The organism is Sulfitobacter pacificus (assembly GCF_030159975.1).
Taxonomy (GTDB): domain Bacteria; phylum Pseudomonadota; class Alphaproteobacteria; order Rhodobacterales; family Rhodobacteraceae; genus Sulfitobacter; species Sulfitobacter pacificus.
In genome coordinates this window covers 848,525-960,074 of record NZ_BSNL01000001.1, presented here as the reverse complement: position 1 = coordinate 960,074, position 111,550 = coordinate 848,525, and the positions used below count along the sequence as shown (strand labels likewise).

The 111,550-nt window shown below is 56.8% G+C and carries 123 protein-coding genes and 3 tRNA genes (2 of these 126 cut by a window edge); 58 read left to right on the top strand and 68 right to left on the bottom strand.

The window, feature by feature from the left end:
* Positions 1–996 carry the 5' portion of a LysM peptidoglycan-binding domain-containing protein gene (locus QQL78_RS04880; RefSeq protein ID WP_284371099.1) on the bottom strand. 540 nt of this gene lie to the left of the window's left edge, so the window shows 996 of its 1,536 coding nt (coding positions 1–996); it begins with the start codon at positions 994–996; its stop codon lies beyond the left edge, outside the window.
* Positions 997–1,098: 102 nt separating this feature from the next.
* On the opposite strand from QQL78_RS04880, the gene QQL78_RS04875 reads away from it, so the two are divergent.
* Complete coding sequence (locus QQL78_RS04875) at positions 1,099–1,659, top strand: LOG family protein (RefSeq protein WP_284371097.1); 561 nt, start codon at positions 1,099–1,101, stop codon at positions 1,657–1,659.
* A gap of 272 nt (positions 1,660–1,931) precedes the next feature.
* Here the strand turns inward: QQL78_RS04875 and QQL78_RS04870 are convergent, their stop codons facing one another.
* The 9 genes from QQL78_RS04870 to QQL78_RS04830 form a co-directional block, all read right to left on the bottom strand.
* Positions 1,932–2,387, bottom strand: coding sequence for a host attachment family protein (locus tag QQL78_RS04870; RefSeq protein WP_284371095.1), 456 nt, complete (start codon positions 2,385–2,387; stop codon positions 1,932–1,934).
* A gap of 293 nt (positions 2,388–2,680) precedes the next feature.
* Positions 2,681–3,280: a superoxide dismutase gene (locus tag QQL78_RS04865; RefSeq protein ID WP_284371094.1), complete on the bottom strand. Its 600-nt coding sequence runs from the start codon at positions 3,278–3,280 to the stop codon at positions 2,681–2,683.
* A 105-nt stretch (positions 3,281–3,385) separates the two neighbouring features.
* Entirely contained in the window at positions 3,386–3,799 is a 414-nt protein-coding gene (locus QQL78_RS04860) for a hypothetical protein (protein WP_284371092.1), read from the bottom strand.
* A 19-nt stretch (positions 3,800–3,818) separates the two neighbouring features.
* Positions 3,819–4,217, bottom strand: a complete 399-nt coding sequence (locus tag QQL78_RS04855) for a hypothetical protein (protein WP_284371090.1) — start codon at positions 4,215–4,217, stop codon at positions 3,819–3,821.
* 111 nt (positions 4,218–4,328) lie between these two features.
* On the bottom strand, positions 4,329–4,898 hold the full coding sequence (locus tag QQL78_RS04850) for a sarcosine oxidase subunit gamma (RefSeq protein ID WP_284371088.1): 570 nt from the start codon (positions 4,896–4,898) through the stop codon (positions 4,329–4,331).
* Positions 4,891–7,908: a sarcosine oxidase subunit alpha family protein gene (locus QQL78_RS04845; protein ID WP_284371086.1), complete on the bottom strand. Its 3,018-nt coding sequence runs from the start codon at positions 7,906–7,908 to the stop codon at positions 4,891–4,893. Before QQL78_RS04845 ends, QQL78_RS04850 begins: the two co-directional genes overlap by 8 nt.
* A gap of 64 nt (positions 7,909–7,972) precedes the next feature.
* On the bottom strand, positions 7,973–8,305 hold the full coding sequence (locus tag QQL78_RS04840; protein WP_284371084.1) for a sarcosine oxidase subunit delta: 333 nt from the start codon (positions 8,303–8,305) through the stop codon (positions 7,973–7,975).
* A gap of 117 nt (positions 8,306–8,422) precedes the next feature.
* Positions 8,423–8,671, bottom strand: coding sequence for a hypothetical protein (locus QQL78_RS04835; protein ID WP_284371082.1), 249 nt, complete (start codon positions 8,669–8,671; stop codon positions 8,423–8,425).
* A gap of 94 nt (positions 8,672–8,765) precedes the next feature.
* The gene (locus QQL78_RS04830) at positions 8,766–10,010 is read right to left on the bottom strand and encodes a sarcosine oxidase subunit beta family protein (RefSeq protein ID WP_284371080.1); all 1,245 of its coding nucleotides are present in this window, start codon (positions 10,008–10,010) and stop codon (positions 8,766–8,768) included.
* 258 nt (positions 10,011–10,268) lie between these two features.
* On the opposite strand from QQL78_RS04830, the gene ccmI reads away from it, so the two are divergent.
* Genes ccmI through QQL78_RS04815 form a run of 3 tightly spaced genes read left to right on the top strand, consistent with a single transcriptional unit; the run spans position 10,269 to position 12,207 of the window.
* Positions 10,269–11,495 (top strand): c-type cytochrome biogenesis protein CcmI, encoded by a 1,227-nt coding sequence (gene ccmI / locus QQL78_RS04825; RefSeq protein ID WP_284371078.1) that lies wholly within the window; start codon positions 10,269–10,271, stop codon positions 11,493–11,495.
* Positions 11,492–11,977: a Holliday junction resolvase RuvX gene (ruvX, locus tag QQL78_RS04820; protein WP_284371076.1), complete on the top strand. Its 486-nt coding sequence runs from the start codon at positions 11,492–11,494 to the stop codon at positions 11,975–11,977. Before ccmI ends, ruvX begins: the two co-directional genes overlap by 4 nt.
* Positions 11,974–12,207: a DUF1289 domain-containing protein gene (locus QQL78_RS04815; RefSeq protein ID WP_284371074.1), complete on the top strand. Its 234-nt coding sequence runs from the start codon at positions 11,974–11,976 to the stop codon at positions 12,205–12,207. Before ruvX ends, QQL78_RS04815 begins: the two co-directional genes overlap by 4 nt.
* Before the next feature lie 3 nt (positions 12,208–12,210).
* On the opposite strand, the gene QQL78_RS04810 is transcribed toward QQL78_RS04815, so the two are convergent.
* From QQL78_RS04810 to dusA, 4 genes are all read right to left on the bottom strand, one after another.
* A complete protein-coding gene (locus tag QQL78_RS04810) occupies positions 12,211–12,447 on the bottom strand; it encodes a hypothetical protein (RefSeq protein WP_284371072.1) in 237 nt (78 codons plus the stop codon).
* Between the two features lie 92 nt (positions 12,448–12,539).
* Positions 12,540–13,289 carry a hypothetical protein gene (locus QQL78_RS04805; protein ID WP_284371070.1) on the bottom strand — a complete coding sequence of 250 codons (750 nt, stop codon included), beginning with the start codon at positions 13,287–13,289 and terminating at the stop codon, positions 12,540–12,542.
* On the bottom strand, positions 13,289–14,107 hold the full coding sequence (locus tag QQL78_RS04800; protein ID WP_284371068.1) for a sulfite exporter TauE/SafE family protein: 819 nt from the start codon (positions 14,105–14,107) through the stop codon (positions 13,289–13,291). The genes QQL78_RS04805 and QQL78_RS04800 overlap by 1 nt, the downstream gene beginning before the upstream one ends.
* A gap of 29 nt (positions 14,108–14,136) precedes the next feature.
* The gene (gene dusA / locus QQL78_RS04795; RefSeq protein ID WP_386258902.1) at positions 14,137–15,132 is read right to left on the bottom strand and encodes a tRNA dihydrouridine(20/20a) synthase DusA; all 996 of its coding nucleotides are present in this window, start codon (positions 15,130–15,132) and stop codon (positions 14,137–14,139) included.
* Between the two features lie 140 nt (positions 15,133–15,272).
* Between dusA and QQL78_RS04790 the strand changes: the two genes are divergently transcribed.
* Complete coding sequence (locus QQL78_RS04790; RefSeq protein ID WP_284371064.1) at positions 15,273–16,352, top strand: site-specific integrase; 1,080 nt, start codon at positions 15,273–15,275, stop codon at positions 16,350–16,352.
* Positions 16,353–16,997: 645 nt separating this feature from the next.
* On the opposite strand, the gene QQL78_RS04785 is transcribed toward QQL78_RS04790, so the two are convergent.
* The 5 genes from QQL78_RS04785 to QQL78_RS04765 all read right to left on the bottom strand — a co-directional run bounded on the left by QQL78_RS04785 (position 16,998) and on the right by QQL78_RS04765 (position 18,808).
* Positions 16,998–17,207: a hypothetical protein gene (locus tag QQL78_RS04785; protein WP_284371062.1), complete on the bottom strand. Its 210-nt coding sequence runs from the start codon at positions 17,205–17,207 to the stop codon at positions 16,998–17,000.
* Positions 17,208–17,220: 13 nt separating this feature from the next.
* Entirely contained in the window at positions 17,221–17,442 is a 222-nt protein-coding gene (locus tag QQL78_RS04780) for a hypothetical protein (RefSeq protein ID WP_284371060.1), read from the bottom strand.
* A gap of 317 nt (positions 17,443–17,759) precedes the next feature.
* Complete coding sequence (locus QQL78_RS04775) at positions 17,760–17,966, bottom strand: hypothetical protein (RefSeq protein WP_284371059.1); 207 nt, start codon at positions 17,964–17,966, stop codon at positions 17,760–17,762.
* Positions 17,963–18,094, bottom strand: a complete 132-nt coding sequence (locus tag QQL78_RS04770; RefSeq protein ID WP_284371057.1) for a hypothetical protein — start codon at positions 18,092–18,094, stop codon at positions 17,963–17,965. The genes QQL78_RS04775 and QQL78_RS04770 overlap by 4 nt, the downstream gene beginning before the upstream one ends.
* Before the next feature lie 345 nt (positions 18,095–18,439).
* Positions 18,440–18,808, bottom strand: coding sequence for a hypothetical protein (locus QQL78_RS04765; RefSeq protein ID WP_284371055.1), 369 nt, complete (start codon positions 18,806–18,808; stop codon positions 18,440–18,442).
* A 174-nt stretch (positions 18,809–18,982) separates the two neighbouring features.
* Between QQL78_RS04765 and QQL78_RS04760 the strand changes: the two genes are divergently transcribed.
* Both QQL78_RS04760 and QQL78_RS04755 read left to right on the top strand, forming a co-directional pair.
* Entirely contained in the window at positions 18,983–19,165 is a 183-nt protein-coding gene (locus QQL78_RS04760; RefSeq protein WP_284371053.1) for a hypothetical protein, read from the top strand.
* A gap of 9 nt (positions 19,166–19,174) precedes the next feature.
* Complete coding sequence (locus tag QQL78_RS04755) at positions 19,175–19,414, top strand: hypothetical protein (protein WP_284371052.1); 240 nt, start codon at positions 19,175–19,177, stop codon at positions 19,412–19,414.
* A 422-nt stretch (positions 19,415–19,836) separates the two neighbouring features.
* Here the strand turns inward: QQL78_RS04755 and QQL78_RS04750 are convergent, their stop codons facing one another.
* The 31 genes from QQL78_RS04750 to QQL78_RS04600 all read right to left on the bottom strand — a co-directional run bounded on the left by QQL78_RS04750 (position 19,837) and on the right by QQL78_RS04600 (position 43,734).
* Positions 19,837–20,067, bottom strand: coding sequence for a hypothetical protein (locus tag QQL78_RS04750; protein WP_284371050.1), 231 nt, complete (start codon positions 20,065–20,067; stop codon positions 19,837–19,839).
* Between the two features lie 6 nt (positions 20,068–20,073).
* Complete coding sequence (locus QQL78_RS04745; protein WP_284371048.1) at positions 20,074–20,814, bottom strand: NlpC/P60 family protein; 741 nt, start codon at positions 20,812–20,814, stop codon at positions 20,074–20,076.
* Between the two features lie 49 nt (positions 20,815–20,863).
* Positions 20,864–21,097 (bottom strand): hypothetical protein, encoded by a 234-nt coding sequence (locus tag QQL78_RS04740; protein ID WP_284371046.1) that lies wholly within the window; start codon positions 21,095–21,097, stop codon positions 20,864–20,866.
* A 106-nt stretch (positions 21,098–21,203) separates the two neighbouring features.
* On the bottom strand, positions 21,204–21,590 hold the full coding sequence (locus QQL78_RS04735; RefSeq protein WP_284371044.1) for a hypothetical protein: 387 nt from the start codon (positions 21,588–21,590) through the stop codon (positions 21,204–21,206).
* 161 nt (positions 21,591–21,751) lie between these two features.
* Positions 21,752–21,964, bottom strand: a complete 213-nt coding sequence (locus tag QQL78_RS04730) for a hypothetical protein (protein ID WP_284371042.1) — start codon at positions 21,962–21,964, stop codon at positions 21,752–21,754.
* A 25-nt stretch (positions 21,965–21,989) separates the two neighbouring features.
* Positions 21,990–22,355: a DUF1353 domain-containing protein gene (locus QQL78_RS04725; protein WP_284371040.1), complete on the bottom strand. Its 366-nt coding sequence runs from the start codon at positions 22,353–22,355 to the stop codon at positions 21,990–21,992.
* Entirely contained in the window at positions 22,355–22,876 is a 522-nt protein-coding gene (locus QQL78_RS04720) for a DUF4214 domain-containing protein (RefSeq protein ID WP_284371038.1), read from the bottom strand. The genes QQL78_RS04725 and QQL78_RS04720 overlap by 1 nt, the downstream gene beginning before the upstream one ends.
* Positions 22,876–23,544: a hypothetical protein gene (locus QQL78_RS04715; protein ID WP_284371036.1), complete on the bottom strand. Its 669-nt coding sequence runs from the start codon at positions 23,542–23,544 to the stop codon at positions 22,876–22,878. The genes QQL78_RS04720 and QQL78_RS04715 overlap by 1 nt, the downstream gene beginning before the upstream one ends.
* Before the next feature lie 3 nt (positions 23,545–23,547).
* The gene (locus tag QQL78_RS04710; protein ID WP_284371034.1) at positions 23,548–24,267 is read right to left on the bottom strand and encodes a YncE family protein; all 720 of its coding nucleotides are present in this window, start codon (positions 24,265–24,267) and stop codon (positions 23,548–23,550) included.
* Entirely contained in the window at positions 24,264–24,989 is a 726-nt protein-coding gene (locus tag QQL78_RS04705; protein ID WP_284371032.1) for a hypothetical protein, read from the bottom strand. The genes QQL78_RS04710 and QQL78_RS04705 overlap by 4 nt, the downstream gene beginning before the upstream one ends.
* On the bottom strand, positions 24,986–25,915 hold the full coding sequence (locus tag QQL78_RS04700; protein WP_284371030.1) for a hypothetical protein: 930 nt from the start codon (positions 25,913–25,915) through the stop codon (positions 24,986–24,988). Before QQL78_RS04700 ends, QQL78_RS04705 begins: the two co-directional genes overlap by 4 nt.
* A 1-nt stretch (position 25,916) precedes the next feature.
* Positions 25,917–29,882, bottom strand: coding sequence for a hypothetical protein (locus QQL78_RS04695; protein ID WP_284371028.1), 3,966 nt, complete (start codon positions 29,880–29,882; stop codon positions 25,917–25,919).
* Positions 29,872–30,120 carry a hypothetical protein gene (locus QQL78_RS04690; RefSeq protein WP_284371026.1) on the bottom strand — a complete coding sequence of 83 codons (249 nt, stop codon included), beginning with the start codon at positions 30,118–30,120 and terminating at the stop codon, positions 29,872–29,874. The genes QQL78_RS04695 and QQL78_RS04690 overlap by 11 nt, the downstream gene beginning before the upstream one ends.
* Before the next feature lie 68 nt (positions 30,121–30,188).
* Positions 30,189–30,533, bottom strand: coding sequence for a hypothetical protein (locus tag QQL78_RS04685; protein ID WP_284371025.1), 345 nt, complete (start codon positions 30,531–30,533; stop codon positions 30,189–30,191).
* Positions 30,534–30,536: 3 nt separating this feature from the next.
* The gene (locus QQL78_RS04680; RefSeq protein WP_284371023.1) at positions 30,537–30,983 is read right to left on the bottom strand and encodes a phage tail protein; all 447 of its coding nucleotides are present in this window, start codon (positions 30,981–30,983) and stop codon (positions 30,537–30,539) included.
* Positions 30,984–31,022: 39 nt separating this feature from the next.
* Positions 31,023–31,376 carry a hypothetical protein gene (locus tag QQL78_RS04675; RefSeq protein WP_284371021.1) on the bottom strand — a complete coding sequence of 118 codons (354 nt, stop codon included), beginning with the start codon at positions 31,374–31,376 and terminating at the stop codon, positions 31,023–31,025.
* A 2-nt stretch (positions 31,377–31,378) separates the two neighbouring features.
* Positions 31,379–31,882, bottom strand: coding sequence for a hypothetical protein (locus tag QQL78_RS04670; protein WP_284371019.1), 504 nt, complete (start codon positions 31,880–31,882; stop codon positions 31,379–31,381).
* A 330-nt stretch (positions 31,883–32,212) separates the two neighbouring features.
* On the bottom strand, positions 32,213–32,773 hold the full coding sequence (locus QQL78_RS04665; protein WP_284375448.1) for a head-tail connector protein: 561 nt from the start codon (positions 32,771–32,773) through the stop codon (positions 32,213–32,215).
* A gap of 15 nt (positions 32,774–32,788) precedes the next feature.
* Complete coding sequence (locus QQL78_RS04660) at positions 32,789–33,682, bottom strand: histone H1-like repetitive region-containing protein (RefSeq protein WP_284371017.1); 894 nt, start codon at positions 33,680–33,682, stop codon at positions 32,789–32,791.
* Positions 33,683–33,747: 65 nt separating this feature from the next.
* Positions 33,748–35,100, bottom strand: coding sequence for a phage major capsid protein (locus QQL78_RS04655; protein ID WP_284371015.1), 1,353 nt, complete (start codon positions 35,098–35,100; stop codon positions 33,748–33,750).
* Entirely contained in the window at positions 35,088–35,681 is a 594-nt protein-coding gene (locus tag QQL78_RS04650; RefSeq protein ID WP_284371013.1) for an HK97 family phage prohead protease, read from the bottom strand. Before QQL78_RS04650 ends, QQL78_RS04655 begins: the two co-directional genes overlap by 13 nt.
* A gap of 11 nt (positions 35,682–35,692) precedes the next feature.
* Entirely contained in the window at positions 35,693–36,967 is a 1,275-nt protein-coding gene (locus tag QQL78_RS04645; protein ID WP_284371011.1) for a phage portal protein, read from the bottom strand.
* Positions 36,958–38,787, bottom strand: a complete 1,830-nt coding sequence (locus QQL78_RS04640) for a terminase large subunit (protein ID WP_284371010.1) — start codon at positions 38,785–38,787, stop codon at positions 36,958–36,960. The genes QQL78_RS04645 and QQL78_RS04640 overlap by 10 nt, the downstream gene beginning before the upstream one ends.
* Positions 38,784–39,350 (bottom strand): P27 family phage terminase small subunit, encoded by a 567-nt coding sequence (locus tag QQL78_RS04635; RefSeq protein ID WP_284375446.1) that lies wholly within the window; start codon positions 39,348–39,350, stop codon positions 38,784–38,786. Before QQL78_RS04635 ends, QQL78_RS04640 begins: the two co-directional genes overlap by 4 nt.
* Positions 39,351–39,391: 41 nt before the next feature.
* On the bottom strand, positions 39,392–39,640 hold the full coding sequence (locus tag QQL78_RS21635) for an HNH endonuclease signature motif containing protein (protein ID WP_348540746.1): 249 nt from the start codon (positions 39,638–39,640) through the stop codon (positions 39,392–39,394).
* Positions 39,641–39,904: 264 nt separating this feature from the next.
* On the bottom strand, positions 39,905–40,570 hold the full coding sequence (locus tag QQL78_RS04625; protein ID WP_284371007.1) for a hypothetical protein: 666 nt from the start codon (positions 40,568–40,570) through the stop codon (positions 39,905–39,907).
* Between the two features lie 74 nt (positions 40,571–40,644).
* Positions 40,645–41,256 carry a hypothetical protein gene (locus tag QQL78_RS04620; protein WP_284371005.1) on the bottom strand — a complete coding sequence of 204 codons (612 nt, stop codon included), beginning with the start codon at positions 41,254–41,256 and terminating at the stop codon, positions 40,645–40,647.
* Positions 41,257–41,273: 17 nt separating this feature from the next.
* Positions 41,274–41,957 (bottom strand): helix-turn-helix domain-containing protein, encoded by a 684-nt coding sequence (locus tag QQL78_RS04615; protein WP_284371003.1) that lies wholly within the window; start codon positions 41,955–41,957, stop codon positions 41,274–41,276.
* A gap of 151 nt (positions 41,958–42,108) precedes the next feature.
* Positions 42,109–42,660: a hypothetical protein gene (locus QQL78_RS04610; protein WP_284371002.1), complete on the bottom strand. Its 552-nt coding sequence runs from the start codon at positions 42,658–42,660 to the stop codon at positions 42,109–42,111.
* Entirely contained in the window at positions 42,647–42,991 is a 345-nt protein-coding gene (locus tag QQL78_RS04605; protein WP_284371000.1) for a hypothetical protein, read from the bottom strand. Before QQL78_RS04605 ends, QQL78_RS04610 begins: the two co-directional genes overlap by 14 nt.
* Positions 42,988–43,734: a DNA methyltransferase family protein gene (locus QQL78_RS04600; protein WP_284370999.1), complete on the bottom strand. Its 747-nt coding sequence runs from the start codon at positions 43,732–43,734 to the stop codon at positions 42,988–42,990. Before QQL78_RS04600 ends, QQL78_RS04605 begins: the two co-directional genes overlap by 4 nt.
* An 83-nt stretch (positions 43,735–43,817) precedes the next feature.
* Between QQL78_RS04600 and QQL78_RS04595 the strand changes: the two genes are divergently transcribed.
* Positions 43,818–44,180: a hypothetical protein gene (locus tag QQL78_RS04595; RefSeq protein ID WP_284370997.1), complete on the top strand. Its 363-nt coding sequence runs from the start codon at positions 43,818–43,820 to the stop codon at positions 44,178–44,180.
* An 83-nt stretch (positions 44,181–44,263) separates the two neighbouring features.
* Here QQL78_RS04595 and QQL78_RS04590 read toward each other — a convergent pair whose 3' ends face one another.
* The gene (locus tag QQL78_RS04590; protein WP_284370996.1) at positions 44,264–44,416 is read right to left on the bottom strand and encodes a hypothetical protein; all 153 of its coding nucleotides are present in this window, start codon (positions 44,414–44,416) and stop codon (positions 44,264–44,266) included.
* Positions 44,413–44,652 (bottom strand): hypothetical protein, encoded by a 240-nt coding sequence (locus tag QQL78_RS04585; protein WP_284370994.1) that lies wholly within the window; start codon positions 44,650–44,652, stop codon positions 44,413–44,415. The genes QQL78_RS04590 and QQL78_RS04585 overlap by 4 nt, the downstream gene beginning before the upstream one ends.
* Positions 44,653–45,101: 449 nt before the next feature.
* Here QQL78_RS04585 and QQL78_RS04580 point away from each other — a divergent pair, with 449 nt between their 5' ends.
* From QQL78_RS04580 to QQL78_RS04495, 18 genes are all read left to right on the top strand, one after another.
* Positions 45,102–45,446 carry a helix-turn-helix transcriptional regulator gene (locus tag QQL78_RS04580; RefSeq protein WP_284370992.1) on the top strand — a complete coding sequence of 115 codons (345 nt, stop codon included), beginning with the start codon at positions 45,102–45,104 and terminating at the stop codon, positions 45,444–45,446.
* A 310-nt stretch (positions 45,447–45,756) separates the two neighbouring features.
* Positions 45,757–46,062 carry a hypothetical protein gene (locus QQL78_RS04575; RefSeq protein WP_284370990.1) on the top strand — a complete coding sequence of 102 codons (306 nt, stop codon included), beginning with the start codon at positions 45,757–45,759 and terminating at the stop codon, positions 46,060–46,062.
* 122 nt (positions 46,063–46,184) lie between these two features.
* Positions 46,185–46,499, top strand: a complete 315-nt coding sequence (locus tag QQL78_RS04570; protein WP_284370988.1) for a hypothetical protein — start codon at positions 46,185–46,187, stop codon at positions 46,497–46,499.
* On the top strand, positions 46,496–46,675 hold the full coding sequence (locus QQL78_RS04565; protein ID WP_284370986.1) for a hypothetical protein: 180 nt from the start codon (positions 46,496–46,498) through the stop codon (positions 46,673–46,675). Before QQL78_RS04570 ends, QQL78_RS04565 begins: the two co-directional genes overlap by 4 nt.
* 151 nt (positions 46,676–46,826) lie before the next feature.
* Positions 46,827–47,105: a hypothetical protein gene (locus tag QQL78_RS04560; RefSeq protein ID WP_284370984.1), complete on the top strand. Its 279-nt coding sequence runs from the start codon at positions 46,827–46,829 to the stop codon at positions 47,103–47,105.
* Between the two features lie 14 nt (positions 47,106–47,119).
* The gene (locus tag QQL78_RS04555; protein WP_284370982.1) at positions 47,120–47,539 is read left to right on the top strand and encodes a hypothetical protein; all 420 of its coding nucleotides are present in this window, start codon (positions 47,120–47,122) and stop codon (positions 47,537–47,539) included.
* A gap of 33 nt (positions 47,540–47,572) precedes the next feature.
* Positions 47,573–48,574: a DUF2303 family protein gene (locus QQL78_RS04550; RefSeq protein WP_284370980.1), complete on the top strand. Its 1,002-nt coding sequence runs from the start codon at positions 47,573–47,575 to the stop codon at positions 48,572–48,574.
* A 59-nt stretch (positions 48,575–48,633) separates the two neighbouring features.
* The gene (locus QQL78_RS04545) at positions 48,634–48,894 is read left to right on the top strand and encodes a pyocin activator PrtN family protein (RefSeq protein ID WP_276149668.1); all 261 of its coding nucleotides are present in this window, start codon (positions 48,634–48,636) and stop codon (positions 48,892–48,894) included.
* 283 nt (positions 48,895–49,177) lie between these two features.
* On the top strand, positions 49,178–49,612 hold the full coding sequence (locus QQL78_RS04540; protein ID WP_284370979.1) for a hypothetical protein: 435 nt from the start codon (positions 49,178–49,180) through the stop codon (positions 49,610–49,612).
* 217 nt (positions 49,613–49,829) lie between these two features.
* On the top strand, positions 49,830–50,063 hold the full coding sequence (locus tag QQL78_RS04535) for a hypothetical protein (RefSeq protein ID WP_284370978.1): 234 nt from the start codon (positions 49,830–49,832) through the stop codon (positions 50,061–50,063).
* A gap of 17 nt (positions 50,064–50,080) precedes the next feature.
* Entirely contained in the window at positions 50,081–50,566 is a 486-nt protein-coding gene (locus QQL78_RS04530) for a DUF1643 domain-containing protein (RefSeq protein ID WP_284370977.1), read from the top strand.
* Between the two features lie 13 nt (positions 50,567–50,579).
* Positions 50,580–50,786, top strand: a complete 207-nt coding sequence (locus tag QQL78_RS04525) for a hypothetical protein (protein WP_284370976.1) — start codon at positions 50,580–50,582, stop codon at positions 50,784–50,786.
* Positions 50,787–50,877: 91 nt separating this feature from the next.
* On the top strand, positions 50,878–51,105 hold the full coding sequence (locus QQL78_RS04520) for a hypothetical protein (protein ID WP_284370975.1): 228 nt from the start codon (positions 50,878–50,880) through the stop codon (positions 51,103–51,105).
* A 37-nt stretch (positions 51,106–51,142) separates the two neighbouring features.
* Complete coding sequence (locus QQL78_RS04515) at positions 51,143–51,445, top strand: Gp49 family protein (protein WP_284370974.1); 303 nt, start codon at positions 51,143–51,145, stop codon at positions 51,443–51,445.
* A 51-nt stretch (positions 51,446–51,496) separates the two neighbouring features.
* Complete coding sequence (locus QQL78_RS04510; RefSeq protein WP_284370973.1) at positions 51,497–51,658, top strand: hypothetical protein; 162 nt, start codon at positions 51,497–51,499, stop codon at positions 51,656–51,658.
* A 12-nt stretch (positions 51,659–51,670) separates the two neighbouring features.
* A complete protein-coding gene (locus QQL78_RS04505; RefSeq protein ID WP_284370971.1) occupies positions 51,671–51,868 on the top strand; it encodes a hypothetical protein in 198 nt (65 codons plus the stop codon).
* Positions 51,869–51,879: 11 nt separating this feature from the next.
* Positions 51,880–52,446 (top strand): hypothetical protein, encoded by a 567-nt coding sequence (locus QQL78_RS04500; protein ID WP_284370969.1) that lies wholly within the window; start codon positions 51,880–51,882, stop codon positions 52,444–52,446.
* A 12-nt stretch (positions 52,447–52,458) separates the two neighbouring features.
* Entirely contained in the window at positions 52,459–52,701 is a 243-nt protein-coding gene (locus QQL78_RS04495) for a hypothetical protein (RefSeq protein ID WP_284370967.1), read from the top strand.
* A 186-nt stretch (positions 52,702–52,887) separates the two neighbouring features.
* On the opposite strand, the gene QQL78_RS04490 is transcribed toward QQL78_RS04495, so the two are convergent.
* The 4 genes from QQL78_RS04490 to QQL78_RS04475 all read right to left on the bottom strand — a co-directional run bounded on the left by QQL78_RS04490 (position 52,888) and on the right by QQL78_RS04475 (position 57,320).
* Positions 52,888–54,051: a M20 aminoacylase family protein gene (locus QQL78_RS04490; protein ID WP_284370966.1), complete on the bottom strand. Its 1,164-nt coding sequence runs from the start codon at positions 54,049–54,051 to the stop codon at positions 52,888–52,890.
* Positions 54,052–54,075: 24 nt separating this feature from the next.
* Entirely contained in the window at positions 54,076–55,476 is a 1,401-nt protein-coding gene (locus QQL78_RS04485; protein WP_284370964.1) for a TRAP transporter large permease, read from the bottom strand.
* A gap of 99 nt (positions 55,477–55,575) precedes the next feature.
* Positions 55,576–56,205, bottom strand: a complete 630-nt coding sequence (locus tag QQL78_RS04480) for a TRAP transporter small permease subunit (RefSeq protein WP_284370962.1) — start codon at positions 56,203–56,205, stop codon at positions 55,576–55,578.
* A gap of 98 nt (positions 56,206–56,303) precedes the next feature.
* Positions 56,304–57,320, bottom strand: a complete 1,017-nt coding sequence (locus tag QQL78_RS04475) for a C4-dicarboxylate TRAP transporter substrate-binding protein (RefSeq protein ID WP_284370960.1) — start codon at positions 57,318–57,320, stop codon at positions 56,304–56,306.
* 474 nt (positions 57,321–57,794) lie between these two features.
* Here QQL78_RS04475 and acs point away from each other — a divergent pair, with 474 nt between their 5' ends.
* The gene (gene acs / locus QQL78_RS04470) at positions 57,795–59,753 is read left to right on the top strand and encodes an acetate--CoA ligase (RefSeq protein WP_284370958.1); all 1,959 of its coding nucleotides are present in this window, start codon (positions 57,795–57,797) and stop codon (positions 59,751–59,753) included.
* A 105-nt stretch (positions 59,754–59,858) separates the two neighbouring features.
* Entirely contained in the window at positions 59,859–60,413 is a 555-nt protein-coding gene (locus QQL78_RS04465; RefSeq protein WP_348540745.1) for a flavin reductase family protein, read from the top strand.
* A gap of 6 nt (positions 60,414–60,419) precedes the next feature.
* Here the strand turns inward: QQL78_RS04465 and QQL78_RS04460 are convergent, their stop codons facing one another.
* The 4 genes from QQL78_RS04460 to QQL78_RS04445 form a co-directional block, all read right to left on the bottom strand.
* Entirely contained in the window at positions 60,420–64,574 is a 4,155-nt protein-coding gene (locus QQL78_RS04460) for a translocation/assembly module TamB domain-containing protein (RefSeq protein WP_284370956.1), read from the bottom strand.
* The gene (locus QQL78_RS04455; protein ID WP_284370954.1) at positions 64,574–66,373 is read right to left on the bottom strand and encodes an autotransporter assembly complex protein TamA; all 1,800 of its coding nucleotides are present in this window, start codon (positions 66,371–66,373) and stop codon (positions 64,574–64,576) included. The genes QQL78_RS04460 and QQL78_RS04455 overlap by 1 nt, the downstream gene beginning before the upstream one ends.
* Before the next feature lie 219 nt (positions 66,374–66,592).
* Positions 66,593–66,946 carry a VOC family protein gene (locus QQL78_RS04450; RefSeq protein WP_284370952.1) on the bottom strand — a complete coding sequence of 118 codons (354 nt, stop codon included), beginning with the start codon at positions 66,944–66,946 and terminating at the stop codon, positions 66,593–66,595.
* Positions 66,947–66,969: 23 nt separating this feature from the next.
* Entirely contained in the window at positions 66,970–67,812 is an 843-nt protein-coding gene (locus tag QQL78_RS04445) for a DMT family transporter (protein WP_284370950.1), read from the bottom strand.
* A gap of 180 nt (positions 67,813–67,992) precedes the next feature.
* Between QQL78_RS04445 and QQL78_RS04440 the strand changes: the two genes are divergently transcribed.
* The 20 genes from QQL78_RS04440 (at position 67,993) to QQL78_RS04345 (ending at position 97,088) form a co-directional block, all read left to right on the top strand.
* Positions 67,993–69,546, top strand: coding sequence for an alkaline phosphatase family protein (locus QQL78_RS04440; RefSeq protein WP_284370948.1), 1,554 nt, complete (start codon positions 67,993–67,995; stop codon positions 69,544–69,546).
* A 294-nt stretch (positions 69,547–69,840) separates the two neighbouring features.
* The gene (locus tag QQL78_RS04435) at positions 69,841–71,880 is read left to right on the top strand and encodes an ABC transporter substrate-binding protein (RefSeq protein WP_284370946.1); all 2,040 of its coding nucleotides are present in this window, start codon (positions 69,841–69,843) and stop codon (positions 71,878–71,880) included.
* 112 nt (positions 71,881–71,992) lie between these two features.
* A complete protein-coding gene (locus tag QQL78_RS04430) occupies positions 71,993–72,997 on the top strand; it encodes an ABC transporter permease (protein ID WP_284370944.1) in 1,005 nt (334 codons plus the stop codon).
* A 4-nt stretch (positions 72,998–73,001) separates the two neighbouring features.
* Positions 73,002–74,144 (top strand): ABC transporter permease, encoded by a 1,143-nt coding sequence (locus QQL78_RS04425; RefSeq protein ID WP_284370941.1) that lies wholly within the window; start codon positions 73,002–73,004, stop codon positions 74,142–74,144.
* On the top strand, positions 74,141–75,142 hold the full coding sequence (locus QQL78_RS04420; protein ID WP_284370939.1) for an ABC transporter ATP-binding protein: 1,002 nt from the start codon (positions 74,141–74,143) through the stop codon (positions 75,140–75,142). The genes QQL78_RS04425 and QQL78_RS04420 overlap by 4 nt, the downstream gene beginning before the upstream one ends.
* On the top strand, positions 75,139–76,134 hold the full coding sequence (locus QQL78_RS04415) for an ABC transporter ATP-binding protein (RefSeq protein WP_284370937.1): 996 nt from the start codon (positions 75,139–75,141) through the stop codon (positions 76,132–76,134). Before QQL78_RS04420 ends, QQL78_RS04415 begins: the two co-directional genes overlap by 4 nt.
* Positions 76,135–76,194: 60 nt before the next feature.
* Positions 76,195–77,586 carry an L-seryl-tRNA(Sec) selenium transferase gene (gene selA / locus QQL78_RS04410; RefSeq protein ID WP_284370935.1) on the top strand — a complete coding sequence of 464 codons (1,392 nt, stop codon included), beginning with the start codon at positions 76,195–76,197 and terminating at the stop codon, positions 77,584–77,586.
* Positions 77,583–79,478, top strand: a complete 1,896-nt coding sequence (gene selB / locus QQL78_RS04405) for a selenocysteine-specific translation elongation factor (protein WP_284370933.1) — start codon at positions 77,583–77,585, stop codon at positions 79,476–79,478. The genes selA and selB overlap by 4 nt, the downstream gene beginning before the upstream one ends.
* A 13-nt stretch (positions 79,479–79,491) precedes the next feature.
* Positions 79,492–79,585: transfer RNA gene (locus tag QQL78_RS04400), tRNA-Sec, on the top strand.
* A 65-nt stretch (positions 79,586–79,650) separates the two neighbouring features.
* On the top strand, positions 79,651–81,213 hold the full coding sequence (locus tag QQL78_RS04395; protein ID WP_284370932.1) for a TlpA family protein disulfide reductase: 1,563 nt from the start codon (positions 79,651–79,653) through the stop codon (positions 81,211–81,213).
* Positions 81,214–81,237: 24 nt separating this feature from the next.
* Positions 81,238–81,759 carry a UGSC family (seleno)protein gene (locus tag QQL78_RS04390; RefSeq protein WP_284370931.1) on the top strand — a complete coding sequence of 174 codons (522 nt, stop codon included), beginning with the start codon at positions 81,238–81,240 and terminating at the stop codon, positions 81,757–81,759.
* Between the two features lie 259 nt (positions 81,760–82,018).
* Positions 82,019–85,588, top strand: coding sequence for a DUF4214 domain-containing protein (locus QQL78_RS04385; RefSeq protein ID WP_284370930.1), 3,570 nt, complete (start codon positions 82,019–82,021; stop codon positions 85,586–85,588).
* A gap of 792 nt (positions 85,589–86,380) precedes the next feature.
* A complete protein-coding gene (locus tag QQL78_RS04380; protein WP_284370929.1) occupies positions 86,381–87,895 on the top strand; it encodes an ABC transporter substrate-binding protein in 1,515 nt (504 codons plus the stop codon).
* A gap of 86 nt (positions 87,896–87,981) precedes the next feature.
* Entirely contained in the window at positions 87,982–88,899 is a 918-nt protein-coding gene (locus QQL78_RS04375; protein WP_284370927.1) for an ABC transporter permease, read from the top strand.
* 7 nt (positions 88,900–88,906) lie between these two features.
* The gene (locus tag QQL78_RS04370; protein ID WP_284370925.1) at positions 88,907–89,812 is read left to right on the top strand and encodes an ABC transporter permease; all 906 of its coding nucleotides are present in this window, start codon (positions 88,907–88,909) and stop codon (positions 89,810–89,812) included.
* The gene (locus tag QQL78_RS04365) at positions 89,812–90,828 is read left to right on the top strand and encodes an ABC transporter ATP-binding protein (protein ID WP_284370923.1); all 1,017 of its coding nucleotides are present in this window, start codon (positions 89,812–89,814) and stop codon (positions 90,826–90,828) included. The genes QQL78_RS04370 and QQL78_RS04365 overlap by 1 nt, the downstream gene beginning before the upstream one ends.
* The gene (locus tag QQL78_RS04360) at positions 90,825–91,829 is read left to right on the top strand and encodes an ABC transporter ATP-binding protein (RefSeq protein ID WP_284370921.1); all 1,005 of its coding nucleotides are present in this window, start codon (positions 90,825–90,827) and stop codon (positions 91,827–91,829) included. Before QQL78_RS04365 ends, QQL78_RS04360 begins: the two co-directional genes overlap by 4 nt.
* Before the next feature lie 20 nt (positions 91,830–91,849).
* Entirely contained in the window at positions 91,850–93,409 is a 1,560-nt protein-coding gene (locus QQL78_RS04355) for a gamma-glutamyltransferase (protein WP_284375442.1), read from the top strand.
* Positions 93,406–94,791, top strand: coding sequence for a M20 family metallopeptidase (locus tag QQL78_RS04350; RefSeq protein WP_284370919.1), 1,386 nt, complete (start codon positions 93,406–93,408; stop codon positions 94,789–94,791). The genes QQL78_RS04355 and QQL78_RS04350 overlap by 4 nt, the downstream gene beginning before the upstream one ends.
* A 107-nt stretch (positions 94,792–94,898) precedes the next feature.
* The gene (locus QQL78_RS04345; protein ID WP_284370917.1) at positions 94,899–97,088 is read left to right on the top strand and encodes an NADP-dependent isocitrate dehydrogenase; all 2,190 of its coding nucleotides are present in this window, start codon (positions 94,899–94,901) and stop codon (positions 97,086–97,088) included.
* A 70-nt stretch (positions 97,089–97,158) separates the two neighbouring features.
* On the opposite strand, the gene QQL78_RS04340 is transcribed toward QQL78_RS04345, so the two are convergent.
* Positions 97,159–98,052: a DMT family transporter gene (locus tag QQL78_RS04340; RefSeq protein ID WP_284370915.1), complete on the bottom strand. Its 894-nt coding sequence runs from the start codon at positions 98,050–98,052 to the stop codon at positions 97,159–97,161.
* A gap of 192 nt (positions 98,053–98,244) precedes the next feature.
* Between QQL78_RS04340 and QQL78_RS04335 the strand changes: the two genes are divergently transcribed.
* A complete protein-coding gene (locus tag QQL78_RS04335) occupies positions 98,245–99,207 on the top strand; it encodes a Gfo/Idh/MocA family protein (protein ID WP_284370914.1) in 963 nt (320 codons plus the stop codon).
* On the opposite strand, the gene QQL78_RS04330 is transcribed toward QQL78_RS04335, so the two are convergent.
* Positions 99,197–100,111 carry an SMP-30/gluconolactonase/LRE family protein gene (locus QQL78_RS04330; RefSeq protein ID WP_284370913.1) on the bottom strand — a complete coding sequence of 305 codons (915 nt, stop codon included), beginning with the start codon at positions 100,109–100,111 and terminating at the stop codon, positions 99,197–99,199. The two genes, QQL78_RS04335 and QQL78_RS04330, sit on opposite strands and share 11 nt — an antisense overlap.
* Positions 100,112–100,308: 197 nt before the next feature.
* Between QQL78_RS04330 and QQL78_RS04325 the strand changes: the two genes are divergently transcribed.
* Positions 100,309–101,382, top strand: coding sequence for a malate/lactate/ureidoglycolate dehydrogenase (locus QQL78_RS04325; protein WP_284370912.1), 1,074 nt, complete (start codon positions 100,309–100,311; stop codon positions 101,380–101,382).
* Between the two features lie 499 nt (positions 101,383–101,881).
* On the opposite strand, the gene QQL78_RS04320 is transcribed toward QQL78_RS04325, so the two are convergent.
* Both QQL78_RS04320 and QQL78_RS04315 read right to left on the bottom strand, forming a co-directional pair.
* A tRNA-Leu gene (locus QQL78_RS04320) sits at positions 101,882–101,967 on the bottom strand.
* 121 nt (positions 101,968–102,088) lie between these two features.
* Complete coding sequence (locus QQL78_RS04315; protein WP_284370910.1) at positions 102,089–103,408, bottom strand: peptidoglycan-binding domain-containing protein; 1,320 nt, start codon at positions 103,406–103,408, stop codon at positions 102,089–102,091.
* 172 nt (positions 103,409–103,580) lie between these two features.
* Here QQL78_RS04315 and QQL78_RS04310 point away from each other — a divergent pair, with 172 nt between their 5' ends.
* From QQL78_RS04310 to QQL78_RS04285, 6 genes are all read left to right on the top strand, one after another.
* The gene (locus QQL78_RS04310; RefSeq protein ID WP_284370907.1) at positions 103,581–104,255 is read left to right on the top strand and encodes a DsbA family oxidoreductase; all 675 of its coding nucleotides are present in this window, start codon (positions 103,581–103,583) and stop codon (positions 104,253–104,255) included.
* A gap of 74 nt (positions 104,256–104,329) precedes the next feature.
* Entirely contained in the window at positions 104,330–104,716 is a 387-nt protein-coding gene (locus QQL78_RS04305) for a hypothetical protein (protein WP_284370905.1), read from the top strand.
* Positions 104,717–104,755: 39 nt separating this feature from the next.
* Positions 104,756–105,427 (top strand): lipoyl(octanoyl) transferase LipB, encoded by a 672-nt coding sequence (gene lipB / locus QQL78_RS04300; RefSeq protein WP_284370903.1) that lies wholly within the window; start codon positions 104,756–104,758, stop codon positions 105,425–105,427.
* Between the two features lie 323 nt (positions 105,428–105,750).
* Positions 105,751–107,424, top strand: a complete 1,674-nt coding sequence (gene ctaD, locus QQL78_RS04295; protein ID WP_284370901.1) for a cytochrome c oxidase subunit I — start codon at positions 105,751–105,753, stop codon at positions 107,422–107,424.
* Positions 107,425–107,757: 333 nt separating this feature from the next.
* Positions 107,758–108,147, top strand: a complete 390-nt coding sequence (locus tag QQL78_RS04290; RefSeq protein WP_284370899.1) for an MAPEG family protein — start codon at positions 107,758–107,760, stop codon at positions 108,145–108,147.
* A 224-nt stretch (positions 108,148–108,371) separates the two neighbouring features.
* Positions 108,372–108,446: transfer RNA gene (locus QQL78_RS04285), tRNA-Gly, on the top strand.
* A gap of 126 nt (positions 108,447–108,572) precedes the next feature.
* On the opposite strand, the gene QQL78_RS04280 is transcribed toward QQL78_RS04285, so the two are convergent.
* The gene (locus tag QQL78_RS04280) at positions 108,573–108,917 is read right to left on the bottom strand and encodes a hypothetical protein (protein ID WP_284370898.1); all 345 of its coding nucleotides are present in this window, start codon (positions 108,915–108,917) and stop codon (positions 108,573–108,575) included.
* Entirely contained in the window at positions 108,917–109,156 is a 240-nt protein-coding gene (locus QQL78_RS04275) for an Lrp/AsnC ligand binding domain-containing protein (RefSeq protein ID WP_025044303.1), read from the bottom strand. The genes QQL78_RS04280 and QQL78_RS04275 overlap by 1 nt, the downstream gene beginning before the upstream one ends.
* A 146-nt stretch (positions 109,157–109,302) precedes the next feature.
* Between QQL78_RS04275 and hisB the strand changes: the two genes are divergently transcribed.
* Both hisB and hisH read left to right on the top strand, forming a co-directional pair.
* Positions 109,303–109,890 carry an imidazoleglycerol-phosphate dehydratase HisB gene (hisB, locus tag QQL78_RS04270; protein WP_284370895.1) on the top strand — a complete coding sequence of 196 codons (588 nt, stop codon included), beginning with the start codon at positions 109,303–109,305 and terminating at the stop codon, positions 109,888–109,890.
* A 27-nt stretch (positions 109,891–109,917) separates the two neighbouring features.
* On the top strand, positions 109,918–110,556 hold the full coding sequence (gene hisH / locus QQL78_RS04265) for an imidazole glycerol phosphate synthase subunit HisH (RefSeq protein WP_284370893.1): 639 nt from the start codon (positions 109,918–109,920) through the stop codon (positions 110,554–110,556).
* 68 nt (positions 110,557–110,624) lie between these two features.
* Here hisH and QQL78_RS04260 read toward each other — a convergent pair whose 3' ends face one another.
* Together QQL78_RS04260 and QQL78_RS04255 are read right to left on the bottom strand one after the other, a co-directional pair.
* On the bottom strand, positions 110,625–111,017 hold the full coding sequence (locus QQL78_RS04260; protein ID WP_284370891.1) for a DUF2147 domain-containing protein: 393 nt from the start codon (positions 111,015–111,017) through the stop codon (positions 110,625–110,627).
* Positions 111,018–111,149: 132 nt separating this feature from the next.
* Positions 111,150–111,550, bottom strand: the 3' portion of a protein-coding gene (locus QQL78_RS04255; protein ID WP_284370889.1) for a DUF2147 domain-containing protein. The gene runs 7 nt beyond the window's last position; the window shows 401 of its 408 coding nt (coding positions 8–408); its start codon lies off the right edge, out of view; its stop codon occupies positions 111,150–111,152.

Below are 111,550 nucleotides of genomic sequence, written 5' to 3'. Positions count from 1 at the left end.
TGGGGTGCCCTCTGTCACGCTGATATCGGGACTGGATGTCACCGGCGCGGGCGCTTGCGGTGTATCTGCCTGCTGCAAGTCAAGCGCGGCTGTCACCTTCGCCGGCGTTTCGGTTTCCGTAGAGGCAGCAATGGATGCCGGGTTTGTGGTGTCCGCTTCCGAAGCATTGGCGGAGGCTGGGGGTGTGGCCGCCTCACCCGATTGCACCTGCGGCTGTGGATCACTTGCACTTGCCGTCAGGGCCGTTCCTTCCTCATTGGCCGGTGACGTGTCACCCAACTGCGAGGGGCGCGCAGGATCAGGCGTTTGCGATAGCTGCGCCAGTGCAGGCGCGGCGCTATCTTGTTGAGCGGTATCGGCCACCTCTGTCTCGGGACCTGCGGTATCAACAGCGGCAGCGACAACAGGAGCTGCCGGTGCAAGGATGATCTCCCCTTGCGAAGGCTGTGCTACCCCTGCTCCCTGCGCCAGCAGGCTAAGCACATGGCCCTGCCCATCTGGCGCGATCATTGCGATGGTTGCGAATTTGCCCGTGCGATCGGCCTTGGCGCTGGCGATCACCTTGCCGTCCTGCAACACACTGACCTCTGCACCGGGGGCCGCGCGGCCTGCGATGACGGTTACACCATCCGCATCCCGGCGCACCTCATCAAAGGCGGGTGCCGCCTCGGCTGTCGCTTCCTGATCTGCGGCTCGCGCCGCCTGTGTTTCCGTCTGGGTCGTTTCAGGCTGTACCGCTGGAACCTCTGCTGGCTCTTCAGTCTTTTCGACTGCTGGATCGGCAGCAGGTTGTTCAGAAACAGCTTTCGACACCACCGAAGTGTCGCCAGCCGGATCTACCGCCTTGGGACTTTGCGGCGCTGCTGTCTCCACCGGGGTGACAAGCTGATTGCGCCCCGATTGGAGGTAAAAGCCAGCCGCAAGCAGAAGCACGCATAGGCCCGCAACAACCGGCCCTCCCGAACCACCACCAAATTTTGCAAAGAAATTGCGCATTCCACACCATCCCGAAAGGTTGAGCCTTATTAGCAAGCAGGCTAACAGGGGTCAAAACACGTCCCGCGCTGCAGTACAATTATTATCCAAAAGGCCCGCGTTATGTCTCAAAAATCTGTCTGTGTCTTTTGCGGCTCACGCCCCGGCAAAGATCCCGCTTTTACCCATGACGCCGAAACGCTTGGCCGCGGTATCGCGCAGGCCGGGATGCGGCTGGTCTATGGTGCGGGTGATGTCGGATTGATGGGCACGGTGGCACGCAGTGTGCAGGCGGCAGGCGGCACAACCTTTGGCGTAATCCCCCAGCACCTGGTGGCCCGGGAGATCGGCAAGACCGATCTGAACACCTATGTGGTGACCGAGACCATGCATGAACGTAAGAAAGTCATGTTCATGAACTGTGACGCAGTGGTGGTTTTACCCGGTGGTGCCGGGTCGCTGGACGAGTTGTTTGAGGTGCTGACCTGGCGTCAGTTGGGCCTGCATGAGAAGCCGATTTATATCGTGAATACAAATAGATATTGGTCTAAATTGATGTCTTTGATGAACCATATCGTCGACAGTGGATTTGCCGATGCCTCGGTTCTGGGATTTGTGACAATGGTGGATGATGCCGCCGGTGCCTTACATGCCTTGGAAGGTGTTTTCGGGACAGATAGCTAAACGGTATTTCCTGCGCGCTCTGCACCTGTATGCCTCACAGCCCGCCCCGGATTGCCAGCAGGACAACCGTCCCCTGAATAAGCGCACATCCCCTTCAAGCGGCCCAGATTCCACCTGATCATTACGCATGGAAACCCATGCAACAGGGCGACTCCCCTGCGTCAAAGGCCCCTGTTTCAAATCCATACTTCACCTAATTGGGACATGGGGCGCTGTGGCAAATACACCACAGCGCCCCACCCAAGCTTGCGCATGGAAGCGAACCCGCGTGCCTAGGCGGCCTGCAGTTCCTTCACCACGATCTTTTCAATGTCATCAAGCGCATGATTGGTCAGTGTTTTGTCAATCTCACCGATCACCTTATCCGTCACTTCCTGATGCAGTTGCTGGCGCAATTCTCCTAAAGTGCCGGGTGGTGCGACCAGAACGATCTGCTCAAATGCACCGGCATGTGCTTTCTTGTAGAGGATATCGGCCAGTTCCCCAGCAAATCGATCCTTTGCCAGCTGGTGCCAATCCGTGTCATCTACCGCAGAGCGGTGAACAGAGGGGCCATCGTTGAACCGACCACGCCGGTTTGCCGCCTGTTCACGGTTGGGTGGGTTTTCCTGCTCTTCCTCGCGGAACACTTCCAGGAACGGATCTTCACTGTCGGTCTGATTTTGCAAAAACAGGGCTTTTTCGCCATCGGCGATCAGTACCCATGTGCCGTTCTTCAACTTTGTCATGCGGGTTCTCCGTTATTTGGTTTCGTTTCACCTGCGACCAACTGTATGGGTTCCTTTGTTCCATCCGGGGCCACCCCACGGCGATGGGATGAACGCCCTGCCCCGTTTGAATACCCCCTTCAGCCGGCAACTCGGGTTTGTTGCCCTTGACGGCTGTCACGTCCGCCGCCCGGTCTCTGGTGTCGTCAGTAAGAAAACCCCGACAAGGCATGGTGGTTCCAAAGAAAAACCCCGCAGCGGCAAAGCTGCGGGGCATTTCATTTTCGAAGGGTCGTTTGTCCGCGGCGCAGCCTTTACAGGCGCGAGGCGACGTTTTCCCAGTTCACCAGATTGTCGAGGAAGTTCGACAGGTAGTCAGGACGCGCATTGCGGAAATCGATGTAATAGGAATGCTCCCAGACATCACACCCCAAAAGCGCCGTCTGGCCAAAGCACAGCGGGTTCACGCCGTTTTCGGTCTTGGTCACCTTCAGACCGCCATCGCTGTCCTTGACCAGCCATGCCCAACCGGAACCAAACTGACCAGCACCCGCTGCTTTGAACTCGTCTTTCATCTTGTCGACGGAACCAAAGCTTTCCACGATGGCCTTTTCCAGCTCGCCCGGCATGGCATTGTCGCCCGGGCCCATCATTTCCCAGAACTGGTTGTGATTCCACAACTGGCTGATGTTGTTGAAGATACCATTCTGCGCCACGGCTGAGGCATCATAGGTGCCTTTGATGATCTCTTCGAGGGATTTACCAGCCCATTCAGTGCCTTCAATCGCCTTGTTACCGTTGGTGACATAGGCATTGTGGTGCTTGTCGTGGTGAAACTCCAGCGTTTCGGCGCTCATGCCTTTGGCAGCAAGGGCGTCGTGGGCATAGGGAAGATCGGGAAGTTCAAAAGCCATTTCTGGGCCTCCTTGAAGTTTAAATCCTTGCCTTCAAATGAAGGGCGCAAGGGGGGTTCGTCAAGGTCAGCCCGCAGGAAACCTGCCAATAATAGTGGTTTCACCCTATTGTGTGCGCCTGACACAGGTGCCAGCCCCACGCAGGCCGGCATCGAAGGTACGCGGTCCGGCAGTCAACTCCACCTGACCAGTGCGTTTGGTGATCGAGGCGCGATAGTCGAAATTTGCAAAACTACGACCTGAATCCGCCCGCACATTTTGCAAGGACCATTTCACAATCAGCCGTTTGTCATTGTCGCGCAGCACGTTTGCCCGCACCGGCGCGGTTGCAAATGTCAGCGTCAGCGCATCCACCACAGTTACCACACCATCCGGGGTCACGATGATCGCAATCTTAGGCGAGACCCAGCCGCGGCCACGTTCGATATCCTGCATGTCGCAGTCATAGAGATAGCCGGACGCAGACCAGGCAAGGGCCGGCCATGCAAGCAAAAACCCCAGGCCGGTCAGAAATTTCATCAACAAAACAAATGCCTCGTTACTTTATCTGCTGACAGGTGCCACTGCCGCGGATCACATTGTCATATCCATGCAACCGCCCCTTGATTGCAAAGCTCTGCGCGGCGGTGTCCAGCAGTAAACTATGGCTCAGAACGCTGCGGCCTTCGTTTTGGGTTTCTACATTTCGCAGCTTCCAGCTTAGGGTGAAAACCGTCTCGCTGTTCTGTTCCATCGTCACCGGGATAGGTCCATTGTGCGACTGTTTGATGAAGGTATCGTAAGCGGAGGCCTTCCCTGTTGCCTTATCGATCTGAACAAAAACCTTATCCGCGACCCAACCACCCGAGCCTTGTTTTACCGCAGTGCATTCATAGGTTTGCGCCAGCACTTGCAGGGGAAGGACGGCAAACGCCATCCCGATCCAAAAACGTTTCATAAAAATTGCTCCACATAATAATGCGGGCAAGCCTAGCAGGCTTCGGCCTTCCGGCAAATCACAATGGGGTGCGGCGCAGGCCCGCGTAAGATGGGCCTGCCACCCCTGCGATCAGAATACACCCACAGCGGAGCCATCCTGTGCCGCCATGTTCAATACGTCATAGACATATTGCGCGACGGAGCGGAAGCAAATGATCTGTACTGTTTCACCGTCTGGCATCCAAAAGGCAGCGGGCACTTGCGCGATCCGTGTGCGGCGAAACATGGTGCCGTTGAACTGTTCGGGGTGCATATCGACCGGCGACAGTTTCGCCATCACCTCGCGCACATGCGGTCCGGTAACCTGAAATACCGCGCGGGCGTCAGAGACATTGACCGCCAAAGCGTGATGTTTGACCAGTTTGCCCCGCAGATCCGCCAGAATGTCATGCGCCCTGTCATACTCACAGAGGATCAACAGCTCGTCCGGTGACATCCATGCCATCCCGCCACTCCCTTCGGTGGCGCAATGTCCCTGTTCGGGCAGGGTCACACCGCCTGCGGCAACGGCCGCCTTGACGATGGGCTTCGCCGAAAGGTCGCCGCGCAGGGTGATCATACCGCGTGGTCCCAGTTCCGTGATTGTGGCGATGCCGGATGTGTCACTGGCCCCGTTCAGGGCGGTCATTGGCTCAGACATTCTGCTTCTCCCCATCCACATCATAGAACACCGGGTTCACGATCCTGGCCTTATAGTCCTTGCCATCGGTGCCGGGGAAGGTCAGCACCTCGCCCATGCGGTCCGGCCCATTAAGCACCAGCCCCATCGCAATGCCCTTGCCCAGCGTTGGCGAATGATAGGTCGAAGTGACCCGCCCCTCAGTGTTGCGCTGGCCATTGGTGTTGGTGCCTTCTGCCACGGCATAGGCCCCGTCCGGCAGGGTTGAGCCATCGACGGTTTCCAGCCCTACCAGCTTCCAGCGGTTCGGGTCGGTCATATGGCTGCGCTCTTGCGCACGTTTGCCCAGATAATCCTCTTTCTTCTTCGAGATCGCCCAGCCCAACCCCAGATCCTGCGGGATCACGGTGCCGTCGGTTTCGTCCCCGATCATGATAAAGCCCTTTTCGGCCCGCAAGATATGTAGACATTCAGTGCCGTAGGGCATCGCGCCAAGATCTGCGCCGACAGCCATCAGCGCATCCCAGAACGCCCGCCCGTGACTGGCATCAACCGCAATCTCGTAGCTGAGTTCACCCGAAAAGGAGATCCGGTAGACCCGCACGTTAAAGCCGCCAAGGGTGCCATCGACCCATTCCATAAAGCCAAGCGCCTCTTTGGAGACATCCATGCCGCCCAGTTTTTCCAGCGCCTTGCGTGCATTCGGACCAACAACGGCAACCTGTGCGTATTGCTCGGTGACATTGGCGACATAGACCTGCCAGTCCCACCATTCGGTCTGCAACCATTCTTCCATATGGGCGTGAATGGTTTCGGCACCGCCGGTGGTGGTGTGACACAGCCATGTGTCCTCATCAATCCGCGCCACAACGCCGTCGTCGATCAGGAAACCGTTTTCGTTGCACATCAAACCATAGCGGCATTTGCCAGGTTTCAGCGTCGACATCATGTTGGTGTACATCATATCGAGGAATTTGCCCGCATCCGGCCCTTTGACAATCAGCTTGCCCAGGGTCGAAGCATCCAGCAGCCCCAGCTTCTCGCGGGTGTTCTTTACCTCGCGCATCACCGCATCATGGGTGGTTTCCGCACCGCGTTTGAACGCATAGGGCCTGCGCCATTGGCCAACCGGTTCGTATTCCGCACCATTGGCATCATGCCAGTCTTGCAAAGGGGTGCGGCGGATCGGCTGAAACACGTGGTCCTTGGCTTCACCTGCAATCGAAGCCAGCGAAATCGGGTGATATGGCGGACGGAAGGTGGTGGTGCCGACCGATGGAATATCTTTGTCCATTGCGCCCGCAAGAACTGCCAGCCCGTTGATATTGCTGAGCTTACCCTGATCTGTGGCCATGCCAAGTGTGGTATAGCGCTTGGCGTGTTCAACGCTGACAAAACCTTCCTGTGCGGCCAGCCGAACATCGGAAACCTTGACGTCATTCTGATAATCCAGCCAGGCTTTTTCGCGCAGCTTGGCGCTTGCCCCCTGCGGCATCATCCATACCGGTGCCATTGGTGATTCCTCGCGCCGTTCGGCCACGGGAGACGCCACGTCTTTCGGAAGTTTCATGTCCAGACAGGTCACCACACCTTCAGCCGCCGCAAAAGCGTCATGCAACACATCATCCAGCGCAAACATGCCCGAGGCCGCCCCGGCGGGAGTCACAAACCCCATGCCATCCACACCTTTTGGCGGGTTGTCCACATCTGGCGAGAAACAGGCATGTGTCGTGTCCCAGCGTAGTTTGCCACCGCAATGGGACCACAGATGCACCACCGGTGACCAGCCGCCAGACATGGCAACCGCGTCACAGGCGATCTCTTCCAGAACAGCGCCCTCACCAGCTTGCGAACAAATGCTCACCCCGGTCACGCGCTTGCCGCCTTTGACCGAAGAAATCGCATGGCCCATCATGACACGAATGCCCAGGGCCTTGGCCTGTTCCACCAGACCGCGATCTTCCGGCAGGACCCGGGCATCCAGAATAACCGGCACGTCAAGGCCTGCATGTTTCAGCGCAATTGCGGTCAGATAGGCGTTGTCGTTGTTGGTGACCACCACGGTGCGATCCCCGACAGAAACCCCGTAGTTCACCACATAATCGCGCACCGCAGAGGCCAGCATGACCCCTGGAATGTCATTGCCCGCAAAGCTCAGCGGACGTTCGATCGCCCCCGTTGCGGTGATGATCTGCGCGGCACGTACCCGCCACAGCCGGTGACGCGGCCCTGCCGCTCCCGGTGTGTGATCGCTCAGCCGTTCATAGCCAAGGGCATAGCCATGATCATAGACCCCTGCCCCCATGGTGCGCAGACGCAGGGTCACATTGTCCATGGCGCGCAAGGCGGCAAGGGTTTCCTCGATGAATTGGTCCACCGAGCCGCCGTTGATGATCCCCCCATCCACGGGTGCGCGCCCGCCCCAATGGTCACTTTGTTCAAACAGGATCACACGCGCACCGGCACGCCCGGCGGTCAGGGCCGCCTGCAATCCGGCCACACCACCACCGACAATCAACACATCGCAGAAGGCATAGAAATGTTCGTAGGTGTCTTCGTCGCGGGCCTTGGGCGCTTTGCCAAGACCGGCGGAATGACGGATCACCGGTTCATAGACATGTTTCCAGAAGGCACGCGGGTACATGAACATCTTGTAATAGAAACCTGCCGGTAGAAAGCGGCTAAGGTGTTTGTTGATCGCGCCCACGTCGAACTCAAGGCTGGGCCAGTGATTCTGGCTGGCCGCAGAAAGCCCTTCGAAAAGCTCTGTGGTGGTGACCCGCTGGTTGGGTTCGAACCGGCCCTCATCGCCGAGGTTTACCAGCGCGTTGGGCTCTTCGGGGCCGGAAGCCACGATGCCACGCGGGCGGTGGTATTTGAACGAACGCCCCACCAGCATCTGATCATTGGCCAAAAGTGCAGAGGCCAGCGTGTCACCGGCATAGCCGCGCATGTTGTTGCCGTTGAAGGTGAAATTCAGCGGTTTGCTTTGATCGGTAAGACGACCGGGTGTGGCAAGACGGGTGCTCATGTAGGTTGCCCTTTGCGCGAGAGGAAAGTGCGGACAGTATATAAGGCCAAAAAGAGGGGATAGCTCATGATGCGTCTGCCTCTGCTGACCAGTCTGGACGGCGGTGTTGGATTTTCTCGATGATCTCTTGGGGCGGCGTATAGGTTTGGGCCGAGTAGCTGCCGAAAACTTCAAGGGTCATGGTGCAGCGGGCGATGTGGAACCACTTGCCGCAGCCATTCTGATGGCGCCAGCGTTCAAAATGCACCCCCTTGGGGTTTTTGCGCATGAACAGATAGGATTCAAACTGATCATCGGTTGACCCGGGGCCAAAGCGTTTCAGATGCGCCTCACCATGGGCGTGAAATTCGGTTTCCTCGGCGGTGATTCCGCAGTTGGGGCAATGGATGGTCAACATGGGACAGCTCCGGTGACAGAAAGGGAGAGGCGGCGGGTGACAAAGGACACCGCGGACGCAAAAGGGCTGGCCCCTGCAAAGAGGCCAGCCCATCGGTCATAAATTTTTATGGTGGTGTTATTCGCTTGGCGTAGCGGCGTCTTCGACGGCTTCCGCAGCCCCTTCGACGGCATCGCCGGCACCTTCGATGGTGATGTTGACGTCATTTGCACCTTCTGATGGCGCATCGCCACCAAGCACAAAATACGCCAGCACAGCGACGACCACGACAAGCGCCCCGACGATGACGCCCATGCCGGCACCGCCGCTTGTGGTGGTCGTGGTGGTTGTGTTGTGTTCAGAAACGGTATGATCTGGATCTGCCATTGTGTTGAGCCTTTCAATCTAACTATTGGGCTATCAACACAGGTCAGGCAGGGTTGGTTCCCTGTCCGGCTGAAAATATTTTTGGCAAAGCGGATCAATGTGCCACCCCTGCGGCAACACTTTCATCGATAAAGCGGCCCTCAACAAACCGCTCCAGCCCAAAGGCATCGGTCAGGGGCGACTGGCCTTTAGCCATCAGTTCGGCCATGGCCCAGCCGGAACCGGGGATGGCTTTGAAACCGCCGGTGCCCCAGCCGCAGTTGATGAAGATATTCTCGACCGGCGTTTTGGACAGAATCGGCGAACGGTCGCCGGTGACATCCACAATCCCCCCCCATTGGCGCAGCATCTTGAGCCGCGAGAGCATCGGGAAGGTTTCGATCAAGGCGCGCACGGTTTCCTCGATATGGTGGAAAGAGCCGCGTTGGGTATAATTGTTGTAGCCGTCGGTGCCGCCGCCAATCACCATCTCGCCCTTGTCGGACTGTGACAGGTAGCCATGCACGGTATTGGCCATCACCACAATATCCATCGCCGGTTTGATCGGTTCCGACACCAATGCTTGCAACGCCACGGATTCAATTGGCAGACGGAAACCCGCCATATCCGCGAGGTGACCCGAATGCCCCGCGACAACCATGCCAAGCTTGTCACAGGCGATATCGCCCTTGTTTGTGGTGACGCCGGTGACCTTGCCGCCTTGCTGTTGAATGCCGGTGACCTCGCATTGCTGGATCACATCCATGCCCATGTCGGAACAGGCGCGGGCATAGCCCCAGGCCACCGCGTCATGGCGTGCGGTCCCGCCGCGCGCCTGCCAGAGCCCGCCCAGAACCGGATAGCGCGGCCCATCGATGTTCATGATCGGACAGAGTTCTTTCACCCGTTCCGGCGTGATCCATTCGGTCGGCACCCCTTGCAGGGCATTGGCATGGGCGGTGCGTTTGTAGCCGCGCACCTCATGTTCGGTCTGCGCCAGCATGATCACGCCACGCGGGCTGAACATCACGTTGTAGTTCAAATCCTGCGACATGGTTTCATAAAGCGAACGCGATTTTTCATAAATCGCGGCAGAGGGGTCCTGCAAATAGTTCGAGCGGATGATGGTGGTGTTGCGCCCGGTGTTGCCGCCGCCCAGCCAGCCCTTTTCAAGGATCGCCACATTGGTGATGCCGAAATTCTTACCCAGATAATAGGCCGTTGCCAGACCATGCCCGCCTGCCCCGATGATGATGACATCATATTTCGCCTTGGGCTGTGCATCGCGCCAGGCTCGGTCCCATCCGATGTGATGGCGCATGGCCTCGCGGGCGACGGCAAAGACGGAGTATTTTTTCATATCACAAATCCCTGAAAGCAGCGCAGTGGCCCGTTTGGAGTGCGGCACCGCCCCCTCAGCCCCTCTTCTGGCCGGATCAGCGGAAAAAAGGATACTGGCCACGGCATTTACTATCAATTTTACGACATCCGCTGCAATAGCCGAGAGCGGGTGCTGCCTTTGTCGCAGTCTGCAGGGCAATTGCCCCCTTTTGTCGCCGGGGCGCAGGGCATAGACACATGGGAGCGGGTAACAGCCCGTGGGTGAATTGGACGTGACATGATTTTTTGGATGATCTGTGCAACCATGTCGGTGCTTGTTGTGGCCATTCTGGGCCGTGCATTGCTGCGCCAGCAAAACGAGCAGAGCCGCGATGCAGTGGAATATGATCTTGGGGTATATCGGGATCAACTGGCAGATGTAGAGCGTGACGTGGCGCGCGGGGTGCTGGGGGCAGAGGATGCCGAACGCACCCGCACAGAAATTTCCCGCCGGATTCTGGCGGCAGACGCCGGATCACGCGCCAAAGCATCAACTGGCACGGCCCCCGGACGGCCCCTTGTCATCGTTATCGCCCTTGCCGTGATTGGCGGGTCCCTTGCGGTTTACGCCCAATTGGGACAGCCGGGCTATGGTGACCTGGCGTTGGCGGATCGGATCGCCTTTGCCGAGCGTATGCGCGAAAACCGCCCGGATCAGCAGACCGCTGTGGACAGCCTGCCACCGTTCACCCCGCTTGATACTGTCACGGATGAGTTTCGCAATCTGATGGCACAGCTGCGCGAAACCGTTGCCAATCGACCGACAGATTTACAGGGCAATAAGCTGCTGGCTGAAAACGAAGCGCGGATCGGGAATTTTGCGGCAGCAGCAGATGCGCAGGAACAAGTGCTGCGCATCAAGGGGGATGCAGCGACAGCGCAGGATATCACCGATTTCGGTGAACTTCTGGTACTGGCTGCAGGTGGTTATGTATCGCCAGAGGCGGAAGTGGCCTTTCGCGCCGCTCTGACACGGGACGAAACCGAGGAGCGCGCGCGCTATTATCTAGGATTGATGATGGTGCAGACCGGGCGGCCTGACATCGGGTTCCGGCTGTGGGACGCCCTGTTGCGCCGTGGTCCCGAAGATGCCGCATGGATTGCGCCCATCCTGTCGCAGATCGAGGAAGTCGCCTATCTGGCAGGTGTCAACTATACCGTTCCCGCGATCGGCGCAGGCGCAGCCCCCGGTCCCTCGGTTGAGGACATCGAAGCCGCATCAGAAATGACGAATGAAGAACGGATGGAGATGATTGGCGGTATGGTTGAGGGGCTCTCGAACCGGCTGGCAACAGAAGGCGGGCCACCACAGGACTGGGCGCGGCTGATCACTTCACTGGCGGTGATGGGCAATCCGGATCAGGCGCTCGCCATCTTTAACAACGCCATCGAGGTGTTTGAGGGTAATCCCGGTGCCTTGGATGTCATCCGCGCGGCGGGTTCTCAGGCGGGGGTTGCGGAATGATCTTTGAAGAGATGGCCGATTTTGTCGCTGCCCTGCCGCCGATGCAGGCATTGATTGGGCTTGATCTGGGCGAGAAAACCATTGGTGTGGCCGTGTCTGACAGTTTTCTAAGTGTTGCAACCCCGCTGGAAACCGTGCGGCGCAAGAAATTCGGCGTCGATGCGGTGCGCCTTGCCGAGATCATTGCGGATCGTAACATAGGTGGGCTGGTGCTGGGCCTGCCGCGCAATATGGATGGGTCGGAAGGGCCGCGCTGCCAGTCGACCCGCGCATTTGCCCGAAACTTTGACAAGATAACACCGCTGCCCATCACCTTTTGGGATGAACGTCTTTCCACTGTGGCCGCTGAACGTGCCCTGTTGGAGGCGGATACATCCCGCAAACGTCGCGCAGAGGTGATTGATCACGTAGCAGCCGGGTATATCCTGCAAGGGGTGCTGGACCGGTTGGCGGTGCTGCGCAGAGAAGGAAGCGCAAGATGAGTGATGAGGTCTGGAAGCGCGAGGAGGTCGAAAGCCCCTGCGTCAAGATCTGCGTGATACACCCCGAGGCGCGATTGTGCACCGGTTGTCTGCGATCCATTGAGGAGATTGGCAGCTGGTCCCGCATGACACCCGAAGCGCGTCGCGAGATCATGGCAGAATTGCCGGCACGTGCCGGTCAGATCACCAAACGTCGCGGTGGACGTGCGGCACGGCTGGCCCGAAAGTAACGCTTAACGCGCGCCCGCGATCCTAAAAAGGAAATCAACGCCTGCGTCCCATGAGTCCGCCCAATCAAGATGCGATGGCGCATGGTTGCTATTGGCGGCAAAGGCGCTCAGGCTTGCAAAGCGCGTCTGGCTGGTCTGTTGAAAAGAACCATCAGTGCCAAATGCCCGCTGTGCCATCGGACGGGAAGCACTTTCCCAATATGCGATACTGCCCGCTGCACCTGTGATAATTGCTGTCATTTTACTTGGTCCTGTCATGTCGCGTTTGTTGGGATCAGTATCGTTGCGCATATGGCAACAATGGGGCAACGCAGCGACCTTTGTAGGGAAAGTCAAATTATCTCATCAGGTGCAAGCCATTCTGCGGCGCTGAACTGTGGGCGGAAATAGGCGATCATCCGGCCCTCTGGTGGAGCAGTCGCATCAGATGCCCAAGGGGCGACACCATGTAACAAATGCCGGTGCAACAGGATGGCCGCCCCCGGTTGTGCGATCACCGGCTGTGGTGTGATGGTTTCAAAGACATGACGACGGGCCGCCTGATATCCTTCGGTCAGATCAATGGTAGAGGGGTCATTGTCACCGACCAAAGCGCGAAACGCCGCCCCCATGATATGGTGGCTGTCCGGCCAAACCATCAGCGGTGCCGCATCTGAGTGGTTCAATGGCAGGCCAAGGACAAACGCGTGGGGCTCCAACAGAAAACGCCGGCGCGCAGGGCCAATCGGCAGCAGCCCGTCCACATGGGCCGCATGGCGCGTGATCCGGTAGCGGTGGTTGGCATCACTTTCACCCGGGTCCTGCTTTGGATAGCCGGGATAGACGATGGACAGCTGCGCCGGGTGCCATTCGGCGGGTTCAGGTATCCGGTTCTGCCATGGGCCGGCTAATGCTATGCCGTCGATGCTGCCGTCAGCTGCATTTGGCAGGGCATCCACCCCGACAAACCATGTATCGCCATGGCGCAGGTTTGCTGCCCTGAGTGCGGGATTTTCAGCCGTTCGGCAGGCCAGCTTATGAGCGGCTTCGGCCCATACCACCACACGGCGATCAACGTCAAAGACGGCAAAGCCGCCCCGCATCACATCAACGCTTTGCGCAGCATGTTCAGCGCCACCGCAATCAGAAACACTGCGAACACACGTTTAAGCGGCTTGGGGTCCATCATATGCGCGATTTTCACCCCCAAAGGGGCAGTGATCAGTGTCATCGCAATGATGATGCCAAAGGCTGGCAGGTTCACCAGCCCAAGGGTAAAGGGTGGCACCGCCCCCTGCATCGGGACAAACAGAAACCCGATCACCGCAGGCACCGCAATCAGCATGCCAAACCCGGCAGCGGTTGCCACCGCACGGTGCATCGGCGTGTTGTAAAGCGTCATCACCGGCACCCCGAAACTGCCCCCGCCAATACCCAGAAGCACCGACAGGAAACCCAGCACCGGCGACATGACCGCGCGTGCCAGTCCCACCGGCATCTTCTGTCCCAACCGCCATTCAGAGCGCCCAAACCCAAGATAGAGCCCAATCGTCAGCCCCAGCACACCAAACACCATTTGCAATGTGCTCGAACGCAGCTGTGCGACCATCAGCACACCCAGGCTGGCCCCGATGACAATCCCCGGGGCCCAGCCGCGCAGGATGTCCCAATCAACGGCCCCCTTCTTGTTATGGCTCAGAACCGAGCGCAGGGAGGTCACCACAATTGTCGCCAGTGACGTCGCCAGACACATCTGCATCAACTGTGGCCCATCAAAGCCAAGCGCATGGAAAGAATAGAAAAAAGCGGGTACGAGAACGATGCCGCCACCAACGCCCAGCAATCCGGCTAGCACGCCGGCAAAGGCACCGATCACCAGCAGGAACAGGGTCATCTGGATCAATAACATGGTTTCCGGCATGGGGAGGCTCCGCTGTTGTTTCCCGACTGTTACAGGGCTTCCTGCGCAGCTGCCAGTGTTTCGATGCTGGCCAGTGCTTCCAATACCAGCTCCGGCCCTGCCCCGGGCTTTGACGCCCCTTCCGACAGGATGCGCCGCCAGATCCGCGCACCGGGCCGCCCCGTGAACAGCCCCATCATATGGCGGGTGATCTGGTTCAACCTGCCACCGGCACTCAAATGCGCCTCTATGTAGGGCAGCATGGCACGCACCGCATCCTCCGCGGTGGTATCTTCGCCCTGCCCGTAAATCCTGCGGTCCGCAGTGCTTAGAATGTCCCCCGCTTGGTGATAGGCGGCCCGCCCGATCATCACCCCGTCCAAACCGCTGTCGAGCAGCGCAACCGCCTGATCCAGCGAGGTAATGCCCCCGTTAATCGAAATATGCAGGTTCGGGAAATACTGTTTCATCTGCTGCACCAAAGGGTAATCAAGCGGCGGAATATCGCGGTTTTCTTTAGGGGACAGCCCTTTCAGCCACGCCTTGCGGGCGTGGATTTGCACACGGGTACAACCCGTTGCAATGACCTGTGCCAAAAACTCGGGCAGCACCTCTTCGGGGTTCTGTTCATCCACACCGATGCGGCATTTCACGGTGACATCGACGTCCACCGCCGCGCGCATCTCGGCCACGCATTCCGCCACCAACGCGGGGCGTTCCATTAACACCGCGCCAAAACACCCCGATTGCACCCGATCCGAGGGGCAACCCACGTTCAGATTGATCTCGTCATAGCCTGCATCCGCGCCCAGCTTGGCCGCCTTGGCCAGTTCAACCGGATCGGAACCACCCAATTGCAGCGCCACGGGATGTTCAGACACATCGTGATCCAGCAGATGCAATGCCCCACCCCGCACCAATGCGGGAGAGGTAACCATCTCGGTATAAAGCAGCGCGTTGCGGCTGAGCAGCCGATGCAGATACCGGCAGTGGCGGTCGGTCCAATCCATCATGGGTGCAATTGACATGCGAGAATGCCAGCAAATATCTGATTTATTTAAGTTTTTTCTCAAACCTCAACCTCGCTAGCACTATTTATTTTATGCTCATTTAGCCTTATTTCTGCCTATTCTTTCCTATCTGAACAATGCATGCTGTTCAAAAGCACCAAAAATGTTGTTCAGGTATGGTCCAGATAGTAGAACGCAAACGCAAAGATGGCTCAACGGCCTATGTCGCACAGATCAATGTCAGACGAAATGGTAAATGGGCGCACCGCGAATCCAGAACTTTTGACAAACACGCATCCGCCGCCGCTTGGTACAAAAAACGGATGAAAGAAATCAGTGCCGCCGGTGATGACCTTTCAACGATCAAGAGCAAAGGTCGCACCCTCAGCACGGCTATAGACCGCTATATCACCGAAAGCGTGAAAGACATGGGCCGCACCAAAGCACAGGTTCTACGGTCAATCCGTGAATACGACATCGCCGAAATGGCCTGCAACGACATCAGAAGCCACGACATCGTTCAGTTCGCCAAGGACCTTGGATCGAGCCGAACGCCCGCCACGGTAGCAAACTACCTGTCCCACCTTGGTGCAGTATTTGCCATCGCTAGACCTGCTTGGGGCATCCCACTGGACCAGCAAGCAATGAAGGATGCGTTCGTAGTCTGCAATCGGTTGGGCATCACTGGCAAAGCCAAAAGGCGCGACCGCCGTCCAACACTAGACGAACTGAATGCCATCCTAACCATGTTAGAAGACAAGCACATACGACGCCCCAATTCTGCACCAATGCACCGGATTGTCGGATTCGCTCTTTTTTCCACGCGACGGCAAGAGGAAATCACGCGAGTTTCATGGGAGGGCTTGGACAAGACACACGGCAGGGTATTCATCAAAGACATGAAACATCCGGGTGATAAGGTGGGAAACGATGTTTGGTGCGAACTACCAAAGCCAGCCATGGACATCGCGCTTACAATGCCGAAAAAGGGGCCGCTGGTTTTTCCTTACCACAGCGACACGATCAGCGCCTCATTCACGCGCGCCTGCAAGGTCTTGGAGATTGAGGATCTAAGGTTTCACGATCTTCGACATGAAGGGGTGACGCGATTGTTCGAAATCGGTGAAACAATTCCGCAAGTTGCCGCCGTTTCCGGGCATCGGTCCTGGTCTTCTCTGCAGAGGTACACCCACATCAAGCAAACCGGCGATAAATATGAAGGCTGGGAGTGGCTTGAACGTCTTTCGCGGAATTGACGCGAAATCACGCCTATCACCGCTCCTCTCGCCTCGACCACGCAACGCGAACCCCCGACATTTTTTGACCACAACCACCGCAAACCATACGCCGCTCTAAATCGGCGAATGTCGCCTCTTGGCCTACGAACATAGCAAGATCCTCGGCCCAATATCCGGTTGCCCGTTGGCAGGGAAAATTATCGCATACTATATACAGTCGATATTCGGTGTCGAAATAGATTGACAGAGCAACATCAGCTAGGCCAAGGCGCGGCGTCCTTCTTTGGCCGTGATTTTCCGGCGCGAATTGCCGCATCTTGTTGTAGATGTATCGCCAAGGTTTATCGCTGTATGTGTGTGTCATTCACACAGGATGTTCCCGAACTGTTCTCAGGTCAATGAGCCTCCTTATTGCAGCGGCCCAAGCCGCCACGGTATTTCACCCAATGACCCAGACTTGACCAATTTTACCCTTAAGCCAAACACTCGCGGTTCATCATCAACCGAAGGTCGATCCACATGCAGCTGGGCGGATTTCCCTGTCATCGACTTAAGGAAACTCGCCCAGATATGGTTCTCAATTTCGATGTACTCGACGGGAATATTATTTTGCTTTCGGTCTTCAATCGCAGCTAGCACGCCATCAAAACACAGTCCCAAACCTCAACCCTCCTCTGTGAGGCCATTCAGCTTTACCAGCTCCGCCATTTCACTTTCAGACAAACCAGCCATCAATGCCTCTTGCAGCGCGTCAGCCAAAGCCGCTCGATCCCTATGCAATTTCTGATAGTGGGGGTCATGATGCTTGTCAGCCGCCACAAGTGATTTGCCGTGCATCTTGCCAAGCTGAAATACAACCTTTGACCAATTCATTCTATCGCCTCCCTCAATGAACAAGCTCAACCGCGTGAACCAACACACGCACGGTTGTAGCTTCTGGATATTTTGCGAACTCGACGCTTGGCGTCAACTTGCCCGGCAACATCAGAAATTCATCTGGATCATAGTCGCCCGATGAATATGACAGCCAGTGCAACTTGGACAGTTCTTCATGCTCATAGACGGTATCGACAAGCACCTTATCGGCCACTTTCACTGCATATGCCATCAGCCCTGCCCCTCCTTTGAATCGTATGCAGACAAGACATCCAAGGCCAACTTACGTGGATCATTGTGACCCCCTGCAATCTGGCGAAGCGCCTCAACTATCGGGTCCGACTTTGGAGGGTTCTTAGACGCCTGCTCAGCAGCCCATGCTGCCTGCCTTTCCCGATACGTTGGCTGTGCATTTATCGCTTCCATGAATAGGTTCTGGGAACGGAAAAACAGTTCCAGACCGGCAAGACCCTCCTCGACGGCCTGCGCCTCACACCTTGCGCGGACATTGGCCACGCCGCGCCATGTATCTAATTCAGACCTCAAACGTCAGCCCTCCCCTATGTCGAAGTACTTTTCGGCTGGCTCAATCTCCGCTCGGCTAACGTCAATGCATGCTCCCTTGAACTCTTTTCGCGGCCAAGTCCTCTCAAAGCGATGAACGGCTTCACGCTTAGCTACCTCGAAACACTTGGCATGAACCACCATCACCGGCGGCACATCTCGGCCTCGACAATCAAAAACAAATGCTTTCATGACCCCTCCTTTTTGTCGACGCCCTTGCGGACAAAATCCTGCACCAACTTGTAGGGCGCAAGGCTTCCAAATTTCGCGGCAATCTGCTCTGCGATCTGATCACGCAAAGCCTTTTCTGCATCACTCACTGGACGGCTCCATTTTGTTGATAGTAGAATCTCTTTTGTTTCTTTGCCCAACCACTCCGCGCCCAATCTTCAGGGCCTTCCGGCCGGCATCGGAAAGCCTCGCGTCAAACCGCTCTTTCTGATCATGCTGTCCAAAGACATTGAACTGTGGCCGCAAAAGCCGAATGGCACGACGCTCTATAGCCTCGGCCAACAATCGGTCATTGTAGGCCTTCGCTGAATGCCGGACCATCCGGTCATACCAAATGCCAGCCCGCCTATGATCGTGTAGCCGCCTTGGCAGGTCAGCGGTAACGCCGATATATAGCAAGCCACCCTCGCAATCGTAAGCGCGATACAGGTGTATCATTTCGCGTCTGTCCTCTTGCCATAGCGGTAAATCAACTGGTGCCGCTTCACTTCGACACCGTTCTGCTCTGACGCTTTCCGCAAAACGTAAGCCTGCGAATAGGTCTGATCCTTCCACATCACGCGCAACAGCTTGTCCTCTTCTGGCGTTGGCGCAAACTTGGCTGGCCTGCCCCGCCCGTCAACAGGCTTAGGCGGATATTCAATCGTAACATCGCTATCCGAAAGGATTTTACGAAGCTGCTGTAACTCTTTGCCGTACCCCAGATCACCGGGCTTAAGCATGAACAGGGTGTCACCATTGCGCAGGCACAGAAAGAGCGAGCGGCGCTCTTCGCGATCCGTCTTAGGCGTATCAACAAACACGCGGTCGCACTTATACGGGGCGAACAATTTGTCAGGGCGATTGAAGGCATAACCGATTCTCATATGGGCCAGTCTCGGCCCTTTTTCTACAGGTCAACAATACCAGTATTATTTTTCTACTTGCAAGCCTATTTATATTCTGCAATTTTATGTTGAAAATGAATTGGAGAAACCATGACGCCGCTGGCACAAATGCTTGTTGCTTATGAGCAGAAACATGACCTTGCAGCGAACGCTGTGGCGGCTGGCATTGGGATCAATGAAAGCAGCTATTGCCGCATCAAGCAGGGCAAAACGCCAGACGCGCAGAACCTTGCAAAGATCATCTCTTGGATGGTCGAAACCCCAAAGATTTAAGGACCGATCATGCACGACGCACAGAAAGACACCGATCGAGCAAAAGCCGCCGCTATGGTCCTACTGGATGGTCGCGACCATATAGCGGATCGCGGGGCAATTCTTGTGACGCTTGAACATGCCGTCAGCATGATACTGATGTTGACAATGGATCAAGACACAAAGAAGGCGTCACAAATGCTTAACGAAGGGCTTGCCCCAGGTGTTGACATGCGCCTAGCCCACGCCGCTCAAATGCAGCAACGATAAGAGATGCCCTGCAGACAGGGCGCGAGAAGACTGGATGACTTTTGCGGTTTCAAGACGGTCTCTAAATGTCCACGAAACTGCCGCTGAAACAACAGCGATACCAACGCGCGACCTGAGCATGTCTCGTATCAAAAACTGCTCACGTAATTTACGGGCACCCGCCCCTCAACAGATTGGACCGCCTAAAACGCGAAAAGCCCGCCGCTCCAATCAAGGAACGGCGGGCTATGTTGTGAAAACCGGATTATTGCGACATACGAACGCGCTTATGTTAGCGGGATGGCTATTCCACCCATTGTTTCAGAATAGCCAGCAGCCGAACACCTGAGCGTCTCGCAGCAGCCATATCATCACCAGCAAGGGCTATGGCGTGCGCGCGGGCCTCTGGCATAGCGGCGTCAAGGATTGCTGCGCCTCTGCCCTTAGTCTGAGGCTGGCCAAGGCCGAAGCAACCACTCAATATTACCAGCATCATCAGCAGGCAGATCTGTCTGGGAATCCTGTGCATCTTGTCTCCCTTCAATATAGTCTTTGGCGTTGTTTAGGTCGCTGCGAACCCGTTCACCCTTGCCGCCCGCGATGTAAGCCCAACCGATGGTGGCAAAGACCGCACCGATCAGTGAGGCAATCAGGTATAGCTTGAATGTGTTCATGTCGCCTCACGCCTCGTTGGTCAGTTTGGACCCGGCAGAGGTGATCAGCGGCAATGTCTTCAATCCAGTTACATGCGGCGGCGCGGATCCTTCCGGCCAGTGATACTGAGCATTGCGGGCCCATGGATCATAGGGGTTGATCGACACCATATTCCCCTGATTGCCACCAAGCCCCATGATGTCACCATTGCGATCACGGCCAGCAACAAAAGTCATGTGCCCACTGCCGGGACGTCCAGGGCGTTCCATTGACATCACCGCGCCCAAGGCTGGCCCAGCAAGCCGGGTGCCATACCCGTTCCACCGCCAACCCAACGCCGCTGCCCTGTGTTTGGGAACAATCGGCAATCCGGCAGCCAGAATCATCGCATTCGCAAATCCTGCGCACCAAGGCGTTTCATCATTGCGGAACGGAAGAGCCAGCCGCTCCCACCAGGTCAGAATTTCCGCGTTGTGACGCGGCCCCTTGATCTCTTTCAGCCCGAGATAGCCATATGCCAGACGCAACCAAGTCGGAATCTTGATCGAACCGTCCTCGGTGACAATGCGGGCCGGAACTGGTCGCACCCCCTTGAACAGCGCCGACATCGTGATTGGCCCTAGAAAAGAGCGAGGGCGCAAACCCTTGCTTGTCTTGAAGGCGATGATTGCCGCCTCAGTCTTCGGGCCGTTGATACCGTCGATCCGGCCTTGATAGTGGCCCAATTCAGCCAACCGGCGCTGCACCTTTTTCAGATTGATCCGCATAATACATCTCCCAAATGGAAATGGGGCGACCAAAGCCGCCCCTAATAGGCTATTCCGCCCGCTCAAATGTCAGAAGATACTCCCCACCCAACTCGAATTGATCGATGGCGGCCGGGTTGGTAATCGTCATTTCCAACTTTCCGCTGGGAGTAAATTTCGACCAATCCTCGTTCCCTTCGCCGTAGACCGGTTGCATTTCAACCGTAGCAACAGAATCGTTTTCATTGCTACGAGGCGCTTGGTGGTTGATCTGGGATACCCAGAATTTTGCTTGTACTTTCATCAGTCTTCTCCTTTGTGACCTGTTGACGCCCAGGCAAGCGATTGGGCTTTGCCCCAATACAAAAAGCCGCCCAGAGGCGGCCCTTTTTCGATGATGTTATGGATTGTTACTTTTCGTCGTCGCCGTGGATGCGCTTCCAGAGACGGCGCGGATAAAAAGCAACGGTTAAGATATTGTAATCTTCACGTTCTTCAGGCCCTAAGAGCAGCAAGAACCCTCTGAGCGCATGATATGTCGCGTACAAGCTCATCAGATTCCAGAACCAGTTTGACGAATTCCCCAGATCGAAACCCTGAAAGAAATCCCACCAAACAGAACGACCAACCCCACGAGCTGCCAGCCAGAACAACGCAGCCCCCAAGTGTACGGTCGCATGACCTCTGACACGAAAGGCATAGGGCGCAAAAGTCCTCATCACCAACAAGCCAAAGATTAGGGAAAGAACCCCTGTTACAACATTCGGCGCGACGATAAATTCCAAGAAACTACTCACTGACTTGGTCCTTACTTACGGGGTGGAATTGCCTCAGAGCGTCTTCGAGCCTTTGATGTACATCATCAAATTTAACGATCTGCTTTTCGTGATTTTTTTCAGCGGCTTCTAAACGAGCCTGTTTCTGAATACGGGCTGAACGATTGAATGGCCAAAACATATCAATCGCCCCCATCTGACTTAACCGCCATCAGAATGCGCTCCATGGTCAAAGTAATGCCATGAAATCGTTCGCCTTCTTTCTCGGTCTTGTCGAACAATTTGTCTGTCAGCGCGTCAATCCGCGCCTCTTTCTTATTCAGCAGATAGACAAGCCAGCCGATGACAGCACCCGGCAATCCGTATTCCGCAAAAATGGGGATTAGATCCGTCATTCAACGCCCTCCTTCTCTCCAAAAATTATCGTGTGGCCAGAGGGTACTTGAACAGCGAAACCGCGACCCAAAGGGCGATAGCGCAGATTGCTGACGTGCCGCCCGCGCGCAGCGCATCGTGGAATTCCCCACCAGCGCGCATCCGCGTCCAATTGTGGACGTGCAGCAGTTCGTCATGGATCAGACCAGCAATCCGGTATTTGGGGTTATGTGGATCGATCAGCCAGCGCAGGCCACGCGGAACGGAAACATCAAAGACGCGCCCGGCCGGTATCTTTAAACGGGTCTTTGAACGCGGCGTGCCCAGCCCCCAGTCGATATCGCGGGTGGTCACATACTTGATGCCGGACAGGTGCTGTGACCAGTCAGCAGGTGTTTCGAAATCAAGCATCAACGCGCCTTTGCCTCATCAGTCGCCATAAACACGGCCCGCAAATCAGGGATAAAAATGTGGCCCGCCTGCAGTTCACCATGCCAGAACGCATATCCTTCAGCGTCTGCCTCACGGCCAAAGCACTCCCGATAGAGCAACGTCAGATCGTCCACCGGCGATAAGGACGGCCCTGTGCGCAACCAAAGCATAGCGTTCGTATCGGTGAATTTCTTGAACGCGGTTGCAGGCGCGAAGCCGAGCAATCGGCCATGATCAAAAGCCCGAACCTGTACCGCCTCGAAAACCATGGCTTCCGACACGATCAACTGAGGGAAAGCCGCCCAAGACGCAGCGAACCAGGCTTCTACTTGATCCGGGATACTGTTGATCGTTTGGCCGTCATGCATGCCGCCGTTGTTGTTGGCGTTCTGGATGTGCTGGGCAGTTGGCTCAAAACCGGGAAAGCACAATGCCAGCGCGGCCAAAGCGTCTTTCGGCTTCGATATCGCCAATGCGCGGCGCATTTCAAAAGGGGTCATTATTGGCCCTCTTGACTAAATTGTTGCATCATCGCATTGGCCTGAACTTTCGCACCATCAAGAATGGCGGTAAATTCAGAAGGCAAAGACGCCTGCTCAAGCGCCTTGAGCGTCTTGCGGCGCAAACCTGTGGTCGCCGCGATCACCTTTGTGTATAGCCCCCCTTGCGCCACAATGGCCGCGCAAAGGTCCGCAGGGATTTCGCCATCAACAGCTGCCTCTGTTTCGATCATATCCGATTGATCTGTGGTTGCCGTACCCGCAAGATATGCTTTTGCTGCAGCTTCTTTTTTGATCCAAGAAAGCGGTTCGGCGTCCCCCGCGTCCATTGTGAACGGCGAAAGGAAATCGTTGATCCATTCCAGCATTGCGACCCGCGCTTCCTCAAAGGTCTGGAACGGCTGGCGATCTTCGATTTCTTGGGCGGTTGCGGCCCGAACCGTCCACTTGAATACAGACGCCCCATCAGAGTGCGTCGGCATTACGTCCCTAATGGCGATTTCAGTTTCCAGAATATCGGGATGGGGCTCGACGGACGTGATAAACGCGCCAAGCGGATTTATCTCTGCCGCTGTTGGGCTTTTACTCAACAACGACGGCAATACCCATTTTTTCAAATCTTTTACCGTATCTAATACAAGGTTTTCAGATGGTACGTGATAAGGCATTTATCATCCCTTTCCTAGTTTGCGAATTGTTCGGGGGTTTTGCAGCGTGTAAACATGGCCGTCAAAAAAGCAAAAATCCGTTACGTAGTGGTCGAGCGTGACGCTATCAAAAAGGGTATTGTCACCAACCCCATTGCTGATTTCCATTTTGTTGGAGGGACTTCCGGTTGCTATTAGATTTCGGCCATCATAGGTCATGCCACCGGGATACCCCCCGCTAAATGTGGTCCAGGTTTCTAGAATCGTGCTGCTAAATCCGTCATGCCTACGCACGTTCCCAGACTGGTCGGCCCATACGACATCCCCGTCTATGACTTCCATCGCCCCGATTGCGCGATTAGCTGTGTTAAACGATGAAAGCTCAGTATTTGACTTTCCGTCGTATTTAGCCAAAACACCCGGATTGTAAGTGTTGAACCCCGTGTTGATCGCGATCAAATCGCCACTTTCATCAAACCGGACGTGTTCTAAATATCTTGGGTTGCCTGGGAATTGAATAAACGACCCGATTTGAGTTGCGGAAAACCCGTCATATGTTCGAATCCGCCCAACATATGACCCGCTGCTCGATACAGTCACCAGAATTAAGTTTCCACTAGGGTCAAAAGTGATGCCCCTGCTAAACTCAGAAGCGATGGCCGGCAAAGTTACCGTTTCCAAAACTGTGGCATTCGGAGGTTCGTACCCAATGACTTGTTGCGTCATGTATTTTGCAAGGCTCATGCGAACTCTGCCCCGTTGAATGTACCAAGCCACGTCACGCCAAGATCGCGACTGGCAAAGGTATAGACCGCCTTTTCGCCCACGGCAGGAACATCAGGGGCCGCGCCGCCTTTCCACTCAACAGAAGCGGGGAAAGTGATTGTACGCAGCGTTGCGTCTTGCGTAATTTCAAGAACGAAGAAAATCACCTCGCCAGTTAAAGCACCAAAGCCCGACACGTCGAAAGTGAAAACTGTGTTTGCGGTAAGCGTCCCATAGTGGAATTGCGCGGCTGCTAGGTTCAAGGACGGCGTACCCCCTAAGAATGAGGCAGATCGTTCTAGACGCTGTGATGACATCGCCAGCCCCTTAACGCCCGCCCCCACATCGACCACTTGCAGAAGGTCGCCAAAATCACTTGATGTAAGATCAACCGGCGAAGATGCCCCCGCAGCCGCTGCATACAAGCCCGCCTGCGTTTCGCTAGCCGCTGCCTCATCCGCACTATCCGCCGCCTCGCCTGCCTTCAGGACCGCCTGCGCACGCCCCGCCTCAGTGGCCATCGCGTCGGCGTCAACCGCAGCAGCAACCAGATCAACATAGTCGTTTGAGTCCGCCATGTACTGGACAGCCAATGGCGTATATTCCACCCAGGCAAATGTTTTAGAGCTGAACAGTTGAGCGTCCGCTGCATCGTCAAGCGTTGGGCCATCAACCGCCGCCGGTTTTGTCGGTTTCGTCATTTTACACCTCTGGTCTGAAGATCAAGAATTGCCCCGCCCAAACGACGGCCCGTTGCCTCATCCCACATCACAGTTTCTCGAAAGCGCCAGTCGGAGACGTATCCGAAGGTCACGAGGTCGAGGACAAATTCGTTGGGAATGAAGGCACAACGCGCACCGGTGTTATCGGCCAGAATGCGTTCCGCAGCGGGTACATCGGTTGAATCCATATTGATCAGGAAACGGCGCTCAGGCACCCCGGCGCGCTGGGTGATGTCGACTTCACCAAAAGCATTTACCTCATAGGTACTGTTGTCGATGTAGCGTCTGTCGACTTCGGGTGAGGACTCCCCAATCACCCGATTACGGCCAATGATGATTTCAGCAACACGCGCAACATCACCAGTCGGCGATATCGTGACTTCAACGTCCCCGATCAAAGGGATCAAAGGCCCAAATCCGAATGAGGAACGGACCTCCCAGGGCGCAAACAGCACCGTCCAAGGCGTGTTGTGCCCTGCAAAATCCATAACAGTCGGGCTGGACGTTCGCTTTACGTTGTCATTGGCATCTAAATGCCTGAACGCCACCGACGCCCCCACCACCCCGGTGATATAGACAGAGGTAAAAAACGGCCCCGGCGTCACGCGAAACACAAGATCATTGCCGTCCGTTCGCTCGGCATAGGTTCCCGCACGCCCATCAAACGGAGCCATCTTGTTGGATGGCCCAATCAGAACCCACTGAATAGGCGCATATCCAACACCTATGAGTGGATCACTGGTAACGCCGTCAGCCTGACACTCATAAACATTTTGTTGCCGGACAACGGTATCCCCACTATTGTAGGTTCCCGCCACCCAATCGGGATGTAACTCCGGCGGTGATGTAGTGATCTGCGCCGCAGTAATGGGCATGGCCGGCAGAATTTGAAAACCCAGCGTCATATCAAGCCAACCCCTGCTTATTCACTGAAAGCAATCTGTTCAGCACGTCCTCAATGTCGGCATATTTTCGGACCGCCTCATTGTGATATTCGCGCATTTCCCGCGCAGTCATGGGGTCATCTTCAACCCGGCGAATACTTGCATGTGCCCGGGCCAGCAGTTGACCGGTCTGCGCCCGCGCCCGGTCAAATTCAACACGCGACTGAAACCTTGAGGCATCGATATCCTTCAAAGACTCCAGGGCTGGCATGAACGTCGATTCCCACGCTTTGCCAGTGGTGATCGCAAGCGCCACGATCCGCGCAGAAGCTTGCCGCGAAACATCGTTCACCTTGGTGGCGGTTTTGCTGATATCCCCAATGGCTGAGGTGAGTTTATCGCGCAGCGTATCCAGAGCATTGACAGAGCGACCGACCGATTGAGTTACCCGGACAGCTGCTGACTGACGTTCGCGCTCAAGATCCGCTGCAGCCTTTGCAGCACGCTCAGCTGCGGCCAAGCGCTCCTGACTGGCCTTGTCCTGAAGGTCATAGACTTTTTTGGCCTCATCAGCCAATTCGATGATTGCCAACTGCTGCGCCTTGGCGCGCTCCAGATCAGCCAAAGACGCCTGACCCTGCGCCACCATACCAAGAATACGCTGAACATCCGCAGCAGCCTTTTGCGCTGCTGATTGAAATGCAGCAGCCGTATGTGGCATTTCCATTCCGGCAGCCAAAAACGCCAACTTGGCACGGCTGGAATAATACTCCAACTGCTCAGATGTGCTGTAGAAATTCTGAACAACGAAATCCATACCCGCCGCAAATCGCGTACTGATCTCTGAAGCCACGTCCGAAATCCGGGCTGCCATCTCCGCCGCCGCAGCTGCTGCCTCACTCGTGACCTGAGCCTGTTCCTTTAGATAGTCGATGTATTCAGTCAGTGCCGGCGTGATCTGAATGATCCGCGCCGCGATATCTGTGGTGCCAACTTCCATCAGGCCATCAACAATCGCCCTGATCTGTTCGCGCGTTTGGGGCAAAGCCGCGTAGCCCATTTCCGTGAACATTTGTGAAAGGTCGCGACCAACATTCCCCATGCGCTCAGCCTGAGAATAAACCGCCTGATAATAGGCGTCCGCAGATTTGGCAAAACCTTCAACGCCACCGAACAAGTCAGAAAACCGACGCGCGGCATCGGCACCAAACACCGATACATCATGCAAGCGGAACCCAAGGTTTTTGAAGGTGCCGTTCACCACATCAATCGCCATCGCAAGGGCGCTCAACGTGGCCTGCGCTGTCTCACCTTCGCGGATCACCTCGAAGGCCCCCAGACCGGCAAGGCTCAGATCTTCTGCGATAGTCTGAAAAATCTCTTGGATTTTGGCATTGGCCGCCGCCTCATCCAAACCCTTGAGCGAAACCTTGATGTCGGATGCCCAGCTCGAAAACTTTTCCGCAGTCAGCCCAATCCGCTCACCTGCGGCCAAAACAGACGCCTTGATCCCAGCAATCGCCTTGGAGATCGGCCCCGCCACTTCATCATCTGCAGCGGATTCTTCTTCGCGGGTCTTTTTGCTCAGGCCCCAAAATCTCTTGGTTTGGATCTTCTCAAACTCGTTCACGAGGGTGCTTGTGCTGTTAGCAGCAACACGCAAACCGGTGTCCAACACTTTGATCTTCTTTTTGAAGAATGAAAATGCAGCAGCAACGGCAAGGACTGGCACCGCCAAAGCGCCGACGGCACCGGAAATCGCAGTTAGGGATCCCGTGGCAGCTGCCGAGATCTGCGCACCAATGTTTCCAAAGAGCGCGCCAATACCACCGCCCGTACCAAACAAGGATCCGAGCGCATTGCTAAATCCCCCGAAGGCAGCCGAACCAAGGGCACCAAGCCCCCCCGAAAGCGGTCCACCCGCACCGGGCACAGCGCCGGGCTTACCCGGAACGCCCGGTCCGGCTTCGTTAGACAGCCCCATGCTGAACATGATTTTATTCTGCGCTGCTGTCGCGATCATCTGTGACAGCGCTTGCTTGAAAGTATCCTTGATACCATCAATGAAGCCGCTGAAGTCCTTGAACCCGCGCGCAACGAAGTCACCTAAATGCCGCGATACACCACTGATCAACGGGACCAAAGTGTCATTTACGCCCTCCCCAACATCGCGGGCCAGCTGGCCAGCCCGATCAATCGCCGCTCGCGACCGCTCATCAAAACCAACGATCAGGCCATCGACAGCATATTGCCCGATTTCTGCGAAGACACGCGATGGCGAGTGAATCTCGTAATCCTTGCGCATCCATTTTGGCAACAGATCTGCCACACTACGAACGTAGGCAACCAAATCGTTCCATTTGTCTTTGATGCCTTTCTTGATCCCCGCGACAATTTGCGAACCAATATCCAGCGCTGCGTTGAATAGATCAGTTGCCATTTGTGCCAGTTCAGCAGCAATATCTTTTGCGAGATCACCTATCGCCGCGACCGCACCGGGCAGCGCAGCTGTAAATCCTGACACAAAGTCTTCAGCTGACTTCAATGCATCGGTGAATTTACCCGACACATCGGAAGCCAAATCCGTGACTGCTCTGCCCACTTTCTTCGCGATGTCAGCCGCATTTTTGCCGATAGTAGAACCTGCAAACCAATCGCCAAATTCCTTCAGTTGATCCAGCACCCCGGACCAATCACCCTCAAAAGCCGCCGCGATCATACCGGTGACCATTTCAAGGCCACGGGCAAACAACTCCAGACCTGCGGCAATGTTACGGAATGCAATTCCGGTCATTTCACCAAGCACTGTGTTTAAGTCCAGCAGCCCCGCTTTGGAGCTAGTAAATTCAGTGCCGCCAAACAGGGCAAAGAGTGACCCAAAGGCAGCAACAAGATTGCCGAACGCGCCCTTGATGTTGTCCCAAGCGGCACCAAGGCTATCCAATGCTGGCGCGATGTATCCCTGAATGCCCTCTGAAAACTGCACCCATGCCAACTTTACGGCCTCGACAATAGCGGTGATCGCCCCCCACCTTTGTTCAAGGTATGCGCCAGCCGCTGCAACAGCGGCCAACCCTCCGACGACAAGAACCACAGGGGCGGAAACCGCAGCCAAGCCGGTTGCAAGAAACCCAATTGCGATCAAAGCCGGGCCAAGTGCCGCCGCAACAGCCGTCGCAATCCCAGCAAATCGCTTTACCTCTGGAGACAGTTTCGAAAACCACTCCCCTACATCTGCGATGCGTTCGGCGATGGCTTGCAAAGTTGGGGCAAGCGCCACAGTGATCTGATTGGCCAACCCTTTTGTGACCAAACCCAAACCAGAAATTGCATCGTTTGCAGCTTCGATCTTGTCTGCGTCTACATCGGAAACACTGACACCAAATCGCTTAATTTGATCTGACGCAGCCTTAATTGTCTCTGGATCCAGCCGCGAGGCTACAAGCCCGGCACGATCCCCGAACAATTTAGCCGCTGTCGCAGCCCTCTGAGCTGCTGGCACCGTGCTTTCAATAGCTTGGTTGATCACAGCGATGCGCTGATCAAGGGGCAGCTGCATGAGATTTTCAGCAGACAGGCCCAAGCTGTCCAGCGCCGCCACAGCCGGGCCGCTACCAGCAGCCGCCTGACTGAGACGCTTGGTCAGCTGCAAAGACACCTGCTCAAGTTCACCAGTGGACACACCGGCAAGATCGGCAGCCCTGCCCAGGACCTGCATGGATTCAACCGAAGTATCCAACGATTGAGCCATCTTGGCCTGACTGTCGATCATGCTCAGCGATGATTTTACCGCCAAACCGGCGGCAGCGACAATTGGCAGGCTGACCCGCTTGGTAAGGTTTTTACCAAACTTATCAAAACGCTTGCCAACGTTGTGCAACCGCGCCTGTATCTTGCCCATATGCGCGGTCGCGCGCTTTGCGCCCCGCTCAAATGCCGCTGTGTCCAAAGACAACAGCGCGCGCAGGGCACCAATTTCAACGGCCATGTTTCATCGCTTTCCGTGTGTCATGTTCAAGTTTTACCCGCCGTCGAATTGCCTGAACCTCTGCGTCCACAATCGGGTTTTCCGACTGCGATACATTCAGTTCAGGGCGTTTCGGGTAATCGTTCGGGGCGTGATGCGCAGCCATGACATATTGCCCAATCATCCAGGCATTGACTTGGCTCCTATGCGCTGCACCTCGCATGTTATGGGCGATCTCGCGGAAACAGAGATCGCCCATATCCTTTGCTCTCAGGCCATGAGAGACCCATTCTTCCAGAAGGCTTCCAAAATCAAAGCGCGATGGCTTTATTTCTTGGCGGACTTCCGGCTGCGTCCGTTTCCCGCAGAGGCCTTTTTGGCTTCAGGAAACGCCTTTTCAGCAGCTGCAGCCAAGGCAAGCCCGACCTCTTCAACGCCAGCGTTGTCGATCAAATCGTAGGCCTCATCCTCGTCACCACCCTTCCCCGCATTCATCAGCGGACAAAGGAGCTGAACAAGCTTTTTGATGCGAAAGCCATCCTCACCGCCAATTGACTGCATAGCCTCACCAAAGGGCAGATCGTGGGCCTCTTCGATAGTGGCCATTGCGCGCGCAGACAGCTTGATGGCGTGCTGGCCACCTTCCCATTTCAGTACATGTTCACCAATCATGGGTTATGCCGCCACTGCTGGGGTGAACGTCGAAACACCGGTGCGCTTGATCGTGCCGGAAGCTTCGGTGATCCCCTCAACCTCGCGCGTACCGCCGCTCAGCTCGACAAAGCCCTTGTATTCATAGATTGCGCCCGTTGCTTGGCCATCATCGGCAGAAAGCGAGTGCCGCCATTCTGCGACGGTACCAGCAACTTCCAACGCGTACAGAGCTGCATAGTCATCGCTGTTGAAGTTAAACGTAAAGTTCACATCGTTGACATCCTTCAATCCGGGCGCGTATTCTTTGGTCCGCCCAGGGGACCCCATATGTGTACGGTCCTTTTTCTCAACTGAGTGTGTTGGGAGGTCTGCGGTTTTAAACTCTTTGACCCCGCTCCACGTCGTTCCGCCATCGGTGGACCATTCAAGAATGTCCCCATAGCCAATGGTGCTGACAGATTCTGTCATTATCTTTCTCCAGTTTTGATGATGCGGAGAGACCCGCGATTAGTCCCGGTAAGTAACCGAGAATGTCAGAGACACGCGCTGCAAGATGCTGGTGTCTCCCTCTATCCCGTCGCGGATCGCCTTCAGGAACACGCCCTGAACCGGTCCGCCCCGGTATCCTTCAAGAAGGCCGCTTACGGCCTTACTGGCGTCAAGCGCCTGCGGGTAGTCCTTGCCATAGCAGTCAATTTGCAACCGCGCCTGCATTAGTCCCTTGCCGCCCATGTGCATGTCGCGCAGGCCACCGACCCGATAAATTGCTGCCCGCGGTAAGCTGGCACGTTCACCAAGCGCACCCCATGCAAAATCGAACGGCAAAGCGGCCAACAACAGGGCGTCGATATGATCTTCCATGCCTAGCCCCCCGCCTTGGTTGCTTTGGCCTCGCTGCGCCGCGCCAGTGATTTTTGAATTTCCTCGAATAAGTCTTCGCCCAACGCCCGAAGCATCGTTCCACGGTTCGCTTCCCAAGCTGGTTGCAACATCGGGGATGGTGACACAGCGCCAACATACTTGCCTGACTCGTGGTATCGCGGCCCGGTCCCGAACTCGATTAGGTGCGCCTCAGGTGTGCCAAGAGCGCCACCCGGCGCACCAACAAACATATTCAAAGTACTGCTTTTGCGTTGCATGTGACTGTCTGCGATCTGCCCACGCGCCACGCGCGATGTAATCCGAAACACATCATCGGAACTACCCGGCCAAAGCGCATTGGCAAAATCCGCAACCGGTTTCAGATTCTTTTTCATCACGCGTCGCGCTACACCTTTCGATGTACTTTGTGGTAGTTGAGCAAGTGCTTGCTCCAACCCCTTGAAGCCTTCCATTTTCAACGAACTAGACATTGCCGCCGGATTCACTCAATGGGCCTTCGACGATCAGGTATACATCACCGGGCTGCGTGTGCCGGTCAACGTGCCGAATTTCAAAAACTTCAGAAGTGGCTATGTGGGTCATCTGATCTTGCGGTTTAAGCTGCCGTGTCTTCGCACTGACGGGCACACAAACCTTCATAGACAAGCGCCCAGCAACACGGCCACCCTCCAGCGCAACATCGCCCTTCAAGTGGATGAATGCAGCCCACGCCTCACAGTGCGCAATCAAAGGAACCTTTGTGGATCCGAGCCGACCACGCGCAGCTGGTGATGCTACCTGAAAAGAAACCCTATGCCCCCGCTTTCCCGGCTGCATTATCTTACCCAAACCTTGTAGCGCTGAAGCAAACGATCAATTGAAATCGGTAGCTCTGCGGAACTTTCCTTTGAGACAACTGGCGCGCGTTCCAAATAGTAGTGCGCCGCAAGTAGCAAGATTGCCTGCTTGATCGTATCCGGCACACTCGCTCCATCATCACCATAGCCCGCGACATAATCGATCCTGAGAGATTGGAAACCGTGACCAACGGGCCATACATCTGCGAAAACAACGGGAGCATCTTCAACCACATGCAAAGAAAAACCCGTCAAGTCAGCCTCAACCCAAGCACCCTCTGCATCGCGGAACGCCACTGATTCAATCGATTGTGCAGGTCGCAGGGACAATTGGACACCACTGCCATTAGAAGGTGGTCTAATGTACTCTCGCCAAGTTTGTGAAATAAGTGCGCGCCCCAACTCTCCATCGTCACCATCCAGCATTGCAATTGCAGTCGAAACACAACGTGCCAAAGTTCCGTCCTGCTCTCCATCGGTAAGGCGAAGATGCGATAGCAACTCGCCCTCTGTGACTGGGGTATTTTCTGGGGCGCTCATCAATTCCACAGCGGATCAGCCTTTCTTCTCAGCAGCCGCCTTGTCAGCAGCCGCCTTGTCAGCAGCCGCCTTGTCAGCAGCCGCCTTGTCAGCAGCCGCCTTGTCAGCAGCCGCCTTGTCAGCAGCCGCCTTGTCAGCAGCCGCCTTGTCAGCAGCCGCCTTGTCAGCAGCCGCCTTGTCAGCAGCCGCCTTGTCAGCAGCCGCCTTGTCAGCAGCCGCCTTGTCAGCAGCCGCCTTGTCAGCAGCCGCCTTGTCAGCAGCCGCCTTGTCAGCAGCCGCCTTGTCAGCAGCCGCCTTGTCAGCAGCCGCCTTGTCAGCAGCCGCCTTGTCAGCAGCCGCCTTGTCAGCAGCCGCCTTGTCAGCAGCCGCCTTGTCAGCAGCCGCCTTGTCAGCAGCCGCCTTGTCAGCAGCCGCCTTGTCAGCAGCCGCCTTGTCAGCAGCCGCCTTGTCAGCAGCCGCCTTGTCAGCAGCCGCCTTGTCAGCAGCCGCCTTGTCAGCAGCCGCCTTGTCAGCAGCCGCCTTGTCAGCAGCCGCCTTGTCAGCAGCCGCCTTGTCAGCAGCCGCCTTGTCAGCAGCCGCCTTGTCAGCAGCCGCCTTGTCAGCAGCCGCCTTGTCAGCAGCCGCCTTGTCAGCAGCCGCCTTGTCAGCAGCCGCCTTGTCAGCAGCCGCCTTGTCAGCAGCCGCCTTGTCAGCAGCCGCCTTGTCAGCAGCCGCCTTGTCAGCAGCCGCCTTGTCAGCAGCCGCCTTGTCAGCAGCCGCTGACTGTGGCGGCTGTGCATCTGCGTCAATCAGTTCAGCATAACCCGCACGGATCAGATCAGCCCCGATCTCATCTCCAAGAGTGGGTTTTTGCCCAACTGAATAGCTGTCCTTAACCGTACTGCAATTGACCAAAATTTCGACTTTCACGTCCGTCTCTCCTTTATAAGGGAAGTCAGGCCAGCACAGCCCGACTCCAAATTTACCAGTGAGGCTTAAGCGGCCATTTGCAGGGTCTTGATCGCCTTGAGATGTGCCGGCGCACCATCGATCCGGTGAACACCTGCAATGCCAAGGTTGGGGAAATATTTCTCGCGGGCGACACCAATCAAAGGATTGCCAACTTTACGCACGTAGTATTGCGCGAAGTCCCCAAACGCGATTGACTTAGTCGACGCTCCGACCTCGGCCATCGCCTGGTTGAACGACACTGGCTTGCCATTGAGCTGAGGCTTTACACCCTTTGTCACATCGCCATCTGACCAGACGTAACGCCCGTTGCTGTCTTTGATTTTGCGCAACAGCTTCACCGTTTGATCATGCATTTGGAAGCGCACCTTCGGTCCACCCCGATATGCAGGATCAATCGAATGCTCCAACTCAATGATGTCATCAAACGTCAACGCCGCTGCAGATGCGGCCGTATGCCCAACGGGCGCACCAGTTACAAATCCCATTGGTTCCCCGGCACCAGTTCCGACAGTCAACCATTTGTTGCCCTTTCGACCCAACCGCTCCCCAATCAACTGGCCCAACAGATCTTCAAAACCAAATGTCGAATCCTGCGCCAACTCAAATGACCAGATGATCCAAGGCGTAATCAAAGCATGCGCCCCGAGTTGTGTCTTACCGATCACCACATCACCTGAGTTGTCGTTCGCTGGCTCGTCGCCCTCGGTATGCGCGTCGGCCTCTTCGTCAGTGTCATCCACTTTCGGGAGATCAAATGGCGCTCCGCTGGACAGGTTAATCTCTGTGGAAATTGCGCCGTCCATCATGGGACCATGTGCAGCTGCAGCGATGTTGATCGTATTGGCGAGCGTTGTAGGTACAAGGAAGCCACCTTGTGCGCCAGTCCCGGTTGTTTGGGTGCGATATTCCTGCGCACCCGCGCGCAACGCGGCACGTGCCTCTTTGTCCAGTTCAGACACATCAGCACCGGCAGCAAGATACTGACGGAATGCCTCGCGATATTCATCACTCACATTCTCATTCGGAACATGCGCCTGCCCGCTATCTCCGGGACGGCGACTTTCACGTTCTTCACGCTCTTCACGTTCCGCCCGCTCTTCCGTTTCTTGTTTCGCCTTTTCCGCCCGCTCTTCGCGATCAGCTTGTTTTACCAGGTCATCGCGCTGATCCATCAACTCATCGAATTTTTTGTTTGCCGCCGCTGCTTCCTCCTTAGGAGTTTCAGCACTGAGCCCTTCAAGAACGCCGCGAGCCTCTACTTCCAGTTTCTTTGCGCTCTCGCGCAGCTCTTTAATTTTAGACATTTCATCCTCATGTGGGTTTGATCGCACTTGCCCAAGGCGCAGGAATAGGCTGCGCGGTATCAGCCAGCGCAAGGCAGACGCATACGCATCTGCATCAGGCGGAGATGCACATCTGCCCCCCCTCCCAAGGCCGCTTCTTTCGAACGCAGGCCGATCTCTGTCCCCTCATATGCGGGGTCTGTGACAATCGAGACATCAAAGAGCTGAACTGACATAATTGATCGCAAAGGTGCGTCGCCAGTTTCGTCCCACTCTTCTTTCTCTGAACGAAATGCGAAGCTCATCTTGCTAAGATCGCCGCGCTGCATCTTCGGCACAATTCGCTGTACATCAGGGTCCGACCCGTCAAGCACCGTGTCGACCTTCAACCCCCTGCTGTCTTGCGACAAGATCAAGGTGCCTGACGATGTTCGCGCCAATGGCAAACCGCTGTGATTGATCAAGAAGCTGACATCATCACCACGTGTGAGCGCATCGGTGAAAGCACCCGACACAACTGTTTCGCGCCAGCCCCAGCCCGGCACCGGGCCGATTTCAGACTCTTCTCCAAAGACAGCCGCATATCCACCGACATGAACTTCGCCGCCTTCTGTTGAACGCACCTCTAAAGGCACGATGGTGCTAAACCGCACCTCGCGTTTTGGATCGCTCATAGCAATCTCCGTTATTCTGGTTTCGGTTCTTTCGGCTCTGCTTCGTCAAGCGACGGCATGTTCTTAGAGAAAGCCTTGCCTGCCATCTCAATTGGAACCATCGCCCCCTGAACGAGAAGCACATCACCTCCGCTTTTCGGTGGGCGATTGTCTAATTGGCGACCTTCGTTCGGTGTGAGTAGACCTGTCTGTACCGCCCGCGCGATTGCCTCTATCCGCGTCTTGAGGTCGCCACGCATGATCCCGTCGAGATTAAGCTTCACATAGCGACTTGAATTTCGCCCAAATATCTTGAGCGTCAGTTCCTGCTCAAACTTTTTCACCCACCGGCGCAAAGTATGTTTCACCAGATGCAAGTCCTGATGTTCCATATTGTTATAGTTGCCTTTGCTTAACTCTTGCAAAAACACTGGTGGCATTTGGTAGATACGCGCGACCTGCCCTACAGCAAATATTTGAACTGGCGTAAGCTGCATCTTTTCTGGATCATCTCCCAAACGGACAAGGTCATGACCGCCAGGTATTGGCAGAATTGGCTTACCTTCCTCAGCTGATCGCCGCGTGATTTTCATTAGATCAGCAGCCGCGCGGATCATTTCTTTACCCGCTTGGAAAGGCCCTTTGAGAAGATACGGCGGTATGCCGTTCTTGCCGAACACTGTGAGTGCGTAACGGTTCGCATTCAGACCCTGCTTTATCGCCGCAGCGCATGTCTGGATAGGATTGTAACACTGAACAAAGTTGGGCTTCAGGAGGAACGCCAAATCAATGACATCTTTGGCTGGGTAGGTCTTAATACGCCCGCCCGCCTCAGCATGGTCATACCAAACTTTATGCCCCTCTTTGCGCACCGTGACCCTTTCGTATTCCATAGGAAAGATATTGATCACTTCACCCAATCGGTTCCGTTCTAGATAACTATATGCGCGCCCCGGACCAAAAACCTGTGCAAAGAATGTTTCACGCCAAGAATAGGATGTTGTTGTGTCATTGATCGCTGCCCCCAACACGTCAGCCACCCCACCTTGGATCTTCTTGTCCCCGCCGTCTCCCTCCACGACTTCGAACACATCAATCGGAAAACCAGCCATCGCAGACGATAGAAAATTGATTGCACACCAAACACCCGGCAGCGACATCGCCTCTTTCATTGTCACTGCATCGCTTAACATTTCACCGTTCAGCACATCCGAAATCGCAGCTTCACCGCCCGTATCCATTAGGACCCGTGCACGCTCTTCAACGCCAACGCGATCCCCGCGCCGGAACATCTTGATCAGCCCCATAGTTCACTCTCCAATGAGAAGGTTTCATCCGCCCAAGGCGAGGCTTCGGCCTGCACATCTCGACACAACGCGATGCCTGTAGACATGGCCAAAGAAACCATGCCGTCGATGCGGCCATGCGCTTTGTCTTTGTCAAACATGCGGTGTCCAGTCCTGTTTTCAGCGTAAGTCACCGCCGCCGCCATACTGTCCATCAGCGGGTTTTTATGAACCTTTTGCCGGCCATCATAGATCGCCTCTTCCAGCTTATTGATGCTGTCAGGCATCCATAAATAAATATCTATATCCTTGCCCGATCCGGTTGGGTCTGGAATCGTCTCTAAAACACGACGCTGATAGCCTTGCGGATGCACCTCAGTCGGCAAGATCAACCCCTTTTCATCAAGGCTATCTTTCAGTCTCTCAAGTCCGTACTGGTCACACCCGATAGTTTTTGGCATGTAGCGTGAGTTTAAGTCCGCCAAAGCATCCGCCAACCATGTGTATTTGAGCCGATCCCCTGGAATTGCTTCCAAAAAACCTTGCTCTGCCCACAAATCATATGGCGCTTGATCACGCCCAGACCTGTCCAGCAGTGTATCTTTTGGCGTCCAAAACCATGTTTTAGAAACCAACTTCTCCGCATCCTTGGTCGCATCAAGTACCCATGTCAGCGTAAAAGCAGAAAAGTCTCGCACCTGACTAAGATCAAGCCCGCCGTAACAAGGATGACCCGCCTTAGTCAGCGCTTCTGGATCGACATCATCATGGCATGCAATCCACGCTTCACGCTTGATTGCCGCTGTGACTGACTGAGTCCATTGGCAAAAGTGCAGTCGCGCTATCCCGTTACGTTTGCCAGGCATCATTTTGGCTTGCTTGACAACCCCGGCGAGATATTCCTCTTCAATCGTCACATTCAAAAGCGGGTTCACTTTGATCCAGCATGTCGGGTCATTTTCCCAATCGTCGCCTTCGTCCAACGCGCACACAAAAGAGAATGTGCTATCGTCATCGATGATACCGGTCGCCACGTTAACCGCGTGTTGGTGTTCCTCCCAACAAATTGATTTCTTGTCGGTACCCGAATTCGTTGCCATGCACAGCAAAGGCTGCTTTCGAAACTTGAAACCGCGCTCCAGCATATCAATCACATCGCGGTTAGGATGCTCATGAACCTCATCAGTCAACGCACAATGTGGGCGAGGTCCACTTTGCGCCTTCTCTGCAGACAGCGGCTTGAAAAACCTCTTGTCACCACGTCGCCCTCGATACGTCATTTGCCAAACTGGATTTTCGCCTTGCGCAGACACTCGTTTATGGAGGGCAGGTGATTGATCTCGCATCGCGACCGCGTCACGGAATAGGATGGCCGCCTGATCCTTCTTTGCCGCAGCCGCATAGACCTCTGCACGCGGCTCTGAGTCCGCTACCAGCATGTAAAGTCCGATACCTCCAAGCATTGGAGACTTGCCATTCCCTTTACCTTCTTCGTCGTAAAACCTGCGAAACCGCCTGACCCATTCTCCAGATCTGGCATCGCGTTTTTTCCAACCGAAGATGGAACCAATGCGGAAAGCTTGACTTGGATGCAATTCGAAAGGCTTGCCTTCGAACTGCCCACCATTTAGGCGCAGCACATCTGGAAAAAAATCAATCGCCCTACGTGCCGCTGAAAGGTCCCACTTCAACCCACGGGAAGGCCCATCATTCAAATCCCGAAGATGACGTTTGGCAGAAGCACGGACATACGGCCCAGCAACGATATCGCCTGCAACCACATCTTCGGCCCATGCAGTGACTGGATCATCTGAATACTCTACACGGCCCTTGCGTGTCACGTCATATAGCTTTCCGGCCCAGTTTCGGAAGGGAAGTCAAAAGGTAACTGGCCGCTGTTTGACAACCCACGTTCTGTTGATGGCGTCATTCCAAATTCTCCGGCGAGCCCCCGAATCTGGCGGAATGTCTCGTTCAACTGCGCCACCTCTGGACGGCTCTTAATTTGAGTCCCCGACCGAGTTTCGGATACGTAGGTTTCCGATAGCTCTTCTAGCTCAAGTTCTATCCGCTCATGGCGCATAACCGCTTTGCAAAGCTGGACGAACATAAAGACGTTCGTGGCCGACAAACGGTTGACCGTTGGATGGCAGAGAGGCAACGCCAAACGATCAAACGTCCAACGCAACTGATCAGGCATTCCCTCAGGCCGCAGTTCAGCCAGGCGTTCCTTGGCCCGCTCTTCGTGGTTATGACCCGCAAACCCCTCTTCTGCCATTGGCACAACGACGTCTACTTGCGGTTTACGACCTCGTGCCATTTTGACATATCCCTTTCCAAATATGTGGATTTCTCTATTCAATTCCAACTTTGCGCAAACAAAGCGTTGCCCTCCGGTTTCCACCAAAGGCTAATTTTCCTTGACCTCCCCCCCTCCCTAAATGGTCAGCGGTTTGCTGGATGCATCGGATCAACCGGCCATCCATCTTCGCCGCGCTCTTCTGAATATCCCCGCGCCTCAAACCGTTGTTTGTTCTGGTCGTGATCGTCTGGGCACAGGGTCTGCAAGTTTTTTGGATCGTAGAACAACGCCTCATCACCTCGATGCGGGATCACATGATCAACAACCAAAAACCTGCGTTTGGGATTGGCCTGCACCTCTCCCGCTGAAGTAAGTGATCCATCATTCAACACACCGCGCCGCTTACATGCGCGACATAGCGGCTCCGCCCCAAGGTGTGCAGGCCGTAAGCGTCTGCGCCATGCCGACTTGTTATACAAATGATGATATTCACTGCGCGCCGTCACGGGAATACCTCGCAGCCAGATCAAATTGGAAAGATCATCACCCATAGAAAATGCGCCCGTACCGTTTCCGGTGGGCGCATTGGTAGATGATGTCACAAGTGATACGAAAGACCGATGTAAGCGTCAAGACCCTTTATGAGACACCTGATTTCAATGGCCGCTCATGCGGTTCAGATTGGCGCACAGCACGGCATGTAGTAGTTTTTTGTTTCCAGTGTAGTCAGACCAACCATGCGCCCTCAGTATGGCGCTTATCGTCTCCCCATGAGCGCAGAAGTCTTCAACCAATCGCATACTGGTCACATTGCGCGCCTTAGACGCAGCTGATCCAGCGCGCTTGGATGGACGGACCCGACGTATCGTAAGGGCCACGCCGCCTCCTATCCGCTTGGTTAACCATGCAAGCCGCTGCATATCAGCAAGCACCGCCTCGCTGACACCCAACGCACCAGAGCCACCACCAGCACCACCGATCTGCGACAACTTCATGCCCGAACTTTCACACCGATGGAACAACGCAGCATATTCGCGCCCGATATTGACCTGCCCCGGTGTAAACGGCTCAGGCTGCTTGCGGGACCGTGCATGGACCTGAGCTTTGTGGAAGCCATCCTGCACCTGCATAGCCGCAAAACGCCCCGTGCGCTCAGTTGCCACATTGCCCGTGTCAGTGATCACCGCCTGTCGTGGATGGAACAACAAGACCGGACCACGTGCCGGCGCTGCTGGTATCTGCTCGCGGTCACAGATCAACGGCACCGCACCCCGCCGGTCAATCAGATCACGTAACACCTTGTCTCTGTCAGCCTGAGTCACGTCGCAAGGCTCCTTTCCAACGCGCTTAGCAACGGCAATGTCGACGGGAGTTGGAACGGGGATAGATGCTACCATCATGCGCCGCCCCCACTCTCTGCAAGCCAGCCCCGCAACATGGCCTCTGTTTCCTCGTACCTCGCAAGCCAATGCACATCGCCCGGATCAGACAGCGCCCCGCGACCCCGGCGCTCCACCAACCGTTCAGCCCTTGGGCCGATCTCTGATGCCTCCGCCGCCACTATTCGCTCGTGCGAAGCGTGGAAAGGTGGGTGCTTGCGCCTTGTCCAAAATTCAAACTCAGCAACCAGCCGCGCCATATCAGCCACCGCCCCACGACCAACAGCGCTGACGAACCAATCCTTGAGCTTTGGCAGATCAGCAATCGGGCGCGGATGAACGCTTTCTGCATAGCCCAATATGCTAACCCGACCCGGCCAAAACGTCTTTTTCGTGCCACCACCCTTGGACCGCATGCACAATCGCAAACGCCCCAACTCGACATCGCTCAAGTGCGTCAGATCATCAGCCATTTGGTTCAGCCGCTTAACCTGAACCTCCTCCGATGTGCCCCTCTCAAAGCGCATCCCCTCAGCCGCCAAGGGCGCGATGAACAACCTGCGCACCCGATCCCTCTTTGTCTCCGGCTGCGCTTGGTCAACCGTCTGCTGGTGTTCTGCTGCTTGCATTTGCCTGCTCCCTTTTCTCAGCCTGCACGTTTTCGAACAGCGATACCGCTGGCCAAAAGTTGCTCTTGGGTTAGCCAACCGCTGCCCCTGATTTCGATTTTAATTGCTTCGGTCAGAACGCTTTCGGGGATGTGGCCACCGTCGATGACTTTTTGTGCCCAGAAGGCGGCAATTTCAGAGATTTTACCTTCGCCCCCACATGCACGCTGGTTCTTTAAAGGTTCCCTTACAGGGTTAGTGTCTCGTTTTGAGACACGGGAATCGCGTTTTTTGAGACACGGTTTTGGCCGTTTTTGAGACACGGTTCCTTGTCTCATTTTGAGACACGGTTTTTCACCCTGATTGGTCGAACTTTCTTCCGATTTGGCGGCGCTGGACGGACCAATTTCAGGCGAGGTTTCATCCGTATCGAAGCCGTATGGATCATCAAAATCGAAAGCGAAAAGATACATCGTTGAAAGCTGTTTACGGCTCTTTTTGTCACTGCGCTGTATGCGGCGGATCAGCCCGCGCGCTTCCAGGTCATCAAGGTATCGGTTCAACGTGCCCCTTGAAATCTCACAGTCATCTGCCAGCGTTTCCTGAGACGGAAAACAACCATGATCCTTATGGTGCCGGTCGCACAATTGCCAAAGGATGATCTTTGCCGTGGGCTTCAAACCCCGCCGCGCAATCGCCCAATTCGTCGCCTTGTGGCTCATTCTGCCCTCACACGCTTATTGGCACGGCGAAAACCGTGCACCAAACTTGCCCAATTTCGGCCCATCTAGCTGCGGGCCTGCCGCCCTCTGCGGCCCCGTTCGCGGCCTCTTTTGGGCCATCGCGCAGGTATTTCTAATCTTTCACAGCCTCTCAGGGCGGCGGCTCCGGTGGTGGTTTTTCTATGAGAGCCCCCTGCGCTTCCGCCTGCATTGCAGCAGACAGTATTCGCTCCCATCCCCGTTTTGAGCCGCGCTTGACGACTTTGGCGATGTAATCTCTGTTCTTGAAACCCAATGCGAGAGACGCCGCACTCATGGACGGCCATGTCTGTGAACCAACGGTAAAGGGAATAGATTTCCACGGGTTGTACCGCTTGGGACGGACCAGCCGATCTGGATCACCTGCAATCACAGCGCTGTAAATTCGCGCCTTCGGCATACGCAACGCCTTGGCCGCGTCCGCCACGCTTTCATACCTCGTGCATCCGATCCGAACTGGATAGGGGGCAACGCCTGTTGTGCGCAGGCCGACACGATCCAAACACCCTTTTCGCAGTCCGAAATAGACCGCGCTTTTTGACACCCCCAAACACATAGCTGCGTCTGACACATCAGCATAGGTAACGCCTCGTATCTCAAGGTTCTGGTGTTTTACAGGCGCGCCCGTCAAACAACTTTCAGCCTCGCGCTTAATCTCCGACATTGTTCCACCCACCTTGTTCCGCCCAACCACAAGCGACGGCTTGGCGCTCCAGATCTTCCAGCAGGGAAAATGCATCCTGTCCGACATCCACCCCCGGCAAGGCTTCGATAGCGGCGCGCAGTCGCTCACCTGCAAGCCGCGGATAAGTATCGACCGATGCCAAGAACTCGCGCACCGCGCGCTTTGCGTCCGGCTGATCTTCGCAGCACCCTAAAAAAGCGATCATCAACGCCAACTTGTCAGACAGCCGCAGCTTGCCAGTCCGGGCCTTTAAGGAAACGGTGACTGCCAAAAGGCCAAAGGCTTGTAAGGGACCGCGTTCATCCATCACAGCAATGCCCCCTCAGGCTTGCGAAGATGTTCGGGCACAGGTGGATAATCTCCGGGACGGGTCAGCAGCTTGCGACATGGCGCGATGCGCTGTTTCTGCGTCGGGCCGGTATGATCCTTGCTGAACACCAGCCATTGATACGCTGTGGCGGTGCTGGGCTTGACCATCTTGCCGACCGGCGGCGCATCAGGGTCTATCGGCTGTTTCTTGTCAGGCTGCCAAACTGGCACATCAGGATCCAGCAACACACCGCGCCACATCACGACCCGCTCAACAAACGGCAAGGCAAGCACCTCAGGATGATCGCGAAACAGCTGCTCGTACCGCGCCCGCCCCTCATCAAAAGCAACCCGCACAAGAACAGCCACGTGATTTGCCACCGCCAGCCCGCGCAAGATGAAATCGACGGCCAGGCGGAACGGTGGGTTTGTGATGATCCAATCAACCTTGGGCAGATCAGCGCCCCATTCAATCAGGAAGTCACAGATTGTGTCCTGATCGGCATAACCATAGTCATTTATGTCGCTGGCATAGATCTCCTTAAAGAACTCCCCCAACGGTTCCGCCATATAGCCACGGTTGCAGGCCGGTTCCCAAACGCGGCTGTCCAGAATTGGATAGCCCAATTCGATCAGCATCTTGCACAGGGCACGGGTGGCCCAAGGCGGTGTGGGGAAATCGTCGAAGCTGTCTTTTGCTTCGGATCGTTGCTGCATCACGGCGCTGGAGCGGTTTTGGGTCATGTCACCACCACCGAAATCTGGGCCTGACAAAAATGAACCGCCAATCTAAGGTTGTGCAGAATCAAATTGAATGGAGTTTTAAGATGAAAGTAATTGCTGCCCTTGGATTGATTGCGGTGCTGATCACCGGATGCGCTGCACCTGTTGTCGCTACAAAACGCATACCAATTTCCAAAAGCCAAACGGCAACGATTAAAGAAACAACCGCCTATAATCTTAAAGACCCAGGCTCCGCCCAGTTTAGGAACATCCGTCAAATCGAGCGCACACATCAGGACGGAACGAAATCCCTCTTGGTGTGTGGAGAAGTGAATGGAAGGAACGCTTTTGGAGGCTATGTGGGGTTCAGTACATTCCACGGAACATTGCAGGGACGTAAATTTAAGCTGAATGGAATCGGCAATGCTGACACCAACTGGCTCTATGTCGCGAACTGTCCCGGCTAGGACGTCCAAGAAAACTAAAGCACCGGACCAGAATTGAAAAACTTGTCCGGTGCTCCTAGAAAAGCTGAACCACGCCGCACACATCACCCCGCACCACGCTCAATCTTTTTGCTCAAAAACTTTTGAAGAGGCACCAAACGGCCCGCCCCCCATTCCAGCCCGATACCCAACGCTGCCAGCAGCGCGATCAGGCAATTCACCAGCCAAAGGACCGGATAGAGGCAAAGGCGCATCATGCCCCCTTCCCCATAAAATCAATGAACTTTTGACCATGGCGCAGGCAGGCAAGCGTGGTCGTATCGCCAGACGGCGCATTTATCCCCTGCCACCAATTCAGCGCAGTTTGATACCGCACCCCATAAATAACGGCAACTTCTTCAGCATTGTCATAGTTATCATGAAGGAACTCGGCGAACCGGTCCTTGAAGAATGCCTTAAAACTGCGCGGGTCAAAAACTTTGGTTAATGACATTTGAGTAGGTCCCATCCTAGGTTTCACTTGCAAGGACGAAACTGGTTTTGGATGGGAGAAGGAACGGGGTGCAGCAGTCATGTTGCACCCCGCAACTTGGAGGGAAACCCGTCAGGCCAATCCATCGGATGATCATATGAACAAATCACTCTGCATCGCCTTTATTCCCTGCCTCGGTTGGGGCTGGGTTTGCAGCGATGTGAGCCCGTATGCGGTCGATGGTATCCGCCCTTGGAAATGACTGACCTGACGCCCATTTTTCCCAAGTTGTGCCGCTTAGCCCAACCAATTTTTGAACTACCGTGCCCGGCTGTCGTCCGCAGCGCTCAGCATATTCACGAACTTCTTCAAGAAACTTATCCATATGACAGCACTAGGTTTAAAAACCTACACAGTCAAGGGATTTTAAACCTAGTGCCGAATGCCGCACAATGTGGGATCAAAAACCCATGACCAGCCCAACCTTCACCGAGCGCCTTAGAGCTAAAATCGACTCTGACCCCAACCTCACGGAAGCAGGGTTAGCAAAAAAAGCTAATTTGGACACAAGCACCATTCGACAAATGCTTGCGAAAAACCGCTCGCCGAGAATGAACACTGCAGAGAAAATCTGTCGCGCACTTGGCACAACCGTCGAAGAATTCATGCTCGACAGCGATTCCAAAGAAGAGAGAGATATTGCTCTCCTAGTATCTCGCCTATCACTCGATCTCCGCCAGAAGCTCTTAAGTTACGGAGAAGGACTTCTTGACGCTCAAGATCATACTCCTGAAGAATCTGACGAAGAAGAATAATTACCTCAATACGGCCCATACACCCCCATTCCTCAAATTTTTACTACCGCCCCAAAAGGCGAAAAAAAGGGGTGGTCGCTGCAAGGCTACGCCGTGCGATTCTCACCTACAACATTAAGCTATGAGAACATTAAGAGAACGTCCAGACGGCAGATTTACTGCCGACTATCACCCCCTCCACTAGTGGTTGTAGGGCAATCATAGAAATGCCATTGTGGCTGAAACGGGCAAAGGGCTGCCGCTTCCTACAGAAGTAGTTATTTCAACGGCACCCAACCACGAACCAAATTGCATTACGAGGATTTCTCAAATGAACGAACCGAAATCAGACCTAGTCTCATCCGCAATGGCAAACCAAGCAGAAAAGCGCCAATTGACTGCAACCTTTGACGAAAGCACAGGCCTCTCTTGGCTCTGGGCGTTTCTGTTTGGGCCGATGTATTTCTGGGTCCACGGCTTCGTTGCGAGAGGCTTTGTGCTCCTTTTGATCTGTATTTGCACCTTGGGTTTCGGAATACTTATTGCCCCTTTCATCGTTTATCCCGCATGGCGAAAAAGAGCGGAGCGCAAAGCCGATGACATGGTGACCATCGCAAACGCCCGCGGATCAAGATAGCCAGGGCAACAGCCACTCTTACTGGCTGATTCGAATTGAAATGGGTTTTAAAACCTAATAAGAATTGACTTAGGTTTAAAAACCTATAAACCATGCACCCATACCCACTGGAGATTGGATGCATGAACATTAATCAAATCACTATCACTTCTATGCCTGCGCAACCACTCACCCCCTGTGAATTGGTCAGCGACGACATGCTGCGCACTCTGGCCCGCATCGATGAAAGCCGTGCGGTTGGCGAAATCAGCGCCGAAGATCAAAGCATCTTGGCGATGTACCTGCCCGACATCTGCGGCGAACTGATTGCACGCCGCGCCGCCATGCGGAGCGAAGACGGCGGTGCACCCTTTACGGATCCGCACAATCATGCCGAAGAAATCGCAAATGCCCGCGCCGGTTTTTTCACCCCGCCGAAAGACGGGGTGCCGGTATGACCACGGATGATGAAACGCGGCTGGCAGATGCCCGCGCCATTTTGGCCGACATCGCCCATCACGACGATTTCACAGCACAACGCGCGGCTTCCACCGTCTGTGCATTGAGCGACGATGCCAGAGAGGTGAAAGACGCCCGCCGATTGGCAAAGCGCCTTGAAGGTGCGGCAGCATAATGACTGCGGTTGATCATCCACGCGTTTATGCCGTCCTGCGCCAGACCTCAGATGTAAAGCCGTTGAACTGTCCCCATTGGCCGGAATGCGCCTGCCCCGGCGGAACCACACGCCCGGAATGCCCCGTTTTAAAAAGCTGTAAGGGCGCGCAATGAACGCCCCAGGACGCCAAAAGTTTGACGATCTTAATCCCGCCCAGCAGGCAGGTATCATCTGCAACGATGACCGCTTTCAGAAGTTTGCAGCGACCCGCAGCGGCTTGCCCGGTGAGCAATTCAACACCTCCGCCGCCGCCGAGTACCTGCGCACCGTTTGCCAGATCACCAGCCGCCGCCAACTGAACCACAGTGGCGAAGCCAAGGCCCGCTTTCACATCCTGCGTACCGAATTCGACGCATGGACCGGAAAAATCGCAACCCCAAGAGAGTAAGGAACCTTCACGTGATGACCGCCCAAAAACCACCTACTGAAATTGTAAAGCACAAACCAAGTGACCCATATGCAATTCGGACAATCGAACAGCTTTTTGCGCTATTTGATGGCGGCGATTTCTTAGCCGAAGTCCTTAAAGGAAATCAGCAGCTCCAGATTGACATGATGGATCACAAAGAGCTTCACGGCTCAAAAGGCTGCAAAGGCCAAATGTCGATCCAGATTAACTACGCACTCAGCAAACGTGGTGATGTCGATATGGGTGCAACTGTCAATTTCACACCACCAAAAGCGCCGCCCGCTTCTGCATCTGCCTACATCGACGATAACGGGCAAATGACACTCTACAACCCCATGATGAAGCAAATGCAGGGCGGCGTTCGCGATGCCACCCCGCATGACCCGGAAACGGGCGAAGTGCGCGACGTTTAACCCCGAAAATCAACTCCAGCAAAGGAACTGACCATGTCAGACAAGACAGACAACCCCGCCGCCCTGCGGCACGAAAACCCGGCAGAAACCATGCGCGATGTAATGGCCGACCTGATGCACCACACCATTGTGGATGCCGATCCCGAATGGAACCCAAGCGCCGCCGACCTGATCACGGTGCCCGAAAAGCGCAAGGTGGTCGATGTCTCGACATACCGCCGCGATGCGCTGGAATTCATGAAGCCCGCCCGGCGCATAGGCACCGCCCGCTTTGCCGACCTGCAAAGCATCATCGCATGGGCCAATCGCTTCAAGGGCGACACGTCAGCCCTGTTTGCCAATCCTGACATGGAAGCACCGACGCTGACCTGCATTGCGGACTATCACGCCGCTGGCGCAGTCGACGTGACCACAGCGACAGGCGATGCAAGCGCGCGCCATTGCCACCACCGGGCCATCTATGACTTCCCGCTGTCGGAAGAGTGGAAGGCATGGATGGGCGTGTCAGGTGAACCGCTCAAGAAAGACAATCTGGGCGAATTCATCGAAGCGCAGGCCAAGGACATCATGGACCCGTCGCCCGCCATCCTGAAGGGCGGTGTCAGCGACAAGAACCAGCCATGGGAAAACCGCCTGATCGAAACCGCCCAAAAGATCGAAGGGCGCTATGGCCAACTGACCCAGCTGCTGGCGATGTCCAAGCAGTTTCAGGTGCATGAAACCAGCAATCTGACGGTAAAGACCAACCGGGACAGCGGCGAACAGGAAATCCAGTTTGTCAATGAACACAAAGCCCCGGACGGCAAGCCGCTTCAGATCCCGAACCTGATCATCATCGCCATCCCCGTCTTCATGGGCGGCGCGCCCTACCGGATGCCCGTGCGCTTCCGCTATCGCAAGCTGGGCGGCGAAGTGCGGTTCATCCTGTCGATCTACAATCCCGAAAAGGCATTCGAAGCCGCCTTCAAGGAAGCGGTCGAGGCAGCAACCTCCGAAACCGAATTGCCCACATTCATGGGCACGCCCGAAAGCTGATTTCTCTTTCTGGTCCTTGGCAACAGGGGCCAGCGACGGAAACCAGAAGAGTACCGGAAATGAACACAGCCTTCTTACTTATGGCCCAATACGATGGCCAAGCGGTGATACCGGCGGACAGGGTGCGCGCAGACTATTTCTCGCACCTGACCCTTCCTAAATTCCTTCGCAAGATTAGCGAAGGCCAGTTGGCCCTGCCCATTGTGCGCATGGAGACCAGCCAGAAATCCGCCAAGGGTGTCCACCTTCAAGATTTGGCCGACTACCTGGACGCCCGCCGGGCGGTCGGGCAGCGAGAATTCAAGCAGATGTATGGTTGAATTTTCAGCTACTGAAAGGATCGATCATGCTTTGCAAAGCTTGCGGCGGATACCGAACCGGACCTTGCTCTGACTGTGAAGATGGCGAATGCGTCATGAATTGTGGGCCAGCAGTCGTAGATGTACGCGGCATCTTTGACGCCGCCAACGCTGAGATAGAGGCATCTGACAAACACGCCGTTGTGTCCGCCGATGAAGCGCGAGCAATGCGTGATGCGGTGCGCGGGATGATGGTCCGAATGGGTCTTTATGAAATTTGGCAGTTTGGAAAAGAGGACAAGATATGAGCCTAGAAGCTTGGGGGGACGAAAACCCATACGACGCAGATTATGACAGCTGGTCAGACCGCGCAATGGAGGCAGGTTGGGAAGATCTGGAGGACCATTCCCCCGGCGCTGTGGCTATCCTTCGTGAGCGGGAAAGACAGGAGACCAAGGAAGGTTGGTCACCCGAACACGACGATGAGCATACCGATTGCAGCATGGCAATGGTTGCTGCGCTCTACGCTGCACCCGATCCGATCTACACGGCGGAAGTGATCAAAGGCGATAATGACCGCCCCTACTTCTTTGGATTTGATGACCCTTGGCCTTCAAATTGGGATGACGACTGGGACAAGCGACAGGTTCATGATCGCCGCCGTCAGCTTGTGATCGCTGGCGCATTGATTGCCGCCGAGATCGACCGGCTGGACCGTCTCGAAAAAACTGCAACCTAAAGGACACCCAATGGCTTGGACGCAGGAAGAAATCGACGATGAGATGCTTTCGCATACCGACTTTGAATGTTGGGAATGCCAAGGCGAAGGCGTCTACCACGATGAATGCGAGTGCGAGGCATTTGAGGACTTTTGCGCTTGCGCAGAACCGACACCGCGCCGCTGCAATTCATGCTCCGGCACAGGGCGTCAAGACGACGCATAGAAAGGACGTACCATGCCTGACGAAATCACCATCACCAAGCGCCGGATCGAAGCCTGTGCAGCGCAGGCACACATGAACGCGCGGAACCATGGCGGCGATGCGGCAACCGCCGCAGCTGACATCATGTGCGCGTTCGTTCTGCTTTCCGTGAAATCCGGTGCAGACCCAGAAAAAGCCAAGGCCGCAATGTGGGATCACGCCAAAGTCGTGGTCGCTAATTTCTGGCCTGCCGAAACCCTCAACTGATTGGAACCGTCAGACCTATGGAAAAGACTGCAACGATATCTGACTGCGGCCAATACCGTTACCAGCTTGGGCGCACGTGGGACGACGGGCCTATCGCGCGGTTCATCATGCTAAACCCAAGCATCGCCGACGCAGAAACGGACGATCCCACAATCCGCCGCTGCATTTCGTTCGCAAAGCGCGAGGGCGCTGGCGCTATCTCTGTCGTGAACCTGTTTGCTTTTCGCGCCACGAAGCCCGCCGACATGATGAAAGCCGCTGATCCGATTGGGCCAGAAAACAACGACCACTTACGAGAATGGGTTGGGCATGAATTCGGGTTTTCAAAGCTGGTCATCGCCGCATGGGGTGCCAGCCCATTCGCCGCGAAGAGGTTCAAGCAGATCCGTGATCGCGGTGTGATCGACACGCAGTATTGGCGATGCCTCGACAAGACCAAATCAGGCGCTCCGAAACACCCACTTTACATCAAGGGCGATGCGCCCCTGATCAACCTCAACTAATTGGACGCCCAACATGCCCAGCACAACCACCACAGTCTATGCCGTAATCAAGGCAACCATTGAAATCCCGGTAAGATCCAGCAGCCCTCAAGAGACGCTTGAGGAATTGCAGCGGGTGTCACTTAAAGAGGGCGAGGCAATCCTGCGCGGACACCTGCCCGAAAAGTTTCGCCTTGTCGGAAATCCTGAATTTTCACACGCCGTCGTGCGTACTGCTTGAGGGACCGCCCGTGGAACATATAGCCAAACTTGCAAACCCCGACAATCGTTGCGACGACTGCGCTAAATTTCGTGGTGACTGGTGTTGCACCATGAATTGCAGCAACGCCGAGACGGTCATGTTCCGCCCGATGAGTGAGACAAAAACACTTGAGGTGCGGCTGTGCGAAGATGGTCAGCCACGCTGGCACCAGTCCACCCGTGAAGGCTGGGAAGTTGTTGGAAGCGCGAATGGCGCGACCCTCACAATGAAGGCATCGCACTTCGCAAACGGGTCAAAGCTAACGCTGCAAGAGCCGATTGATACGGCATCATCATAAAGGACCGCATGTCGCGGCCATAACCAAGGAGACCACTATGTCTAAAGACGAAACAGCCATTGAGGCGGAAATCCAGAACAAGGGCCTGACAGCCAAGCGAATTACGCCCGACATGCTTGACGCTGAAATCGCTAGTGAGGATTTTCATGTGTTTGGCGGATCATGCCTGACGGTGTGCGCCCTGACACTCAAAAACGGTTTTACCGTAACCGGTGAAAGCGCCTGCGCATCGCCAGAAAACTTTGACGCAGAGATCGGCGAAAAGATTGCCAAAGCCAACGCCCGAGAAAAGTTGTGGCCGCTACTTGGGTTCCGCTTGCGCGACGAACTCTCAGCATAATTTCGACCGCTCTGGCCCTCGGGTCAGAGCCTTACACAAAGGACAGATAGCATGGAAAAGAAACCAGTTGGAGCATACCGCAACGCCTCAACGACAGGCTGGACGGCCTATGACAAAGACGGCCTCACATGGAACGTCGATGCTAGCGCGGCAGAACAGATCGAGGCCGACCGCGCAGAACGCAATCTCAAAGCTGGGAAGTCAGCATCATAAAGGACCGACGACATGCCCGATATGAACAGGATCGTTAACGCCCTGACGCCAACAGGAAACACCAAAGCCGCTTACATTGGCGAGTTTGAATTTTCGGTGACCACCATTGATGAAAACGGCGACGAGCAATCGCAGATGGTTTCCGTTCCTTGGACAACAATTAAAGAGATCATGGGCGCAATTTCTGCGCGCGCAGGTCTGCACATATAAGGACAGAAAACATGTCACTGCCCGCATTTGACCACCAAGGGCCCTGCATAAATCTACGCAAGGTCACTCTCAGCGAGAGCATCGATCCTTTGGGTACAGGCGAATATGTGAACTGGGATATAGATCGCGAAATCTTTGATGCTGTGAACTTCCAAGCGCAAGCACTGGTGATGTCAGGTGATGAAATCTTGCGAGAAGGAGCAGAATTGCATGACTGGTCCCGCTTTGGAGACAGCGTAACTGAGGCCATCGGAGACGCCGTAAAATTACGAGATAAAATCGGCGAAAAGGTGGATACATTGGTGATCGCACGGTTGGTATTGACCCCCGCGCTATTCGCCCAAAAGAGCGCATTCTACTGCCATCATGTCAGCATACATCATGCGATACCACGCTGGGGCTTCAAATGGGTCGATGGGAATCCTGAAAATCTCTGCAACCTCAAAAAGAGTACCGCGGAATTCGAAGTTTGGCGCAACGGAGAATACACCGAACAATGGCAGCTTGCCGAGCGCGTCATGGAAGAATGGCCAGCGCTTGATGTTGCTGGTGATCGCCGCAAAAAACCATCGCCATAAAGGACTACACCAATGACCAGCCAATCCCCGCATGAACATTCATTGGATACTGAGGATGCCAGAAAACGATTTGCCGAGGATCTCGAACAACTGAGGGACAACCTCGAATCCCGCTTTCACCAGCACCTTGAAGAGGGCCAGCCTGTTGCCGCAATGGAAGCTAGACTGCTAGCAAGATTGATCGAAAAACGGGATTTTGAAGCCGCGAAACGATGGGCCGTAGAGTACCAGGGCAGCTTGGATAGCGGGGCTTAGCGCCCTCTATTCATTGAAACCGAACAACAATCTGAACAACATAAATTGTAAACTTCATTCACTTCACTGTTATTAATTGTAAATTTAATTACAACTTCCAATCCATCATCGGGGCGACAGAAAGCCGTGCGTGTTGATCAAGCAGCATGTCGGGTCTTTGTAGTTGGGACGTCAGTAGCGTCCCCTTTACGCCACCAACCGCCGTTCCACAATCCGCGCCATGATCGAGGCACCGACGGGCAGCACCTCGGGATCAAGGAAGAAGCTGGGGTTGTGCAGCCCTGCGGTGCCGGAATGACCGATCCGGCAATAGGCACCGGGAATGACCTTGAGCATATCCGCGAAATCTTCCGAACCGGTCGCAGGTTGATCGGTGTCGCTGATGTTCTCGCGCCCCACGATGTCAGCGGCAGCCTCCATATATGCATCCGACAGTTCGCTGTCGTTCATCAGCACGTCAAAGACATTGCGCACATCGATGTTGATCGTGACGCCATAAGCCACTGCAAAACCCGCACAAAGTTCGCGCATGCGGGTTTCGGCAAGGGTGCAGACTTCATCCTTGAAATAGCGGATCGTACCCGCAAGGGTCGCCGTATCTGGCACCACGTTATAGGCGGCACCGGCGTGCAGCTGCGTGACGGACAAGACACAGGTGTCCAGCGGGGCCACATTGCGTGACAGGATGGTTTGCAGGCTGCCCACCAGGTCAGACGCGATCACCAGCGGGTCGCGTGATTGATGCGGCATGGCCGCGTGGCTGCCCTTGCCCTGCACCGTAATGTCGAAAAAAGATGCGCCTGCCATCGCCGCCCCTTTGCAGATCCCCACAGATCCCGGTGTGCCATTCGGAGAGTTGTGCATGCCGTAAACCTCGTCACAGGGGAACCGGTCAAACAATCCGTCCCTGATCATGTCACGCGCGCCGCCAAGCCCCTCTTCCGCGGGTTGGAAAATCATCACGGCTGTCCCCGCAAAATCACGGGTTGCCGCCAGATGTTTCGCCGCGCCCAACAGCATGGTTGTATGGCTGTCGTGACCACAGGCATGCATCACACCGGGATTGGTCGAAGCGTAGGCAAGGTTGGTCTCCTCGCTAATCGGCAGCGCGTCCATATCCGCACGGACCCCGATCCGACGCGGCCCTGCGCGCTTGCCTTTGATGATCCCGACAACACCGGTCTGGCCAATGCCCACATGCACCTCGTCGACACCGTATTCGCGCAGCTTATCCGCAACGATGCCAGCGGTGCGGGTTTCGGTGAACCCGATTTCAGGATGGGCATGCAGATCCTTGAAGATCTCCGTCAACTCTTCCGTGCTGGCGTCTATGATGGGCAGAACAGCCATGGTGTTTCTCCTATAATCGGGGCGTCAGCCCACCAGTGAGGGCAGCCACAAAACAATGCTTGGGAAGGCAACCAGCAGTGCAATTGTCACACCATCTGCCAGGAAGAACGGTGTCACACCTTTGAAAACGTCCTGAACCGTCAGATCATCGCGCACACCGGCGACCACAAAACAGTTCAGACCAATCGGCGGGGTGATCAGACAGAACTCTGCCATTTTCACCACCAGAATGCCAAACCAGATGGCACACATCTGCCCCGACATGCCAAAGGCCGAGTCCGCCGCCAGTACGTTTTCACCGCCATTCAGCGCCATCACCGCCGGGTACACCACAGGCAAGGTCAGCAGCAACATACCGATGGCATCCATGAACATGCCCAGCACCGCATAGGCCAATAGGATACAGATCAGGATGGTCAGCGGGGCCATATCAAGTGAGGTGATCCAGCTTGCAAAAGCATCCGGCAGTTCAGCAAAGCCAAGGAAGCGCACGTAGATCAACACGCCCCAGATGATGGTGAAAATCATCACCGTCAGCTTGGCCGTGTCCAGCAGCGCCTCGCGCAGCTGGGTCCAGCGCATGCCTTTCCACAGGGCCATCAGGAACACGATGAACGCGCCCACGGCGCCACCTTCGGTCGGGGTGCCCCATGCATCCCCAAAGGGGTTGTAAACAAAGAAGATGATGATGATCACAACCGCAAAAATCGGCGATGCCGGTGGGATAGAGGCAAACCGCTCGCCCCATGAATAGCCTGTGACCGGCGGGCCAACATTTTTCCAGATCATCGCAATGCCGATGATCAATGCGGCGTAGACCACCGCAGAAAATGCACCGGGGATAAAGCCCGCGAGCAAAAGTTTACCCACGTCCTGCTCCACAATGATCGCATAGATGACGAGGATCGCCGATGGTGGGATCAGAGAGGCCAAGGTGCCCCCTGCCGCAACCACACCGGCGGCGAATTGTTTATTATACCCGATCTTCAGCATTTCGGGGATGGCGATACGGGCAAACACCGCTGCCGTGGCCACCGATGCACCGGATACTGCGGCAAAACCGGCCGTGGCAAAAACGGTCGAGACCGCAAGCCCGCCAGGCACCCATGCGAACCAGCGTTTACAGGCCTCGAACAGGGCTGTGGTCAGTTTGGCGTAATAGGCCAGATAGCCGATCATGATGAAGACCGGGATCAACGACAACACCTGCGCCGAGACTTTGGAATGCGGTGTAAGACCCGCAATTTTCACGCTGATTTCAACGGCTTTCCAGAACCTGTCGGGATCATAGTCAAACCCGTTCCAGCGCAGCCAAACCAGCCCGACAAACCCGGCCATCGCGGCGGCAAAGGCCACGCGCATGCCAAGCACCACAAACACCAGCATCCCCGCGGACACCCATATGCCAATCTCAATCGGTTCCATCAGGATGTTCCCAGTTCTAGTTGCATCGGCTGGCCTTGTCTTTCGCTCTGGACGAACGGGCCCGTCGAATGGTTATTTTTAATTTTTCTTGGAAACATCTTAGTCAGCCCCTTCCAGCGCCTTGGCCTCAAGCATGGCCTGTTCCGCAACAGAAAGGTTCAGTGGTACCGCCACCGGGTTTTCCAGCCCAAGCACCAGCGCGCGGCCATATCCCCAGGTTTGCAACAACAACCGCAACACCAGCACGCCAAAAGCAATCGGCACCACAAGTTTGCTGGGCCAGATCGGCAGTCCTACATCAATGGAACTGTCACGACTGCACAGCGGGCGGGCGCAATCAAAGGAACGGTCGAAATGCTCCCATGCGCCATAGGTCAGCGCGACAATAAGGATCAGGATCAAGACTACGGAGACCAGTTCGAACAGCCACAGCACACGGCCCTTAAGCGCGGAAACCAGCATATCCATGCGGATATGGGTGCCGTCGCGCTGCACATAGGACACGCCCATGATGGCGATAATTGGCATCGCGGCTTCGATGTAATCGACATACCCCATCATCGGTGCGCCAAAAAACTTGCGCGATGTCACCGAATAGGCGGCGAGAAACATAAGGGAGAATATCGCCAGGCCAGAAAGCAGCGCACAAAAACGCTCGATCGGCAGCAACATTCGGTCAAGTTTACTGAGGAGACTGGAATCTTCCAGCACTGCGGCCGAGCCTGCCATGGCGATATCCTTTGTTTTGGAGGGGTGGCGGGGTTATCCCCGCCCTACGGCATATTGCACCGCAGGGCGGGGTTGATCCCGCCGGTCATGTCACCGGCTTAGCTGCCGCTTTTGGCATCCGCCAATGTCTTGACCACCAGATCATAAAGCTCCTGACCCGGCAGGCCCTGCGCTTCCATGTCTGCAATCCATGCGTCACGTGCAGGGGCCGCAGCCGCCGCGCGGAATTCCTCGATCACTTCCGGTGCGATCTCGACCTTCTTGACGCCCTTCTCTTCCAGCACCGAATCCCACTTTTTCAGCAATTCGCCGTAGTTGGCCAGATAGTGGTCCAGTGATTCCTCCACGGAGGAATCCAGCGCTTCACGCTCTTTATCCGACAGTGATTCATAGGCGTCGATGTTCACAACAACCGGGCAGTTCACAGTGCCGGGGTTCAGGTTGGCCGTCCACCAATCCGCCTGATTGATCGTGCCAAAGGACAGATGCGCGTGCTGGGCAAAGGCCACAGTATCCACAACCCCTGATTCCATCGCCTGATAGGCCTCAGTCGCGGTGACCGATGTGGGCACAGCGCCAACTGCTTCAAACGCGCGGCCCAGACCACCCGTTGCACGTACACGCATGCCTTTGAAATCTTCCAGCGTCATGCGCGGATCTCCGGTGCCCACAATATTGTACTGTGGCATGGGCGAGGTCATCAGCAGTTTTGCGTTCCACTGCGCCATTTCTTCGGCGGCAGCAGGATGCGAATAGACCGCTTTGGAAACCGCACGCTCTTGCTCCAGGTTCTCAACGCCAAGGAACGGCAGTTCAAGCACAGTCACAACGCGGTTTTTATCCGCATGATAGCCGGCGCAGAACTGGGCCATCTCAAAGGCACCGATAGAGATACCATCAAGATTCTCGCGGTTCTTGGACAGGCCGCCATAGCTGACGTTCATGGTGAATTCGCCACCGGTTTTTTCGCTGACCAGTTCGGCCAGCTTTTCAACATGCTCTGTAAAGGCGCGGCGCTTGCCCCAGACGGACACGTTCCATTCTGTGGCCGCAGCCTGTGATGCAAACGCGAAAGAGATGGCGCAGACAGCTGCGCCGCTCAAGAATTTAGTCATTGGTGTTTCTCCCGTTGATGCGCCCCTCCCCGGGGCGCTTGCACCGAAGTTATCGCGCGGCAGAGGCGCTGCCAACCCCCGCCGCGCCCGCCAACAGGCAGTTGCCCAAGTTTCCCATGTTACGCCCCGGCAAACACGACGATCACACCCTAAAAGCGAATAAAACACCCAAAACACGCCCGTTGGATGCAACTTCCAGACTGGCCTTTAGTCGCAAACAGGCTTACCATCACGGCCGGAACGATCTCAGAGATTGACAAAAATACGCCCCAAACCGCCTAAAATAAGCTGGTTTACACTACAGAATTTACAAAACCTTAGATTTTCGGGAAAAACCTTTACAAGGAAATCCCCCCATTCCAGTTGCTTATTCCCTTCCGTTCACAGCCCGCTATGATCGCGCCGAGGAGCGGGAAAGCGTTTGGACCCAGTTCACATGCTGCCCCGAAAAGACTGCCAAGGGAGGGACCTACATTGTCTGATACAGCTGCAAAAACCTATCCGCCGTCGGATGCCATGGCCAAGGGGGCACATGTCAACGCCGAGACCTACACACGCATGTACGAGGCTTCGGTCAGTGACCCCGATGGGTTCTGGCGTGAACAAGGCGAGCGGGTTGATTGGATCAAGCCCTTCACGCAGGTCAAAGACGTTGATTACACCTTGGGCAATGTTCACATCAATTGGTATGCGGATGGTGAGTTAAACGTTTCGGCCAACTGTATTGACCGCCATCTTGAGACCCGCGGCGATCAAACCGCCATTATCTGGGAGCCTGACAGCCCCGATGACGAAGCAAAACACATCACCTATAAAGAGCTGCACGCCAACACCTGCAAAATGGCCAATACCCTGCGTGACCTTGGCGTGGGTAAAGGCGACCGGGTGATCCTGTATCTGCCAATGATCCCGGAAGCGGCCTATGCTATGCTGGCCTGTGCCCGTATCGGCGCGATCCATTCGATTGTGTTTGCCGGTTTCTCGCCGGACGCGCTGGCTGCACGGATCAACGGGTCTGAAGCCAAAATCGTGATCACTGCAGACGAGGCCCCGCGCGGCGGGCGCAATACGGCACTGAAAACCAATGCGGATCAGGCATTGTTGCACTGCAAGGACACGGTGAAATGTCTGGTGGTCAAACGTACCGGCGGCCAGACAACCTGGGTCGAGGGGCGCGACTATGATTACAATGCGCTTGCCGCAGAGGCGGCCACGACCTGCGAACCGGAAGTGATGAACGCCGAAGATCCGCTGTTTATCCTTTATACATCAGGCTCCACCGGCCAACCCAAAGGCGTGGTCCACACAACCGGTGGCTATCTTGTCTATGCGGCCATGACTCATGAAATCAGTTTTGATTACCATGACGGTGACGTTTATTGGTGTACAGCGGATGTGGGCTGGGTGACCGGGCACAGCTATATCGTCTATGGTCCGCTGGCCAATGGTGCGACCACGCTGATGTTTGAAGGCGTGCCGACCTACCCTGATGCCAGCCGTTTCTGGCAGGTCTGTGAAAAGCACAAGGTGAACCAGTTCTACACCGCACCAACAGCGCTGCGGGCCTTGATGGGCAAGGGTGATGATTTTGTCAAAAGCGCCGACCTGAGCAGCCTCAAAGTGCTGGGCACCGTGGGCGAGCCGATTAACCCCGAAGCGTGGAAATGGTACAATGAAGTGATTGGCGGCGGCCGCTGCCCAATTGTGGACACCTGGTGGCAGACCGAAACCGGCGGTCACTTGATGACCCCCCTGCCCGGTGCCCATGCCATGAAACCGGGTGCGGCGATGAAGCCGTTTTTCGGGATCAAACCTGTGGTGCTGGAACCCACATCAGCAGAAGAGCTGAAAGGCGATCCGGCGGAAGGGGTGCTGTGCATCACCGACAGCTGGCCCGGTCAGATGCGTACCATCTGGGGCGATCACGAACGTTTTGAGAAAACCTATTTCTCTGATTACCCCGGCTATTACTTCACCGGTGACGGCTGCAAACGCGACGCAGACGGCGATTATTGGATCACGGGCCGGGTGGATGACGTTATCAATGTTTCAGGCCACCGCATGGGCACCGCCGAAGTTGAAAGCGCGCTGGTTGCGCATGGCAAGGTCGCAGAGGCGGCGGTTGTCGGCTACCCGCATGATATCAAGGGTCAGGGCATCTACTGCTATGTCACCTTGATGGGCGGTGAGGAACCTTCGGAAGAGCTGCGCCTTGAATTGCGCAATTGGGTGCGGACGGAAATCGGCCCGATTGCTTCTCCCGATTTGATCCAATGGGCACCGGGCCTGCCAAAGACCCGCTCTGGCAAGATCATGCGCCGCATCCTGCGTAAAATCGCCGAAGATGACTTTGGCGCATTGGGTGATACATCGACGTTGGCAGAGCCTGCTGTGGTTGATGATCTGATCGAAAACCGGATGAATCGCAAATAATCATCCCAATCCGCACAAAATCGCCGCGATCCCGACCTGTTCTGGTCGGGGTCGCGGTCTACATTTGATCCACTGTGCATCTGGCGCATCAGAAAGGATCATACGTTGGGCATCTCTGGACAAATCATTACCGCCGTGTCACCGCAGGCCCGTATGGACCGCGACATGACCCCCTTTGACCCGTCTGATGGGCAGGCTTTGCGCAATGCTTTCGGGCGTTTTGGCACAGGTGTGACCGTGATCACCACGCAGACTGCACAGGGTCCGCTGGGGATGACCGCCAATTCCTTTTCTTCGGTCTCGCTTACCCCACCTTTGGTGCTGTGGTCGGCTGCGCTGCAATCAAAACGTCATGACGCCTTTGCGCAGGCCGAGCATTATTGCATCCATATTCTGGGCGCGGATCAGCGGGATCTGGCAAACCATTTTGCCGGACAGGGGCATGATTTCACCGGCTTTGACTGGACCCACGGAACCAGCGGTGCCCCCGAGCTTACCGGATGTCTGGCGGCCTTTCACTGCGAAAGATATGCGGTTCACACGGCGGGGGATCATTCGATCATCGTCGGCCAGATCACCCATGCCGCAGCCAGCGCCGGTCAAGGTGCGGGGCTGCTGTTTGATCAGGGCCGGTTTGGCACCTTCGCCGCACAGGGCTGATCCGCCTCAGTAATCCTTTTCAAAAAAGATCCCGATGCCGGAGTTACCATCCGACCCTAGCGTCGCCTTACCCTTGAGATGCGAGGTGATGTCTAGGTTCAGTGATACCTCACCGGTGCCATCTGACGCGGCAGTCACATCGGTATAGACATTGTCCGAGATATATTTCCCTGCACGCACCGCTGTTGCACCGTCATCGGTTGTTGTGACGTCCAGATCATCCAGCCCAAAGCCGGCCCGCAACTGGCTAATCACCCCCTTGCCGCCGCGTCCGGCCAATGTGGCCACCGCATTGGCCAGCTGCAGCGCTTGCAGGGGCGAGATTTCAGACAGGTTACGACCAAACAGAAGCTGCGCCAAAACCTCGTCTTGCGGGGCTTCCGGCGTGGATTCAAATGACACTTCCGGCGCATCAGCAGCGCCTTCCACCACCACACGAACCTCCCCGGTACGGGTCGCCGTAGCGGAAACAAAGCGGATATAGGGCACCAGATCGCCGCGGAACTGGATCGAGCCGTCGATCAGATCAAAACGTTTGCCCAGGATATCCAGCCGCCCACGCAGCAGATCAAACCGACCGGCGGAAATCACCCGGTTGGTGCTGCCTGTCACCGTCAACGCGCCCCCCAGTTCTGCGTCAAGGCCACGCCCACGCACAAAGATGCGGTTGGGCGCGTTGACCCGCACGTTCAGGCCAAAGCCAGCCCCTGAACTTGCCGCCGGATCGGCACCGGTGGTGACATTCTCAATCCCGGCCTTGCGTCGTGTTGCGATCACCGGACGGGTTGCACCGATATGGTTGATCGGTGGAATGTCCCCGATGCTGGTCAGCCCCGTCGATGGCACGCTGATTTCGGTTTCTCCGACATCAACCTGCCCCGATATCTGTGCCCCGCCGGTCAGTGGTCCTGCCAGACGCAAAGCACCGCTGACTGAACTGCGATAGAGTTTCGGATCGATCAAAACAATGTTCTGCAACCCGATGGCCAGATCCGCCGCCAATGCGCCGCCCAGCACAATGCCGCCATTTACATTGAGGTTACCGCCGTTGGATGCCTGTCCGGTTACGTCAATCTGAGCGCGGTTGTTGGAAAGCCGGATGTCTGCCGCAATCCCTTGCAGGGCAACACGCAGGTTCGGCGCGGTAAATGTGGCGTTGGATGTCTGGATCGTCCCGGATACGGATGACAGGGCCGGACGCCCGTTCACCGACAGGTCGAACCGCGCCAAGCCTTGCAGATCACGGGGGGCCAGAAACGGACGGCTAAGTCCCAGAGGGGCGGTGCCGATCGCATCCATGTTCAACGTCCCATCGGCGTTGACGCGCCCCGTCAGACGCGATTGCGTCCCCGCAGGACCCGTCGCATCGGACTGCACCACCCATGCATTACCTTGTTTTCGTGCGGAGCCTTGCAGGTTGAGCGGACCGTTCACCTTCTCCACCAATGCTCCGATATTGGGCATCGCAAAGGTGAAATCCACATTGGCCTGTGGGCCCGTCACCGTGCCGCGCACCGATGCGCGCGATGCATATGGGCCGCTGGCCTCTGTATCGACGATAATGCCACGCGTGGTCTGGCGCAGCGTACCATTGGCAGCCAGGGGGCCATTGATCCCCGGTGCAAGCGGCGCGACATTTGGCACGGAGAGATCAAAGACCAGTTGCATGTTCGGCCCCGTCGCCAGCCCCTCGACTGTGGCCTTGGCACCGTAAGGTCCGCTGGCTTGGGTATCGACCATGATCCCTGCGGGGGTCTGGCGCACCACACCCGACGCCGCCAAGGACCCGTTGATACCCGGGGCAATGGGGGCAACATTTGGCACCGCTACATCAAAGTTGAGCGCCATATTCGGCCCCGTGGCCAGCCCCTCAACCGTCGCCTTCGCACCGTAGGGACCACTGGCTTGGGTATCGACAAAGAACCCATTCTCTGTCTGGCGCAACTGGCCGGTGGCATTCAGCGGACCAGACACCTGAGGCACCAAAGGCTGCACATCAGGCAAGGAAACATCGAAATTCAAATCGACCGCAGGCGCAACCAGACCCTCAAGGCGGGCGCGGCTTTGATAGGGACCAGTCGCGTCGGTGGCGACCGACCAGCCATTCGGCCCGTTGCGCAGCGTACCTTTGGCGGTAACGGGGCCCTCGATCTGATCCGCGAAGGGTTTGACATCGGGCACGTCAGCGGTGAAATCAAGCGCGGCATCGGGGCCCGTTGCCAGCCCCTTGGCAGTCAGTGTCGCCCCATAGGGTCCATCTGTACTGGCATCCACGGACCAGCCGCGGCTGTCCTGGGTCGCGGTTGCACTGACCGTCACCGGCCCTTCATATTGTGGCAGCACCAATGAAATGTCGTTCAACCTGAAATCAGCCTGCGCGCTGCTGTCCTCAGTGCGCAACTGCGCGCCGCCGGTCAGGCTAAGCGCCTCATTCTCAAGCACCAGATCCCGCAGAACCGTGCCGTTCTCGTTACGTGTTGCGGCAAGGCTCAGGGTGGTGCGCCCGGCCATAACCGCATCAGCCTGTTCAATGCCCAATGCCAGATCGGTGGTGCTGCCCTGCGCGGTGAGATCAAACTGCCCGCTCAGCAGCCCAGCCTCGCCCTGCAAAGCCAGTTCGGTCTGCCCGTCCAGCTCACGCCCGGCAAGGGCAGAAAAACGGCTGAGATCGCGCGCATCAAGGCGCGCATCCAATTGAGTGGACAAACCGGTATCAATGCCGGAAATCTGCGCATTCCCCGTCAGCCCATAGTCATTGCCCGTCAAGGTCAGATCAGAGATCCGCAGCGGCTGATCTTCCACATAAAGAATATTTGCACGGCCCTTGATGGCGCGGCCCAAGGCCTCGGCCAGGGCGGTGTCACGCGGGTTGAGACCCGCCATGTCAAAGGTGACATCCCCGTCGAACTGCCCAACACGCCCCGCATCACCCAGCAGGGTCCCGTCAAGCGCAAGGGTCGTCTTTTCAATCGACAGATCCACCAGCGACAATTCGGTCATATCGAAGGTGGCTGAAATCGCATCCCCGTTGCTGGCATCGTAATCCACCCGCAAATCAACCGCATTCACCGTTGTGCCATCGCCGCCCACAGGCAGCAGGATCGCACTGCCGTCCGGGTTTGCAATCTGCCCTGTGATGTCGATCAGCGTGGGCCATTTATCCGCGTTCAGGCTCAGCTTACCAGCCAGATCCGCAGCCTCTGTTTGCAGCGCGAAATCCGCGATTTCAACCGCCCCATCCGCCTGTAACAGCGCATCAATCTTCAGGGCCACATCCTCGCCAAAGAAGGCCCGAAAACGCGGTGCCAGCAGTGCAGAGATATCGCCACCGATATCGGCCTGAACACGCCGGTCCGGCGTTGCAGAGGCGCGGCGCGGGGTCTGCGCACTTAGGATGATCTGCCCGGCCAGCCGGTCCTGACCGTCGGTTGCCACCTTCACATCCGCCGTAAAATCATCCAGCGGACCGGCACCGGCCACATTCAGGTTCACCGAGGGCTGGCCAGGAATATTCAGCAGCTTGGCCGCAATCCCCTCTTTCCCCTCGCTGAGGTTAAGCAGCAGATCAAGAATACTGTCGTCGCGGTTGAAATCCGCCTTGATCTCAAAGCTGCCGGGTCTCGCATCCGTGCGACTGGCCTGTAAATCAATTTTCCCCACATCATCGTTCAGCGTTGCAGCTGCCGTCACGGTCAGCTCTGCCGCCTCGCCCAAAATCGGGGCCCCAAGGCTGATCCGGTCGATAGAAAAACGCTCAAGCAGGATCGAAACCGGCAAATCGGGCAAGCTGAACGGCGCGGCTTCAGCATCGGGCAACGCCTCTGTTTCCGCGATCGGCAGCCGGGGCAGATCCAGCCGGCTGGCCGTCAATTGCTCCACCTCAAGGCGGCCGCGCAACAATGCCGAACGGTTCCAATCCAGCACAACATTCTCCAGCGTCAGCCAGATGCCGTCTTCGTCCGCGATGGTCATCCGCTGAAAACTTGCCTCAGAGCTGAGCGCGCCGCGAAAACCGTCGATGCTGACTGTGCGTCCCGCGCCGCTTAGCGCGTCCTGAATGGTGCGCGTCAGAAAGCTTTTGTCGTCATTCTGTGCAAATGCGGGAGAGATCACGCCCAGCGTGATGACAAAAGCGGTGACAAGGGAAATAAGGTAACGCATCAGAAGGATTGCCCGATGCCGATGTAGACCTGATAGTCCTCATCCGCTTCCGGTCCCGACGTTGGCACGGCAATGTCTACGCGAATAGGTCCGATGCCAGTGTTATAGCGCAGTCCCAGCCCCGCACCAGAATGCCATTCACCGGTGCCGTCATAAAACTCCTCGGCACCGACATAACCACCATCCACAAACCCAACTACGGAAAAGCTTTTGCTGACGGCCAGCCGCGCCTCCGCGGTCACTGCAAGGAAACTGCGTCCGCCGGTGATATTACCACCGCCCAGATCCACGCCCAGCGCCTGATAGGCCTGACCACGCACCGTGCCACCGCCGCCAGAATAAAACAGGTAATCCGCCGGTGCCTGACTGAGATCAGGACCATAGACCGACCCCAATTGACCACGCAGGGCAAAGGTGACCGGGCGGGCCGTGCCAAAAGTGCGATACACCCGCGCGTCCACTGAGGTGCGCAGCCCATTGTCCGATCCGCTAATCGCCAGAAACGGGGTCACACCCGCCTTGATGTAATAGCCACTGGTCGCGTTCAACGCATTGTCGCGATAGTCAAATTCAGCACTCAGCGGCAGGGTCAACAGGGTATATTCGTTTTCACCAAAGGCATCGCGCGTTTTGGCGCGGCGCAAACCGACACCCAATGTATAGGTGCGTTCTTCGGAGGCGATCCGTTCAATCCCGGCTTCCAGATCCAACTGACGGGAGAAAAAGTTCACTTCGTCCAACTGCTCGATCTTGGCCAATGCATAAAAATCAGTGTCTTCATTAAAAGTTGCCGGGCGTTCGAACCGTGCAGACAAAGAATAATCCTCGCCACCAGAATTGCCGCCGATACCGGAAACCTCGCCCGCGATGCGCAGCCGCTCCGCCCCGCCAAACAGGTTGCGGTGCAGCCAGAAGGCGCTGAGTGTCAAACCGTCAAGCGAGCCGAGTTCCGCCCCGTAGCCAAACCGGCGCGGCAGGGCTTCGACAACCTGCGCGGTAACCGGCAAGGTGGCATTCGGGCCAATATTGTCAGCTTCGATCAGAGCGACAGCGCTGAAAGCGCCGGTGCGGCGCAACCGCCCCGCAGCAAGGCGCAGCTCTTCTGGAGAATAAACCTCTCCCTCCGGCAAACCTGCGATGTCGATGATCCGTTCGGTACGTACCGCCTTATTACCTGAGACGCGCAAGCCACCAAACCGCAGCTTGGGACCGGGCGCAAGACGCAGGGTTGCATTGACGGTGCGGTCGGTGTGCTGCGCTGAAAGCTCCTGTGCGGCCAACTCTGCCTTGGCATGCCCCTGCCCGCGCCACCCGTCGATCCCTGCGGTCACGGTGTCTTTCAACACGCTGAGGCTGGCGGTCTGGCCGGTTGCAAACCCCTCCGGGATCTCTGTACCCGCGGCAACCGGTGCCATCTGGGCCTTGCCGAAACGAAACTGCGGACCGGTGTCCACCTTGATCACTGCCGTGGTGATCTGGCGTGGGGCCTGCACCGCCGGAATGGCGGCCGCATCCGTACCGTCCAGAGTAATCGTAATAATGGGGCCAAAATACCCCTCATCATAAAGCACGGCCAAAAGCCGCCCGTAATCCGCCTGCGCTGCGGCCACAACTTCCTGACTGCTTGGGGGGGCTTCTGCGCTGGATTGTTCGATCAACAAGGACCCGCCGGCAAGCGTGCGATACAGATCACTGTCGGAGGGCACCCCGGTCAGGGTCACCTCGGCCGCAGACAGAAATCCAGCCGCGGAGATCAAAATCCCTGCTGCCCCTGCCCTGATCATAGATTTCAGATGCATTCGCACTACCACATTTACCACACCGCATGCCCGTTGATTTCATCAGCCGCCTGCATACGGGCGCAGGCTGGTCTAATGTACGGATCTATTGCTTATCCACAAACGCCTAGCGTGAACCTGCCGTCAAGCACAAATAATCAAACCGTGATCGGCGGTTTTCCACTGTTTCGCCAGTTTTGACTTGCCCGGCAGCCATTACAGATCGACGCAGACCGGCACTCAGCCCTGATGCGCCAAAACGTTCAGCAATTTGCCCGCCGGATCGTGAAGATAAAAGCGGCGCACCCCCCAGGGTTCATCGGTCAGGGGATAGAAGATTTCATGCCCCAGCGCCTGTGCCCGTTCATAAACCGCATCAACGTCCTCTACTTCGATCGAAAGGTCAGGCACCGGTGTGCCAGAGCCGCCCTCACTGGCAAAACTGATCTGGACCGGGGCGGTTTGCGCGCAAGACAGAGTCGCGATCCAGCCCATATCCATCACCACATCCAGATCGAACAGTGCAACGTAGAACTGTTGGAGTTCTTTCACGGAGGATGTGGCGACATTGGCAACGATACGTTTGACGGTCATGGCAGGTGTCCTTTCAACAGAGACTATGCGGCGCTTAATCCGATCAGGGCAATCCCCACGGCCATCAGGACTGCCGCAGTCAGACGCCGAGCCAGATTGCCTTCTTTCAACAGGAAATACCCTATCAGCGTGGCGAAGATCACCGAAGTTTCACGCAAGGCCGAAACCGCCCCCAGTGGTGCGAAGTTTTTGGCATAAAGAACAAGGCCGTACGCGATCATCGATACGATGCCGCCGGTAAGGCCGATTGCCCAGACCCGCACCGGCAATTGCGCCAGAACATCGCGCCTTTTCCAGCCTGCAAAACCAGCGATGAAAAGATGCAGAAACGCCCCCCACGCCCAATAGGAAAGCGTATCGCCGGACAGGCGCACGCCGATGCCATCCACCACCGAATAGACCGAAATGCACATACCGGTACAAAGCGACAGAACCAAAGCCGTGGCCCCGACACCAGAGCGAAGCGCGCGCCAGTTGCTGAGGATGATACCGGTGACGATCAACGCGATGCCGCCCCAGACGGGGGCTGGCAGCACCTCGTTCAGCAGCAAAAACGCCCAAAGCGACACCAAAGCGGGTACAACACCGCGGGCAATCGGATAGACCACACCAAGATCCCCATGCGCATAGGCGCGGCCCAGGAAATAGTAATACCCCCAATGCACCACGGTGGAGATCGCGATATAGGGCATGCTTTGCATATTGGGCAGCGGCAGCACCACAATCATCACCATCGCGGGCAGCACCTGCCCCAAGGCGACCAACCCCAGCATGGTGGTCCGATCAGCGGCTGTTTTGACAATGGCATTCCAGACCGCATGCAGCAGTGCTGCGCTCAGGATGATGGCAATGATGATGGGGGACATCGGCACCTTTCAGGGGGTTTGGCCCGCGTGCGGGCCTTCTGTAAAGCGTCCTTCTTAGGCCGATTGGCGGCTAAGGTCATCACGGCATCTGCCATTTGGGTCAGGTTTATCGACAAGCCTCTTTCCACAACCCCTGCTTTGCGCGTTAGCTGAAACGGTTTAGCAGGAAGGATTCGGCCTATGTCCCGCCCAAAGAATGTGTTGTTCATCGTCATTGACCAACTGCGTGCGGATTGCATCTTTGGTGCGCTGGCCGACCATGTGCAGACCCCGAACCTGACAGCGCTGATGGCGGATGCGGTCACTTTCAAACGGCATTTTTCGGTTGTGAACCCCTGCGGGCCGTCACGCGCGTCCTTGTTGACGGGGCAATATGCAATGAACCACCGCTCTGTGCGCAATGGCACGCCGCTGCGCCATGACATCCCCAATGTGGCGACAGAAATGCGCAAGGCGGGCTATCTGCCAATGCTGTTCGGCTATACCGACACAGCGCAGGATCCGCGTATCCTGCATGAGAACGATCCGGCGCTGCGCAGTTATGAATATCCGATGAACGGCTTTCACGAAACTGTCGAAATGCGCTTTGAGATGTCCTTTCCCTGGCGTTCACATCTGATCAATCAGGGATATGATTTTGATACCTACGCAGATGTCTACAAACCTGTTGCCCCCGAAGGGCGTAGCCCCCACATCAATGATCCGGCCTTCTACCGCGCAGAGGACAGCGATACCGCCTTTCTCACCGATCGTTTTCTGGAGGTGATGCCCGCTTATGGCGACGCCAGCTGGTTCGCCCATCTGACCTATATCCGGCCTCACCCGCCGCTGGTCGCCCCTGCGCCCTATAATGACATGTATGATCCGGCCAGCCTGCCCCTGCCCAGACGGCTCGCCACGCCCGAGGATGAAGTTGCGAACCATCCGTTCTTTGCTCCGACCATCGCGGCCAAAACCCCAGCGGGTAATGTTGTGGGCTTTCCCGATCTCGCCCCTTCAGATGAGACCATCCAAACCCTACGCGCGATCTACATGGGGTTGATCACCGAGGTCGATCTGCACATCGGGCGGGTTGTTCAATTCCTGAAAGACAGCGGACAACATGACGACACATTGCTGATTGTCACAGCGGATCATGGCGAGATGCTGGGCGATCATCATTGCTGGAGCAAATTCACCGTACATGACGCCGCCTTTCACACGCCGTTGATCATTCGCCAACCGGGTAACGCGGTGCGTGCCGGTACGGAGGTCACCCAGCCGGTAGAAACCATCGACATCACCCCGACGATTCTTGACTGGGTTGGTCAGGAGGTGCCCAATTCGATGGACGGACGGTCCTTGCTGCCCCTGTTGGCGGGTAAGACGCCCGAGGATTGGCGCGATGCGTCTTTTTCTGAACTGGAGTTTTCAGAGCCTTTGGCCCCGACCCTGTGGGAGCAATCGCTAGGGACAAGCCCTGCCGATTCCTCCCTATGCATCCTGCGCGAAGAGCGGTTCACATTGGTTGAATTTGCCGCCGATCTGCGACCTATCCTTTATGATCATGCAGCCGAAGGCGAAGCACAGAACGTAGCGCAAGAACCGGAATATCAGGCAGAGCTTGCCCGCCTGGGCCGCAAGATGCTGCGACACCGAATGAAAAACGCCGATCAGACGCTTTCCCTGATCAGCATCACGCCGGATGGCCCAGAAAATGTGCAGCGGCACAAAAGCAATTTGCGTGAAAAATAGAATCCGTTGACTTAGCTCTGATAATATTAACTACTGTTTCCATCTACTGGGGTAATTCATATCAATTCGTGCACAAGCGCCCGATACAGGCCGTCATTGCTGCGAGGGCCGCATTCCCGATGCGGGACACCTTGCCGTTCGTCTGGCAGTTAGAATGCTGCGCACAGATCATAAAACCATTACAGCCCCCGGATACCTCCAGATTGCCACCCCCATTTCGGGGATGATGCACAAGGGCACAAAGCCCGGCGACCCAATCACGCAATAAGCGTGATAACCAACAAGGAGACACCAATGAGGAAACTACTTTTATCCAGTGCCGCACTGATGGCGATGGGGGGCACTGCGATGGCTGCTTGTCCTCATGTCACCGTCGCGGACCCGATGGGCGTGGCCCCCGGCGCATTCCCGCAGCAATATGAGCTGGCAGAATTCCAGAGTGCCGCCAATTGCACGATGGAAATGTCAGAAAACCCCGACATCGCCGCGATGAATGCCAAGATCCGCGGCAATCCCGAGATGCCTGCCCTGGCGGATCGTCTGCCCAGTGAACCGCTGGTTGTTGCCCCTTACGAGATGATTGGCAAATACGGCGGCATGTTCAACGCTCTGTCCAATGCCACAGAGGCCGGCACCTCCGACTTTATGTCTGTGCGCCACGTGAACCTTGTGCGCTATGCGGATGATCTGACAACCATCGTGCCCAATGTTGCAAAAAGCTGGTCATGGAATGAGGATTTCACACAGCTGACCTTTATGCTGCGCGAAGGGCATAAGTGGTCCGATGGCCAGCCCTTCACCGCCGAAGACGTTGAATTCTGGTACGAAAACCTTGCCCTTGATCCCAAAGTGATCGAAAGCCCCAAGGATTACGTTCTGGCAGGCGGTGAACCGATGACGGTCGACGTCATTGACCCGCTGACCGTGCGGTTCAACATGCCTGTGCCAAAACCCGGTTTCCTTGCGCATTTTGCCAACCACTATGCCCAGGGTTTCCAGCCCAAGCATTTCCTTGGTCAGTACCACCCCGCCATCAACCCCGAGGCGGATACGCTGGCGCAATCGCTTGGTTTTGAAGACGGCTATGCGCTGGTCAAAGCCTACTACGGGTCTTCGGACTGGATGGACACGCCAACCCCGATGCTGGCCCATCCTGATAAGGTGGCTAACCTGCCGCTTGATGCGGCCCCCACACTGGAAAGCCACATCGTCACGTCAGAAACGACCGAAGGGCGCACATTTGTTGCAAACCCCTATTACTTCAAGGTCGATACGGCAGGGAACCAACTGCCCTATATCAACGAGATGGACGAGATTTTCGTCGGCGAAAGCGAAGTGCGCCTGCTGAAGCTGGTCAATGGCGAAGTGGATTACAAAGCACAGGCTTTGCAGATCGACTATGTCCCACTGCTGATGGAGAATCAGGAAAAGGCCGGCTTTGTTGTCGATCTGAAACCTGACATCACCATGCCGACAATCGCCTTCAATGTGACCTCGGAAGACCTTGAAAAGCGCAAGGTGTTTGGCGATCTGAAGTTCCGTCAGGCGATGTCGGTTGCGATGAACCGCGACGAGATCAATGAGGTTGCGATGTTCGGTCTTGGCGCACCCCAGCAATATGTCGGCTTCTCACCCACCCCTGATTTTGTGGATCCCAAATGGGAACAGCATTTCGCACAGTATGATCCAGAGCTGGCGAAATCCCTGCTGGATGAAATCGGTGTGGTCGACAAAGACGGCGACGGCATGCGCGAATTGCCAAATGGCGATCCGCTGGTGCTGAACCTTCAGGTTGCCACGCAAGGCATCTCGATCAAGATTGTTGAACTGGTCGGCCAGACATGGCGCGATGTGGGCATCAACAACACGGTGAAAGAGGTGACGTCGGATGAATATCGTTCGTCGCAATCTTCAAACCAGCTTGATGTGACACTGTGGGAGAAATCTGTGCCGCTGGCGGTTGTCCTTGGCAATGGGGAAATCTTCATTCCGCCTTATGACAACTATTTCAACATGCGCACCGCGATGCTGTGGGGCGAATGGGTGGACAGCGACGGCGCATCCGGTGTCGAACCACCGGAATATGCCAAGCAGATGATGGAAGACGTCAAGGCGTTTCAGGCCGCACAGGTCGGCACACCTGAATCCGATGCCGCCGGTCAAAGACTGGTTGAGACGATGACCAGCAACCTGTTGTTCATCGGTACGGTGAAAGAGCAAAAGCCGATCTACCGCAATGCCGCGATGAAGAATGTGCCGGAGTTCAAAACCGCGTCTTACGCCTACTACAGGACTTACCCTTACCGTCCGGCGCAGTGGTTCCTGGACGAGTAAGCACAGCCTGACTTGATAAAACATGTTGCGGGCCGGAGTGTTGGCCCGCAGCACACCAACTAAAAAAACGCGCCCGAAACAGGGCGCATCTGCTGCGGGGGCGCAATTAGGGATGGTTCAGTTTTTACGGTTTGCGGGCATTCGCGCGGTCCTTGCCTTTTTCACGCTTTGCCTTGTTTCCTTTATCGTATTTTCACTGATGGAGCTGGTGCCCGGCGATTGCGCCGAACGCTACCTCGCTTTCAAAAACTCGCAGGGCGCGCAGATTTCTGTCGCGGATATCGAAGCCGAACGCATCCGCCTAGGCCTTGACCGCCCGTTCTTTGAGCGCTGGGTGAAATGGATATTCGGGGCCTTTCAGGGTGAGTTTGGCGACAGTTGTATCCTGCGCCTGAACATCAACCAGTTACTGGGTCAGAAAGTATGGTTGAGCATCGGCATCTGCCTTGGCTCCCTGTTTCTTGCCTATCTCATCGCAATCCCGGTCGGCATCATCGCGGCAACATCGCGCAACCCGTTTCTGAACAACGGTCTGCGGCTGGTCAGCTACCTTGGTCTGGCCTTGCCGAACTTTCTGCTGGCGCTGATGATCATGCTGTTTTCCACCGTCTTTTTCGGCAACAGCCTGACCGGTCTGTTTTCCCCGGAGTTTCGGGATGCGCCATGGGATTGGCCCAGGATCAAGGATTTCCTCAGCCATGTCTGGCTGCCCGTGTTTATCCTTGGCTGGTCCGCAACCGCCTTTGCGATCCAAACTGTACGCGCCCTGATGTCGGATGAGATCAGCAAGCTTTACGTCACCGCCGCAGCCGCGCGCGGCGTCTCGGGGCGGCGCTTGTTGCTGCGCTATCCCGCCCGCCATGCGCTGAGCCCGATCATCAATTCACTGGGGTTTGATCTGAACCGTATCTTCAACGAATTGCCGATTGTCGCCCTGATCCTGACCCTGACCGAAGCGGGTTCCCTGCTGATCGAAGCCCTTGCCCGGTCCAACGACCAACAGCTGGCCGGTGCGATCATCTTTTTCCTCACCGCCAGCATCGTGGCCATCAACTTTATCACCGACATCACGCTGGCCCTTGTCGACCCCCGCATCCGCCGCAGCATATTGGGATAAAGAGATGACAGAGACAAATATCTACGACGCTGCCGTCGATCAAACCGCAAAAGACGCATATTTCACCGCCGGTCAGGGACAGCTGATCTGGGCCCGTTTCAAGAAACAAAAGGCCGCGATGGTCGGGGCCTGGGTTCTGGTGATCCTGATCCTGTCAGGGATATTCGCATCCTTCCTGACCCCTTACGATCCAACCATTGCCGGACGGGACAAGGATTATCTGAACGGTGCGCCCACCATCCCGCAATTTTGCGATGACAACGGATGTTCCCTGCGCCCGTTTGTCTATGCGCTGGAACGGGAACGTTCTGCGAAAACCAACTTTCGTTGGGTCACAACCGTTAACACGGACAAGCGTCAGTACGTACAATTCTTCGTGGAAGGGTCTGAATACGAACTTTTTTTCATGACCTTCAACACCCATCTGTTTGGCTTGGACGAGGGGTATATCCATCTGTTCGGCACGGATTCCACCGGCAAGGATATCTTTTCGCGCACCTTTCATGCGATCAATACCTCGCTGGCGGTCGGCACCATCGGCGTGCTGATCGCCTTTGTGCTGGCGTTGATCATTGGCGGCATATCGGGGTTCTACGGCGGTTGGGTCGACTCTTTTATTCAAATGGTCACCGATGCGGTGCGCACCATTCCGCCGATCCCACTATTCATGGCCTTGGCCGCCTTCATCCCCGACACGTGGAGCGCGGAAGAAAGGTTTTTCTTTATCTCGATCATTCTTGGCTTTATCGGCTGGCCCACCCTTGCCCGCCGCGTGCGCACACATCTGCTGACCGAACGCACTCAGGAATATGTGCTGGCCGCACAGCTTTGCGGGGCCTCATCAGGCCATGTGATCCGTAAACATCTGCTGCCCAGTTTCACCAGCTATATCATCGTCGATCTGGTGATTTCCTTTCCTTATATGGTGCTGTCGGAAACCGCGCTCAGCTTTATCGGGCTGGGGTTGAAGGACCCGGTGAATTCGCTGGGCGTGATGTTGCAAAACGTCACCAGCGCGGATGTTCTGTTGAATTATCAATGGTATTTCATTCCCGTGCTGTTTTTCATTGTGCTTGTCATGGCCTTTGTTTTTGTCGGTGACGGGTTGCGCGACGCCGCTGACCCCTACGGAGACACCAAGAAATGAGCCGGCTGATTGACGTCGAAAACCTGACCCTGCAATTTGACACGGACGAGGGGCGCATCACCGCGGTGGATGATGTGTCTTTCAGCCTTGAGGCGGGCGAGGTGATGGGGCTGGTTGGGGAGTCCGGGTCGGGCAAATCCGTGACTGCCAAATCACTGATGAAGCTGAACCCGCGCAATGCGGTTTATGGGCCGGATACCAAGATCACCCTGCATCTTGATGACGGGCCTGTCGATGTGATGTCCCTGCAAAACGACACCGAAATGAAGATTGTGCGCGGCGGGGCGATTTCGCTGATTTTTCAGGAGCCAATGGCCAGCTTTGCGCCTGCGATTTCAATCGGGGAACAAATGGTGGAGCAATTGATGATTCACACCAGTTTCTCCAAGGCGCAGGCCAAGGAAGTCTCGGTTGAAATGTTGGACCGGGTTGGCATTTCTGACCCTTCGACTCGCTTTGGCCAATATGCCTTTGAACTCTCGGGCGGCATGCGGCAGCGGGCGATGATTGCCATGGCCCTGTCCACCAAGCCAAGGTTGCTGATTGCGGATGAACCGACAACAGCGCTGGATGTCACCATTCAGGCGCAGGTGATTGACCTGATGAAAGACCTTGTCAGCGAATTTGGCATGGGCATCATCTTCATCACCCACGACCTTGGGGTGATCGCGCAGACCGCAGATAAGGTGGCGGTGATGTATCTGGGCAAACTGGTCGAACAAGGCACGGTGCGCGACGTGATCCGCCGCCCTGCCCATCCCTATACCCGTGGATTGCTGGCCGCCCTGCCCACGCTCGATGACATTGACGCCCCGTTGACACCGATACCCGGTGACATCCCCTCGCCGCTTGAACGTCCTTCCGGCTGCGTTTATCATACCCGCTGCCAAGAGGTGATGGGCCCACGTTGTGCCGCGGAGGTGCCAAGGTTTAGTCGGGTGGACAGCGATCATGCCGCCGCCTGCCACTTACATGACCCACAAGGGGATGCCTCATGAGCGACAAACCCCTGATCACCGCGCAAAATCTCTCTGTGCATTATCCGCTGCGCGGCAGCCTTCTGGGGCCGAAACCCTATGTCGGGGCGGTTGAAAACGTCAGCATAGAGATAACGCCGGGCAGTTTCTTTGGCCTTGTCGGGGAATCCGGGTCGGGCAAGACCACATTGGGCCGCGCCATGCTGCGCGCTGCACCGATTTCCAAAGGCGATGTGTTGTTTGACGATGGCGAGGTCGCCTATTCCCTGAAAAACCTCGGCAAGAAAGAGCTGAAGGATTACCGCACCCGCGCGCAGCTGATCTTTCAAGACCCTTACGCCGCGCTCAGCCCGCGTATGACCGTGCGCGACATCATTGCAGAACCGCTTGAGGTGATGGGCTTGACCAAATCACGCGCGGAAACCGATGAGCGTGTCCGCGAGATTGCCGCCAAATGCCGGCTGAACGTCGAACATCTGCGCCGCTTCCCACATGCGTTTTCCGGTGGCCAGCGCCAGCGTATTTCGATCGCCCGGGCCCTTGTCTCTGCCCCGAAGTTTATCGTTGCTGATGAAAGCGTTGCTGCCCTTGATGTATCGATTCAGGCGGATGTATTGAACCTGCTCAAGGCCATTCAGCAGGACATGGGCCTGACCTTTCTGTTCATCAGCCATGATTTAAGCGTAGTGGCCCATGTTTGCGATCATGTGGCGGTGATGTATCTGGGACGACTGGTAGAAACCGCCCCGACACGCACGCTGTTTTCAACCCCACGCCATCCCTACACACAGGCCCTGCTCTCGGCGATCCCCTCGCTGGACCCTGATGATCGGGGCAAGGCGCAAAAGCTGGAGGGTGAAATCCCCTCGCCCACCAACCCGCCACCGGGGTGCAAATTCCAGACCCGCTGTCCTATGGCGATTGACCGCTGCCGGGTAGAAGAGCCAGCGCTAGAGAGCGCAGGGCCGGAGCATCACGTTGCCTGTCATCGCTGGAAAGAGCTTGCCGTTTGAGCATCGACATCCTACCCGGCCTTGCAGGGCACATCACTTCCCCGCATATGATGGGGTGATATGCAAAACGACCTTTCCAAGCTTCCGCAGATACAGGCCCTGTTGGAACAGCCCCACATCGCTGAAGTGGTCCAACGCTACAGCCACAGCGAGGCCACAACCGCCCTGCGCCAGATCATTGCAGCGTTGCGGGCGGCTCTGCTGGCGGGGCAGTCTGCCCGTTTTCCCGATTTCACCAGCGTCGAATTCGCCGCGACCCTATCCGCGCAGATTGATGCGACCCGCGCACCGGTCTTCCAGCCGGTCATCAATGCCACAGGCATCCTGATCCATACCAATCTGGGCCGCGCGCGCATGGCATCACAGGCCATCTCGGCAATGCAGGGGATCGGGAGTGCGCCCTCAAACCTTGAACTGGACCTTGCCACAGGGAAACGCGGATCACGCCATAGCCATGTCGAAACTCTGATTTGCGCTTTGACCGGTGCAGAAGCGGCCGTGGTCGTTAACAACTGCGCGGCGGCTGTCCTGCTAAGCCTGATGGCCACGGCGGGCGGGCGCAACGTGGTGGCATCACGTGGCGAGCTGATCGAGATTGGCGGCTCCTTCCGCCTGCCCGATGTGATTGCCCAAAGCGGCGCAACCCTGCGCGAGGTGGGCACCACCAATAAGACGCGGGTTGAAGATTATGCCAGTGCAATTGACGCGGATACCGCTGTTCTGCTGAAAAGCCATACCAGCAATTTCAGGATTGTCGGTTTCACCGCCAGCCCGGACCGGCGCGACCTTGCCAAGCTGGCGGCCGAGCATGATGTAATCCTAATGGAGGATCTGGGCAGCGGTGTGTTGATTGATCTAGCTCCCTACGGATTGCCGGATGAACCTGTGGTCGCGGATATCCTGAAGGCCGGTGTTGATCTGGTGACGTTCTCTGGCGACAAGCTGCTGGGCGGGCCACAGGCCGGGATCATCGCGGGCCGTGCTGATATCGTTGCGCAGCTCAAGGCGCACCCGTTGATGCGGGCATTACGGGTGGACAAGCTGTCGCTGGCCGCGCTTGAGGCAACCCTGCGGCTATACCGCCCTCCGTTTGATCCTGTGAAAACCGTGCCGGTGCTGCAAATGCTGGCCGCCCCTCTGGCGCAGGTCGAAACCCGTGCAAGGTCGCTGGCAGGGTCGCTCGCGGCTTTTGACGGGGTGCAGGTCGCTGTGCATGAAAGCGCCGCCTATGTCGGCGGTGGCAGCCTGCCTGAACAGGCATTGCCCAGTTTCGCAGTTTCGCTGCGCCTGCCCGCCCTGTCTGCAAATGATCTGGCCACAGCGTTGCGCAGGTATCAAACTCCGATAATCGTGCGCATTGAACGGGATCACGTGATGCTGGACATGCGCACGGTCTGGGACGGGGAACTTCCCGCACTCACCGCTGCTATTGAACAGATTTCAACGGGATGAATACCTATTGCATGGTTGTGATCGGCCATGTGGATCATGGCAAGACCGCCCTTGTTCGGGCGTTGACGGGGATCGAGACCGACCGTCTGGCCGAGGAAAAGGCGCGCGGCTTGTCGATCACTGCGGGTTTTGCCCATCACAGCTATCCAAATGGTGTGGTCGATTTTGTCGATGCTCCCGGACACGCGGACTTTATTCAGGCGATGATCACCGGGGCCACCGGGGCACGGGCCGCTTTGGTAGTGATATCTGCAGTGGAAGGGATCGCGGCGCAGACTCTGGAACATCTGGAGGTTGCAGGGCTGCTGGGCATCACGCAGGGCGTCATTGCCGTCACCAAATCGGACATGCTGGCGGCTCCACAGCAAGAGGCACGGCTGGGCGAAATCCGGCAAGGGCTGGCGCAGACCGCTTTTGCCGATGCGCCCCTAGTCCTGTGCTCTGCCCAAAGCGGTACGGGCATTGACACGTTGCATGCGACGATTGAGGCGCTGATTGATGACCCCGCCACCAGTGCCGCCCCTTTGGACAGCTATCTGCCAATTGACCGCGTTTTTTCCCTATCCGGTCTTGGCACCATCGTTACCGGCACATTGCAGGGCCGTGATCTGCACCTTGGCGACAGGGTCACCCTGCAGCCCGATGGCCAACCCGTCACCCTGCGCAGCCTGCAAAGCCGTGGCGAAACCCGCGACCATATTCGGGCCGGTGAAAGGGTGGCGGCAAACCTGCGCGGTGTCGCCGTTGCGGATGTCCCACGCGGCGCGGTGCTCTGTGCGCGGGATGTGGCGCGGCCTTCCACCTGTGTGGACGTGTATTTCCCACCGGACAGAAAGCGGCCCCTCAAGCATATGCAGGAATTGCGGGTGTTCCTTGGTACCCGCAGCGCCGTGGCCAGACTGCGCCTGTTCGGCGGTGGTCAGCTTGGGGTGGCACAGTCCGGTTTTGCGCAGCTGCGGTTCAAGGCTCCGGTGGTCGGGTATGCCGGTCAGCGCATGGTGCTGCGCCGCTTGTCGCCGGCAGAAACCATCGGCGGCGCGGTTGTATTGGACCCGCAGGCAGTGCCCTGTAAATCGCGCGATGCAGCAAGGGTTCAGATATTGCAGGCAGCATTGGCTGGCGATGCAAAAGAGATTGCACGCGCCCTATGCTCTGCGGGTCAAGGTATCTGCGCAGCCGGTGACATTGCCCGCCTGTCACGCCTTGCGCCTGTGGATGTTGAAAGGGTTCTGGGCTCCAGCTTTATCCGCTTAGCGGCAGATGCAATTGCCCCACAGGCAGCTTTGGAGACCAGTAAGGAAAGCATCCTCTCGGCACTTGCAGGCTATCATCAAAGCTACCCGCTGCGCCGCTTTGCCCCGCAGCAGGATGTCCTGCCCCGCAAAATGGCACCGGTGCTGTGCCGCTTTGCGCTGGACGCCTTGCAGACAGGTCAGCAGATTCGGCAACGAAACGGTGAAATTGCGATATTTGATCATGATCCGCTGGCCCGGCTTGATGATACACTGCGGGCCAGAATGGCCGAAGTTGAAATCACCATCGCTCAGGCGGCCCTGACCGGCCCATCCGAGATCACGGCAGATGAAACCGATACGGACCTTCTGGCCCTGTTGATAGACGCGGGCCTTGTGCTGGGCCTGCAGAATGTCGCGCTAAAACAACGTCTGCTGTTTCATAATGACACCCTGCGCAAGGCCGCGGACGATCTGCGCCAGATCTTTCCCGCGCAGCAGGGATTTACCACCGGCGAGGCACGCAGTGCCCTTGGCACCAGCCGCCGGGTCATTGTGCCGGTGCTGGAATATTTTGACAGCATCGGCATAACGGTACGCTACGGCAATCTGCGCCGGATGACTGCAAAGACGGTTCCCCCCGCCGATACGCAGGGATAGGCTGACAGGATCTGGAGGTGACCGGAGTCTGGTGGCTTCCCTGGTCTTCAACACCATGGACGCGCCTTGCGGCGTGTGGTGGGTTCGATTCCCATCCACCTCCGCCAGCGGCTTGAACTGGACATTGCATAGAAATCGGCAACACTGCATTGCAAATGGCAAGGAAACAGAGATGACACATACCAAGCTGACCTTTGCGCTGAACGATCTGGCCGGGCAACACCACAGCTTTCCCTCCGGGCGGACCAGTCTAATCTGCTTTGTCAAAGAGGACTGCGAAACCTGCAATACCGCCGCTCCGGTGCTTGAGGCATTTCACAGGGCCTATGGCAGCAAAGTCGAGGTCATATTGATTGCCCAGTCCGGTGCCCAGAATGCCGTTTTTGCCCAGCGCCACGATCTCTCGATGCCCGTGCTGGATGACACCGCCTGTAAAGCGGCCTTTGACTGGGACATCGAAAGCGTACCATCGGTGTTCTGGCTTGATGCAAATGGCGACAGCCGGACGCATTTTGAAGGGTTTATCCGCACTGATTGGGAAGCTCTTGCCGCTGATCTAAGTGCTGAAACCGCCCTGCCCGCCGCACAGGTCGACTGGGCCAGCCTGCCCGCCTGGCGCCCCGGCTGCGGTTCCAAACACCTTGACCCTTCGGTGTTTGACCGGCTGACAGCAGAGGCCGAGAACAGCCCGATCCGCGCAAGGCGCATCGAAGTGGCCAGCAGTGACGATGTGGCCGAATTCATGTTCGATCAGGGGTTTTCGGATGGCTTGCCATTGGTGCCGCCCACGCCCGAGCGGGTGATGCGCATGTTGTCGGGCACCCGGCGCGATTCACAGGAGGTAGTCGCAACCGTGGCCCCCAACATGGGTGAGGCGACAATCGAAAAGATCGCGATCAATGCGGTGATGGCCGGATGCAAACCGGAATACCTGCCCGTCGTGATCGCCGCCGTCGAAGCGATATGCACCGATGAGTTCAACATACATGGCGTCACGGCAACCACCATGGGCGCGGCCCCGGTGATGGTGGTCAACGGCCCCATCCGCGAAAAAATCGGCATGAATATGAAGCTGGGCGCATTGGGGGCCGGCAACCGTGCAAATGCCACCATCGGGCGGGCGGTGCGCCTTGTGGTGCGCAATATCGGGGGCGCGTCAGCGGGTGGTGTTGAACGCTCCACCCTTGGCAATCCGATGAAGTTCACCATGTGTTTTGCCGAATATGAAGAACGTGCCGGCTGGCCTGCGCTGCATGTGGAACGCGGGTTTCAACCCGAAGATTCCGTGGTCACTGTCTTTGCCATGACCGGTGGGCCTGTGCATATCGTCGATCAAACGTCCCGAGAACCGGATCAGATTGCGGAGTCTCTGGGGCTTGGGCTTGAGGGTGTGTTTTCGCCTAAAATGAAAAACCTGCCGGTGGATGCCCTGCTTGTGGTCTGTCCCGAGCATGTGGATACGTTGATGCGCGCGGGGCTGTACTCCAAAGAGCGGTTGCGCGCCCGCATTCAGGAGGTGACCGCCGTGCCCACTGCGGAATCACGCAGCGACGATACACTGGCGGCACCGGCGGGCAGCAAGGCCGCCGCCACCGTTTCGAAATTCGCCAGCACAGATTTTATTCATATCGTTGTCGCAGGTTCCGAGGCTGGCAAGTTCTCCTCTGCCTTTCACGGCTGGGTCAGCGGCGCGAACGGATCACTTTCAGTTTCCAAGAAGATCGACCTCGGCTAAGCTGATCCCGAGAGGAGGAGTTCAATGGTAACAATTCTGGACCCAACAGACGAACGCACCCCGGTAGAACGCCAGATCACCAAACGATCCGGTGCCCTGTCCGGTGTCATCGGCCTGTTGGACATCAGCAAGCCGCGCGGCGATGTCATGCTGGACGAGCTTGAGAAACTACTGGCCGAAAAGGCACCTGACGTGACCCTGCGTCGGTTTAAAAAGCCAACCTTTACCAAACCTTGCCCGGATGAACTGCGTCACGAAATACGCGATAGCTGTGATCTGGTGCTGGAAGCATTGGCCGACTGAGGTTCCTGTACGACGTGCAGTATGCACGACACAGTCTGGTTTGAAATCCAGGGAATCCCATCGGTTTTTCTCGCCTCCAGCGAGTTTGGCGAAGCCGCCGAAGCGCAAAAGGCAGCGCTTGGCATGAAGGATGCACGTTATATTCTGGTGCCTCATCCGATACAGGATGCCACCGACGATGAAATGCGTATCAAAGCAAGCGAGGCGTTGGAGCAGGTTATTACCGCTTTGACCAGGAACTAGCTTTCGGGCGCGGCAGTGACAGCTGCACAGCCGCGCCCTCTTTGTCAGGACGAACCTCCGCCCTGAAAGTACGAAAACTCCTTTAATTTTAGCAAATTACCGCAAGTTTTGCGTTATGCAAAATGCGCCTAAAATCTTGAACAAAAATAGAACAAATCTCCATTCCGCTTAACTTGCGATTAAGACCCCGCTCCTATGACTTCCCTGCCTCGACTGCCCATCAGGACAGTACGTGGCGGTGCAAATCTAGGGGAATTCTATGCCGGGTAAGGCGCTATTCATCGGTCACAGTCTGGTCGGGCCGGATATGCCCGCCATGTTCAATAGTTTCATGGCTGATCAGGGGTTCGCCATGCGGGCGGATTATCAGATCATCAACGGCGCCCCGCTGATCTGGAACTGGAACAACGGGCATGGGGCTGAGGGTGTGAATGCACGCGATGTGCTTCCCAGCGGTGCCTATGACGCGGTCATTCTGACAGAGGCGATCCCGCTTGACGATCAGATCATGTGGAACGACAGCCAAGGCTACGCCAAACGCTACTTCGATCTGGCCCATAGTGCCAATCCCGACACGCGTTTCTATCTGTATGAAACCTGGCATGAAATCGGCGCAAGTACCTCCGCGTGGCGGGCACAGATTGCCAGCGACCTGTCAAAGTGGGAAGGGATTATCGACCATGTGAATGACAATGCACCCTCTGGCGCGGCAGAGGCGTTTCTTGTTCCGGCTGGTCAGGCCTTTGGCAATCTACACGATGCAATTGAGGCTGGACAGGTGCCCGGCCTCAACAGCATTCGGGACCTGTTTTCCGACAATATTCACCTGAATGAAACCGGCATCTGGTTCGTTTCCGCCCTGCAGGCGGAAGTGGTCGCCGGAGCCGATGCCGCCACCCTGCCGCTGAATACATATTCAGTTTGGGGCACACCCTATGACGGTCCAAGCGCCGCCCTCGCGCAGGCCATGAATACAGTCATTGATCAGACTTTGGCAGAGTATGACCGTGACGGCACCGGCGGCAACAGCGGTGGAAACCCGCCACCCCCCCCACCGCCAGATCCGCAACCTGATCCACAGCCAGACCCGCAACCTGATCCTCAACCGATACCGGACCCGCAACCTACCCCTCAACCGCAACCTCGGCCTGATCCAACACCACCGCCCCCGCCACCGACAAACGGTGGCGGGTCGGACAGGGATATCCCTGTCGGGCTTGGCTTTGGCTTAAGCCATATTGCGGATTACGCACCGGCATCGCCCTTTCTGGATGCTTTCAAATCCTCCCGACCGTTCTTCGGCCATCGCAATGGCCAATGGGGTGGCATGGAAAACGAAGAGCTGGCGGCGCAGGGGCTGTTGGACAGCAATGGCTGGCCCACGGATATTCCTGCTGGCCTCGACAAGATCGGCACATTGATCCTGACCGAATTTCCCGCCGAAATGACCGAAGCGGCGGGCCGCTACCGTGTCACATGGGACGGGCGGGGTGAGCTGGAAATCGGGCTTGCCGCCTATGACGTCACCTATGGGCAGAACGAGGCGTGGTTTTCTTACAGCCCGGATGGGCGCGGGTTGGTTACCCTTGATATTCTGTCCACTGACCCGGCCAACAACGGCAACCACATCCGCAATATTTCCGTGGTTCATGAACAGCATACAGCGGCCTTCGATGCCGGGGCGATGTTCAATCCGAAATGGGTGGACATCATTGAGGACGCCCATGCGCTGCGTTTCATGGATTGGATGAACACCAATGATTCCACCATCGTCTCGCCACGGGACATGCCGCAAAGCGCAGATGCCTCATGGGTCAGCAAAGGTGCACCGCTGGACGTCATGATCCGTCTTGCCAATGAAACCAACACTGATCCCTGGTTCACCCTGCCTCATCTTGCCACACCGCAATATATCCGCGCCTTTGTCAGCGAGGTGCGCGACACGCTTGAGGCGGGTTTGACCCCCTATTTCGAATTCTCGAACGAGGTCTGGAACTGGCAGTTTCAGCAGGCACGGGATGCCGATACTGAGGGTCAGGCACGGTTCCCCGGTGTCGGTTCGGCCTGGGTTCAAAACTATGCCGGTGACGCGGTGACCATGGCCCAGATCATTGACGAGGTGTATGGCGCGGATAATCCCAATGTGGTCAAGGTGATCACCACGCAAACCGGATGGCTGGGGCTGGAAGACGCGATTTTGAACGCACCAGATTGGATTGCCGAAGATCCCGCAGGGCGCGTGGCCCCGTCCAACCACTTTGATGCCTATGCAATCACCGGCTATTTTGACGGCGGGTTGGGCCGGGGTGACAAGGGCAACATGGTATTACGCTGGCTGGACGACAGCCTGTCCCGGGCGCAGGCGGCGGCCAATGCGCAGGGGCTGTCCGGGCGTGCCCACGACGCCTATGTCGAGGCACATCGCTTTGATCACGCAACAACGCTGGCCATTCGCGAGCTGCGCGACGGCTCCGTCAGCGGCGATCCCCAAGGGTCGCTGGCTGATCTGGCGCGGCTCTTTGCCTATCACAAGGAACAGGCGGATGCGGCGGGGCTGGAACTTGTCATGTATGAAGGGGGCACCCATATCGTCGGCGTTGGCGGTTGGCACGGCAATGCGACCCTGACCGAGTTCTTTTCCCATCTCAACTACACCGCCGGTATGGGCCGGTTATATCAAGAGCTGTTTCAAACATGGGTCGATGTCGGTGGCACCCTTTTCAACGCCTATACCGCCGTTGATCGCGCCACAGTTCACGGCAGCTGGGGCCATCTGCGCCACCTTGACGATGACAATCCGCGGATGGACGCAGTGCAGGATTTCCTCGACACCTTTGCCAAGGGCGAGAAAAACAGCCAGGGCTATGTCCCCCCCCCGCCCGACAGCACGCCTGCCGAGGTCCTGAACGGTGACGGCGGTGACAATACATTAAACGGCACCGAAACCGCGGATGAAATTTTCGGGTTTGCCGGTGACGATCTGCTGCGCGGTGGCGGTGGAAATGACCGGCTGGATGGCGGGAGCGGCTGGGACAGCGCAGAGTTCTCTGGCCAACAGGGCAACTATACGCTTAACCTCAGGGACAATGGGATCGTAATCGAAGACCGCCGGTCAGATGGGGATGGCACCGACCTGTTGGTCAACATCGAGGAATTGCTGTTCGCCGACCCATCGCAAAACAACGGCACCACCCGACTTGCCGTGCCTGAATTCACCGGCACCCAGGGGCTGAGTGCGGCGCAAATGGAAAGTTTTATCGAGCTTTACATTGCCTATTTTAACCGGGCACCGGATGCCATCGGGCTTAACTTTTGGGGCACAGCCTTTGCCAATGGTACAAGCCTGCAGGAAATTGCGGAGCTGTTCATCGATCAGCAGGAAACCCGCCAGACCTATCCTGCATCCATGGATGTCGAAAGTTTTGCCACAGCCGTCTATCACAACGTTCTGGGGCGCACTGCGGATGCGGCGGGTTTTAACTTCTGGATCAACGCGCTTGAGACTGGTGCCGTGGCGCGTGGGCAATTCATCCTTGCCCTTTTGGACGGCACAAAAAATCCGCCGCAAACACAAATGTCGGACAGCTTTGCCGCGCAACAACAGGCGGACAGGCAGTTTTTGTCAGATAAAACCGACATCGGTGCCTATTTCTCGGTGCATAGGGGCATGTCAGATGTATCCAATGCACAAACTGCGATGGCCATGTTCGACGGCAGCGCCGCCAGCTTTGATCGTGCCATCGGTATGGTGGACGACCTATTGCAGGGCGGGACAGATGAATTCCTGATGCCGCTGGTCGGTGTGCTGGAAGAACCCGCTTGGTGGTGAGAGGCCCTATGATTGAGGTTCCTCTGCTATTATGAGGGCTTTGCCTTAAATGGCCCGGGGGCCTTTTGGCATTCAGGGCCCCGCGCTTTCGTGCCGCGAATACCGCAAGGGAGATAACCTCCCCCGCGTTTCGCACAGCCGCATGTTTGTTTCCGCAATTTTGACCATTCCCGGCACTGCCACACCGAACGGCAGATCAAGGCGAAAGAATCGCCCGCCCTTTCATGGGGGCAAGAAGAGGGAAAACTGGCCCCCTGCACTGATGGGGTTTGGCCCACTCTGGCTGGCATCGGTCTGCCGCGTTAAATTTGGGCATCGGCGCGGGATCGCGATGCGCCCTTGCATAGCCAAGTTAAAAACGACACCCCGCATAAACCTCGGCAGACGAAACAAGGGGTGGGTGGAACTGCGCAGGCGTGCTTGTGCCATCTTCCCTGCCGCAGATAAAATCGTTTTATTTTCGATCACTTGCTCGACATTCATTCAGTAGTGCTGCGTTTTCTCCTTCAATCCGCAAAGTTTGATCCAGGTTTGGGTGGGCGTTTCTCTGGCCGTGAAAACCCTGGTTGCGTATTCTTCCAATCCTGCGGAAGAGCCAGGCTTTCCCCCCTCAACATGATGCGACGGCAGGGTATCGCCCCGCCAACTGCACAGACCAGCGCCCATCGACAAAAGTTTCCCTTGACTCAGAGGGCCCCGAATAAGCTACATTTATTACAAGCTGGTATTAAGTATCATATAATAATACCTCAGAGAAAAATAAACGTCCAGCGGGACAGAATGGGAGAAAGCATGAAGCTTGATATTTTGAAGTCATCGGTTGCGGCCATGGCATTGACGGTGGCCGGTGCCGCCTATGCGGACAAGGCGAGCGATACCTTGGCCGTCGGGTTCACCAAGGAACTGGAAAACGTCGACAGTTATTTCAACTCTTCCCGTGAAGGCGTGGTCATGCAGCGGGCAATCTGGGACGGGTTGATCTACCGCGATCCCGCCACAAACGAATATATCGGCAACCTTGCCACGTCCTGGGAATGGATCGATGATGTCACGCTTGAGCTGAAGCTGCGCGAAGGCGTCACCTTTCACAACGGCGAAGCCTTCAACGCGGATGACGTGGTCTATACGGTTAACTTTGTTGCCGTTGAAGAAAACGGTGTCAAAACCCAGCGCAACGTCAACTGGATGAAGTCGGCAGACAAGATTGACGATTACACGGTACGCATCAACCTCAAGGCCCCCTTCCCGGCAGCCATCGAATTTCTGTCCGGGCCTGTGTCGATGTATCCAAACGAATATTACGCCGAGGTTGGACCATCCGGCATGGGGTTGAACCCGGTCGGCACCGGCCCTTACAAGGCCACCTCTGTCACCCCCGGCCAGCATTTTGTTCTGGAAAGGAACGAAAACTATCATGACAGCCCCAAAGGACAGCCCAGCATCGGCAAAATTGATATTCGCACGATCCCCGATGTGAACACGCAGCTGGCCGAAATGTTCACCGGCACGCTGGATCTGATCTGGCAGGTGCCTTCGGATCAGGCTGAGAAGCTGGGCCAGATGGATCAGTTCACCGTGGTCAATGAAAGCACCATGCGCATCGGCTATCTGACGTTGGATGCGGCAGGCCGTACAGGCGAGGACAACCCCTTTACCAAATTGAAGGTACGGCAGGCGGTGGCCCATGCCATCGACAGCCAGACCTTGATCGATGCTCTGCTCAAAGGCAAAAGCAAAGTGGTACATTCGGCCTGTTTCCCAAGCCAGTTCGGCTGTGAGCAGGACGTCAAAGCCTATGAGTACGACCCGGAGAAAGCCAAGGCCTTGCTGGCCGAGGCCGGATATCCCGATGGGTTCACCGTGCCGTTTTACGCCTATCGTGACCGCGACTATGCTGAAGCGATTTCCAGCTATATGAACGCCGTTGGCATCAAGACCGAATTCAACATGTTGAAATATTCGGCCCTGCGCGAACTGCGTGCGTCGAAAGGCACGCCGGTCTCTTTCCAGACCTGGGGTTCCTATTCGATCAACGATACCTCAGCCATCACAAGCCAGTTCTTCAAGTTCGGCGATCTGGACGATTCCCGCGACGCCGAAGTACGTGACTGGCTGGATATCGCAGACAGTTCGACCGACGGTGAGAAGCGCAAGGAATACTATTCCAAGGCGTTGAAAAAGATCGCTGACGAAGCCTATTGGGTGCCGATGTTCTCTTACAACACCAACTATGTGTTCGGGAATGAAGTGTCTTACACACCTACACCGGATGAGGTTCTGCGCTTTACCACGATGACGTGGAACTAAGCTGATCCTTGGGGCCGGGCGGGTTTTCTGCCCGCCCCCCTTTGCCATGCGCACGCTAAGTGCCTTGACTAAAAAGAGAAACCAACTTGCTCAAATTCATCATAAAACGGCTGGGCCTCGCGATCTTGGTGGCGCTCACCGTGTCCTTTATCAGTTTTATCCTGTTGTTCCTATCGGGTGATCCGGCTGCCGCCCTTGCCGGCGAAGGGGCCACGGATGAGGATGTCCATGCGATCCGCGCCCTCTATGGCTTTGACCGACCGGTGCTGGTGCAATACGCCGCCTGGCTGCTGAATGCGATTTCCGGTGATTTCGGAGAAAGCTATTATTTTAAGCTGCCCGTTGCAGGTTTGTTGGCCGAACGCCTGTCCATCACCATGCTGCTGGGCCTCTGCGGCATCAGCTTTGCCTTGCTGACCGCCGTGCCCTTGGGCGTGATGGCCGCGATCCGGCCCAATTCCCTGATTGATCGTTTTGCCCTGTTTTTGTCGGTTGCCGGGCAAGCCCTGCCCTCTTTCTGGTTCGGGCTGATCCTGATCGTGGTCTTTGCGATCAAGCTGCAATGGTTGCCGGTCTCCGGGTCGGGCAGTTGGCAGCATTTCATCATGCCGACAATTGTCTTGGGCTATTACGCGATGCCCGCCATCATGCGATTGACCCGTGCGGGCATGCTTGAGGTGCTTTCATCCGATTACATCCGCACCGCCCGTGCCAAAGGCGCACCCGAGGGTGTTGTGATGTTCAAACACGCGCTGCGCAATGCGATCATTCCGGTGGTCAGCCTGGCAGCGGTTCAGATCGGCTTTATGCTGGGGGGGTCGATTGTGGTTGAATCGATCTTTGCGCTGCATGGTGCGGGATACCTCGCCTGGGAGAGCATTTCGCGCAATGACTTGCCCACGGTTCAGGCGCTGATTCTCGTATTTTCAATGTTTTATATCGTGTTCACGTTTCTGGCGGATGTGCTGAACGCATGGCTTGATCCGCGTATGAGAAGCAGTTGAGGCGGTTATGACAGATTTATCCAATTCCCCCGATGCCCTGTTACAGGAAATCGTTGGCCCCACACCCGGCCAACGCCTGCGCAGCCGCATTTTCGGCCATAAGGGCCTGTTGTTTGGTGCCGGTGTTCTGGGCCTGTTGCTGGTGGTTGCAATCTTTGCTCCGGTGCTGGCCCCGCATGATCCTTATGCACAACAGCTGATGTCGCGGATGAAACCGCCGGTCTTTCTGGGCGGCACATGGGACCATCCGTTGGGCACGGACCATCTGGGCCGTGATTACCTGTCGCGGCTGATTTACGGGGCGCGGGTGTCCTTGATGATCGGCGGCATTGCCGCATTAATTTCTGGTGTCATCGGCACCGCGATGGGGGTGGCCGCCGGCTATTTCGGCGGCAAGGTCGACGCGGTTGTGACCTTCCTGATCAATGTACGCCTTGCGATGCCGGTGGTGCTGGTTGCCTTGGCGGTGGTCGCAATTCTGGGCGGTTCGCTTCAGGTGGTGATCGTTGTGCTGGGGCTTTTGCTGTGGGATCGTTTTGCGGTTGTGATGCGGGCCTCGACCCTACAGGTGCGCGGGCGCGACTATGTAACGGCCGCACAGGCGATCGGAGCCTCGACCCCGCGTATCCTGATGTCGGAAATCATGCCCAATATCGCCAATAACCTGATTGTGGTTGTCACCCTTGAAATGGCCCATGCCATTCTGCTGGAGGCGGTTCTGTCCTTCCTCGGGCTTGGCGTGCAACCGCCAACACCCTCTTGGGGGCTCATGGTTTCCGAGGGCAAGAATATGATGCTGTTTGAACCCTGGTTGGTGATGATCCCCGGTGCGGTGCTGTTTGTGCTGGTGCTGGCGATCAACCTGATGGGCGACGGATTGCGCGATGTGACAGCACCGGAAGGACGCAATTGATGACACAAGATGACGCTATTCTCACGGTCGAGAACCTGAGCATTGATATCCCCACAGATACCGGCACGCTGCATGCGGTGCGGGGCATCGGGTTTGATCTGAAACCGGGCGAAACCCTGTGCATTGTCGGGGAAAGCGGGTCGGGCAAATCGCTGACCTCGCTGGCGCTGATGGGGTTGCTGGGCGGGTCGATCAAGCCCACGGCAAGCAAAATGGAATTCGACGGGATAGACCTGACCAAAGCTGGAAAACGCCAGATGCGCAGCCTGCGCGGGGCGCGGATGTCGATGATTTTTCAGGAGCCCATGACCTCGCTCAACCCGGCCTTTACCATCGGGGATCAGCTGATCGAGGCGATGACCCTTCATGTGAACGGGCCCAAGGCGGATGCGCGTAGCCGCGCTATTGACCTGTTGCAAAAGGTTGGCATCACCTCGGCGGAAAGCCGGATGTCGCAGTTTCCACATCAGCTTTCCGGTGGGTTACGCCAGCGTGTGATGATCGCCATGGCGCTGATGTGTGGCCCGGACCTGATCATTGCCGATGAACCGACAACGGCGCTGGATGTGACCATTCAGGCGCAGATCCTGCGGTTGCTGAAAGACCTGCAAAAGGAGTTCGGCATGGCGATGATCCTGATCACCCATGACCTTGGTGTGGTGGCGCGGGTCGCGGATCAGGTGGCAGTGATGTATGCTGGTGAGCTGGTCGAGACCGGCCCCACGTCAGAGATTTTTGCCAGCCCGTCACATCCTTATACCCGTGGTCTGCTGCGCTGTATCCCGCTGCCCGGCAAGTCCGAACGCGGCGCGCGCCTGGGCACCATTCCCGGCATTGTGCCCTCGCTGGTTGGTGAAGTCAGCGGCTGCGCCTTCCGAACCCGCTGCCCCCACGCGCGCGATTTGTGCCGCAACCAGATACCTGAACAAACCGCGGCGGGCGCATCCCATTCGTTCCGCTGCATCGACCCTGACGGCTTTGCCGGCATGGATGAAACCGAAAGAGCCAGCGCATGACCGATACAGAGACCCCTTTTCTTGAACTGCGCAACGTTACCAAGACCTATAAAATCAAACAGGGCCTGTTTGGCGAAACCAAATCGCTGAATGCGCTCAAGGATCTGTCCCTGAAGCTGAGCAAAGGTGACGTACTGGGCCTTGTCGGCGAAAGTGGCTGTGGCAAATCCACCCTTGCCAAGATTCTGCTGGGGCTGGAGGCCCCGACCTCTGGTAAGGTGCTTGTTGATGGCACGCCGATTGGCGGGCACGACCGGCTGGCACTGGCACGGCGGATTCAGCCGATTTTTCAGGATCCCTATTCCTCGCTCAACCCGCGCAAGACCATTCAGGATCTGATCGCCCTGCCCCTGCGGGTGCATAAGGTCGGCGATGAGGCCAGCCGCACCAAAGCCGTGCGCGAAATTCTCGATGTGGTTGGGCTGCCCTCGCGGGTGTTGACCAACTACCCCAGCCAGATGTCCGGTGGCCAGCGCCAGCGTGTGGCAATTGCCCGCGCCTTGGTGATGCGCCCGCAGATCGTGATCTGTGATGAACCCACCTCGGCGCTGGATGTTTCGGTGCAAAGCCAGATCCTGAACCTGCTGGGTGATCTGCGTCAGGAATTCGGCCTGACCTACCTGTTCATCAGCCATGATCTGGCCGTGGTCGAACATCTGGCGACACAGGTGGCGGTGATGTATCTGGGCCGGATCGTTGAAGAGACAGATGCCGCCGCGCTGTTTGACAATGCGCGTCATCCCTACTCTCAGGCGCTGCTGAAATCCGTGTTGACGCCCGATCCCGCGATGGAGGTGCCCGACACGCAACTGGGCATGGCCTATCCCAACCCGATTGACCCGCCGTCGGGCTGTCATTTCCACCCGCGTTGTCCGCAGGCAACGGCGCTGTGCAAAACTCAGACGCCACGCCCGATCACCGACACACAGGGCTTGGTCGAATGCCATTTACACGATCCCAAGGCCGATATGGCGCAGACAGCACAAGAGGCCCTGACGTGAGCCGAAATCTTTCGACCTCCATGCAGGTCAGCAAAACGGTAATCGAGACCGAACATGGCGTGGTTGCGGCCCAGCACCGTATCGCCGCCGAGGCAGGTGCCGCCGTGCTGGCCGCCGGTGGGGATGCGGTCGACGCGGCTATCGCCACCTCCTTTGCCATCGGCGTAGTCGAACCTTGGATGAGCGGCCCTGCCGGGGGCGGCGGTCTGATGCTGTGGCGTGCGGATGAGGGGCGTGCCTATGCGTTAAACTATGGCATGCGCTCACCCGCGGCACTTGATCCGGCGGAATATCCGCTGAACAAGGACGGGAAATCCGACGATCTGTTCCCTTGGGACACGGTTGAGGGCGAACGCAATGTGCAAGGTGCTACGGCGGTTGCCGTGCCGGGGCTTGTCGATGGTATGGGCAAGATGCACGCCCGTTTTGGCACCATACCTTGGGCGGAACTTTTGTCCCCCGCCATTGCACTGGCGAAAGACGGCTTGCTGGTTGATTGGTTTGCCGCGCTGAATATCGCCTCTTCCACACGTGCCCTGGCCAAAGACCCCGACGCCGCCGCGCTGTTTCTCGAGGACGGGCAGTGGCCGACGGTGTCAGGCTGGACCGCGCTGGCGGACAAACGGCTTGATATGTCCACCATGGCCCGCAGCCTGCAAGAGCTGGCCGAACAGGGCGCACGGGCGATGTATGACGGGGATCTGGCGCAGATGCTGGCCCGCGATGTGCAGGACAAAGGCGGCTCCCTGTCTGCCGAGGACCTGCGCCGTTACAACGCGTTTTTCAGTGACCCACTGTCGTTCGACTATCGCGGCACACGCTTTGATGTGCTGCCCGGTTTGACCGCAGGTCCGACCATGCAGGAGGCCATGAAAGTGATGGCGGCCCGCGCGCTGGACGCCACCGTGCCGGGCGCTGCCGCTTACGGTGCCTATACCGACGGGCTGGACGCCGCTTATGCGACGCGGCTTGAAACCATGGGTTATGACGGCGAAACCCATGGTCATGAAGGCTGCACCACGCATTTCTCTGTTGTTGATAAACGGGGCAATATGGTCAGCCAGACGCAAACACTGCTATCGATTTTCGGCAGCCGCGTTGTGTCCCCCTCAACGGGTTTCCTGCTGAACAACGGGATCATGTGGTTTGATCCCGTGCAAGGGCGGCCCAATTCACTGGCCCCTGACAAACCCTGTCTGATGAATGTCTGTCCCGTGTTGGGATCAAAGGGCGACACCCGTTTTGCCTTTGGCGCATCAGGCGGCCGCAAGATCGTTTCGGCAGTGACCCAGTTGGCGAGCTTCGTCGCTGATTTCGACATGGATCTGGCCGATACCTTTCACCAGCCCCGCATTGATGTTTCGGGGGGTGACACGATTGTTGCCGATGAAACGCTGCCCGACGATGTGCTTGCCGCATTGCGCAGCAAAAAGCCTGTCGTCACCACAAAACGCACGATATTCCCCTATGCCTTTGCATGCCCTGCCGGGGTGATGCGCAAAAATGGCAAGAATTCAGGCTGCACAGAAATTATGTCCCCTTGGGGGGATGCCATTGCCGAAAACAAGGGATCAGCATGAGCCGTCAGGACGCCATTAACCGCGCAACCGCCTATTTCGAAACAGGTCAGTTGCAAACCGATCTGGCCAAACTGGTCGCCTTTGAAACCGAAAGCCAGAACCCGGAAAAAAGGCCAGAGCTGCGCCGTTATCTTGACGCCGCCCTCACCCCGCGTCTGACCGCGCTTGGTTTTGAGTGTGTGGTGCATGACAACCCGGACCCCAGCGGCGGCCCCTTGTTGGTTGGCACCCGGATCGAGGACCCTGCCTTGACCACCATCCTGACCTATGGGCATGGCGATGTGATCCGCGCACAAACCGATGCCTGGCGCGAAGGGCTTGCGCCTTTCACCTTGGTTGAAGAAGGCGAGCGGCTATATGGGCGGGGCACGGCGGACAATAAAGTCCAGCATATGATCAATATTGCAGCGCTGGAAACTGTACTGGCAACGCGCGACGCGCTTGGGTTCAATGTCAAAATCGTGTTGGAAACAAGCGAGGAAATCGGATCACCCGGGCTGGCGAGCTTTATGGAAGACAACAAGGACCTGCTGGCCGCTGATGTATTGATCGCCTCAGACGGACCGCGCCTGCGCCCCGAACGGGCGACGATGTTCATGGGCGCGCGCGGCGGTATTTCCTTTGATCTTTGTGTGAACCTGCGCGACGGGGCGCATCATTCGGGAAATTTCGGTGGTCTGCTGGCCGATCCAGCGATCATACTCTCCCACGCCCTTGCCAGTATCACCGATGCACGGGGGCAGATCCAGATCCCTGAATGGCGCCCCGACAGCCTGACCCAATCTGTGCGGGATGCGTTGGCTGAGCTGCCAATCACTGAAGGCAGCTCTCCGCAAGTGGATCAGGACTGGGGTGAGGCAAACCTGACACCTGCGGAACGGGCTTACGGCTGGAACTCATTTGCAGTTCTGGCGATGAAAAGCGGCGTGCCAGAGGCCCCGGTCAATGCGATCTCCGGCCATGCGCGGGCCACGTGCCAGCTGCGCTATGTGGTGGGGACCGATCCCGCCGATATCATCCCCGCGCTGCGCCGCCACCTTGATGCACAAGGGTTTGAGGCGGTCAGCATCGAAGAACATGAACGCGGTTTCTTTCCTGCTACGCGGCTGGACCCGAAGGATCCTTGGGTCACCTACGTCAAGAACTCACTGACTGAAACAACCGGCCAGCCCCCGCATATCCTGCCCAACCTTGCCGGTTCCCTGCCCAATGACTGTTTTGCCGACATCCTCGGCCTGCCCACAGTCTGGGTGCCGCACAGTTATCTGGGGTGCAGCCAGCACGCGCCGGATGAACATGTGCTGAAGTCGGTTTGCGCCAGTGCCATGGCGATTATGGCCGGTCTGTTCTGGGACATCGGATCAGGATCACAGGTGCCCTAGCGCATCGGTGGTTTCGTTCTGCATACTACAGTATACTATCGACCTTCCCCCTTGCTTACGCTATGGACGGGCCAATTGTCCTTCACTGCATACTCAAGGGGTATTCCATGTCAGATATCATCTACACCAAAGTCGACGAAGCACCGGAGCTTGCCTCTGCGTCCTTCCTGCCGATCATCCAGAAATTCGCCGCGGCTGCCGGTGTCTCTGTCGGAACCAAGGACATCAGCCTTGCGGGCCGTATCCTTGCCACCTTCCCCGAGCATCTGAAAGAGGAGCAGCGCCAGTCCGACGATCTGGCCGAGCTTGGCCGTCTGGTGAAAACACCCGATGCCAACGTCATCAAACTGCCCAATATCTCTGCCTCCGTGCCGCAGCTGGTGGCGGCCATCAAAGAACTGCAATCACAGGGTTTCGCCCTGCCCGATTATCCCGAGGCCCCCAGCACCGATGCGGAAAAAGCGATCCGCGCCAAATATGACGGCATCAAGGGGTCGGCGGTGAACCCGGTGCTGCGTGAAGGCAACTCTGACCGGCGCGCGGCCAAAGCGGTGAAAAGCTTTGCCCAGAACAACCCGCACCGCATGGGCGACTGGGTGGCGGACAGCAAAACCCGCGTTTCCTCCATGTCGGGGGGTGATTTCTTTTCCAACGAAACCTCTACCACGCTGGATGCCGAAGCCACCGCAAAAATCGTGCTGGTGACAGACGCCGGCGAAACCGTGCTGAAAGATGGCATCACCTATCCCGCAGGCACCGTGGTAGATGCAACTTTCATGAGCGCGGCAGCCTTGCAAAGCTTCTTGGCCGAGCAGATCGAACAGACCAAAGCCGACGGCACGCTGTTCTCGCTGCACATGAAAGCCACGATGATGAAGGTCTCCGACCCGATCATCTTTGGCCATGCGGTCAAGGCCTTCCTTGCGCCGGTATTTGAAAAGCATGGCACCGCGATGGCCGATCTGGGTGTGAACCCGAACAGCGGCCTTGGCGATCTGCTGGCCCGCGTGAAGGACAACACCGAAATCATGGCGGATATCGACGCCTGCATGGCCGCGCGCCCGCCAATGTATATGGTGGATTCCGACAAGGGCATCACCAACCTCCATGTCTCCTCTGACGTGATTATCGACGCCTCCATGCCAGCGCTGATCCGCGCAGGCGGCAAAGGTTGGGGACCAACGGGCGAAGAATCCGACGCCAATTGTGTGATCCCGGACAACTCCTATGCGCCGGTCTATGATGAGACGATCAAGTTTTTCAAAGAAAACGGTAAAATGAACCCGGCCACCGCGGGCACCGTTCAGAACATCGGGTTGATGGCACAAAAGGCCGAGGAATACGGCTCCCACCCCACCACCTTCGAGATTGCCGAAGCTGGCACCGTCAAGATGATCCTTGAGGATGGCACTGTATTGCACAGCCATGAGGTCGAGGCTGGCGATATCTGGCGCTCTGCCTCCGCACGCAAGGCCCCGATCGAAGACTGGGTGAACCTTGCCATCGACCGTCAAAAGGCCGAAGGCTGCCGCGCGATTTTCTGGCTTGATGCAAACCGCCCCCATGATGCAGAGCTGATCAAATACGTCGAACCGATTCTGCAAGCCAAAGGTGTCGCGGATGAGTTTGAGATCATGGCCCCGCGCGAGGCGACACGCGCCTCTTTCGAGACCATCACCGAAGGCAAAAACACCATCGCCATCACCGGCAACGTATTGCGCGATTACCTGACCGACCTGTTCCCGATCCTCGAACTGGCCACTTCTGCCAAGATGCTGTCGATTGTGAAACTGATGAACGGCGGCGGCCTGTTTGAAACAGGTGCCGGTGGTTCGGCCCCAAAACATGTTCAGCAGTTGCAGGAGGAAAACCACCTGCGCTGGGACAGCCTTGGCGAGTTCTGCGCGCTGGGTGAAAGCCTGACTTTCCTTGCCGATGCCAAAGGCAACGAGAAAGCCCGCGTGTTGGGCCAGGCGGTGGATGCCGCGACCCAAGGTATCCTTGATCATGGCCGTTCCCCTTCGCGCAAAGTGGGCGAACCGGACAACCGCGACAGCCACTACTGGTTTGCCCGCTATTGGGCCGAAGCGCTCGCGCGTCAAAACAGCGATGCGGAGCTTGCCGCACATTTTGCCCCGATCGCCGAAGCACTGGCAGGTGGGGAAGAACAGATCCTGTCTGAATTGGCAGCGGCGCAAGGCCCAGCGGTGGATCTGGGTGGCTATTACCACGGCGACGCGGCCAAAACCGCCGCAGTGATGCGCCCGTCCGAGACGTTGAACAGCATCATCGGGTAAAACCGGATAGACAAATCAAAAGGGCCGCGCTTCATCACTGAAGCGCGGCCCTTTTTCGTTTAAGGAGAAATCAGACTGGCGGAGGTTGCCGGCGACGCACGCTGATCAACAGCCCCAGGGTCAACAGGGCAATGGCGGATATGCTGATCCAGCTCAGGCTTTCGCCCAAAATCAGCGCCCCCAATAAGCCGCCGCCCCCCGGCACTGCCGCAAGGATCGACGAGGTGTTTGCGGTGCCAATGCTGCGCGAGGCATGGGCGATCAGCAACAGGCCAATGAGGTTGGGCACAAATCCCTGATAGACCGCCTGCAACAGCAGCGGCCCCATTGGCGCATCAGCCAGCCCGCTGGGCAGCCAAAGCGCCCAAATCGGCAGATAAAGCACCGCATTTACAACTGTACCGCAAAAGATGATCTGCATCGCGCTCAGTTGCCAGCGCTCGGAGAGGATCACATAAATGGCAAAGAACATGGCCCCGATCACAAACAGCAAATCCCCGACCCATGCATCCGGTTCGCTGGTCACGCTGCCGTCCCATGCCAGCACTATTGCCGACAATAGGATCAACGCCGCTCCCATGACCTGCCGTAAGGATGGTTTGGCCTGAAACAACAGCAGCGCAAAGGTGATGCTGATCAGCGGCAGCACCCCGTTCATAAAAATGCCGCCATGGGCCGCCGGTGCGAAGTGGAACCCGGTAAAGACACAGAGGATATACACCGGCCCCAGAATGAACGAGAGCACCGCAATCTGAAACAGGCGTAGCCCCCGCCAGGGTTTGTAATAGAGGCAAAGCGGCAAGGCGACCAAAGAGGCCAGCCCATAACGCATTGCGGCCAGATCATAGATGGTCAGGCCGCTGTCATTGGCGACACGGCTGACGATCAGCCAGAACGACCAGACAAAGACGATGGTCCATGCCGCAGCATAGCCCGTGAACTGGGAGGAAGGACTGCTGGACATGTGAAATGCTAAACCTGAAAAAACGGGGAAAATCCCATGACTTAGCAGTAAAAGCCCCCCCGCAGTGTGACAAGGGGCCATGGGCAGAAATCGCCACGCGCGAAAATTGGCAGCTGACGGGACGAAACGATACGCATTGACCTGCATCCGGGCTATGACAGGCCAAACGCAAATGATTGAAAGAGGCAAGACATGGCAATTCGCACCGCGATCATCGGGCTGGGGATCATGGGGCGGCGCATGGCCGAACATATGACGCTGCACCCTGAATTTGCGGTTGATGCGATCTGGGATCTTGATCCCGCCGCCTGCAAACTGGCCCAGAGCATGGCGCCGGAGGCAAGGCTGGCCAGCTCGCCCGAAGCGGCGATGGCGGATGTTGATCTGGTCTATCTCGCCTGTCCCCCGGTGCCGCGCAAGGCCTATGCCATGGCGGCAGCGGCGGCTGGCAAGGCAGTGTTTCTGGAAAAACCTCTGGGCGTAGACGTCGACGCCAGCCGCGAGCTGGTGCAGGCCCTTACGGCATCCGGCGTACCAGCGGCTGTCAACTATACACAGGCAGCGGGCGACGCCCTGACAGAGGTGACCGCAGCCGCCCGCACGGGCAGCTTAGGCACACTTATGGGCGCCGACATATTGGTCACCTATGCGCAGTGGCCGCGTGTATGGCAGGAAGCGGCAGACTGGCTGCGGTTTCGCGCCGAGGGTGGCATGACCCGTGAAGTCATCTCGCATTTTCTGTTCTTTGCGCAACGTGTTCTTGGGCCGCTTGAACTGATTTGGGCCCGACCCGACTACCCCGCTGACAGCGATCTTTGCGAAACCCATGTGGCGGCGCGTCTGCTGTCCGCCACGGGCATGCCGGTAACGGTGATGGGCAGTGTTGGCGGCGCGCAACCGGACCGCCAAGAAGTCACCATCAAAGGCAGTACGCAAAGCCGGCGCATTTCGGATTTCTACCGCAATGCGGCCTCAGATGGCGGCCCGTTCACACAACTGCATGGCGCATATGACGACCCGCGCGCGGCCAGCCTGAAGGTGCAGCTGGATGATCTTGCCCTGTTGATCGCAGGCAAACCCAGCCGCCTGGCCACCCCGCAAGAAGCCCTTGAGGTGCAAATACTGGTCGAAGCGATCCTTGCCTCTAGCCATTGAAATGCAGGCGGTGACCGGGACTGGGCCAGCGCATGTGGTAAAGACATCCCGTGCCCGAGGCGGTGATCCATGCATCACGCATATCCGCCCCGCCAAAACAGATGTTGGTGATATAAGGGTCCCCCGGCACTTCGATAAAATCGACCGCCCCGCCCCCTGTGGGCACCACGCTGATGCCCCCGCGCATCAATGTCGCAACACAGATTTTCCCGTCCGCCTGCACTGCCAGACTGTCCAACAGTTGATACCCCGGCAGGGTCACCTCCAGCCGTCCGGGCATGTCAAACGGTGGTGGTGCGATTTCACCCGGCCCGATCAGATCAAAACTCCAGACGCGACCAGTACGGGTTTCCGCCACATGCACCGTCTTGTCATCCGGTGACAGGCCGATGCCATTGGGAGTGATCATTGGCGCGTGTACCCGGGTGATCCGGCTGCCATCCGCCAAGGCATAATAGAATGCGCCGTGATGCACATATTCGGCATTGGATTTGCCCAGATCGGTAAAGTAGAACCCGCCCTGCGCGTCAAACACAATGTCATTGGGACCGCGCAGCGGCTGGCCATCACAGCTGTCATAGATCGTCTCGAAGCGACCTGTTGCCGGATCAACCCGTTGGATGGATCCGCTGACATAGTCATCCGGGGTCCCAATGGGCCGCATGATGCCGTCCTCCTGCGTCCAGAGAAACCCGCCGTTGTTGCAGACATAAACCATGCCATCCGGCCCGATGGCGGCCCCGTTCGGACCACCGCCAAGCTGGGCAATCACCTCTATATTGCCATCAGGCAAAACCCGCGACAGGGTTTGGCGGCGGATCTCCACCAGAATGACAGAGCCATCAGCCATCGCGATCGGGCCTTCGGGGAAATCCAACCCCTCACATCGTTTGGTCAGCTTCATATCGGTTCCTTTCACGCGCATCTCATGGACAAACCGCAATTTCTGTGAGTTCTTGGCTGCAAAGACAGCATAATCCGCAGGCGGGCGATATGAAAATCTAACGGCAGCCTCTTTGCGCCGCCACTGCGGAATGGCGCATACAGCCAACCGCGATGACCTCGCCCCCGCGCCTTATGCCCGGAATGAAAGGCCCGCATATGAAACTCTCCGCCAAAGAACTAACCACAGTGGCCTGTTCGATCCTGTCTCATGCGGGGGCTACAGCCCGGGACGCAGAACGGGTGGCAACGCGCCTGGTGGATGCCAATCTGACGGGCCATGACAGCCACGGTGTCGGCATGATCCCGGCCTATGTGCAGGGAATTCTGGCCGGTCAGCTGATCCCCGATGCCGCCGCCGAGGTGGTGCAGGACAAAGGTCCGTTCCTGTTGGTCGAGGGCCATCAGGGCTTTGGCCATATCATTGCGGAACAAGCGATGACACTGGCCATCGCGCGGGCAAAAACCAGTCATTTCGCGGTTCTGTCCCTGCGCCGCAGTTTTCACCTGGGCCGCCTGGGTGATTGGGGTGCCATGGCCGCAGCGGAAGGTTTCATCTGCATTATCTACGCCAATGTTCAGTCCTCCCGTCCTATCGTTGCACCCTTTGGCGGCAGCGACGCGCGTTTTGTCACCAATCCCTATTGCACTGCCATTCCAGCCACCAGGAAACACCCGATGTTTCTGTTAGACATGGCGACCAGCACAATTGCGATGGGCAAGGCACGTGTGGCAGAGCTGAGCGGCAAACAGGTGCCCAAAGGCTGTGTGATCGACGCGGCCGGAAACCCGACCACCGATCCCTCAGTGATGTTCAATGACCCGATGGGGGCGCTTACAACTTTTGGACAACACAAGGGTTTCGGGCTGGCCTTGCTGGGAGATATCCTTGGTGGTTCTTTCAGTGGCGGTGGGGCCTATTTGCCGGAACGCGAAGTTGAAGGGCAGATCCTGAACAACATGATGGCAATCCTGATCGACCCCAATGTGTTCGGCAATGCCGAGGCTTTTGGAATCGATGTGGACAATTACACCGACTGGGTCAAATCATCTCCCCCTGCCCCCGGCTTTGATGCGGTGATGCTGCCCGGTGATCCCGAAAGGCAAAGCGCCAAGGCGCGAAACGCCGCTGGTATCCATTTGGATGCAGGCACTACCGCACAGCTGATCGAAGCCGCAAGATCCGTCAAGGTTCCAGAGAAGGAGCTCTTCACGCTGCTTAACGCAGGCTGATGGGCGGGATGCGTTAGGGTATTTTGGATGCTCGAACTGGTTTGTCAGCACATTCGCGCTTTGCGCCCCCTCTTGCCTGCGGATGAGACCCTCTCATTCTACAGGTCTTTATGTCAGCACCTTTGCCGAATGCCCTGCGGGAGCGGTTTCAGAGATTGATTGAAGAAGGGTTAAGCGGGCGCGCGGCGGCGGTGCGGCCGAAGCTCTCGCCCGCAACCAGTGCGCGTTGGGGTCTTGCGATCAGGCAAGTTGGGCAGGCAAGGACGGCGCATCGCAGCCAGCCAAAGGGCAAGTTTGACGAGGTGCTAGAACTCTCGCTCCAACTCCTCGCAAACCCTTGGAAACTATGGGAATCAGGTCACATCACCCTGCGTAGAACCGTCCTCAGACTGGCCTTCACAGACCGTCTGCAATACCACCGAAAAACGGGTGCCAGAACACCTAAAACAGCCTTGGTATTCAAGGCGTTAGGGCGGCATTTGAATAATGAATCTGAAAGTGGTGCGGTCGGAGAGACTCGAACTCTCACGGGTGTTACCCCACAGCGACCTCAACGCTGCGCGTCTACCATTCCGCCACGACCGCAAGCCATGGTATGCGCGGGGTTTAGCGGGGAATGTCCGCCTTGTGAAGAGCAAAAAGTCACGAAAAACCCCCGCTGCTTTTCAGCAACGGGGGCCATGGTGAAACCATGTCAAATGCCTGCCTATTCGCTGACTGAAAATGTCGGCAAACCGGTGCTGGACGCGGCCTGTGGCTGCGGGAAGCTGGGCAAGGCAGGGGCACCGTTCATGCGTTGGGAGGCGACGCGGATCAGCTCTGTGCGTTCCGGTTGACCGGGTACAAATACCGTGGCTGCCCCGGAATCAACTGCGGCCAAACCGGCCTGATACCAATCCATCGCCTTATCCGCCCGTTTGGCGGTGCCGAACCCCTGACTCAGGTGATGGCCCATCAATTCGCCATAGACCCCCTCGCCCATTGTATAAAGCAGCAAGGCAGAGCCGACAGCGACTTCCATGTTATCGGTGCGATACCCGACCCCCATACAAATCCGAGCGGTGCCAGCCAGTTGCGCTGGCGACATCCCCGTTGTCAGGACAAAAGAAGATACATCGGCCACCACCGCATCCCGCGATTTAAGCGAAAGCGAAGACACATAGTCCTTCATTGCCGGACCAAAACCGACACATTGCTGGGCGACCTGATCCGGTGTGAAGCCTTGGATCTTCCCCACCAGTTCTTCAGATCTGGCGATGGCATAGGTGCGCGCCAGACAGAACTGTTCGTTGATCGCCACATTGGGGTCAGACATGCTGGCCAAAGTGGTGAAGCCGCCGTTGGTGTTGGTAATCAATGAAACGGTATTACAATGCGAGGCCAGTGACGCCTGTGATGCTGCCCCCATAAAGCTGGGCAGGCCCGTCGCTGCAGTTGCCGCGGCTGCGGCAACGACCGGTGTCGTGGGCGCGGGTTGCGGGGCGACCTGCGGAGCTACAACGATGGTTGTTTGCGCAGTGCCATTGCCAGCGGGGGATTGTCCGGCCATTTCAGCGCGGTAGGTTTTCAGCAATCCGCGCGTGCCGTCCTGAGTTGCCGCAACCTGTTGCTGCACCGCATAGCCACCTGCCTGTGCGCGGTTGTAGCTGGAGATCAGCAGATTGTTCTCAAAGGCGGACAACTGACCGGTGACCGGATATCCAAGATAGGCCTGATATTGCGAAACCGCATTGCGGGTTTTTTGGCCCAGCTGGCCATCAACCGCCCCCGCGTTGAAACCAAAGTAGTTTAGTGAGGCCTGAATGTTGCGCCCTTCCTGCGTGGACGGGAGGCTAGGCCGATAGGTCTTTTTCTTGTAGCGCTTTGTGGTGGTGCGGGTTGTACGCTGTTTCTTGGCGTTGGCCCCGACGATCCCGCCGATGATGGCCCCGGCGATAAAGTCACCTGCATCCGCCTGCGCCGTATCGGCAGGGACAAAGGCCAGCGATGCCCCAAGCAGGGCTCCGGTGATGGTTTTAAAATCCATGGTAAATACTCCGACTGAAATGACTCGTTTTATTGCCGGAAGTTTTAGCACATTTGCCGTTATCCCCAAAGGTTGTTCGCAAAAATATGCGCAACCCAAGGGAGACAATGCCTTGAAACATCCGAAAAGAGCATCACCTTGTGGGCAAAGGTCCATTGGAAATGAGCGCGTTATGTTAGAATCCCCGCAAAATCCCGACGCCCCTGTGGTTCAGGTCGATATCGTTTCCGATGTCATGTGTCCCTGGTGCATTGTCGGCTATAAGCAACTGGAACAGGCATTGGGCATGGTTGGCATCGGGGCCTATGTGCGCTGGCACCCGTTTGAATTGAATCCCGCCATGCCGCCGGAAGGTCAGAACCTGACCGAGCATATCACCGAGAAATACGGCAGCACCCCCGAACAATCGGCACAGAACCGTGCCCATCTGGAGCAGCTGGGCCGCGATCTGGGGTTTACCTTCCACTTCACCCCCGACAGCCGGATCGTAAACACATTTGCCGCGCATCAACTGCTGGGCTGGGCGCAGGAACAAGGGTTGCAACATCCGTTGAAGATGGCGTTGTTTTTCGCCCATTTTACCGAGGGTCAAGATGTGTCGGACATCCCTACCCTGCTGGACATCGCCGAATCCGTTAATCTGGACCGCGCCGCCGCCGAAGAGATGTTGAGCAGCCAAAGCAAAGCAGAAGAAACACGTGCGCACCAACAGTTCTGGACCGAACGTGGTGTTTCGGGCGTGCCCTCGATGATCTTTGACGGTAAATATCTTTTGACCGGGGCGCAGGGCGCAGAGACCTATGCCCAAATGTTGCGTAAAGTAGTGAGCGAGAAAGAAGCCGCCTGAGCGCAGCGCCCACCAGCGGGCAATCACCGTTTTTGCGCCATGCCCCTGCCCGATTCCCCGGACAGGGTTTGTCCATGATGCAAAGCAAACCGATAACAGCCGCCCGGAGTACGCCGCCACGGATCAAAACGCTGATCGGCCTTGCCCTGTTTGTCGGGCTGGCACTTGCTGCACATGGTATTCTTCTAAGCATAGAATACCGCTGGATCAAAGTGTTGGACGTCAACACGGTGGCCGGTAAATCCGCAAATGACCGTATCGTATTGCTGGACACACCTGACAGGGTTCGTTTGGTGCGCATCGCCGATCCTTTTGTGGCGACGCAAAAAGGGGCGCAGGTTTGCGTCGCCAAACGACGGTTGGTTGCGCGGCGCTGGGTACTGCATCGTATTGTTCTGCCCGGCTTTTGCCGTGGAGAGCCGCGCGGAGGCCTCGCGCAATCGGTTTTTCACGTCGACTGACCCCTTCACGCGGTGGGACAGATTGGATAGACCGCCCCTATGGTGGAATGGATCACAACAGACGGCTTGACCGACTATCGCGCAGCCGAAGCCTGGATGGAAAACCGTGTCGCGGCGATTGCGGCAGGCACCGCGCCTGAATGCATCTGGCTGGTCGAACATCCGCCGCTTTATACCGCTGGCACCTCGGCCAAACCTGCGGATCTGACAGACCCGGACCGTTTTCCCGTCTATGACACCAAGCGCGGTGGGCAATATACCTACCACGGTCCGGGCCAGCGGGTGGCCTATGTGCTGCTGGATGTCGGCAAGCGGGGGCGCGATGTGCGCTGTTTTGTGCGTGATCTGGAGGCCTGGGTGATCGATACTCTGGATCAGTTCAACCTGCGCGGCGAAATCCGCACGGGGCGTGTTGGTGTCTGGGTCGAACGTCCTGAAAAACCACGCCAAGCGGATGGCAGCCCTGCCGAAGACAAGATTGCCGCCATTGGCATCCGCTTGCGCAAATGGATCAGTTTTCACGGCATCAGCATCAATGTGGAACCGGAGCTGGAGCATTTCAGCGGGATCGTGCCCTGCGGGATCAGCGATCACGGGGTGACCTCGCTTGTGGATCTGGGATTGCCGGTGACGATGGATGATCTGGACGTGACCCTGCGCGACAGTTTTGCCAAAGTATTTGGTGACATACCGGTGCCGCCTGCCGGTTGATCCGGCGCATGGATACGCCCAACGGTTCGGGCAAAATATAGATTCGCAATATTCTGCGGATCTGGGTCGCAAATCGCGCCAACCAGCACCACAGCTATAAATTCGATCTGACCTTTCATCAAATTATCAAAGCATTTTTCCGTATCCGCCCCTCGATCGGGGTTACTCTTGGCGCAAAGAGGCACAATTTAACGCAGATTTCCTCTCCTGCGACCATCGCGCCCATTGCCCCTGTGCTGCGACAAGACTAGAACCAATCTATATCGCTCCGCGCTAAGCCGACAGGTGTGGGGCACCTAAATTCCATAGCGAGGAGGCACCGCATGGCAGACGCAGCCATCAACGGGCACGATCACGAAGACGAACGGGGATTCTTCACCCGTTGGTTCATGTCCACAAACCACAAAGACATCGGTATTCTATACCTGATCGTCTCCGCTTTTGTCGGGTTCATTTCCGTTCTCTTCACCGTTTACATGCGGTTGGAACTGATGGACCCCGGCGTTCAGTACATGTGTATGGAAGGGGCGCGTTTCATCGCGGATAGCTCTTCCCTATGTACCCCCAACGGTCACCTCTGGAACGTTCTGATCACCGGTCACGGTATCCTGATGATGTTCTTCGTTGTTATTCCGGCGCTTTTCGGCGGTTTCGGCAACTATTTCATGCCCCTGCAAATCGGTGCGCCGGATATGGCGTTCCCACGGATGAACAACCTGTCGTTCTGGCTCTACGTGGCTGGTACAACGCTGGCGGTATGTTCCGTTCTTGCGCCGGGTGGTAACGGTCAGGCAGGCTCCGGTGTGGGCTGGGTTCTGTACCCGCCACTGTCGGTGAAAGAAGGCGGCATGTCCATGGACCTCGCGATCTTTGCGGTACACGTTTCGGGTGCCTCTTCGATCCTTGGTGCGATCAACATGATCACCACTTTCCTGAACATGCGCACACCGGGCATGACCCTTTTCAAAGTGCCGCTGTTTAGCTGGTCGATATTTGTGACCTCCTGGTTGATCCTTTTGTCCCTGCCCGTTCTGGCCGGTGCGATCACCATGTTGTTGATGGATCGTAACTTTGGATTTGCCTTCTTTGACCCCTCGGGCGGCGGCGATCCGGTTCTGTACCAGCACATCCTGTGGTTCTTCGGTCACCCTGAGGTCTACATCATCATTCTACCCGGTTTCGGCATCATCAGCCACGTGATTGCAACCTTTTCGCGCAAACCGATCTTTGGCTACCTGCCAATGGTCTGGGCGATCATTGCAATCGGTGTTCTGGGTTTCGTCGTCTGGGCGCACCACATGTACACCGTGGGTATGACCCTGAACCAGCAGGCCTACTTTATGCTGGCAACCATGGTCATCGCGGTGCCGACCGGGGTAAAGGTCTTTTCATGGATTGCCACCATGTGGGGCGGTTCTGTCGAAATGAAGACACCGATGCTCTGGGCCTTTGGCTTCCTGTTCCTCTTCACCGTGGGTGGTGTGACAGGCATCGTTCTGTCGCAGGCCGCCGTGGACCGCTACTACCATGACACCTATTACGTTGTGGCGCACTTCCACTATGTGATGAGCCTTGGTGCTGTGTTCGCGATTTTTGCAGGGATCTACTTCTACTTCCCCAAAATGACTGGCCGCATGTATCCTGAATGGGCGGGCAAGCTGCACTTCTGGGCGATGTTCGTCGGTGCAAACCTGACCTTCTTCCCCCAGCACTTTCTGGGCCGTCAGGGCATGCCACGCCGCTACATCGACTACCCAGAGGCATTCGCTTACTGGAACCAGTGGTCAAGCTGGGGTGCTTTCCTGAGCTTTGCTTCCTTCGTCTTCTTCTTTGGGGTGATCGCCTACTCGCTGCTGCGCGGCGCAAAGGTGACACAGAACAACCCATGGAACGAATATGCCGACACGCTGGAATGGACACTGCCATCCCCGCCACCGGAGCATACGTTTGAAATCCTGCCAAAGCAGGAAGATTGGGACAAGCAACCCGGCCACTAAGGCAGGTTGTTGGATGAATACCAAAGGGCTCCGGTTTCGACCGGGGCCCTTTTTCTTTGCGCTACGTCTCCCCTCCTCCTCCAGACATCAGACCACACCATCCGGCACCGCCAGCACATCAAAACTTTGTTAATTTTGAAACAACCACGCTGGAGTGCGCCGCGCCTACTCAAACTGGCGCAACATAACGATGATGCCTCCGCCGGGCGGCATGGCCTGAGCTTGGACCAAAGGACGCAGCGTTGCCGCCCTTGGGGGCAGCCAATTGCTTTGACAATTTCCCATGCGCCTTGTCCAATCCGGCAACAGCCCGTAACAGGCAAAGGAACACATATGCCCGTCACCATCACACCGATCTATGCCGCGCTGACCGCCTTTATCTTTCTGACGCTCAGCTGGCGCGTGATCCGTTACCGACATGCCCATGTGATCTCACTGGGCGACAAGGGTGACAAGAACCTCCTCAAACGGATGCGGGCACAGGCCAATTGTGCCGAATACGCCCCCATCGCCTTGATCATCATCCTGCTGGTGGAACTATCAGCCGCGCCGGCGATCGCTGTGCATCTGATGGGAATTGCACTTGTTGCTGGGCGTGCGCTGCATGGCTACGGGTTTGCCTCCACCCCACAGAAAATCATCCTGCGTCAAATCGGCATGCTGTTGACACTTCTGGTCATCGCGCTCGGCGCGCTTGCGCTTTTGGTACATAGTATTTTCTGAAGGACTGCGGGGTTCCAGCTCCGCTGCTGCCAGCAAGAACCCCAGATCCCGCCGGATGATCCGCAGTCAAACAACCTGCCCTTACGGAAGCTTTTCAACGGCCACAGGCCCAGCCATCGCCGAAAATTCTGTCTTGCAGGCAAGTTGCAAAAAAAATCGCAAAGGGGTGAATTTCTCTCTTGCAGCCCCCCCTCAGGATGGGTATTCGGTCCACACCAAAGGATGCGGGCGTAGCTCAGGGGTAGAGCATAACCTTGCCAAGGTTAGGGTCGGGCGTTCGAATCGCCTCGCCCGCTCCATTTGGGTCCTGCCAGCCCCGGCAGAACAGAACAAAGACCATCCTTCGGGATGGTTTTTTTCGTTCTGGCACCGCGTTTTGAAATGCTGCCTCTCACGCTGTTGTTTTGAATGCTGCGCTGCTGACTTCAGTTGATTGGGAACTGGCGCAGGCAGCGGGCGGCGTTCTTGCGATAGTCGTCCAATGTATCCGCGATATCGCGCCGGTCCCGCATCACTTCCAATGCGCGTTTCTTTTGCTGCCAAGAGCCGTCAACATGCAGATCAAGAATGCGCACCGTAATGCCCAGCATCACGTTCTTTTCCACATCCTCGATCAATCCCGCCCGCGACAAGGCGACCGCGGTCAACGCCAGCGTATTTGCACAACGCAGGGCTGCCGCCTCTTCACCTTCATAGATGCGTTTGGTTTGTGCGTGGACGGGAAAACTGGCCGCGAGGCTGATCACCACCCCGACCAGCAAAACCCGCATCAAAAGACCTTGAATGTCATCGTGGTCAGCGAACGTTCAATCCCGACAATATCCAGCAAGTTGTCGTTGATATAAACCCCGACATCTGCGCCCTTGGGCACGTATAGTTTCATCAACAGATCAAAATCCCCGGAGGTCGAATAAAGTTCCGAATGGATCTCGCGCAAGGCGATTTCTTCAGCGACACGATAGGTGGTGCCGGGTTTGCAACGGATCTGGATGAAAACGCAGGTGCTCATGAGGGGCCTCGGTGTTGGGTCAGCTAAAATCTCGCACGAAGGGGCGCCCCCCGCAATGGGTGATCTGCGGGATCTGTCGCGATCCACCTTGGCCTGCCCGCCCCGCCTGTTATAAGGACGCCAACCCACCGCACCGGAGACCGCCCATGCGCACCACCACCCTGACCCGCACCACCGCCGAAACCGATGTGAGTGTCGAGATTAACCTTGATGGCACAGGGGTTTACGACAATCAGACCGGTGTGGGCTTCTTTGACCATATGCTGGACCAGCTGGCACGGCATTCACTGATCGACATGACCATCCGCGCCAAGGGTGATTTGCACATCGATGATCACCATACGGTTGAAGACGTGGGCATCACATTGGGTCAAGCCCTTGCCACCGCACTTGGAGACAAACGCGGCATCCGCCGCTATGGGTCCTGCCTGCTGGCGATGGATGATGCACAGCTGCGCACGGCGCTTGATCTCTCCGCCCGTCCCTTCCTGATCTGGAACGTCGATCTGCCCACCGCAAAAATCGGGAATTTCGACACGGAACTGGTGCGCGAATTCTTTCAGGCGCTCAGCACCCATGGCGGCATTACGTTGCATGTGGACCAATTGCATGGGGTGAACAGCCACCACATTGCCGAAGCAGCGTTTAAATCCGTCGCCCGCGCCCTGCGCGAAGCGGTCGAGGTTGATCCGCGCAAAGCCGATGCGATCCCTTCCACCAAAGGCGCGTTGTAAACCGCCAAAGTTCTGGAAAACCTGCCCATGCTGACCGCAATTATTGACTATGAGTCCGGCAATCTGCACTCGGCCCACAAAGCCTTTGAACGGATGGCGCGTGAGGTCGACGCGGGTGATGTTGTCGTCACCGCTGACGCCGATACTGTGGCCAGGGCCGATCGCATTGTCCTGCCCGGCGATGGGGCCTTTCCTGCCTGTATGGCCGCGCTGAAAGGTGCGGGTGGGCTATATGACGCGATGGTAGAGGCCGTCGAGGTCAAGGCACGCCCCTTTCTTGGCATCTGTGTCGGGATGCAGCTGATGGCCAGCATGGGCCGCGAATATGAAGACACGGCGGGACTGGGCTGGATCGACGGTGAAGTGACCAAGATCACCCCCGCTGATCCTGCGTTCAAAGTACCGCATATGGGGTGGAATGATCTGGTGATTGACCATCCCCATGCGGTATTTGACGGTCTGAAAACCGGTGATCATACCTATTTTGTACATTCCTATCATATGGCTGTAGCACAGGATGCGCAGCGTCTGGCCCATGTGGATTACGCCGGGGATGTGACCGCAGTTATTGGGCGCGATACCATGCTGGGCATGCAGTTCCACCCAGAGAAAAGCCAAACCACTGGCCTGCGCCTGATCGCCAATTTCCTGAGGTGGAAACCGTAACCTCAACAGTGCCAGCCGCGCTGTAGCTCTGCGCGCCTGGACTCAACCTCGGATCAGGCCGTGAACCATCAGCGCAATCTGGTCCAGACCACATTCGCACATCCTGCCCCATCACAGGTGCTGAGCCGCATTTTATTGCCCTCTACACGCATCTTCGCAGATAGAATCCGGTTCTCCACCGGCTCCCAGATCTCTCCTGTGTAGCTGCCGTCGGATTGCGCCTGCATGTTCAGCAGCATCCGCCGCCCTAAATCCCTGGAGGGTGTGTCATAACCGCGCCGGTCCTTGGCCCGTTCAATCTGGCCGCAAATTGCAGACCCGCAGGGTTTGGTGCGCACATGCATCACCACCCCGCGCCGGTCCGGTTTTGCCTGCCACAGGCCCACTGGTACATCCGCGAGCACCGGCATCGGTAGCGCGGTCAAAAATGTCATTGAAAACAATAATCTGCGAAAGTTCATCTGCATCACTCCCCAAAGCGATACGGGCCCGCCCCTGATCTGCCGATCCCCGGAGATTGTTAGAGCGCGATATGCTCTTTACGCCTGCTTTGGCACTCTGGCAAATGTTATTTTGTCGCCCTGAAATGCGGTCTAGCGCACCCGTTTCCAGATGGTTTCTGTGCAGGATTCCTTGTCGCAGGCCCGCAGCCGCAGCTTGCGCCCCACCACCTCGACCCGGCTTTGCAGATATCGCCGGCCGCGGGGATCACGGTATTCACCAAAGAAGCTTCCATCGGGCTGCGGTTTCATCGCCCAGAATGCCTTTTGGCCCACGGCATTTGACGGCGCATCATATCCGGCGCGGTTTTTGGCCCGCTGCACCCTGGCGCATAAAGCACCCCCGCAGCTACGTGTCCGCACCAGCAATACAACACCCAGGGTATCCGGCTCTGTTTGCCACACGCCAAGCGGCACCTCGGCCTGACCTTCCTCCTGCGCCACCCCGCCCGTGGCCAGCGCCACCAACAGCAGCGCCGCAAAATAATGCATAA

What these genes read in the sequence shown, in the direction of transcription:
- QQL78_RS04815 (WP_284371074.1), top strand. Translation starts at nt 11,974, where the DNA reads ATGAGTGATGAGGTCTGGAAGCGCGAGGAGGTCGAAAGCCCCTGCGTC.
- QQL78_RS04700 (WP_284371030.1), bottom strand. Translation starts at nt 25,915, where the DNA reads ATGACGCTGGGTTTTCAAATTCTGCCGGCCATGCCCATTACTGCGGCG.
- QQL78_RS04680 (WP_284371023.1), bottom strand. Translation starts at nt 30,983, where the DNA reads ATGACAGAATCTGTCAGCACCATTGGCTATGGGGACATTCTTGAATGG.
- QQL78_RS04570 (WP_284370988.1), top strand. Translation starts at nt 46,185, where the DNA reads ATGAACATTAATCAAATCACTATCACTTCTATGCCTGCGCAACCACTC.
- QQL78_RS04775 (WP_284371059.1), bottom strand. Translation starts at nt 17,966, where the DNA reads ATGAAAGCATTTGTTTTTGATTGTCGAGGCCGAGATGTGCCGCCGGTG.
- QQL78_RS04745 (WP_284371048.1), bottom strand. Translation starts at nt 20,814, where the DNA reads ATGCGGATCAATCTGAAAAAGGTGCAGCGCCGGTTGGCTGAATTGGGC.
- QQL78_RS04340 (WP_284370915.1), bottom strand. Translation starts at nt 98,052, where the DNA reads ATGTCCAGCAGTCCTTCCTCCCAGTTCACGGGCTATGCTGCGGCATGG.
- QQL78_RS04280 (WP_284370898.1), bottom strand. Translation starts at nt 108,917, where the DNA reads ATGCGGGTTTTGCTGGTCGGGGTGGTGATCAGCCTCGCGGCCAGTTTT.
- QQL78_RS04810 (WP_284371072.1), bottom strand. Translation starts at nt 12,447, where the DNA reads ATGACAGCAATTATCACAGGTGCAGCGGGCAGTATCGCATATTGGGAA.
- QQL78_RS04845 (WP_284371086.1), bottom strand. Translation starts at nt 7,908, where the DNA reads ATGAGCACCCGTCTTGCCACACCCGGTCGTCTTACCGATCAAAGCAAA.
- QQL78_RS04610 (WP_284371002.1), bottom strand. Translation starts at nt 42,660, where the DNA reads ATGTCGGAGATTAAGCGCGAGGCTGAAAGTTGTTTGACGGGCGCGCCT.
- QQL78_RS04595 (WP_284370997.1), top strand. Translation starts at nt 43,818, where the DNA reads ATGAAAGTAATTGCTGCCCTTGGATTGATTGCGGTGCTGATCACCGGA.
- QQL78_RS04870 (WP_284371095.1), bottom strand. Translation starts at nt 2,387, where the DNA reads ATGACAAAGTTGAAGAACGGCACATGGGTACTGATCGCCGATGGCGAA.
- QQL78_RS04450 (WP_284370952.1), bottom strand. Translation starts at nt 66,946, where the DNA reads ATGACCGTCAAACGTATCGTTGCCAATGTCGCCACATCCTCCGTGAAA.
- QQL78_RS04355 (WP_284375442.1), top strand. Translation starts at nt 91,850, where the DNA reads ATGCAGGTCAGCAAAACGGTAATCGAGACCGAACATGGCGTGGTTGCG.
- ctaD (WP_284370901.1), top strand. Translation starts at nt 105,751, where the DNA reads ATGGCAGACGCAGCCATCAACGGGCACGATCACGAAGACGAACGGGGA.
- QQL78_RS04415 (WP_284370937.1), top strand. Translation starts at nt 75,139, where the DNA reads ATGAGCGACAAACCCCTGATCACCGCGCAAAATCTCTCTGTGCATTAT.
- QQL78_RS04330 (WP_284370913.1), bottom strand. Translation starts at nt 100,111, where the DNA reads ATGAAGCTGACCAAACGATGTGAGGGGTTGGATTTCCCCGAAGGCCCG.
- QQL78_RS04580 (WP_284370992.1), top strand. Translation starts at nt 45,102, where the DNA reads ATGACCAGCCCAACCTTCACCGAGCGCCTTAGAGCTAAAATCGACTCT.
- QQL78_RS04565 (WP_284370986.1), top strand. Translation starts at nt 46,496, where the DNA reads ATGACCACGGATGATGAAACGCGGCTGGCAGATGCCCGCGCCATTTTG.
- QQL78_RS04590 (WP_284370996.1), bottom strand. Translation starts at nt 44,416, where the DNA reads ATGATGCGCCTTTGCCTCTATCCGGTCCTTTGGCTGGTGAATTGCCTG.
- QQL78_RS04865 (WP_284371094.1), bottom strand. Translation starts at nt 3,280, where the DNA reads ATGGCTTTTGAACTTCCCGATCTTCCCTATGCCCACGACGCCCTTGCT.
- QQL78_RS04310 (WP_284370907.1), top strand. Translation starts at nt 103,581, where the DNA reads ATGTTAGAATCCCCGCAAAATCCCGACGCCCCTGTGGTTCAGGTCGAT.
- hisB (WP_284370895.1), top strand. Translation starts at nt 109,303, where the DNA reads ATGCGCACCACCACCCTGACCCGCACCACCGCCGAAACCGATGTGAGT.
- selA (WP_284370935.1), top strand. Translation starts at nt 76,195, where the DNA reads ATGCAAAACGACCTTTCCAAGCTTCCGCAGATACAGGCCCTGTTGGAA.
- QQL78_RS04800 (WP_284371068.1), bottom strand. Translation starts at nt 14,107, where the DNA reads ATGCCGGAAACCATGTTATTGATCCAGATGACCCTGTTCCTGCTGGTG.
- QQL78_RS04750 (WP_284371050.1), bottom strand. Translation starts at nt 20,067, where the DNA reads ATGAACACATTCAAGCTATACCTGATTGCCTCACTGATCGGTGCGGTC.
- QQL78_RS04445 (WP_284370950.1), bottom strand. Translation starts at nt 67,812, where the DNA reads ATGTCCCCCATCATCATTGCCATCATCCTGAGCGCAGCACTGCTGCAT.
- selB (WP_284370933.1), top strand. Translation starts at nt 77,583, where the DNA reads ATGAATACCTATTGCATGGTTGTGATCGGCCATGTGGATCATGGCAAG.
- QQL78_RS04555 (WP_284370982.1), top strand. Translation starts at nt 47,120, where the DNA reads ATGACCGCCCAAAAACCACCTACTGAAATTGTAAAGCACAAACCAAGT.
- QQL78_RS04535 (WP_284370978.1), top strand. Translation starts at nt 49,830, where the DNA reads ATGCCTGACGAAATCACCATCACCAAGCGCCGGATCGAAGCCTGTGCA.
- QQL78_RS04435 (WP_284370946.1), top strand. Translation starts at nt 69,841, where the DNA reads ATGAGGAAACTACTTTTATCCAGTGCCGCACTGATGGCGATGGGGGGC.
- QQL78_RS04430 (WP_284370944.1), top strand. Translation starts at nt 71,993, where the DNA reads ATGGTTCAGTTTTTACGGTTTGCGGGCATTCGCGCGGTCCTTGCCTTT.
- QQL78_RS04875 (WP_284371097.1), top strand. Translation starts at nt 1,099, where the DNA reads ATGTCTCAAAAATCTGTCTGTGTCTTTTGCGGCTCACGCCCCGGCAAA.
- QQL78_RS04480 (WP_284370962.1), bottom strand. Translation starts at nt 56,205, where the DNA reads ATGGCAGGCTCGGCCGCAGTGCTGGAAGATTCCAGTCTCCTCAGTAAA.
- QQL78_RS04855 (WP_284371090.1), bottom strand. Translation starts at nt 4,217, where the DNA reads ATGAAACGTTTTTGGATCGGGATGGCGTTTGCCGTCCTTCCCCTGCAA.
- QQL78_RS04575 (WP_284370990.1), top strand. Translation starts at nt 45,757, where the DNA reads ATGAACGAACCGAAATCAGACCTAGTCTCATCCGCAATGGCAAACCAA.
- QQL78_RS04350 (WP_284370919.1), top strand. Translation starts at nt 93,406, where the DNA reads ATGAGCCGTCAGGACGCCATTAACCGCGCAACCGCCTATTTCGAAACA.
- QQL78_RS04620 (WP_284371005.1), bottom strand. Translation starts at nt 41,256, where the DNA reads ATGCAAGCAGCAGAACACCAGCAGACGGTTGACCAAGCGCAGCCGGAG.
- QQL78_RS04520 (WP_284370975.1), top strand. Translation starts at nt 50,878, where the DNA reads ATGAATTGCAGCAACGCCGAGACGGTCATGTTCCGCCCGATGAGTGAG.
- QQL78_RS04720 (WP_284371038.1), bottom strand. Translation starts at nt 22,876, where the DNA reads ATGACCCCTTTTGAAATGCGCCGCGCATTGGCGATATCGAAGCCGAAA.
- QQL78_RS04335 (WP_284370914.1), top strand. Translation starts at nt 98,245, where the DNA reads ATGGCAATTCGCACCGCGATCATCGGGCTGGGGATCATGGGGCGGCGC.
- QQL78_RS04425 (WP_284370941.1), top strand. Translation starts at nt 73,002, where the DNA reads ATGACAGAGACAAATATCTACGACGCTGCCGTCGATCAAACCGCAAAA.
- QQL78_RS04385 (WP_284370930.1), top strand. Translation starts at nt 82,019, where the DNA reads ATGCCGGGTAAGGCGCTATTCATCGGTCACAGTCTGGTCGGGCCGGAT.
- QQL78_RS04780 (WP_284371060.1), bottom strand. Translation starts at nt 17,442, where the DNA reads ATGGCATATGCAGTGAAAGTGGCCGATAAGGTGCTTGTCGATACCGTC.
- QQL78_RS04460 (WP_284370956.1), bottom strand. Translation starts at nt 64,574, where the DNA reads ATGCGTTACCTTATTTCCCTTGTCACCGCTTTTGTCATCACGCTGGGC.
- QQL78_RS04710 (WP_284371034.1), bottom strand. Translation starts at nt 24,267, where the DNA reads ATGAGCCTTGCAAAATACATGACGCAACAAGTCATTGGGTACGAACCT.
- QQL78_RS04615 (WP_284371003.1), bottom strand. Translation starts at nt 41,957, where the DNA reads ATGAGCCACAAGGCGACGAATTGGGCGATTGCGCGGCGGGGTTTGAAG.
- hisH (WP_284370893.1), top strand. Translation starts at nt 109,918, where the DNA reads ATGCTGACCGCAATTATTGACTATGAGTCCGGCAATCTGCACTCGGCC.
- QQL78_RS04550 (WP_284370980.1), top strand. Translation starts at nt 47,573, where the DNA reads ATGTCAGACAAGACAGACAACCCCGCCGCCCTGCGGCACGAAAACCCG.
- QQL78_RS04360 (WP_284370921.1), top strand. Translation starts at nt 90,825, where the DNA reads ATGACCGATACAGAGACCCCTTTTCTTGAACTGCGCAACGTTACCAAG.
- QQL78_RS04545 (WP_276149668.1), top strand. Translation starts at nt 48,634, where the DNA reads ATGAACACAGCCTTCTTACTTATGGCCCAATACGATGGCCAAGCGGTG.
- QQL78_RS04515 (WP_284370974.1), top strand. Translation starts at nt 51,143, where the DNA reads ATGTCTAAAGACGAAACAGCCATTGAGGCGGAAATCCAGAACAAGGGC.
- QQL78_RS04840 (WP_284371084.1), bottom strand. Translation starts at nt 8,305, where the DNA reads ATGTTGACCATCCATTGCCCCAACTGCGGAATCACCGCCGAGGAAACC.
- ruvX (WP_284371076.1), top strand. Translation starts at nt 11,492, where the DNA reads ATGATCTTTGAAGAGATGGCCGATTTTGTCGCTGCCCTGCCGCCGATG.
- QQL78_RS04860 (WP_284371092.1), bottom strand. Translation starts at nt 3,799, where the DNA reads ATGAAATTTCTGACCGGCCTGGGGTTTTTGCTTGCATGGCCGGCCCTT.
- QQL78_RS04380 (WP_284370929.1), top strand. Translation starts at nt 86,381, where the DNA reads ATGAAGCTTGATATTTTGAAGTCATCGGTTGCGGCCATGGCATTGACG.
- QQL78_RS04695 (WP_284371028.1), bottom strand. Translation starts at nt 29,882, where the DNA reads ATGGCCGTTGAAATTGGTGCCCTGCGCGCGCTGTTGTCTTTGGACACA.
- QQL78_RS04685 (WP_284371025.1), bottom strand. Translation starts at nt 30,533, where the DNA reads ATGATTGGTGAACATGTACTGAAATGGGAAGGTGGCCAGCACGCCATC.
- QQL78_RS04395 (WP_284370932.1), top strand. Translation starts at nt 79,651, where the DNA reads ATGACACATACCAAGCTGACCTTTGCGCTGAACGATCTGGCCGGGCAA.
- QQL78_RS04510 (WP_284370973.1), top strand. Translation starts at nt 51,497, where the DNA reads ATGGAAAAGAAACCAGTTGGAGCATACCGCAACGCCTCAACGACAGGC.
- QQL78_RS04440 (WP_284370948.1), top strand. Translation starts at nt 67,993, where the DNA reads ATGTCCCGCCCAAAGAATGTGTTGTTCATCGTCATTGACCAACTGCGT.
- QQL78_RS04725 (WP_284371040.1), bottom strand. Translation starts at nt 22,355, where the DNA reads ATGCTTGATTTCGAAACACCTGCTGACTGGTCACAGCACCTGTCCGGC.
- QQL78_RS04420 (WP_284370939.1), top strand. Translation starts at nt 74,141, where the DNA reads ATGAGCCGGCTGATTGACGTCGAAAACCTGACCCTGCAATTTGACACG.
- QQL78_RS04560 (WP_284370984.1), top strand. Translation starts at nt 46,827, where the DNA reads ATGAACGCCCCAGGACGCCAAAAGTTTGACGATCTTAATCCCGCCCAG.
- QQL78_RS04490 (WP_284370966.1), bottom strand. Translation starts at nt 54,051, where the DNA reads ATGGCTGTTCTGCCCATCATAGACGCCAGCACGGAAGAGTTGACGGAG.
- QQL78_RS04600 (WP_284370999.1), bottom strand. Translation starts at nt 43,734, where the DNA reads ATGACCCAAAACCGCTCCAGCGCCGTGATGCAGCAACGATCCGAAGCA.
- QQL78_RS04785 (WP_284371062.1), bottom strand. Translation starts at nt 17,207, where the DNA reads ATGAATTGGTCAAAGGTTGTATTTCAGCTTGGCAAGATGCACGGCAAA.
- QQL78_RS04455 (WP_284370954.1), bottom strand. Translation starts at nt 66,373, where the DNA reads ATGCATCTGAAATCTATGATCAGGGCAGGGGCAGCAGGGATTTTGATC.
- QQL78_RS04730 (WP_284371042.1), bottom strand. Translation starts at nt 21,964, where the DNA reads ATGACGGATCTAATCCCCATTTTTGCGGAATACGGATTGCCGGGTGCT.
- QQL78_RS04290 (WP_284370899.1), top strand. Translation starts at nt 107,758, where the DNA reads ATGCCCGTCACCATCACACCGATCTATGCCGCGCTGACCGCCTTTATC.
- QQL78_RS04365 (WP_284370923.1), top strand. Translation starts at nt 89,812, where the DNA reads ATGACACAAGATGACGCTATTCTCACGGTCGAGAACCTGAGCATTGAT.
- QQL78_RS04755 (WP_284371052.1), top strand. Translation starts at nt 19,175, where the DNA reads ATGCACGACGCACAGAAAGACACCGATCGAGCAAAAGCCGCCGCTATG.
- QQL78_RS04740 (WP_284371046.1), bottom strand. Translation starts at nt 21,097, where the DNA reads ATGAAAGTACAAGCAAAATTCTGGGTATCCCAGATCAACCACCAAGCG.
- QQL78_RS04690 (WP_284371026.1), bottom strand. Translation starts at nt 30,120, where the DNA reads ATGGGCGATCTCTGTTTCCGCGAGATCGCCCATAACATGCGAGGTGCA.
- lipB (WP_284370903.1), top strand. Translation starts at nt 104,756, where the DNA reads ATGGTGGAATGGATCACAACAGACGGCTTGACCGACTATCGCGCAGCC.
- QQL78_RS04315 (WP_284370910.1), bottom strand. Translation starts at nt 103,408, where the DNA reads ATGGATTTTAAAACCATCACCGGAGCCCTGCTTGGGGCATCGCTGGCC.
- QQL78_RS04715 (WP_284371036.1), bottom strand. Translation starts at nt 23,544, where the DNA reads ATGCCTTATCACGTACCATCTGAAAACCTTGTATTAGATACGGTAAAA.
- QQL78_RS04275 (WP_025044303.1), bottom strand. Translation starts at nt 109,156, where the DNA reads ATGAGCACCTGCGTTTTCATCCAGATCCGTTGCAAACCCGGCACCACC.
- QQL78_RS04805 (WP_284371070.1), bottom strand. Translation starts at nt 13,289, where the DNA reads ATGCGGGGCGGCTTTGCCGTCTTTGACGTTGATCGCCGTGTGGTGGTA.
- QQL78_RS04345 (WP_284370917.1), top strand. Translation starts at nt 94,899, where the DNA reads ATGTCAGATATCATCTACACCAAAGTCGACGAAGCACCGGAGCTTGCC.
- QQL78_RS04305 (WP_284370905.1), top strand. Translation starts at nt 104,330, where the DNA reads ATGATGCAAAGCAAACCGATAACAGCCGCCCGGAGTACGCCGCCACGG.
- QQL78_RS04370 (WP_284370925.1), top strand. Translation starts at nt 88,907, where the DNA reads ATGACAGATTTATCCAATTCCCCCGATGCCCTGTTACAGGAAATCGTT.
- QQL78_RS04325 (WP_284370912.1), top strand. Translation starts at nt 100,309, where the DNA reads ATGAAACTCTCCGCCAAAGAACTAACCACAGTGGCCTGTTCGATCCTG.
- QQL78_RS04850 (WP_284371088.1), bottom strand. Translation starts at nt 4,898, where the DNA reads ATGTCTGAGCCAATGACCGCCCTGAACGGGGCCAGTGACACATCCGGC.
- QQL78_RS04505 (WP_284370971.1), top strand. Translation starts at nt 51,671, where the DNA reads ATGCCCGATATGAACAGGATCGTTAACGCCCTGACGCCAACAGGAAAC.
- QQL78_RS04260 (WP_284370891.1), bottom strand. Translation starts at nt 111,017, where the DNA reads ATGAACTTTCGCAGATTATTGTTTTCAATGACATTTTTGACCGCGCTA.
- QQL78_RS04540 (WP_284370979.1), top strand. Translation starts at nt 49,178, where the DNA reads ATGAGCCTAGAAGCTTGGGGGGACGAAAACCCATACGACGCAGATTAT.
- QQL78_RS04525 (WP_284370976.1), top strand. Translation starts at nt 50,580, where the DNA reads ATGCCCAGCACAACCACCACAGTCTATGCCGTAATCAAGGCAACCATT.
- QQL78_RS04830 (WP_284371080.1), bottom strand. Translation starts at nt 10,010, where the DNA reads ATGAAAAAATACTCCGTCTTTGCCGTCGCCCGCGAGGCCATGCGCCAT.
- QQL78_RS04650 (WP_284371013.1), bottom strand. Translation starts at nt 35,681, where the DNA reads ATGAGCGATCCAAAACGCGAGGTGCGGTTTAGCACCATCGTGCCTTTA.
- QQL78_RS04705 (WP_284371032.1), bottom strand. Translation starts at nt 24,989, where the DNA reads ATGACGAAACCGACAAAACCGGCGGCGGTTGATGGCCCAACGCTTGAC.
- QQL78_RS04495 (WP_284370967.1), top strand. Translation starts at nt 52,459, where the DNA reads ATGACCAGCCAATCCCCGCATGAACATTCATTGGATACTGAGGATGCC.
- QQL78_RS04485 (WP_284370964.1), bottom strand. Translation starts at nt 55,476, where the DNA reads ATGGAACCGATTGAGATTGGCATATGGGTGTCCGCGGGGATGCTGGTG.
- QQL78_RS04790 (WP_284371064.1), top strand. Translation starts at nt 15,273, where the DNA reads ATGGTCCAGATAGTAGAACGCAAACGCAAAGATGGCTCAACGGCCTAT.
- QQL78_RS04530 (WP_284370977.1), top strand. Translation starts at nt 50,081, where the DNA reads ATGGAAAAGACTGCAACGATATCTGACTGCGGCCAATACCGTTACCAG.
- QQL78_RS04475 (WP_284370960.1), bottom strand. Translation starts at nt 57,320, where the DNA reads ATGACTAAATTCTTGAGCGGCGCAGCTGTCTGCGCCATCTCTTTCGCG.
- QQL78_RS04500 (WP_284370969.1), top strand. Translation starts at nt 51,880, where the DNA reads ATGTCACTGCCCGCATTTGACCACCAAGGGCCCTGCATAAATCTACGC.
- QQL78_RS04835 (WP_284371082.1), bottom strand. Translation starts at nt 8,671, where the DNA reads ATGGCAGATCCAGATCATACCGTTTCTGAACACAACACAACCACCACG.
- QQL78_RS04585 (WP_284370994.1), bottom strand. Translation starts at nt 44,652, where the DNA reads ATGTCATTAACCAAAGTTTTTGACCCGCGCAGTTTTAAGGCATTCTTC.
- QQL78_RS04645 (WP_284371011.1), bottom strand. Translation starts at nt 36,967, where the DNA reads ATGGGGCTGATCAAGATGTTCCGGCGCGGGGATCGCGTTGGCGTTGAA.
- ccmI (WP_284371078.1), top strand. Translation starts at nt 10,269, where the DNA reads ATGATTTTTTGGATGATCTGTGCAACCATGTCGGTGCTTGTTGTGGCC.
- QQL78_RS04675 (WP_284371021.1), bottom strand. Translation starts at nt 31,376, where the DNA reads ATGGAAGATCATATCGACGCCCTGTTGTTGGCCGCTTTGCCGTTCGAT.
- QQL78_RS04760 (WP_284371053.1), top strand. Translation starts at nt 18,983, where the DNA reads ATGACGCCGCTGGCACAAATGCTTGTTGCTTATGAGCAGAAACATGAC.
- QQL78_RS04665 (WP_284375448.1), bottom strand. Translation starts at nt 32,773, where the DNA reads ATGAGCGCCCCAGAAAATACCCCAGTCACAGAGGGCGAGTTGCTATCG.